Source organism: Pseudomonas mandelii, assembly GCF_024138395.1.
Lineage (GTDB): Bacteria > Pseudomonadota > Gammaproteobacteria > Pseudomonadales > Pseudomonadaceae > Aquipseudomonas > Aquipseudomonas mandelii_E.
In genome coordinates, this window is sequence record NZ_JAMYDU010000005.1 from 229,164 (window position 1) to 337,938 (window position 108,775).

Annotated in this window: 101 protein-coding genes and 4 tRNA genes (1 of these 105 running past the window's edge); 52 read left to right on the forward strand and 53 right to left on the reverse strand. The window is 58.7% G+C overall.

Annotated elements, in window-relative coordinates; translation table 11 throughout:
• A protein-coding gene (locus NHU87_RS11540; protein ID WP_253548367.1) for a sensor domain-containing protein crosses the window boundary here: on the reverse strand, positions 1 to 635 show its 5' portion. The gene continues 3,214 nt to the left of window position 1, outside the view; only the first 635 of its 3,849 coding nucleotides appear in the window; its start codon is at positions 633 to 635; its stop codon lies beyond the left edge, outside the window.
• Between the two features lie 286 nt (positions 636 to 921).
• Between NHU87_RS11540 and ettA the strand changes: the two genes are divergently transcribed.
• Entirely contained in the window at positions 922 to 2,586 is a 1,665-nt protein-coding gene (gene ettA, locus NHU87_RS11545; protein ID WP_253548369.1) for an energy-dependent translational throttle protein EttA, read from the forward strand.
• A gap of 173 nt (positions 2,587 to 2,759) precedes the next feature.
• Here ettA and NHU87_RS11550 read toward each other — a convergent pair whose 3' ends face one another.
• The 3 genes from NHU87_RS11550 to NHU87_RS11560 form a co-directional block, all read right to left on the reverse strand.
• A complete protein-coding gene (locus tag NHU87_RS11550) occupies positions 2,760 to 3,254 on the reverse strand; it encodes a GreA/GreB family elongation factor (RefSeq protein WP_253548371.1) in 495 nt (164 codons plus the stop codon).
• A 272-nt stretch (positions 3,255 to 3,526) separates the two neighbouring features.
• Positions 3,527 to 5,380 (reverse strand): Lnb N-terminal periplasmic domain-containing protein, encoded by a 1,854-nt coding sequence (locus tag NHU87_RS11555; RefSeq protein ID WP_253548373.1) that lies wholly within the window; start codon positions 5,378 to 5,380, stop codon positions 3,527 to 3,529.
• 104 nt (positions 5,381 to 5,484) lie between these two features.
• Positions 5,485 to 5,973, reverse strand: coding sequence for a DUF3015 domain-containing protein (locus NHU87_RS11560; protein WP_253548375.1), 489 nt, complete (start codon positions 5,971 to 5,973; stop codon positions 5,485 to 5,487).
• A 276-nt stretch (positions 5,974 to 6,249) separates the two neighbouring features.
• On the opposite strand from NHU87_RS11560, the gene NHU87_RS11565 reads away from it, so the two are divergent.
• Positions 6,250 to 8,688 (forward strand): Lon protease family protein, encoded by a 2,439-nt coding sequence (locus NHU87_RS11565; protein ID WP_253548377.1) that lies wholly within the window; start codon positions 6,250 to 6,252, stop codon positions 8,686 to 8,688.
• A gap of 305 nt (positions 8,689 to 8,993) precedes the next feature.
• On the forward strand, positions 8,994 to 9,335 hold the full coding sequence (locus NHU87_RS11570; protein WP_007901845.1) for a hypothetical protein: 342 nt from the start codon (positions 8,994 to 8,996) through the stop codon (positions 9,333 to 9,335).
• A gap of 5 nt (positions 9,336 to 9,340) precedes the next feature.
• Here the strand turns inward: NHU87_RS11570 and NHU87_RS11575 are convergent, their stop codons facing one another.
• Positions 9,341 to 11,170: a hypothetical protein gene (locus tag NHU87_RS11575; RefSeq protein WP_253548379.1), complete on the reverse strand. Its 1,830-nt coding sequence runs from the start codon at positions 11,168 to 11,170 to the stop codon at positions 9,341 to 9,343.
• A 160-nt stretch (positions 11,171 to 11,330) separates the two neighbouring features.
• On the opposite strand from NHU87_RS11575, the gene NHU87_RS11580 reads away from it, so the two are divergent.
• The 3 genes from NHU87_RS11580 to NHU87_RS11590 all read left to right on the forward strand — a co-directional run bounded on the left by NHU87_RS11580 (position 11,331) and on the right by NHU87_RS11590 (position 13,071).
• Positions 11,331 to 11,819 (forward strand): TIGR00645 family protein, encoded by a 489-nt coding sequence (locus NHU87_RS11580; RefSeq protein WP_007901849.1) that lies wholly within the window; start codon positions 11,331 to 11,333, stop codon positions 11,817 to 11,819.
• A gap of 211 nt (positions 11,820 to 12,030) precedes the next feature.
• The gene (locus NHU87_RS11585) at positions 12,031 to 12,327 is read left to right on the forward strand and encodes a DUF6482 family protein (protein ID WP_253548381.1); all 297 of its coding nucleotides are present in this window, start codon (positions 12,031 to 12,033) and stop codon (positions 12,325 to 12,327) included.
• Between the two features lie 126 nt (positions 12,328 to 12,453).
• The gene (locus tag NHU87_RS11590; RefSeq protein WP_253548383.1) at positions 12,454 to 13,071 is read left to right on the forward strand and encodes an FKBP-type peptidyl-prolyl cis-trans isomerase; all 618 of its coding nucleotides are present in this window, start codon (positions 12,454 to 12,456) and stop codon (positions 13,069 to 13,071) included.
• 125 nt (positions 13,072 to 13,196) lie between these two features.
• Here the strand turns inward: NHU87_RS11590 and NHU87_RS11595 are convergent, their stop codons facing one another.
• From NHU87_RS11595 to NHU87_RS11605, 3 genes are all read right to left on the reverse strand, one after another.
• The gene (locus NHU87_RS11595) at positions 13,197 to 13,454 is read right to left on the reverse strand and encodes a PA4570 family protein (RefSeq protein WP_253548385.1); all 258 of its coding nucleotides are present in this window, start codon (positions 13,452 to 13,454) and stop codon (positions 13,197 to 13,199) included.
• 206 nt (positions 13,455 to 13,660) lie between these two features.
• Positions 13,661 to 14,002: a zinc ribbon domain-containing protein YjdM gene (locus tag NHU87_RS11600; protein ID WP_010467527.1), complete on the reverse strand. Its 342-nt coding sequence runs from the start codon at positions 14,000 to 14,002 to the stop codon at positions 13,661 to 13,663.
• Positions 14,003 to 14,184: 182 nt separating this feature from the next.
• Entirely contained in the window at positions 14,185 to 15,153 is a 969-nt protein-coding gene (locus NHU87_RS11605; protein ID WP_253548386.1) for a polyprenyl synthetase family protein, read from the reverse strand.
• A gap of 240 nt (positions 15,154 to 15,393) precedes the next feature.
• On the opposite strand from NHU87_RS11605, the gene rplU reads away from it, so the two are divergent.
• From rplU to NHU87_RS11630, 5 genes are all read left to right on the forward strand, one after another.
• Positions 15,394 to 15,708: a 50S ribosomal protein L21 gene (gene rplU / locus NHU87_RS11610; protein WP_007901869.1), complete on the forward strand. Its 315-nt coding sequence runs from the start codon at positions 15,394 to 15,396 to the stop codon at positions 15,706 to 15,708.
• A gap of 35 nt (positions 15,709 to 15,743) precedes the next feature.
• A complete protein-coding gene (gene rpmA / locus NHU87_RS11615; protein ID WP_007901871.1) occupies positions 15,744 to 16,019 on the forward strand; it encodes a 50S ribosomal protein L27 in 276 nt (91 codons plus the stop codon).
• A gap of 193 nt (positions 16,020 to 16,212) precedes the next feature.
• The gene (gene cgtA / locus NHU87_RS11620; protein ID WP_253548388.1) at positions 16,213 to 17,436 is read left to right on the forward strand and encodes an Obg family GTPase CgtA; all 1,224 of its coding nucleotides are present in this window, start codon (positions 16,213 to 16,215) and stop codon (positions 17,434 to 17,436) included.
• 123 nt (positions 17,437 to 17,559) lie between these two features.
• A complete protein-coding gene (gene proB / locus NHU87_RS11625; RefSeq protein ID WP_038981484.1) occupies positions 17,560 to 18,678 on the forward strand; it encodes a glutamate 5-kinase in 1,119 nt (372 codons plus the stop codon).
• A gap of 12 nt (positions 18,679 to 18,690) precedes the next feature.
• Positions 18,691 to 19,152, forward strand: a complete 462-nt coding sequence (locus tag NHU87_RS11630; RefSeq protein ID WP_253548390.1) for a CreA family protein — start codon at positions 18,691 to 18,693, stop codon at positions 19,150 to 19,152.
• Between the two features lie 172 nt (positions 19,153 to 19,324).
• Here NHU87_RS11630 and rpsT read toward each other — a convergent pair whose 3' ends face one another.
• Positions 19,325 to 19,603, reverse strand: coding sequence for a 30S ribosomal protein S20 (rpsT, locus tag NHU87_RS11635; protein ID WP_003185593.1), 279 nt, complete (start codon positions 19,601 to 19,603; stop codon positions 19,325 to 19,327).
• Positions 19,604 to 19,991: 388 nt separating this feature from the next.
• Here rpsT and murJ point away from each other — a divergent pair, with 388 nt between their 5' ends.
• The 6 genes from murJ to ispH all read left to right on the forward strand — a co-directional run bounded on the left by murJ (position 19,992) and on the right by ispH (position 27,548).
• The gene (gene murJ / locus NHU87_RS11640) at positions 19,992 to 21,530 is read left to right on the forward strand and encodes a murein biosynthesis integral membrane protein MurJ (protein WP_253548392.1); all 1,539 of its coding nucleotides are present in this window, start codon (positions 19,992 to 19,994) and stop codon (positions 21,528 to 21,530) included.
• 129 nt (positions 21,531 to 21,659) lie between these two features.
• Positions 21,660 to 22,610 (forward strand): bifunctional riboflavin kinase/FAD synthetase, encoded by a 951-nt coding sequence (gene ribF / locus NHU87_RS11645; RefSeq protein WP_253548394.1) that lies wholly within the window; start codon positions 21,660 to 21,662, stop codon positions 22,608 to 22,610.
• A complete protein-coding gene (gene ileS / locus NHU87_RS11650; RefSeq protein WP_253548396.1) occupies positions 22,611 to 25,442 on the forward strand; it encodes an isoleucine--tRNA ligase in 2,832 nt (943 codons plus the stop codon).
• Complete coding sequence (gene lspA / locus NHU87_RS11655; RefSeq protein WP_008008698.1) at positions 25,435 to 25,947, forward strand: signal peptidase II; 513 nt, start codon at positions 25,435 to 25,437, stop codon at positions 25,945 to 25,947. Before ileS ends, lspA begins: the two co-directional genes overlap by 8 nt.
• A gap of 7 nt (positions 25,948 to 25,954) precedes the next feature.
• The gene (gene fkpB, locus NHU87_RS11660) at positions 25,955 to 26,392 is read left to right on the forward strand and encodes an FKBP-type peptidyl-prolyl cis-trans isomerase (protein WP_253548537.1); all 438 of its coding nucleotides are present in this window, start codon (positions 25,955 to 25,957) and stop codon (positions 26,390 to 26,392) included.
• A 208-nt stretch (positions 26,393 to 26,600) separates the two neighbouring features.
• Positions 26,601 to 27,548 carry a 4-hydroxy-3-methylbut-2-enyl diphosphate reductase gene (gene ispH / locus NHU87_RS11665; protein WP_253548398.1) on the forward strand — a complete coding sequence of 316 codons (948 nt, stop codon included), beginning with the start codon at positions 26,601 to 26,603 and terminating at the stop codon, positions 27,546 to 27,548.
• Here ispH and NHU87_RS11670 read toward each other — a convergent pair.
• The gene (locus tag NHU87_RS11670) at positions 27,517 to 28,074 is read right to left on the reverse strand and encodes a GspH/FimT family pseudopilin (protein ID WP_253548400.1); all 558 of its coding nucleotides are present in this window, start codon (positions 28,072 to 28,074) and stop codon (positions 27,517 to 27,519) included. The two genes, ispH and NHU87_RS11670, sit on opposite strands and share 32 nt — an antisense overlap.
• 131 nt (positions 28,075 to 28,205) lie before the next feature.
• Here NHU87_RS11670 and NHU87_RS11675 point away from each other — a divergent pair, with 131 nt between their 5' ends.
• From NHU87_RS11675 to thiO, 7 genes are read left to right on the forward strand one after another with little or no spacing between them, the layout of a single operon-like run.
• Positions 28,206 to 28,679 (forward strand): GspH/FimT family pseudopilin, encoded by a 474-nt coding sequence (locus tag NHU87_RS11675; RefSeq protein WP_253548402.1) that lies wholly within the window; start codon positions 28,206 to 28,208, stop codon positions 28,677 to 28,679.
• On the forward strand, positions 28,676 to 29,122 hold the full coding sequence (gene pilV, locus NHU87_RS11680) for a type IV pilus modification protein PilV (protein WP_253548404.1): 447 nt from the start codon (positions 28,676 to 28,678) through the stop codon (positions 29,120 to 29,122). The genes NHU87_RS11675 and pilV overlap by 4 nt, the downstream gene beginning before the upstream one ends.
• Complete coding sequence (locus tag NHU87_RS11685) at positions 29,119 to 29,832, forward strand: PilW family protein (RefSeq protein WP_253548406.1); 714 nt, start codon at positions 29,119 to 29,121, stop codon at positions 29,830 to 29,832. Before pilV ends, NHU87_RS11685 begins: the two co-directional genes overlap by 4 nt.
• 11 nt (positions 29,833 to 29,843) lie before the next feature.
• A complete protein-coding gene (locus NHU87_RS11690; RefSeq protein ID WP_253548408.1) occupies positions 29,844 to 30,323 on the forward strand; it encodes a pilus assembly PilX family protein in 480 nt (159 codons plus the stop codon).
• Positions 30,310 to 33,429 (forward strand): pilus assembly protein, encoded by a 3,120-nt coding sequence (locus NHU87_RS11695; protein ID WP_253548410.1) that lies wholly within the window; start codon positions 30,310 to 30,312, stop codon positions 33,427 to 33,429. The genes NHU87_RS11690 and NHU87_RS11695 overlap by 14 nt, the downstream gene beginning before the upstream one ends.
• Before the next feature lie 14 nt (positions 33,430 to 33,443).
• Complete coding sequence (locus tag NHU87_RS11700) at positions 33,444 to 33,845, forward strand: type IV pilin protein (protein WP_253548412.1); 402 nt, start codon at positions 33,444 to 33,446, stop codon at positions 33,843 to 33,845.
• A gap of 57 nt (positions 33,846 to 33,902) precedes the next feature.
• Positions 33,903 to 35,003: a glycine oxidase ThiO gene (thiO, locus tag NHU87_RS11705; protein WP_253548414.1), complete on the forward strand. Its 1,101-nt coding sequence runs from the start codon at positions 33,903 to 33,905 to the stop codon at positions 35,001 to 35,003.
• Between the two features lie 127 nt (positions 35,004 to 35,130).
• Here thiO and NHU87_RS11710 read toward each other — a convergent pair whose 3' ends face one another.
• From NHU87_RS11710 to NHU87_RS11725, 4 genes are all read right to left on the reverse strand, one after another.
• A complete protein-coding gene (locus NHU87_RS11710) occupies positions 35,131 to 36,471 on the reverse strand; it encodes a sigma-54-dependent transcriptional regulator (RefSeq protein ID WP_253548416.1) in 1,341 nt (446 codons plus the stop codon).
• 2 nt (positions 36,472 to 36,473) lie between these two features.
• On the reverse strand, positions 36,474 to 38,063 hold the full coding sequence (locus NHU87_RS11715; protein WP_253548418.1) for a sensor histidine kinase: 1,590 nt from the start codon (positions 38,061 to 38,063) through the stop codon (positions 36,474 to 36,476).
• The gene (locus NHU87_RS11720; protein WP_253548420.1) at positions 38,053 to 38,286 is read right to left on the reverse strand and encodes a PP0621 family protein; all 234 of its coding nucleotides are present in this window, start codon (positions 38,284 to 38,286) and stop codon (positions 38,053 to 38,055) included. The genes NHU87_RS11715 and NHU87_RS11720 overlap by 11 nt, the downstream gene beginning before the upstream one ends.
• Positions 38,287 to 38,421: 135 nt before the next feature.
• On the reverse strand, positions 38,422 to 39,444 hold the full coding sequence (locus NHU87_RS11725) for an outer membrane protein assembly factor BamD (RefSeq protein WP_253548422.1): 1,023 nt from the start codon (positions 39,442 to 39,444) through the stop codon (positions 38,422 to 38,424).
• Between the two features lie 151 nt (positions 39,445 to 39,595).
• Between NHU87_RS11725 and rluD the strand changes: the two genes are divergently transcribed.
• From rluD to NHU87_RS11760, 7 genes are all read left to right on the forward strand, one after another.
• On the forward strand, positions 39,596 to 40,558 hold the full coding sequence (gene rluD / locus NHU87_RS11730) for a 23S rRNA pseudouridine(1911/1915/1917) synthase RluD (RefSeq protein WP_007942311.1): 963 nt from the start codon (positions 39,596 to 39,598) through the stop codon (positions 40,556 to 40,558).
• Entirely contained in the window at positions 40,555 to 41,280 is a 726-nt protein-coding gene (gene pgeF / locus NHU87_RS11735; RefSeq protein ID WP_253548424.1) for a peptidoglycan editing factor PgeF, read from the forward strand. The genes rluD and pgeF overlap by 4 nt, the downstream gene beginning before the upstream one ends.
• Positions 41,281 to 41,409: 129 nt before the next feature.
• Positions 41,410 to 43,974 carry an ATP-dependent chaperone ClpB gene (clpB, locus tag NHU87_RS11740; RefSeq protein WP_008008713.1) on the forward strand — a complete coding sequence of 855 codons (2,565 nt, stop codon included), beginning with the start codon at positions 41,410 to 41,412 and terminating at the stop codon, positions 43,972 to 43,974.
• 317 nt (positions 43,975 to 44,291) lie between these two features.
• Positions 44,292 to 44,367 (forward strand) — tRNA-Asn (locus tag NHU87_RS11745).
• A 9-nt stretch (positions 44,368 to 44,376) separates the two neighbouring features.
• Positions 44,377 to 44,453, forward strand: a tRNA-Pro gene (locus NHU87_RS11750).
• Positions 44,454 to 44,458: 5 nt separating this feature from the next.
• A tRNA-Lys gene (locus NHU87_RS11755) sits at positions 44,459 to 44,534 on the forward strand.
• A gap of 95 nt (positions 44,535 to 44,629) precedes the next feature.
• Positions 44,630 to 44,706, forward strand: a tRNA-Pro gene (locus NHU87_RS11760).
• A 106-nt stretch (positions 44,707 to 44,812) separates the two neighbouring features.
• On the opposite strand, the gene NHU87_RS11765 is transcribed toward NHU87_RS11760, so the two are convergent.
• The 9 genes from NHU87_RS11765 to ppk2 all read right to left on the reverse strand — a co-directional run bounded on the left by NHU87_RS11765 (position 44,813) and on the right by ppk2 (position 52,753).
• Positions 44,813 to 45,229, reverse strand: a complete 417-nt coding sequence (locus NHU87_RS11765; RefSeq protein WP_253548426.1) for an HvfA family oxazolone/thioamide-modified RiPP metallophore — start codon at positions 45,227 to 45,229, stop codon at positions 44,813 to 44,815.
• A gap of 339 nt (positions 45,230 to 45,568) precedes the next feature.
• Positions 45,569 to 46,867: an NAD(P)/FAD-dependent oxidoreductase gene (locus tag NHU87_RS11770; protein WP_253548428.1), complete on the reverse strand. Its 1,299-nt coding sequence runs from the start codon at positions 46,865 to 46,867 to the stop codon at positions 45,569 to 45,571.
• Between the two features lie 60 nt (positions 46,868 to 46,927).
• On the reverse strand, positions 46,928 to 47,101 hold the full coding sequence (locus tag NHU87_RS11775; protein WP_253548430.1) for a DUF3094 domain-containing protein: 174 nt from the start codon (positions 47,099 to 47,101) through the stop codon (positions 46,928 to 46,930).
• 51 nt (positions 47,102 to 47,152) lie between these two features.
• On the reverse strand, positions 47,153 to 47,680 hold the full coding sequence (locus NHU87_RS11780; protein WP_253548432.1) for an MOSC domain-containing protein: 528 nt from the start codon (positions 47,678 to 47,680) through the stop codon (positions 47,153 to 47,155).
• Complete coding sequence (locus NHU87_RS11785) at positions 47,677 to 48,303, reverse strand: DUF1780 domain-containing protein (protein ID WP_253548434.1); 627 nt, start codon at positions 48,301 to 48,303, stop codon at positions 47,677 to 47,679. Before NHU87_RS11785 ends, NHU87_RS11780 begins: the two co-directional genes overlap by 4 nt.
• A gap of 89 nt (positions 48,304 to 48,392) precedes the next feature.
• Positions 48,393 to 48,836, reverse strand: coding sequence for a potassium channel family protein (locus tag NHU87_RS11790; protein ID WP_253548436.1), 444 nt, complete (start codon positions 48,834 to 48,836; stop codon positions 48,393 to 48,395).
• Between the two features lie 22 nt (positions 48,837 to 48,858).
• Positions 48,859 to 49,959: an AI-2E family transporter gene (locus NHU87_RS11795; RefSeq protein ID WP_253548438.1), complete on the reverse strand. Its 1,101-nt coding sequence runs from the start codon at positions 49,957 to 49,959 to the stop codon at positions 48,859 to 48,861.
• Between the two features lie 144 nt (positions 49,960 to 50,103).
• The gene (locus tag NHU87_RS11800) at positions 50,104 to 51,879 is read right to left on the reverse strand and encodes a SulP family inorganic anion transporter (protein ID WP_253548440.1); all 1,776 of its coding nucleotides are present in this window, start codon (positions 51,877 to 51,879) and stop codon (positions 50,104 to 50,106) included.
• Between the two features lie 49 nt (positions 51,880 to 51,928).
• Positions 51,929 to 52,753: a polyphosphate kinase 2 gene (gene ppk2, locus NHU87_RS11805; protein ID WP_253548442.1), complete on the reverse strand. Its 825-nt coding sequence runs from the start codon at positions 52,751 to 52,753 to the stop codon at positions 51,929 to 51,931.
• A gap of 366 nt (positions 52,754 to 53,119) precedes the next feature.
• On the opposite strand from ppk2, the gene NHU87_RS11810 reads away from it, so the two are divergent.
• From NHU87_RS11810 to NHU87_RS11820, 3 genes are read left to right on the forward strand one after another with little or no spacing between them, the layout of a single operon-like run.
• The gene (locus NHU87_RS11810; protein WP_253548444.1) at positions 53,120 to 54,460 is read left to right on the forward strand and encodes an aromatic acid/H+ symport family MFS transporter; all 1,341 of its coding nucleotides are present in this window, start codon (positions 53,120 to 53,122) and stop codon (positions 54,458 to 54,460) included.
• A 3-nt stretch (positions 54,461 to 54,463) separates the two neighbouring features.
• Positions 54,464 to 55,684, forward strand: coding sequence for a benzoate/H(+) symporter BenE family transporter (locus NHU87_RS11815; RefSeq protein WP_253548446.1), 1,221 nt, complete (start codon positions 54,464 to 54,466; stop codon positions 55,682 to 55,684).
• Between the two features lie 17 nt (positions 55,685 to 55,701).
• The gene (locus NHU87_RS11820) at positions 55,702 to 56,970 is read left to right on the forward strand and encodes an OprD family porin (protein WP_253548448.1); all 1,269 of its coding nucleotides are present in this window, start codon (positions 55,702 to 55,704) and stop codon (positions 56,968 to 56,970) included.
• 124 nt (positions 56,971 to 57,094) lie between these two features.
• Here the strand turns inward: NHU87_RS11820 and dctM are convergent, their stop codons facing one another.
• From dctM to NHU87_RS11840, 4 genes are all read right to left on the reverse strand, one after another.
• Positions 57,095 to 58,378, reverse strand: a complete 1,284-nt coding sequence (gene dctM / locus NHU87_RS11825) for a C4-dicarboxylate TRAP transporter large permease protein DctM (protein ID WP_253548450.1) — start codon at positions 58,376 to 58,378, stop codon at positions 57,095 to 57,097.
• Positions 58,375 to 59,007: a TRAP transporter small permease gene (locus tag NHU87_RS11830; protein ID WP_253548452.1), complete on the reverse strand. Its 633-nt coding sequence runs from the start codon at positions 59,005 to 59,007 to the stop codon at positions 58,375 to 58,377. The genes dctM and NHU87_RS11830 overlap by 4 nt, the downstream gene beginning before the upstream one ends.
• Positions 59,008 to 59,077: 70 nt before the next feature.
• Positions 59,078 to 60,073, reverse strand: coding sequence for a TRAP transporter substrate-binding protein (locus NHU87_RS11835; protein ID WP_253548454.1), 996 nt, complete (start codon positions 60,071 to 60,073; stop codon positions 59,078 to 59,080).
• Positions 60,074 to 60,177: 104 nt separating this feature from the next.
• Positions 60,178 to 61,632 carry a TrkH family potassium uptake protein gene (locus NHU87_RS11840; protein ID WP_253548456.1) on the reverse strand — a complete coding sequence of 485 codons (1,455 nt, stop codon included), beginning with the start codon at positions 61,630 to 61,632 and terminating at the stop codon, positions 60,178 to 60,180.
• Between the two features lie 246 nt (positions 61,633 to 61,878).
• On the opposite strand from NHU87_RS11840, the gene NHU87_RS11845 reads away from it, so the two are divergent.
• The gene (locus NHU87_RS11845) at positions 61,879 to 62,568 is read left to right on the forward strand and encodes an energy-coupling factor ABC transporter permease (RefSeq protein WP_253548458.1); all 690 of its coding nucleotides are present in this window, start codon (positions 61,879 to 61,881) and stop codon (positions 62,566 to 62,568) included.
• 139 nt (positions 62,569 to 62,707) lie between these two features.
• Here the strand turns inward: NHU87_RS11845 and yacG are convergent, their stop codons facing one another.
• From yacG to pilB, 5 genes are read right to left on the reverse strand one after another with little or no spacing between them, the layout of a single operon-like run.
• Positions 62,708 to 62,908, reverse strand: coding sequence for a DNA gyrase inhibitor YacG (gene yacG, locus NHU87_RS11850; RefSeq protein WP_253548460.1), 201 nt, complete (start codon positions 62,906 to 62,908; stop codon positions 62,708 to 62,710).
• A complete protein-coding gene (gene coaE, locus NHU87_RS11855) occupies positions 62,905 to 63,528 on the reverse strand; it encodes a dephospho-CoA kinase (protein WP_038981519.1) in 624 nt (207 codons plus the stop codon). The genes yacG and coaE overlap by 4 nt, the downstream gene beginning before the upstream one ends.
• The gene (locus NHU87_RS11860) at positions 63,525 to 64,397 is read right to left on the reverse strand and encodes a prepilin peptidase (protein WP_253548462.1); all 873 of its coding nucleotides are present in this window, start codon (positions 64,395 to 64,397) and stop codon (positions 63,525 to 63,527) included. Before NHU87_RS11860 ends, coaE begins: the two co-directional genes overlap by 4 nt.
• Before the next feature lies 1 nt (position 64,398).
• Positions 64,399 to 65,616 (reverse strand): type II secretion system F family protein, encoded by a 1,218-nt coding sequence (locus NHU87_RS11865; protein ID WP_253548464.1) that lies wholly within the window; start codon positions 65,614 to 65,616, stop codon positions 64,399 to 64,401.
• A 2-nt stretch (positions 65,617 to 65,618) separates the two neighbouring features.
• Entirely contained in the window at positions 65,619 to 67,319 is a 1,701-nt protein-coding gene (gene pilB / locus NHU87_RS11870) for a type IV-A pilus assembly ATPase PilB (protein WP_253548466.1), read from the reverse strand.
• A 226-nt stretch (positions 67,320 to 67,545) separates the two neighbouring features.
• Here pilB and NHU87_RS11875 point away from each other — a divergent pair, with 226 nt between their 5' ends.
• Both NHU87_RS11875 and NHU87_RS11880 read left to right on the forward strand, forming a co-directional pair.
• Positions 67,546 to 67,968, forward strand: coding sequence for a pilin (locus NHU87_RS11875; RefSeq protein WP_253548468.1), 423 nt, complete (start codon positions 67,546 to 67,548; stop codon positions 67,966 to 67,968).
• A 315-nt stretch (positions 67,969 to 68,283) separates the two neighbouring features.
• Positions 68,284 to 68,640, forward strand: coding sequence for a BON domain-containing protein (locus NHU87_RS11880; protein WP_253548470.1), 357 nt, complete (start codon positions 68,284 to 68,286; stop codon positions 68,638 to 68,640).
• A gap of 253 nt (positions 68,641 to 68,893) precedes the next feature.
• Here NHU87_RS11880 and NHU87_RS11885 read toward each other — a convergent pair whose 3' ends face one another.
• From NHU87_RS11885 to dksA, 16 genes are all read right to left on the reverse strand, one after another.
• The gene (locus tag NHU87_RS11885; protein WP_253548472.1) at positions 68,894 to 69,190 is read right to left on the reverse strand and encodes a DUF2845 domain-containing protein; all 297 of its coding nucleotides are present in this window, start codon (positions 69,188 to 69,190) and stop codon (positions 68,894 to 68,896) included.
• Complete coding sequence (locus tag NHU87_RS11890) at positions 69,190 to 72,177, reverse strand: DUF748 domain-containing protein (protein ID WP_253548474.1); 2,988 nt, start codon at positions 72,175 to 72,177, stop codon at positions 69,190 to 69,192. Before NHU87_RS11890 ends, NHU87_RS11885 begins: the two co-directional genes overlap by 1 nt.
• A 61-nt stretch (positions 72,178 to 72,238) precedes the next feature.
• Positions 72,239 to 73,255: a class I SAM-dependent rRNA methyltransferase gene (locus NHU87_RS11895; RefSeq protein WP_253548475.1), complete on the reverse strand. Its 1,017-nt coding sequence runs from the start codon at positions 73,253 to 73,255 to the stop codon at positions 72,239 to 72,241.
• Between the two features lie 191 nt (positions 73,256 to 73,446).
• Positions 73,447 to 75,384 carry an acetate--CoA ligase gene (gene acs / locus NHU87_RS11900; RefSeq protein WP_253548477.1) on the reverse strand — a complete coding sequence of 646 codons (1,938 nt, stop codon included), beginning with the start codon at positions 75,382 to 75,384 and terminating at the stop codon, positions 73,447 to 73,449.
• 187 nt (positions 75,385 to 75,571) lie between these two features.
• Positions 75,572 to 77,236 (reverse strand): glucose-6-phosphate isomerase, encoded by a 1,665-nt coding sequence (pgi, locus tag NHU87_RS11905; RefSeq protein ID WP_253548479.1) that lies wholly within the window; start codon positions 77,234 to 77,236, stop codon positions 75,572 to 75,574.
• Between the two features lie 230 nt (positions 77,237 to 77,466).
• Positions 77,467 to 77,847, reverse strand: coding sequence for an aspartate 1-decarboxylase (gene panD, locus NHU87_RS11910; RefSeq protein WP_008153310.1), 381 nt, complete (start codon positions 77,845 to 77,847; stop codon positions 77,467 to 77,469).
• Positions 77,848 to 78,040: 193 nt separating this feature from the next.
• Entirely contained in the window at positions 78,041 to 78,901 is an 861-nt protein-coding gene (panC, locus tag NHU87_RS11915) for a pantoate--beta-alanine ligase (protein WP_253548482.1), read from the reverse strand.
• Entirely contained in the window at positions 78,898 to 79,698 is an 801-nt protein-coding gene (gene panB / locus NHU87_RS11920; RefSeq protein WP_253548483.1) for a 3-methyl-2-oxobutanoate hydroxymethyltransferase, read from the reverse strand. The genes panC and panB overlap by 4 nt, the downstream gene beginning before the upstream one ends.
• A gap of 376 nt (positions 79,699 to 80,074) precedes the next feature.
• A complete protein-coding gene (folK, locus tag NHU87_RS11925) occupies positions 80,075 to 80,560 on the reverse strand; it encodes a 2-amino-4-hydroxy-6-hydroxymethyldihydropteridine diphosphokinase (RefSeq protein ID WP_253548485.1) in 486 nt (161 codons plus the stop codon).
• 3 nt (positions 80,561 to 80,563) lie between these two features.
• Positions 80,564 to 81,964 carry a polynucleotide adenylyltransferase PcnB gene (locus NHU87_RS11930; RefSeq protein ID WP_253548487.1) on the reverse strand — a complete coding sequence of 467 codons (1,401 nt, stop codon included), beginning with the start codon at positions 81,962 to 81,964 and terminating at the stop codon, positions 80,564 to 80,566.
• A 64-nt stretch (positions 81,965 to 82,028) separates the two neighbouring features.
• Positions 82,029 to 82,400 (reverse strand): hypothetical protein, encoded by a 372-nt coding sequence (locus NHU87_RS11935; protein WP_253548489.1) that lies wholly within the window; start codon positions 82,398 to 82,400, stop codon positions 82,029 to 82,031.
• A gap of 454 nt (positions 82,401 to 82,854) precedes the next feature.
• Positions 82,855 to 84,291, reverse strand: a complete 1,437-nt coding sequence (locus tag NHU87_RS11940; RefSeq protein ID WP_253548491.1) for a sigma-54-dependent transcriptional regulator — start codon at positions 84,289 to 84,291, stop codon at positions 82,855 to 82,857.
• A 22-nt stretch (positions 84,292 to 84,313) separates the two neighbouring features.
• Positions 84,314 to 87,268, reverse strand: a complete 2,955-nt coding sequence (locus NHU87_RS11945) for a sensor histidine kinase (RefSeq protein WP_253548493.1) — start codon at positions 87,266 to 87,268, stop codon at positions 84,314 to 84,316.
• Positions 87,252 to 87,428 (reverse strand): hypothetical protein, encoded by a 177-nt coding sequence (locus NHU87_RS11950; protein WP_003176118.1) that lies wholly within the window; start codon positions 87,426 to 87,428, stop codon positions 87,252 to 87,254. The genes NHU87_RS11945 and NHU87_RS11950 overlap by 17 nt, the downstream gene beginning before the upstream one ends.
• 75 nt (positions 87,429 to 87,503) lie before the next feature.
• Positions 87,504 to 88,400, reverse strand: coding sequence for a tRNA glutamyl-Q(34) synthetase GluQRS (gene gluQRS, locus NHU87_RS11955; protein WP_253548539.1), 897 nt, complete (start codon positions 88,398 to 88,400; stop codon positions 87,504 to 87,506).
• A gap of 206 nt (positions 88,401 to 88,606) precedes the next feature.
• Positions 88,607 to 89,050: an RNA polymerase-binding protein DksA gene (gene dksA, locus NHU87_RS11960; protein WP_030130357.1), complete on the reverse strand. Its 444-nt coding sequence runs from the start codon at positions 89,048 to 89,050 to the stop codon at positions 88,607 to 88,609.
• A 334-nt stretch (positions 89,051 to 89,384) separates the two neighbouring features.
• Here dksA and NHU87_RS11965 point away from each other — a divergent pair, with 334 nt between their 5' ends.
• Positions 89,385 to 90,557, forward strand: a complete 1,173-nt coding sequence (locus NHU87_RS11965) for a pyridoxal phosphate-dependent aminotransferase (protein ID WP_253548495.1) — start codon at positions 89,385 to 89,387, stop codon at positions 90,555 to 90,557.
• Complete coding sequence (sfsA, locus tag NHU87_RS11970; RefSeq protein WP_253548497.1) at positions 90,557 to 91,264, forward strand: DNA/RNA nuclease SfsA; 708 nt, start codon at positions 90,557 to 90,559, stop codon at positions 91,262 to 91,264. Before NHU87_RS11965 ends, sfsA begins: the two co-directional genes overlap by 1 nt.
• Here the strand turns inward: sfsA and NHU87_RS11975 are convergent.
• Positions 91,261 to 91,578: a Rieske (2Fe-2S) protein gene (locus tag NHU87_RS11975; protein ID WP_253548499.1), complete on the reverse strand. Its 318-nt coding sequence runs from the start codon at positions 91,576 to 91,578 to the stop codon at positions 91,261 to 91,263. The two genes, sfsA and NHU87_RS11975, sit on opposite strands and share 4 nt — an antisense overlap.
• Positions 91,579 to 91,738: 160 nt before the next feature.
• Here NHU87_RS11975 and NHU87_RS11980 point away from each other — a divergent pair, with 160 nt between their 5' ends.
• The 4 genes from NHU87_RS11980 to NHU87_RS11995 are packed head-to-tail and all read left to right on the forward strand — an operon-like array spanning position 91,739 to position 95,300.
• Positions 91,739 to 92,611, forward strand: a complete 873-nt coding sequence (locus NHU87_RS11980) for a heme/hemin ABC transporter substrate-binding protein (RefSeq protein ID WP_253548501.1) — start codon at positions 91,739 to 91,741, stop codon at positions 92,609 to 92,611.
• Between the two features lie 50 nt (positions 92,612 to 92,661).
• Positions 92,662 to 93,645 (forward strand): FecCD family ABC transporter permease, encoded by a 984-nt coding sequence (locus NHU87_RS11985; RefSeq protein WP_253548541.1) that lies wholly within the window; start codon positions 92,662 to 92,664, stop codon positions 93,643 to 93,645.
• Positions 93,645 to 94,412 (forward strand): heme ABC transporter ATP-binding protein, encoded by a 768-nt coding sequence (locus tag NHU87_RS11990; protein ID WP_253548503.1) that lies wholly within the window; start codon positions 93,645 to 93,647, stop codon positions 94,410 to 94,412. The genes NHU87_RS11985 and NHU87_RS11990 overlap by 1 nt, the downstream gene beginning before the upstream one ends.
• A gap of 21 nt (positions 94,413 to 94,433) precedes the next feature.
• Entirely contained in the window at positions 94,434 to 95,300 is an 867-nt protein-coding gene (locus NHU87_RS11995) for a ChaN family lipoprotein (protein WP_253548505.1), read from the forward strand.
• Positions 95,301 to 95,569: 269 nt separating this feature from the next.
• Here NHU87_RS11995 and NHU87_RS12000 read toward each other — a convergent pair whose 3' ends face one another.
• The 3 genes from NHU87_RS12000 to NHU87_RS12010 form a co-directional block, all read right to left on the reverse strand.
• Positions 95,570 to 95,842, reverse strand: a complete 273-nt coding sequence (locus NHU87_RS12000; protein WP_007902045.1) for a TfoX/Sxy family protein — start codon at positions 95,840 to 95,842, stop codon at positions 95,570 to 95,572.
• 233 nt (positions 95,843 to 96,075) lie between these two features.
• Entirely contained in the window at positions 96,076 to 96,420 is a 345-nt protein-coding gene (locus NHU87_RS12005) for a pentapeptide repeat-containing protein (RefSeq protein WP_253548507.1), read from the reverse strand.
• A 91-nt stretch (positions 96,421 to 96,511) separates the two neighbouring features.
• Positions 96,512 to 98,068 carry an AAA family ATPase gene (locus NHU87_RS12010; RefSeq protein ID WP_253548509.1) on the reverse strand — a complete coding sequence of 519 codons (1,557 nt, stop codon included), beginning with the start codon at positions 98,066 to 98,068 and terminating at the stop codon, positions 96,512 to 96,514.
• A gap of 118 nt (positions 98,069 to 98,186) precedes the next feature.
• Here NHU87_RS12010 and mrcB point away from each other — a divergent pair, with 118 nt between their 5' ends.
• Genes mrcB through NHU87_RS12025 form a run of 3 tightly spaced genes read left to right on the forward strand, consistent with a single transcriptional unit; the run spans position 98,187 to position 101,591 of the window.
• A complete protein-coding gene (gene mrcB / locus NHU87_RS12015) occupies positions 98,187 to 100,505 on the forward strand; it encodes a penicillin-binding protein 1B (protein WP_253548511.1) in 2,319 nt (772 codons plus the stop codon).
• A gap of 16 nt (positions 100,506 to 100,521) precedes the next feature.
• On the forward strand, positions 100,522 to 101,256 hold the full coding sequence (locus NHU87_RS12020; protein ID WP_253548514.1) for a tetratricopeptide repeat protein: 735 nt from the start codon (positions 100,522 to 100,524) through the stop codon (positions 101,254 to 101,256).
• Positions 101,256 to 101,591: a YqcC family protein gene (locus NHU87_RS12025; protein ID WP_253548516.1), complete on the forward strand. Its 336-nt coding sequence runs from the start codon at positions 101,256 to 101,258 to the stop codon at positions 101,589 to 101,591. The genes NHU87_RS12020 and NHU87_RS12025 overlap by 1 nt, the downstream gene beginning before the upstream one ends.
• A gap of 117 nt (positions 101,592 to 101,708) precedes the next feature.
• Here the strand turns inward: NHU87_RS12025 and NHU87_RS12030 are convergent, their stop codons facing one another.
• Positions 101,709 to 102,131 (reverse strand): DUF4124 domain-containing protein, encoded by a 423-nt coding sequence (locus NHU87_RS12030; protein ID WP_253548518.1) that lies wholly within the window; start codon positions 102,129 to 102,131, stop codon positions 101,709 to 101,711.
• Positions 102,132 to 102,532: 401 nt separating this feature from the next.
• On the opposite strand from NHU87_RS12030, the gene NHU87_RS12035 reads away from it, so the two are divergent.
• The 6 genes from NHU87_RS12035 (at position 102,533) to msrQ (ending at position 108,517) form a co-directional block, all read left to right on the forward strand.
• On the forward strand, positions 102,533 to 104,257 hold the full coding sequence (locus NHU87_RS12035; RefSeq protein ID WP_030130347.1) for an acetolactate synthase 3 large subunit: 1,725 nt from the start codon (positions 102,533 to 102,535) through the stop codon (positions 104,255 to 104,257).
• Positions 104,258 to 104,259: 2 nt separating this feature from the next.
• Positions 104,260 to 104,751 carry an acetolactate synthase small subunit gene (gene ilvN, locus NHU87_RS12040; protein ID WP_003176102.1) on the forward strand — a complete coding sequence of 164 codons (492 nt, stop codon included), beginning with the start codon at positions 104,260 to 104,262 and terminating at the stop codon, positions 104,749 to 104,751.
• A 48-nt stretch (positions 104,752 to 104,799) separates the two neighbouring features.
• Positions 104,800 to 105,816, forward strand: a complete 1,017-nt coding sequence (gene ilvC / locus NHU87_RS12045) for a ketol-acid reductoisomerase (RefSeq protein WP_007948647.1) — start codon at positions 104,800 to 104,802, stop codon at positions 105,814 to 105,816.
• Between the two features lie 146 nt (positions 105,817 to 105,962).
• Positions 105,963 to 106,820, forward strand: a complete 858-nt coding sequence (gene pssA / locus NHU87_RS12050) for a CDP-diacylglycerol--serine O-phosphatidyltransferase (protein ID WP_253548520.1) — start codon at positions 105,963 to 105,965, stop codon at positions 106,818 to 106,820.
• A 63-nt stretch (positions 106,821 to 106,883) separates the two neighbouring features.
• Positions 106,884 to 107,897 (forward strand): protein-methionine-sulfoxide reductase catalytic subunit MsrP, encoded by a 1,014-nt coding sequence (msrP, locus tag NHU87_RS12055; RefSeq protein WP_253548522.1) that lies wholly within the window; start codon positions 106,884 to 106,886, stop codon positions 107,895 to 107,897.
• A complete protein-coding gene (msrQ, locus tag NHU87_RS12060; RefSeq protein ID WP_253548524.1) occupies positions 107,897 to 108,517 on the forward strand; it encodes a protein-methionine-sulfoxide reductase heme-binding subunit MsrQ in 621 nt (206 codons plus the stop codon). Before msrP ends, msrQ begins: the two co-directional genes overlap by 1 nt.
• The last annotated feature ends 258 nt before the right edge of the window (positions 108,518 to 108,775 follow it).

Here is a 108,775-nt window from a genome sequence, read left to right on the forward strand (position 1 = left end):
CGGCTGATGATTTGATGATTGAGGCGGTTTTCCACCAGCCACAGGGGGCGGATGCCGACGTCGCCCTGTTTGGTCAGTGAGGAAAAAAACGTCGGTGTCAGACGCAGAGCCCAATAACCGCGGCGGCTGCCGCTGGCCTGATGCAGGAGCAGGTGCACCACCGAACCGTCGTCGGCATTACTGAAATAGTGGGCCTGGGCGCGGCTGCGCTGAACCAGTTCGCTGAGGTAATTGGCGTCCTGGCTGTCGACGGCACTGTCGCTGAGAATTTTCCCGGAGGGACTGAGCAGCGCCAGGCTGCGCAGGTCGGGCAGCGATTGTTGCAGTTTGCGCAGCAACACCTGCTGTTCGTCGGCGCTTTGCGGTTGTTCGATGATCGGTAGCAGATTGAGGGCGATCTGGGCATTGAGCGCCATGTTGAGGCTGACTTGCGCAGCCAGGTCGGCGGAGTAGTCGATGGTGTACTGGCGCTGGTTTTTCTGGGTTTCGCGAAGCTGATCCAGCAGCTGCCAGAACAGCAGTGCGAGCAGCAACAGCACGAGGGTCGCCAGCGCGCCCTTCAAGGTTCCGCGCAGGGGCGAGCCGGTCGCAGGATTGAGTGCGCTCACGGACGATGGCGGAGAGACATTAGACAAACTGTAATCCTGCGGTTTGGCTGGACTGACGCGACGTGCACTATAAGCCGGACGCCCGAAGGGCGGCTAGCATGCCTTGAGTTGTGGCGAAGTGCCAGCCCCTGCTCGGCTGGACTGCCTTCTATCAATAAGGTAGCTTTGCCGGTTACGCGGGAGCGTTCCAGCTCCTAGAATCAGGTTTTTTCAGCGCGCACGCTTTGATACCCATCAAACGAACGACGCGCATGGCCTGGCCGGGCATTGCCTGCGCTCCAATCATTCATCAGTCACTGACCCAAGGTTCTCCATGGCTCAATACGTCTTCACCATGCATCGGCTGGGCAAAGTTGTTCCGCCGAAGCGGGAAATCCTGAAAAACATTTCGCTGTCGTTCTTCCCTGGCGCCAAAATCGGCGTACTCGGTCTCAACGGTTCGGGTAAATCTACGCTGCTGAAAATCATGGCTGGCGTCGACACCGAGTTCGAGGGCGAAGCCCGTCCAATGCCGGAGCTGAACATCGGCTACCTGCCACAGGAACCGATCCTGGACCCGACCAAGACCGTGCGTGAAGTGGTCGAGGAAGCGGTCAGCGTAATCAAGGACGCTCAGGCGCGCCTGGACGAGGTTTACGCGGCCTACGCTGAACCGGATGCAGACTTCGACAAACTGGCGGCAGAACAGGCCAAGCTTGAAGCCATCCTGCAAGCCAGCGACGGCCACAACCTGGATCGCCAACTGGAAGTCGCCGCCGATGCGCTGCGTCTGCCAGCGTGGGATGCCAAGGTCGAATTCCTGTCCGGTGGTGAAAAACGTCGTGTGGCCCTGTGCCGTCTGTTGCTGTCCGCACCAGACATGCTGCTGCTCGACGAACCGACCAACCACCTGGACGCCGATTCCGTCGCCTGGCTGGAACACTTCCTGCACGATTTCCCAGGCACCGTGGTTGCGATCACGCACGACCGTTACTTCCTGGACAACGTCGCCGGCTGGATCCTCGAGCTCGACCGCGGCGCCGGTATCCCGTACGAGGGCAACTATTCGGGTTGGCTCGAAGCCAAGTCCGATCGTCTGGCGGCCGAATCCAAGCAGCAGTCGGCTCACGAAAAGGCCATGAAGGAAGAACTGGAGTGGGTGCGCAAAGGCGCCAAGGCCCGCCAGTCCAAATCCAAGGCTCGTCTGCAACGCTTCGAAGAAATGCAATCGCAGGAATTCCAGAAGCGCAGCGAAACCAACGAGATCTACATCCCGGCCGGTCCGCGTCTGGGCGACAAGGTCATCGAGTTCAAGAACGTCAGCAAGGGCTACGGCGATCGCGTGCTGATCGACAACCTGTCGTTCTCCATGCCTAAAGGCGCCATCGTTGGCGTGATCGGCGGTAACGGTGCCGGTAAATCGACTCTGTTCCGTATGCTGATGGGCAAGGAAACACCGGATTCGGGCTCCATCGAAGTCGGCGAAACCGTGCAGCTGGCGTGCGTCGATCAGAGCCGTGAAGACCTGGATGGCAGCAAGACTGTGTTCCAGCAGATCTCCGAGGGTTCCGACCAGATTCGCATCGGCAACTACGAGATCCCGTCGCGCACCTACGTGGGTCGCTTCAACTTCAAGGGTGGCGATCAGCAGAAGTTCGTCAAGGACCTGTCCGGTGGTGAGCGTGGTCGCTTGCACCTGGCCCTGACCCTGAAAGAGGGCGGCAACGTCCTGCTGCTCGACGAACCATCCAACGACCTCGACGTTGAAACCCTGCGTTCCCTGGAAGAAGCCTTGCTGGACTTCCCGGGCGCCGCCATTGTGATCTCTCACGATCGGTGGTTCCTTGACCGCGTCGCGACTCACATCCTGGCGTACGAAGACGACTCGCAAGCGGTGTTCTTCGAAGGCAACTACACCGAGTACGAAGCCGATCGCAAGAAACGCCTCGGCGAAGCGGCTTCCCAGCCACACCGCGTACGGCACAAGAAACTGGCCTGATTTCAGGTTGGTTACATAGAAAACGGAGCCTTCGGGCTCCGTTTTTTTGTTCATCTGTAGGAGCTGTCGAGTGAAACGAGGCTGCGATCTTTTGATCTTCCGCTTGGGATTAGAGTGGGCCTGAAAAGATCGCAGCCTCGTTTCACTCGACAGCTCCTACAGGTGAGATCGCGTTACCCGGCCTCTATGGCCAACACCTCAATCACCAAATCCCCCGCCGGTCGTTTCCACAACACTTCATCGCCCACCTGCGTCCCGAGCAACGCCCGTCCCAGCGGGGAACTCCAATTGATCAAGCCATGGGCGGCATCTGCCTGGTCTTCTCCGACCAATTGCACGCGTTGCTGATGATCGTGTTCGTCGGCAAAGGTCACCCAGTTGCCGATCTGCACTTTATCGGTCGAGGCGGCCTGTGTGACTACTTGGGCGCTTTGCAGGCGCTGTTTGAAGTAGCGCCAGTCGCGATCGAGGTCGGCCTGGCGCTGCTTATCGGCCAGGTCACCTTTGGCGCTTTCCTGATCAAGCAGGCTTTGCAACTCGGCGACTTTCGCCTGAAGCTGCGCCAGACCGGCGGGCGTGACGTAATTGGGCTGCGCGCTGACCTGCCGTTCGACTGGCTGATCGGCTTGCTCGGCAGCGTTATCTTCATTGACGAAGGCGCGGCTCATGCTGTTCTCCCGTTATAGGGTTTGGGCCATGGTCACAGGCTTTAAGTTTTGACGAATGTCTGTAAACGACTTACTGCGAGCGATCGCAACGCCACATCTCGGATTCCTGGACCGTTCAATGGCCTATAAGGGAAGTCTAGAAGTGGATTTGTCGGGTGGGAGTAAAAGAAAGGTCAAAAGATCGCAGCCTGCGGCAGCTCCTACAACAGCGCGGTGACATGCGGTCCTGTAGGAGCTGCCGCAGGCTGCGATCTTTTGCGGTTAAGCGACGATCAATAGTGATACCACTTAACCTCAAGCATCACTTCATTTTCGGGCGACGCCAGGTGGCTGAATTCGCGTTGAGCACTCAGGCGCACGCCCAGATTGCGCGACAGTTCCCATTGCTGATTCAGGCTCACGCTGCGGCGCACTTCGCCATTGGTGAAGTAATCACCCTTGGCTTCCAGACTGAAGTTGCCCAGCGGGTTTTTCCACAGCAGGCCGCTGTTGAAGCCCGCCGCCGGGGCAATGAAGGCCGCGAAGTCGTTGTTATGCTCGACACGCACGGTGCCCAAGGCGAAACCGAGCATGTCCTCACTCAGTTGCCAGGTCCCGCCGCCACCGCCATTGACATGACTGACCAGGGTTTCGTCGTCATGCTTGCCCGGCACGCGCTCCAGGCCGCCGGTGACTTGCCACGACAGCGGCTGCAACAACTCATTGCGAGGCGTCAGCGAACGGATGGTCGCCAGATCCAGTTGCTGCAACTGCCAGTCATTGCCTTCGTATTGGCGCAGCTTCATCTGCAGAATTTCGATCTGCGCGCCGAGGGGGAAGCTTTCCATGTTGTCATTGAGATCGTGATAGGCCATGCGCAGGCCATATTCGCCGAAGGCCTTGTCGCCCCGGGTGCCGATACCGGCCTGCCAGGTGCGGGATTCGTGACCGTCCTCGGGCAAGCCGGGTTGCGGAATCTCCAGCTCAGGCGGCGGGTTTTGATTGATTGCGCGCAGCAATTCGAAACTGCGTTGAGCCCGTTGCGGGTCACGCTCCTGACCGTTGGCGCGATAACGCTCCAGACGATAAGCCGCATCGATGATCAACGCCTGACGGTCCCGAGGTAGAGCCTTGAACGCCGGGGCCTGCAATTGCTTCTGATCGGCGCTGACTTTCAGCACCCACGCCTGCTCTTCGGAGGTTAATGGCTCGGCACGGCTTAGCAGTTCGCGCTCACGGGACGGGCGATACTCGATCGACTCCACCAGCCCGGCTTCTTTCACCGCTTTGACCGTGTCGGTAGGGATCGCGGTCAGGGGGAATTGCTCGGTCAACTGCAGGCTCGGCCGCGCCACTTGCAGCAGTTCAAGCAGGCGGTAGGAGCAGTTTTCGTCGAAGAAGAAGTAGTCGAACTGGATTTGCTTGAGTTCCCAGACGTGTTCGACCATGCGCTCGGTTTCCTGCTGGGTCAGATTCAGGCGGTATTCCCACAGGTCGCGGTTCTCGAGGCTGCGGTATTCCGAGAGCTTTTCCTGATACGGCACCAGCGCGAACAGCCCCGGATAGCCGCCCATCAAGCCTTTCCAGGCGTACAGAATGCTGTTGTCTGAACCTTCGATGTAGGCGCCGAAGTTGATCGCGTAACTGAGCAGCGATGTCTTGTCGCTCTGCACATTGGCCTGATCGATGCGCAGCAAGGTGTGGCCAAACATCGACGATGGGCTGTTCAGGTAGGCTGCCGGGAAAATCATCACCGCGCTGTGGGGCGCAACGTCCTTGAACCATTGCTTGAACTCAGCGCAGTCCGGTGTCGGCAGAGCGCTCAGCGCAAGTTGCGCCTTGAGCCAGCGGGTGCGAGCCGGGTAAACGCATTGAGCATGCTGCTCGCCGGCGCTGGCCGGTGCATACAGTGCCTGCACGGTCGCTGTCAGTTCGCGGTCGGGGTGTTCGTTGCCATCGGGGGCGAGAAAGAATTTCTTGTCGCTGACATAGCTGCGCCAGCCACCGAGCTTGGCGGTTTCGTAATGCCCCAGGGAAATCCAGAAGGGATCGTTGGCCAGTTGCTGCAAACGTTGATTGTCGATATGTGGCGCGGCAGACAGCGGGGCGCAGACACAGAGCGCCAGCCAGGCAAGGCGTTTGAGCATAGTGAGCAACTTAAGCCGAAAGAAACAAAGACCCAAAGGGGCAGGCCAAAAGGGCCAGGTTCAAAAAATAAAACCCGCTCCCAAAGAGAGCGGGCCGGTCGAGCTTAAGCTTGAGTGGCGTACTTGGCCAGACGCGGGTCGCTTTTCAGCACGGCCAGGGTGTTGGTATGCACGTCATCAGCGGTCACGTCAGCTTTGCTGAAGATCTGCTGGAAGTGCTGATGAGTCACAGCGGCGAAGTGCGCACGGTCTTCCGGCGCCACGCCCAGTACCACGGCGTAAGTGGTCAGCGCTTCGCCCTGACCTTTAGCCATGTCTTCGGACAGCTCGTTCATCATGCCATTCATGGTAATCCAGGATTTGCCGCCATAGGTCAGCGACGCATTGGTCGAGCAACCGTTGGTGCCGGAGGTCATACCGAACGTTGCGTTACCGGAAGTGCCGTTGGTGGTGGATGCCAGGAAGTGTGCCGGGGTGCCACGCTGACCTTCGAACAGCATGTTGCCCCAACCACAGTCCGGACCGCCTGGCGCCTGAGCCATGGCGTTGATGGATACAGCGGTGAAGAGAGTACCGAGAAGAATCCGTTTCATAGCTATGTTCTCTTTGTGTGCATACCAATGGACAGGGTGCTGGCCCCTAATGGTGCCAGTGGGCCGGTTATTCGTTCCAGCCGCGCAGTTTGGAGTTTAGGCATGTTCCGGGGGTTCCGTTACTTTTTGCGAAACATTCGTTGAAAACCCTGATTTTGAGCCGCTCGGCCCAAGGCGCAGGATTTGTCTGAGCTTTGGCTTGAGGCGCGCCTTGCCAGTGAGGTACGGGCAGCGCCAGAATGCCGCTATCTGCCCCGCCTGATGTAAGGAAGCCCGATGCCTGATCCTGTTGCTGCCAGCTTGCGTCTAGCGCCCGAAGCGCTGACCCGTCCGTTTTCCGCTGAACAGTTCAGCTTCTCTACCACCAATGATCTGGAGCCCTTCCGCGGTGTGCTTGGCCAGGAACGCGCGGTCGAAGCCTTGCAGTTCGGTGTGGCCATGCCACGCCCCGGTTATAACGTATTCGTCATGGGCGAGCCCGGCACCGGCCGATTTTCGTTCGTCAAGCGCTACCTCAAGGCCGAAGGCAAACGCCTGCAGACCCCGGCGGACTGGGTCTACGTCAATAATTTCGATGAACCGCGCGAGCCTCGTGCATTGGAATTGCCGTCGGGCACCGCCGGTGCCTTCATCGGCGACATCAACGGTTTGATCGACAACCTGCTGGCGACTTTTCCGGCGGTGTTCGAGCACCCGTCCTATCAGCAGAAGAAAAGCGCCATCGACCGCGCTTTCAACCAGCGTTATGACCGTGCACTGGATGTGATCGAGCGTCTGGCGCTGGACAAAGAGGTCGCGCTTTACCGCGACAGCAGCAACATCGCCTTCACCCCGATGAGCGAAGGGAAGGCGCTGGATGAGGCGGAATTCGCCCAGTTGCCGGAAGCCGAGCGCGAACGCTTTCATGACGACATTTCCGGGCTGGAAGAGCGGCTGAACGAAGAACTCGCCAGCCTGCCGCAATGGAAGCGCGAATCGAACAATCAACTGCGGCAGCTCAACGAAGAAACCATCACCCTGGCCTTGCAGCCATTGCTCGCGCCGCTGTCGGAAAAGTACGCGGAAAACGCAGGTGTTTGCGGTTACCTGCAAGCGATGCAGGTTTACCTGCTCAAGACGGTGGTCGAGCAACTGGTGGACGACAGCAAGACCGACGCCATCGCCCGCAAAATGCTCGAAGAGCAATACGCCCCGAGCCTGGTGGTCGGTCATCCTCTCAATGGCGGCGCGCCCGTGGTGTTCGAGCCGCACCCGACTTACGACAACCTGTTTGGCCGCATCGAATACAGCACCGATCAGGGGGCGCTCTACACCACCTATCGGCAGCTGCGACCGGGTGCGCTGCACCGGGCCAACGGCGGTTTTCTGATCCTCGAAGCGGAAAAAATGCTCAGCGAGCCGTTCGTGTGGGATGCGCTGAAGCGCGCCCTGCAATCGCGCAAGCTGAAAATGGAATCGCCTCTGGGTGAGTTGGGCCGTCTGGCCACCGTGACACTGACACCGCAACACATTCCGTTGCAGGTCAAAGTCGTCATCATCGGCGCCCGGCAGCTGTATTACACGCTGCAAGACCTCGATCCGGACTTCCAGGAGATGTTCCGTGTCCTGGTGGATTTCGACGAAGACATCCCGATGGTCGACGAGAGCCTTGAGCAGTTCGCCCAGTTGCTCAAAACCCGTACCTCGGAAGAAGGCATGGCGCCGCTGACCGCCGATGCGGTGGCGCGTCTGGCGACTTACAGCGCGCGTCTGGCCGAACACCAGGGGCGTTTGTCGGCGCGGATCGGCGATTTGTTCCAGCTGGTCAGCGAGGCGGATTTCATTCGCGACCTGGCGGGCGACGACATGACCGATGCCGGGCACATCGAGCGTGCGCTCAAGGCCAAGGCCACCCGTACCGGGCGCGTTTCGGCGCGGATTCTCGATGACATGCTGGCGGGGATCATTCTGATCGACACCGATGGCGCGGCTGTCGGCAAGTGCAACGGGCTGACGGTGCTGGAAGTCGGTGATTCGGCCTTCGGGGTGCCGGCGCGGATTTCCGCCACGGTTTATCCGGGCGGCAGCGGCATCGTCGACATTGAGCGCGAGGTCAACCTCGGCCAGCCGATCCACTCCAAAGGCGTGATGATCCTCACCGGGTATCTGGGCAGCCGTTATGCCCAGGAATTCCCGCTGGCGATTTCCGCGAGCATCGCCCTGGAGCAGTCCTACGGTTATGTCGACGGCGACAGCGCGTCTCTTGGCGAAGCGTGCACGCTGATCTCGGCCTTGTCGAAAACCCCGCTCAAGCAGTGCTTTGCGATTACCGGCTCGATCAACCAGTTCGGTGAAGTGCAGGCGGTGGGTGGGGTCAACGAGAAGATCGAAGGTTTCTTCCGACTCTGCGAGGCTCGTGGTCTGACCGGTGAGCAAGGGGCGATTATTCCTCAGGCCAACGTCGCCACGCTGATGCTCGACGAGAAGGTGCTGGCGGCGGTGCGCGCGGGGCAGTTCCATGTCTACGCGGTGCGTCAGGCTGACGAGGCCCTGAGCCTGTTGGTCGGCGAGCCGGCCGGTGCGCCGGATGAGAATGGCGCATTCCCGGAAGGCAGCATCAACGCGCGGGTGGTGGAACGCTTGCGGGTGATTGCGGAAATGATCAGCGAGGAAGACCTCAAGGAAGCCGAAAAAGAGTTGGCGCAGGCAGCCTTGCTGGAAGCCAAACCGGCCTGACGTAACCCCCCTGTGGGAGCGGGCTTGCTCGCGAAGACTGACTGACATTCAACATTAATGTCGACTGTTATGCCGCCTTCGCGAGCAAGCCCGCTCCCACAGGGTTTTGTGTTCAATGCAAAATAAAAAGCGCCGTCAAAATGGCGTCAATATTCACTCGGCGACCACTCGGCACCTTCTGGTTTCGGTTCGCGTACGAGCCAGACTTTTCTTCTATTATCTGCTCAAGGATATCGACAGTAATCACTGGATCGAGACAGCCTTCCCGTGGAGGCTGAAGACCGGATCTACCGAGGGTCGCCGCCATGTCGCGCAACCTCTGCCTCACCCGTCAATGCCTGGGCCTTGTGACTCGTATCGAATGTGCTATCCGCCCGCTGGCGGGAGATACGGGCATGTGGACCTTGCTCTTCGCCGCCGGAATGGCCGGCGAGCAACCTTCCGCCATCAAAGCTCAAGGCCCGTTCCGTGGGCCGGTCGTGGCTGAATCGATCCTCGACACCATCGTTGAAAGTCTGACCTTGCATGGCTACGAGCTGGCCGACGACCCGCAAATCTGGTGCCTGCATCTGCAAGCCCAGTTGCGAGAGATCAATGGTGGTCGTTACCGCAACCTTAGCGGTCCCGAGTTTCGGCCCGAGCACTGAACAGACTATTGATCAAGGCTGCCTGGCTCGGCCTTGTCGAGTTTGACCTCAAACCCGTATTGCACGGTGGTGAGGTTGGTTCGCTGATAAGTTTCCAGACGTGTGGGCTGGCCATAGAAGTAATGCACTGCAAATAACGCCGGGCCTTGCGCGCTCGCGTCGTGACTGACCGAAAGAATCTCTTTCAAGTAATTGCCGCTGTCGTCCTTGGCGAAAAAGCGCCAGTCCTGGGCGGGAAACAGCTTCAGATCAACCACCAACGCATTCCCTTTGAACTCCAGGCCTTTGGGCAACTGGCGGGCGTCGTATATTTGCTTGTCGATAGTCGCCAGGAAGTGCGGCATGGAGCCCACAGCGTAGGCCGGAATTTGGGGAAACAGGTTCAGATCATAGGTGATTTCACCGCGTATCGGATCGACCTGATACGCCTCCGGCGGCAGCTCGATCGGCCCATCGCGCTGGCCATTTCGGTCTTGGGTAAAGAACGTCACCGGGCTTTCGCCGGGATTGAAGGAGGTGCCAAGCAATTCGTCATTGAAGCTTCTGGGGTGATTGAATTCGATGCGCGCGGCACTCGGGTCATCCACCGACTGACTGATGCTGATGCTCTTTTTCAGTTGTTCTTCGGTCAACGTTGCGCCCTTGAGCCAAATCGCAGCCTGGTCGTCATACACCACCACTGGCAAGGTCAGTGGCTGGATGGTTTTTTCCGTGGTGTGCGGGTCGAAGCGGCGTATTGGCAGGTCCAGTTCCTTGCGGGTCACCGTGACCGCCGAGAAGTCCAGCAGGCTGGCCTCGACCGTGTCGATCGGGCCATTGAAGTAGACCTTGGTGTAATGCCGGGTTTGTTGCTTTTCAAACGCACGCTGCTCGTTATCGAGCTGTTTTTCGAACGCTTCGCTCCAGGCCTTCTGCTGTTGCATTTTTGTCAGTTGTTTCTGATAAAACGCAATTTGCGCGGCGGTTTCGTTGATCGCACCTGAGCGAGAAAGGAATTGCCCGGTGGCGTCCCTGGCCTGAACGATCAGTGGGGCGAGCGATGTGTCACGTATCTCGGGGGCCAGCGGCGCGCTGTTACTGAATTCGATTTCGGCGTAGTTATTGCCCAGTTTCAATAAAGTGACACTGAGATTGTCGTTGGTGCGAGTCTGGCCGACGTCCTTTTTCGTCAGGTTGAAGCTGTAGAGCCGGCGCGGTGCGATGACCTCCACCTTGCCTTGCAGGTTCACCGGTTGTGGTTGGCTCTTCTTGTCCACATCCAGGCCTTCGATGAAGGGGTAGGTCACCGTCAAATCATCGGGGTTGCTCAGGTTGGAGCTCGACGGGCTCAGCTGAATGCCGGGTTCGGTTTCCGACCATTCCGGCTGGAACGCGATGACGCGCTTGTTGCTCAGGGTCACCGATTGCCATTCCAGGCCATGAGGAAAAAGGAACGCGCCCGGAATGTTGAAGTTGAAGGGGAATACCGGTTGCAAGTCGGTCAGGTAATCCGAGCTGGATTCCTTGTGCAGCACGAACAGACCATTGATGTAGGTGTCGACCAGCGCCTGGAGCGTGGGGTAGTGCTTGAGCACGGCGAGGGCGTCCTCGCCGTATTCGGTGACCACTGGTTTGGTGTCGAGCTTGAGTTGCGCACGCTCGAGTAACAACAGCGAACCACCGAGCTCGGCCACGGCATTCTTGAGCTTGGGGTCCTCGATCATTTCCAGGGATTGTTCGAACTGTGCGATCTTTTCTTCGAGGCTGACCTGACGTTTCTCATCGCTGGGTGAGCAGCCTCCGAGCAGTAACGTGAGGCAAAGTCCGGCACTCGTTAACGGCAATCGCACATCCATTTCCAGTCTTCCTGTCCGACGTCGCTGACCTGTCAATCATCTGGACACTAGCAGAAAAACTTTGTCACACACACGCAGGTTGCGGATTTTCCGGCGGTTTCTGGGTGTAACAGGTGGCTGTTATACTCGCCGCCATTTCCAACCGCTTGTGTGAGATTCAATGGAACGCTTTATCGAAAATGCAATGTACGCCTCCCGCTGGTTACTGGCGCCGATCTACTTCGGTTTGTCCCTGGGTTTGCTGGCGTTGGCACTGAAATTCTTCCAGGAAGTCTTCCACGTCATCCCTAATGTGTTCTCGATGGCCGAGTCGGATCTGATTCTGGTCCTGCTGTCGCTGATTGACATGGCGCTGGTGGGCGGTTTGCTGGTGATGGTGATGATCTCTGGTTACGAGAACTTCGTTTCCCAGCTGGATATCGACGACAGCAAGGAAAAGCTCAACTGGTTGGGCACCATGGATTCATCTTCGTTGAAGATGAAGGTCGCGGCGTCCATTGTGGCGATTTCGTCCATTCACCTGCTACGGATCTTCATGGACGCCAAGAACGTCGATCCCGAGCATTTGAAGTGGTACGTGGTCATCCACATGACCTTCGTGGTCTCGGCATTCGCCATGGGCTATCTGGATAAACTGACCAAGCACTGATCTGCATAGCACTTGTAGGAGCGAGGCTTGCCCGCGAAGAGGTCGTGTCAGTCGACATAAGTGTTGTCTGTTACACCGCCTTCGCGGGCAAGCCTCGCTCCTACAAGAAGAGGTATGAAACAGACGGGCGGTGTCGTTTGTGGCTTGTACTTTGGCCCGTCGAGGCATATCCATGTAGGGATCCTGGCTCGCCACTGTGTGAGGTGCGCTCATGAACCTGCAAGAGTTGAATGCGTATGCCGTCGCCGGAAAGGTCGATGAGCTGAACCTGATCTCGGTGGACGGCGTGAGCTATGTGCTGGAGGCTCGGATGCATGGCGCGGCCTATCCATTGCGCGATGCCCACGGCGAGATATTGCATCTGCGCTCGGTCGAGCATGCGCGTGACCTGCTTCATGCCTTTCCCAAGCTGTCGTTCAACGTTGTGCATGCCTCGGTTCATGACGAAATGTGCGGTGCCAGCATCGAGGAAAGCCCGAAAGTACCGATTACCTTCCGTTCTGCGTAACAGCTGACGCCGCTCAAACGTGACGGCATCTGTGCTAGTCTGCTCGCCCTTTTGATTCCGGGCGCTCCGGGATACGCTGTGCACGCACGGCAAGTTCCAGGGCCGTCCGCACAGCGGAGCAGTGTCATGTCCGAAGTAAATCTGTCCACCGACGAAACCCGCGTCAGCTACGGTATCGGCCGTCAGTTGGGCGACCAGCTGCGTGATAACCCGCCACCGGGCGTTAGCCTGGACGCGATCCTGGCTGGCCTGACCGATGCCTTCGCTGGCAAGGAAAGCCGTGTTGGCCAGGAAGAAATGTCCGCCAGCTTCAAGGTGATCCGCGAAATCATGCAAGCCGAAGCTGCAGCCAAGGCTGAAGCCGCTGCTGGCGAAGGCTTGGCTTTCCTGGCTGAAAACGCCAAGCGCGAAGGCATCACCACGCTGGCTTCGGGCTTGCAATTCGAAGTGCTGGCTCAAGGTGAAGGCGCCAAGCCGACCCGTGAAGATCAAGTGCGCACTCACTACCACGGCACCTTGATCGACGGTACTGTGTTCGACAGCTCCTACGATCGCGGTCAGCCTGCAGAATTCCCGGTAGGCGGCGTCATCGCTGGCTGGACCGAAGCCCTGCAACTGATGAACGCCGGCAGCAAATGGCGTCTGTACGTGCCGAGCGAACTGGCTTACGGCGCTCAAGGCGTTGGCAGCATTCCGCCGCACAGCGTACTGGTATTCGACGTCGAACTGCTCGACGTTCTGTAAACCGGTAAGCCTTTGATCCTGTAGGAGCGAGGCTTGCCCGCGAAAGCATCAACTCGGTTTCGAACTCAAACCGAGTCGCCTGCTTCGCGAGCAAGCTTCGCTCCTACAGAGGCTTTCAGCGTTACTCATAGTTCGATCTTGTGATGCAGCTCATTCGTCGGGCGCAATGCCCGGGCATAGCAGAACAGAAACAGATTGCGCACCAGTTCCTTGAGCACCACCGGCTCGCTGGAACTCAGGCCGTTGACGTCCAGATCACCCTGATCCTGCAGTTCGTTCAAGGCTTCTTCTTCAAGTACCGCACAGACTTCCCCGGTTTCCCGATGCAGGATTCTGAGGTAGGGCTGTGGGCGGTCCAGCCAGGCATCGATCAAATAAGTCATGAGTCTCATCTCCATTGATGGGTTTCAATGAGAATAATTCTTATTCGTCAAATAGCAAGGGTCTATTGGCGGTTTGTGTTTTTTTCTGTGGGGAAATTGCTGAACGTCAAAACGACTGGCGTTTGGCTACTGCGCGGGAATGCTGGGTGATGCGGGGCAGGGCGAAGCACCATCCCACGCCAGGCGCGGGATGGAATACAGCAGATTCAGACTTTTCTGACGAACTCGGATTTGAGTTTCATCGGGCCAATGCCATCGATCTTGCAGTCGATGTCGTGGTCGCCATCGCACAGGCGGATGTTCTTGACCTTGGTGCCGACCTTGACCACCAGCGACGTGCCTTTGACCTTGAGGTCCTTGATCACGGTGATGGTATCGCCGTCCTGCAGGACATTGCCGACCGAATCCTTTTTCACGGTGTCATCGGAGGCCGCTTCGGCTTCGCCACTGGCGGACCACTCGTGGGCGCACTCCGGGCAGATCAGTTGCGCGCCGTCTTCATAGGTGTATTCGGAATTGCATTTCGGGCAGGGTGGCAACGTGCTCACTAAAGCTCCTTGGATTCAGGATGGCTAAAAAGCGCACATTATATAGGGTTTATACAGGGGAGGGGCGACACATCATTTTGTAGGAGCGAGGCTTGCCCGCGAATGCGGTGTGTCAGTCACATCGGTGTCGACTGGTAGATCGCATTCGCGGGCAAGCCTCGCTCCTACAGGGCGCGCGCTAGTTAGTGCGTGCGGGCGACCGCAAACTCGCTCAATTCCACCAGCGCGTCGCGATATTCGCTGGCAGGCAGGGCGTCGAGGCATTTGATCGCACGGGCCACGTAGTCGCGGGCCAGTTGCGCGGTGTAATCCAGCGAGCCGGAAGCTTCAACGGCTTCGCGAATGCTTTCCAGATCTTCGATGCCACCTTTCTGGATCGCCCGGCGAACCAGTGCGGCCTGCTCCGGAGTACCTTCGCGCATGGTGTAGATCAGCGGCAGCGTCGGTTTGCCTTCGGCCAGATCGTCACCGACGTTCTTGCCCAGGGTTTCGGCGTCGCCACGGTAATCCAGCAGGTCGTCGACCAATTGGAACGCCACCCCCAGGTGATCGCCAAAGGTGCGCAGTGCTTCGCTCTGTTCCGGCGTGGCACCGGCCAGGGCCGCGGCACTGTGGGTCGAGGCTTCGAAGAGCATCGCGGTTTTGCCGCGGATGACTTCCATATAGGTTTCTTCAGTGGTGCTGGCGTCGCGGACCTTCGACAGCTGCAATACTTCGCCTTCAGCGATGATGCGCGTGGCTTGCGAAAGGATCTTCATCACCGGCATGGAGCCCAGTTCGACCATCATTTCGAAGGAGCGCGAATACAGGAAGTCGCCCACCAGCACGCTCGGCGCGTTGCCCCACATGGCGTTGGCGGTCGAGCGGCCACGGCGCATGCCGGACATGTCGACGACGTCGTCGTGCAGCAGGGTGGCGGTGTGCAGGAATTCGATGGTCGCGGCCAGCAGGCGCAGGTCATCGCCTTCGCGGCCGAGTGCCTTGCCGCACAGCAGCACGAGCAACGGGCGCAGGCGTTTACCGCCAGCCGAGGTAATGTAGTCGCCGATTTTCGATACCAGCGGCACTCGGGAAGTCAGCTGTTTCTTGATGATGCCGTCGACGGCGCTAAAATCGTCCGCCACCGCGCGGTAGAAAGCTTGGGGTTGCATCAGCGACAGTTGCTCCAGAAGGGTTGCGCGGCATGCTAGGACCCACGTCGGCGGGTGTCAAGGCACGATAGACGACCACTTGCAACGCTCAAGCAGCTTGCGTACAATCGCGCACCCTGAACTTCCTGGGCAGCACCTGCCTTACGCAATTGCAAACAGGCCTTCCAGCCTTATGCAGCCATGCCAGCCAATACCTCTTCTTATAAAGAGCTGGGTGAGCAGGATTATCGGAGAAATACCATGTCTTATGCAGTAATCGTTACTGGTGGCAAGCAGTACAAAGTTGCTCCAGGTGAATACCTGAAGATCGAAAAACTGGAAATCGCTACCGGCGAATCCGTTACTTTTGATCGCGTTCTGTTGGTTGCCAATGGCGACGACGTGAATATCGGCGCTCCAGTTGTTCCTGGCGCTACCGTTGTGGCTGAAGTGATCTCCCAAGGTCGTCACGATAAAGTCCGCATCATCAAGTTCCGTCGTCGTAAGCACCACATGAAGCGTATGGGCCACCGCCAGTGGTACACCGAGATCAAAATCACCGGTATTCAGGCTTAATTTCAGCCTAATTCCTCACTAGGAGAATTGAACTCATGGCACACAAAAAAGCTGGTGGTAGTACCCGTAACGGTCGCGACTCAGAAGCCAAACGCCTTGGCGTGAAGATGTATGGCGGCCAGGTTATCATTCCGGGCAACATCATCGTGCGTCAGCGCGGCACCCAATTCCACGCTGGCTACGGCGTTGGCATGGGCAAAGATCACACTCTGTTCGCTAAAATCGACGGCGTGATCAAGTTCGAAGTAAAAGGCGCCTTCGGTCGTCGTTACGTAAGCATTGTTCCGAAGACTGACGTCGTCGCGGCATAATTACGTAGTTGCTGGAAAAGCCCTGTCTTGCGACGGGGCTTTTTCGTTTGTGGGGTGAGTCTCTTGCAAAGCTGTTTGTGATGGGCTCCAGCGCTGTATTGGCGGTCGTTGATTGAGGTCGCTGCGCTCATTTTTGCAAGAGTCTTATGTCTAGGTTTTTTCGGCTCGTCCGTATGGCGAGAGGCGTTTTGTTATGAAGTTTGTTGATGAAGTATCGATTCGAGTAAAGGCCGGGGACGGCGGCAACGGTTGCATGAGCTTCCGTCGCGAAAAATTCATTGAAAACGGCGGCCCGAACGGCGGTGACGGTGGTGATGGTGGCTCGGTCTACATGGTTGCCGACGAAAACCTGAACACCCTGGTGGACTACCGTTACACCCGGCACTTCGATGCCGAGCGCGGTTCCAACGGCGGCAGCACTGACTGCACCGGCAAGAAAGGTGAGGAGTTAGTGCTGCGCGTTCCGGTGGGCACTACCGTCATCGATTCCGCGACTCAGGAAGTGATCGGCGACCTGACCAAGGCTGGCCAGCGTCTGCTGGTGGCTCATGGCGGCTGGCACGGTCTGGGTAACACCCGATTCAAATCCAGTACCAACCGGGCACCGCGCCAGACCACGCCGGGCAAGCCGGGTGAGCAGCGTGACCTGAAACTGGAAATGAAGGTGTTGGCGGACGTCGGTCTGCTGGGTTTGCCGAACGCCGGCAAAAGTACCTTCATTCGCTCGGTATCGGCCGCCAAGCCGAAAGTCGCCGACTACCCGTTCACCACTCTGGTGCCGAACCTGGGTGTGGTCAGCGTCGATCGCTGGAAAAGTTTCGTGGTGGCGGACATTCCTGGCCTGATCGAAGGTGCTTCCGACGGCGCGGGCCTGGGGATTCGCTTCCTCAAGCATTTGTCGCGTACCCGTCTGCTGCTGCACCTCGTCGACATGGCGCCGCTGGATGAGACTAGTGCTCCGGATGCCGCTGAAGTAATCGTCAGCGAGCTGACCAAGTTCAGTCCGTCTCTGGCTGAGCGTGATCGCTGGCTGGTGCTGAACAAATGCGACCAGATCCTTGAAGAAGAGCACGACGCTCGCGTCAAGGAAATCGTTGATCGTCTGGAGTGGACCGGTCCGGTCTACGTAATCTCCGCGATCGCCAAGCAAGGCACCGAGCGTCTTTGCCATGACATCATGCGTTACCTGGAAGATCGTGCTGATCGTCTGGCTAACGACCCGGCCTACAAGGAAGAACTGGCCGAGCTCGATCAGCGCATCGAAGACGAAGCGCGCGCCCAGTTGCAGGCGCTGGACGATCAGCGTGCCCTGCGTCGCAGTGGCGTGAAGTCGGTCCATGACATCGGTGACGACGATTGGGACGAAGAAGATGTGGATGACGAAGACGGTCCGGAAATCATTTACGTGCGTGACTGATTCGTTGCGATAAACTTAAGCGCCGCTCACTAGAGCGGCGTTTTAGTATCTGGAAATCGGTAGTCACGAATAACGTCATGGGCAGCGCTGGGTCGTGCTGTCCTCAAGCTAAGGTTGAAGATGATGCGGAGCAAGGTGACAGGTGCGCAGCGTTGGGTCGTGAAGATCGGCAGCGCTTTGCTGACGGCGGACGGCAAAGGCCTGGATCGCGCGGCAATGGGGGTCTGGGTCGAGCAGATGGTTGCCCTGCACGAGGCGGGTGTTGAGCTGGTGCTGGTGTCCTCTGGGGCAGTGGCGGCGGGCATGAGTCGTCTGGGCTGGACCGTACGACCCAGTGCAATGCACGAGTTGCAGGCGGCTGCCGCCATCGGTCAGATGGGGTTGGTGCAGGCCTGGGAGTCGAGCTTCGCCGAGCATGGCCGGCATACCGCGCAGATTCTCCTGACGCACGACGATTTGTCCGACCGCAAGCGCTACCTGAACGCTCGCAGTACGCTGCGCGCGCTGGTCGAGCTCAAGGTGATCCCGGTGATCAACGAGAACGACACCGTGGTCACTGACGAAATCCGTTTCGGCGACAACGATACTCTCGCGGCGCTGGTAGCGAACCTGGTCGAAGCCGATTTGCTGGTGATCCTCACTGATCGCGACGGTATGTTCGATGCCGATCCACGCAATAACCCTGACGCCAAGCTGATTTATGAGGCGCGCGCCGATGATCCGGCGCTGGATGCGGTGGCTGGCAGTACGGGCGGTGCGCTGGGTCGTGGCGGTATGCAGACCAAGTTGCGCGCTGCGCGTCTGGCGGCGCGTTCCGGTGCGCACACCATCATTGTCGGTGGGCGTATTGAGCGGGTGCTGGATCGTCTCAAGGCGGGCGAACGCATCGGCACCTTGTTGTCGCCAGAGCGCGGCATGCTGGCGGCGCGCAAGCAATGGCTGGCCGGGCATCTGCAAACCCGCGGCACGCTGGTGCTGGACGCGGGTGCGGTGACGGCGTTGTCCCAGGGCAACAAAAGTTTGCTGCCGGTGGGCGTCAAACTGGTCCAGGGCAGTTTCCGCCGTGGCGAAATGGTGGTCTGCGTGGCGCCGGACGGTCGTGAAATCGCCCGTGGCCTGGCTAACTACAGTGCTCTGGAAGCACAAAAAATCATCGGTCAGTCGTCTGAGGCGATTGTCGGTCTGTTGGGTTACATGGCGGAGCCGGAACTGGTTCACCGCGATAACCTGATTCTGGTCTGAAGGAATACCTGAATGCGTGTGGCAAAAGGATTATTGGGCTTGTTGTTGGTGATGCCGCTGCTGGCATCGGCCGATGAAATTGGCCAGGTGTCGACGGTGTTCAAATTTGTTGGCCCCAACGACCGTATCGTTGTCGAGGCGTTTGATGATCCGAAAGTGGAAGGCGTGACCTGCTACCTGTCGCGCGCCAAGACCGGCGGCGTAAAGGGTGGGTTGGGTCTGGCCGAGGATCGCGCAGAGGCCTCTATCGCGTGCCGTCAGGTCGGGCCGATCAACTTCAAGGGTGAGCTCAAGGATGGCGAGGAGGTGTTCAAGGAGCGCACGTCCTTGGTGTTCAAGACCATGCAGGTGGTGCGATTCCTCGATGAGAAGCGCAATACCTTGGTGTATCTGGTTTATAGCGATCGTTTGATCGAAGGCAGTCCGCAGAATGCGGTGACGGCGATTCCGATCCTGCCGTGGACTCAGCAGTGATCTGAAGATCGCTTTCGCGGGCAAGCCTCGCTCCTACAGATTGTGTGGGGCCTGTAGGAGCGAGGCTTGCCCGCGAAGGCGTCAGATCTGGCGCAGCATCTCTCCGATGCAGACATAAACCGCAGGCAATAAAAAACCGACCCTGAGGTCGGTTTTTTAATGAGCGTGTCGCTTAGGCAGCAGCGGCAACGTTCAGGGCCTTTACGTGGCCATTCAGGCGGCTCTTATGGCGAGCAGCTTTGTTCTTGTGGATGATGCCTTTATCGGCCATACGGTCGATAACTGGCACAGCCAGAACGTAAGCAGCTTGAGCTTTTTCAGCGTCTTTTGCGTCGATGGCCTTAACTACATTCTTGATGTAGGTACGAACCATGGAACGCAGGCTGGCGTTGTGGCTGCGACGCTTCTCAGCCTGTTTTGCACGTTTTTTGGCGGAAGGTGTGTTGGCCACCGTCGAGCTCCTCGAAAGACTTTTTAGGAAATAGCAAACAAAATAGGCCGCGAATCATGCCGATGAGTTGATGTCTTGTCAAGGGCGGGAGAAACGTTCCGCTAAGTGGCCGGTTCCGGCCCCCATGAAAACTACTGCGCTCGGCAATACAGCGTTGAAAGCAGACTCGAAATGCTCATTGACTAAAGTCAACTCCGCTTTCTCGCCTGCTTTCGCCTTGTCTTGCCTTCGCTCGCTACGTTTTCAAGGGGGCGGTGAGCTGGATATTTCTTTCCGGCGTACGACCTGTAAACTCGCGAGCTTTGGCTCTGTGCTGTTGCGGCGCGGAGTATCGCATAAGTGGGCGCGTTGTTCGCCTGCTGTTTATCGACAGGCAAAAACTCTTTCAATGAATCTGCTCAAATCGTTGGCCGCTGTCAGCTCTATCACGATGCTTTCCCGGGTGTTGGGGTTTGTTCGCGACACGCTTATCGCTCGTGCATTTGGTGCGGGAATGGCGACCGACGCCTTCTTTATCGCCTTCAAACTGCCCAATCTGCTGCGGAGGATCTTCGCCGAGGGAGCTTTTTCCCAAGCCTTCGTGCCGATTCTCGCCGAATATAAAAGCCAGAAAGGCGAGGAGGCGACACGAACCTTCATTGCCTACGTCTCGGGCCTGCTGACGCTGGTGCTGGCGCTGGTCACCGCGCTGGGCATGCTCGCCGCGCCCTGGGTCATCTGGGCCACGGCACCGGGTTTTGTCACGACCCCGGAAAAATTCGAGCTGACCACCGATCTGCTGCGGGTCACTTTTCCTTATATATTGCTTATCTCCCTGTCTTCATTGGCCGGCGCGATCCTCAATACGTGGAACCGCTTCTCGGTCCCGGCCTTCGTGCCGACCCTGCTTAATGTCAGCATGATCATCTTTGCAGTATTCCTGACGCCGTATTTCGATCCGCCGGTAATGGCGCTGGGCTGGGCCGTTCTGGTGGGTGGTCTGGCGCAATTGCTGTTTCAGCTGCCGCACCTGAAAAAGATCGGCATGCTGGTGCTGCCACGCCTGAATCTGCGCGATAGCGGTGTCTGGCGGGTCATGAAACAGATGCTGCCAGCGATCATCGGCGTTTCGGTGAGCCAGATTTCGCTGATCATCAACACCATATTTGCTTCGTTTCTGGTGGCGGGTTCCGTGTCCTGGATGTACTACGCCGATCGCCTGATGGAATTGCCATCCGGTGTGCTGGGTGTGGCGCTGGGCACGATTCTGCTGCCGACGCTGGCCAGGACCTATGCCAGCCAGGATCGCCACGAATACTCGCGGATCCTCGATTGGGGCCTGCGCCTGTGCTTCATGCTGGTATTGCCGTGCGCCCTGGCGCTGGGGATTCTGGCTGAGCCGCTGACGGTTTCGCTGTTCCAGTACGGTCAGTTCAGCGCTTTCGATGCGGCGATGACCCAGCGCGCGTTGGTTGCTTATTCCGTCGGCTTGCTGGGGATTATCGTGATCAAAGTGCTGGCGCCAGGCTTTTATGCGCAACAAAACATTCGGACTCCAGTGAAAATCGCGATTTTCACCCTGATCGTCACCCAGTTGTTCAACCTGGTGCTGATCGGTCCGCTGGCTCATGCCGGTCTGGCCTTGGCCATCAGCGCGGGTGCGTGCCTCAATGCCGGGCTGCTGTTCTACCAACTGCGCAAGCAGCAGATGTATCAGCCGCAGCCGGGCTGGGCGAAATTCGGGCTTAAATTGTTGGTGGCAGTGGCGGTGATGTCCGCGGTATTGCTGGGCGCAATGCACTTTATGCCGGATTGGGCGCAAGGGCATATGCTGGAGCGTTTACTTCGACTGGGCGCATTGGTGATCGCTGGCGTGTTGGTCTATTTCGGTATGTTGCTGTTGATGGGCTTCCGTTTGCGCGACTTCAATCGCAAGGCCTTGAGCTGAGGCTTTTGTCTCGATAAACACGGGCGGGCCGACGGTTTTGTCGGCTCGATCACTTTGGGTTACGGTGTTGCCTGTCGTCGGCCGCCGGGTGTGGTTATAATCGACCACTTTATGAGCAAGAAGCGCGTTATGCAGCTGGTTCGAGGCCTCCACAACCTGCGCCCCCAGCATCGGGGCTGTGTCGCCACTATTGGCAACTTTGACGGTGTTCACCGTGGTCACCAGGCTATCCTGGCCCGGCTGCGTGAGCGTGCGCTCGAGTTGGGTGTACCCAGCTGCGTGGTGATTTTTGAGCCGCAGCCGCGAGAATTCTTCGCCCCGGACACCGCCCCAGCCCGTCTGGCCCGTCTGCGGGACAAACTGCAGCTGCTGGCTGAAGAAGGCGTCGACCGGGTGCTGTGCCTGGCGTTCAATCAGCGCCTGAGCAAACTCAGCGCCAGCGAATTCGTCGATACCATTCTGGTGGACGGCCTCGGCGTGCAGCATCTGGAGGTCGGTGACGATTTCCGTTTCGGCTGTGATCGGCTAGGGGATTTCGATTTCCTGCAACAGGCTGGTGTCCTTCAGGGGTTTACCGTCGAAGCGGCGCAGACCGTCGAGCTGGACGGCGTTCGTGTCAGCAGCACTCAGGTGCGTAATGCCCTGGCCGCTGCCGATTTTGCCTTGGCCGAACGGCTGCTCGGTCGCCCGTACCGGATTGCCGGGCGAGTCCTGCACGGCCAGAAGCTGGCGCGCCAGCTCGGTACGCCGACCGCCAACATACAGCTCAAGCGTCGTCGTGTGCCGTTGAGCGGGGTTTACCTGGTCAACGTCGACATCGACGGCAAGACCTGGCCAGGCGTCGCCAATATCGGCGTGCGGCCAACGGTCGAAGGGGATGGCAAAGCCCACCTCGAAGTACATCTTTTAGATTTTGCCGGCGATCTGTATGACCGGCGTTTGACGGTGGTTTTCCACCACAAGCTGCGTGAAGAGCAGCGTTTCGCCTCTCTGGAGGCGCTTAAGACGGCGATCAATGCGGATGTCGCCGCCGCCCGTGCCCTGTCGCACCTAGCGCCAATCGCTAATGAAGAGCCTTAAATGACCGACTATAAAGCCACGCTAAACCTTCCGGACACCGCCTTCCCAATGAAGGCCGGCCTGCCTCAGCGCGAACCGCAGATTCTGCAGCGCTGGGACAGCATTGGCCTGTACGGTAAGTTGCGCGAGATTGGCAAGGATCGTCCGAAGTTCGTACTTCACGACGGTCCTCCGTACGCCAACGGCACGATTCACATCGGTCATGCGCTGAACAAGATTCTCAAGGACATGATCATCCGCTCGAAAACCCTGTCGGGTTTCGACGCGCCTTATGTTCCGGGCTGGGACTGCCACGGTCTGCCGATCGAGCACAAAGTCGAAGTGACCCACGGCAAAAACCTGGGCGCGGACAAGACCCGCGAACTGTGCCGTGCCTACGCCACCGAGCAGATCGAAGGCCAGAAGTCCGAGTTCATCCGTCTGGGCGTGCTGGGCGATTTCGCCAACCCGTACAAGACCATGGACTTCAAAAACGAGGCCGGTGAAATCCGCGCCCTGGCGGAAATCGTCAAGGGTGGCTTCGTGTTCAAGGGCCTGAAGCCTGTGAACTGGTGTTTTGACTGCGGTTCGGCCCTGGCTGAAGCGGAAGTCGAGTACGAGAACAAAAAATCCGCGACCATCGACGTGGCGTTTCCGATCGCTGATGAAGCCAAACTGGCTGCCGCGTTCGGTCTGCCATCGCTGGGCAAACCTGCCTCGATCGTGATCTGGACCACCACCCCGTGGACCATCCCGGCCAACCAGGCGTTGAACGTTCACCCGGAATTCAACTACGCCCTGGTCGACGTCGGCGACAAACTGCTGGTGTTGGCTGAGGAGCTGGTCGAGTCGTGCCTTGCCCGTTACAGCCTGGAAGGTTCGGTCATTGCGACCACCACCGGTAAAGAACTGGAACTGATCAACTTCCGTCACCCGTTCTACGATCGTCTGTCGCCGGTTTACCTGGCCGAATACGTCGAACTGGGCGCGGGCACCGGTGTGGTTCACTCCTCGCCAGCCTATGGCGTAGACGACTTCGTGACCTGCAAAGCCTATGGCATGGTCAACGACGACATCCTCAATCCGGTGCAAAGCAACGGCGTGTACGCGACATCGCTGGAGTTCTTCGGCGGCCAGTTCATCTGGAAGGCCAACCCGGCCATCGTCGACAAACTGTCGGAAGTCGGCGCGCTGCTGCACACCGAAACCATTGAACACAGCTACATGCACTGCTGGCGTCACAAGACCCCGCTGATCTACCGCGCCACCGCGCAGTGGTTCATCGGTATGGACAAAGAGCCAGCGACCGGCGAAACCCTGCGCAAACGCGCAATCAAAGCCATCGATGAGACCAAATTCGTTCCGGCCTGGGGCCAGGCGCGTCTGCACTCGATGATCGCCAACCGTCCTGACTGGTGCATCTCCCGTCAGCGCAACTGGGGCGTGCCGATCCCGTTCTTCCTGAACAAGGAAAGCGGCGAACTGCATCCACGCACCGTTGAGCTGATGGAAGAAGTCGCCAAGCGCGTTGAAGTCGAAGGCATCGAAGCCTGGTTCAAGATGGACGCCGCCGAGTTGCTCGGTGAAGAAGCGCCGCTGTACGACAAGATCAGCGACACCCTGGACGTCTGGTTCGACTCGGGCACCACGCACTGGCACGTCCTGCGCGGTTCGCACTCGATGGGCCATGAGACCGGTCCACGTGCCGACTTGTACCTGGAAGGTTCGGACCAACACCGCGGCTGGTTCCACTCGTCGTTGCTGACCGGTTGCGCCATCGACGACCACGCCCCGTACCGCGAGCTGCTGACCCACGGTTTCACCGTTGACGAGTCCGGTCGCAAAATGTCCAAGTCTTTGGGCAACGTGATCGCGCCGCAGAAGGTCAACGACACTCTGGGCGCCGATATCATGCGTCTGTGGGTCGCTTCTACCGACTACTCGGGTGAAATGGCGGTTTCCGAGCAAATCCTCCAACGCAGTGCGGACGCCTACCGGCGCATCCGTAACACCGCGCGCTTCCTGCTCTCCAACCTGACCGGCTTCAACCCGGCCACCGACATCCTGCCGGCCGAAGAAATGCTGGCGCTGGACCGTTGGGCCGTGGATCGCACCCTGCTGCTGCAACGCGAGTTGCAAGAGCACTACGGCGAATACCGCTTCTGGAACGTCTACTCCAAGATCCACAACTTCTGCGTGCAGGAGCTGGGCGGTTTCTACCTCGATATCATCAAGGACCGTCAGTACACCACTGGCGCCAACAGCAAGGCCCGTCGTTCGGCGCAAACCGCGCTGTACCACATCAGCGAAGCGCTGGTGCGCTGGATCGCGCCGATCCTGGCGTTTACCGCCGACGAGCTGTGGCAGTACCTGCCGGGCGAGCGTAACGAGTCTGTGATGCTCAACACCTGGTACGAAGGCCTGACCGAATTGCCTGAAGGCTTCGAACTGGACCGCGCCTACTGGGAGCGGATCATGGCGGTGAAGGTGGCGGTCAACAAGGAAATGGAAATCCAGCGCGCGGCGAAGGCCGTCGGTGGCAACTTGCAAGCCGAAGTGACGCTGTTCGCCGAAGACGCGCTGAGCGCCGACCTGGCCAAGCTGAGCAACGAACTGCGCTTCGTACTGATCACCTCGACTGCCACTGTTGCGCCGTTCGTTCAGGCGCCGGGCGATGCCGTGGTCACCGAAGTCGGCGGTTTGAAACTGCAAGTGGTCAAGTCGAGCCATGCAAAGTGCGCCCGTTGCTGGCACTGCCGTGAAGACGTTGGGGTGAACCCGGAGCATCCGGAAATCTGCGGTCGTTGCGTCGACAACATCAGCGGCGCTGGCGAGGTTCGTCACTATGCCTAACGCCGTTGGCCGTTTTGGACGGCTGAGCTGGCTCTGGTTGAGTTTGCTGGTCCTAGTCATCGACCAGGCCAGCAAGTTCTACTTCGAAGGCTCGCTGAGCATGTACCAGCAAATCGTGGTGATCCCCGATTACTTCAGCTGGACCCTGGCCTACAACACCGGCGCAGCGTTCAGTTTCCTGGCTGACAGCTCGGGCTGGCAGCGCTGGCTGTTCGCCCTGATCGCGGTGGTGGTCAGTGCGGTGCTGGTGGTCTGGCTCAAGCGCTTGGGGCGCAACGAAACCTGGCTGGCAGTCGCCTTGGCGCTGGTGCTGGGTGGCGCGCTGGGTAACCTGTACGACCGCATTGCCCTGGGCCATGTGATCGATTTCATTCTGGTGCATTGGCAGAACCGCTGGTATTTCCCGGCGTTCAACTTTGCCGACAGTGCAATCACTGTCGGTGCCGTGATGCTTGCACTGGATATGTTCAAAAGTAAAAAGACCGGAGAAACCGTTCATGACTGAACAGGTATTGGCTGAGCAACGCATCGGCCAGAACACGGAAGTCACCTTGCACTTTGCATTGCGTCTTGAGAACGGCGACACCGTCGACAGCACCTTCGACAAAGCCCCGGCGACCTTCAAGGTTGGCGACGGCAGCCTGTTGCCAGGTTTCGAAGCAGCACTGTTTGGCTTCAAGGTCGGCGACAAGCGCACCCTGACCATCGAGCCGGAAAACGCCTTTGGTCAGCCGAACCCGCAAAACGTACAGATCATCCCGCGCACGCAGTTCAAGGACATGGAACTGTCGCCAGGATTGCTGGTGATTTTCAACGATGCGGCCAATACTGAGCTGCCCGGTGTGGTGAAAGAATTCGATGACGTCCAAGTGACCATCGACTTCAACCACCCGCTGGCCGGTAAAACCTTGACCTTTGACGTCGAGATCATCAACGTCAAAGCAATCTAAGGCATTGCAGGGCGGTACCTGCTGCCCCGCGACCCTGTGGGAGCGAGCTTGCTCGCGATGAGGGCCTAACATTCAATATTGATGTTGGCTGACACTCAGCCATCGCGAGCAAGCTCGCTCCCACAGGAAGTCTCACTGTTCTCGAGCCTTGTGTTTGAGCAACAGGAAGGCATTACTATTTTCTTGCGCGCAAGACACGAGGCACAGCATGCAAATCAAACTCGCCAACCCCCGTGGCTTCTGCGCCGGTGTGGACCGGGCGATCGAAATCGTCAACCGCGCCCTGGAAGTCTTCGGGCCGCCGATCTACGTGCGCCACGAAGTGGTCCATAACAAATTCGTCGTCGAAGACCTGCGCGCCCGCGGCGCGATCTTCGTCGAAGAGCTGGATCAGGTGCCGGACGACGTGATCGTGATCTTCAGCGCCCATGGCGTTTCCCAGGCCGTGCGCACTGAAGCCGCAGGCCGTGGCCTCAAGGTATTCGACGCTACCTGCCCGTTGGTGACCAAGGTGCACATCGAAGTTGCGCGTTACAGCCGCGACGGCCGTGAATGCATCCTCATCGGCCACGCTGGTCACCCGGAAGTCGAAGGCACCATGGGCCAATACGATGGCAGCAATGGTGGCGCGATCTATCTGGTCGAGGACGAGAAAGACGTCGCCGCGTTGCAGGTGCACAACCCTGAAAGACTGGCCTTCGTCACCCAGACCACCCTGTCCATGGACGACACCAGTCGCGTGATCGACGCCCTGCGTACTCGGTTCCCTGCGATCGGCGGTCCGCGCAAGGACGACATCTGCTACGCCACGCAAAACCGTCAGGACGCGGTCAAGCAACTGGCCGACGAATGCGACGTGGTGTTAGTGGTTGGCAGCCCGAACAGTTCCAACTCCAATCGCCTGCGTGAACTGGCCGAACGCATGGCTACCCCGGCCTATCTGATCGACGGCGCCGAAGACCTGCAAAAGAGCTGGTTCGACGGTGTCGAGCGGATTGGCATCACCGCCGGTGCCTCCGCTCCGGAAGTATTGGTGCGTGGCGTGATCCAGCAATTGCAGGCTTGGGGCGCCACCGGGGCCGATGAACTGGCCGGTCGCGAGGAGAACATCACCTTCTCCATGCCTAAAGAGCTGCGCGTGCGTTCACTGCTGTAACGTTTTTCGCCTTTCGACACAGCGCCTGCTCAGCCTTTTCGCTGGTCAGGCGCACTCGGCCGCTCGCCGCCAGCACCACTTGGAGCTGGCTAACCGGATCTCGAACCGAACAAATATGTAATGTCCCTGCCTGAAACGCCCTTCCGGGCATCAGCGGTTGGCCCAGACTGCTAAAGCGCACAAAACGCCTGACCCACCAATTGCCGACAATCGGCGTCTGCGCATCACTTGCGCGCTCCACCAGCAGTGGATTGCTGTTGTCCTCCGGCCCTTTGCCGCTGATGTCCAGAATGATCCGCCAGCCCTGGCTCCAATCGCCGTTGATGCCATGAATGACCACGCTCTGGTTGCGGGTGATGGCCAGGGTTCTGGCGTGCCGGATCCCGCTGATCAGCGACTCGGCCGCCTGTTGCCGATGGTTCGATTCGGTGAGCGTGGCAAACGCCGGACTGACCAGCGACAGAACAATTGCGCCAATCGCCAGTCCCATAAGCAGTTCGACCAGACTGAAACCCTGTTGCGGCATGAGCACTCCCTCCCTGGAATGTGTGGGGCGACGCCATCCGTGCGTCTCTCGCGGCAAAATCAACCGACAGGGGCCGGTCGAATGTTCTAGCGTGTAGAAGCAGGTATAGCCGACGGCAACGGAGGGCACCGATGGATCATCGTACAAAAGGTTTCACGCTGATCGAGCTGCTGATCACGCTCGCCGTGTTTCTGATCCTGATCAGCTTGGCCGTTCCGGCGTTTACCCGCTCGGTGCAAAGCACCAAGGCCGACACCGAGATCGGTGACCTGCAACGCGCGCTCAACTACGCCCGGCTTGAGGCGATCGACCGGGGCATTACCACCCGGGTTCGCCCGACAGCAGGCGGCAGTGTCTGGACCGGCGATCTGAGCGTTTATGACGGTACTGGCAATCCGGCCAATGTATTGCGGGTTGTTCCAGCGATGAGCAGTGGTGCAACTCTGACGCTAACCTCAGGAGTGACCGCCATTGATTTCAACAATCTGGGCGGTTTGTCGGCACCGTCCACGGCCGTCGTGATCAGTTATGCACTGGGGGCACAGAGCAGGACGCTGAATGTGTGTTTGAACGGACGAATTCTATTGGGTGGAAGCTGCGGATGAGGGGTTGGAGCAAGCGCGCACAGGAGGGCATGACGCTGATCGAGGTACTGGTCGCGTTGTTGGTTCTGGCCGTGGGGTTGTTGGGCGCGGCGGCGATTCAGCTCAATGCGCTGAAGTATACCGACAGCTCGCGGATGACCAGCCAGGCGAGTTTTATCGCCTACGACATGATGGACCGCATTCGCGCCAACTCCGGCGCCGATTACACCGTCACGCCACCGACCTCGGGCAACCTGGGCGTGGCTCGGGATCAGGACCTCTACGACTTCACCAGCAACATCGTCAATTTCGGCGGCGCCACCGCCACTGGCAGCATCACCCGCAATCAGCGGGTGTACACCATCACCATTACCTGGGACGACTCGCGGGCCGCCAATACTGCCGAGCGCCGTAGTTTTGTCCTCACCAGCCGTGCCACCGTTGATCCGGCGACGACACCATGATCAGAGCCAGCAAAGGTTTCGGCCTGATCGAGTTACTGATCGCCCTGGCGTTGAGTCTGGTCGTGGTTCTTGGCGTGGCGCAGATCTTCATCGCCGCTAAAAACACCTACGTCAGTCAGAACACTGCCGCCGGCATGCAGGAGGATGCACGGTTCGTCCTGAGCAAAATGATTCAGGAAATCCGCATGGTTGGCATGTTCGGTTGCCTGGGCACGATTACCGACGAAAGCTCGGCAGGGAGTTTCAATGCCAGCCAGATCACTCCGATCAGTTGGGACAATGCCAATCTAAAATTAACGCTTGTTACCGCCGATGTCGGCGGCAGTGGCGGTGCGCCGACCTGGACTGTAGTTTCGGACTGCCGCAACGACGCCACGGCCTACAACGGACTACGAACACCGACATCTGGGCAGTTGGCATTTCCGATCCGGCGACTGGTCTACAGCTTCAGCAACAACCAATTGCTGATGGGGTCGGGCATTGGCACAACGACGCAGCAGGTGCTGGTGAACAATGTCAGTGCCTTCAATGTGAGCTTCGGCCTCGCCAGTTCGGCCACGGATACGGCCGCCTCCACTTACAGCAGCAACCCATCTGACCCTGCACGAATCCGCAGTGTGCGACTGACGCTGACGTTGAACGACCCGAACAACCGGGTGCGCGAACAAACCTTCAACGTGGTTGCCGCCTTGCGCAACCGGTTGCCATGAGGGGAGGGCCGATGAGTATTTCCCCCATGTCCCCTCAGGCCCAGCGTGGCATGGCGCTGTTGGTCAGTCTGGTGTTTCTCCTGGTGCTGACCTTGATCGGGCTTTCATCGATGCAGAGCGCGACGTTGCAGGAAAAAATGGCCGGCAGCGTGATCCTGCGTAATCAGTCATTCCAGGGTGCGGAAGCGGCGTTGCGCGTCGGCGAAAGCGCGGTGCAACTGGACACCTATTCATTGCCGGTTTGCAGCGGTACCAGCCAATGCGCGCCGCCGGCCGAGGCGTCGGTCATCACTGCTGCCGGGTTCAATTCCACTTCGGGGGTGACCTGGATTGCCGCCGGCAACAGTTTTTACGGGGTGCAGAACATCGGCACCACACTGACGGCCGTGAACGTGCCGAGCAATACATCGGCAACGCTGTACCGGGTGACCGCCGTGGGCATCGCGGGCAATTCGCGCAGTGTGGTGGAGAGTATCTATGCGAAGTACTGAGACCCGCACAGGCTGGCGCCATTGGTTGTTGCAGTTGTTCTGCGGCGCGGCGTTGAGCCTTTATCTGACAGCGCCGGCTTACGCCTTCACGCCCTCGGATTCGCCGCTGTTGAACGCCGCCGCCGTGGCGCCCAATGTGATGCTGTTACTCGACGACTCGGGGAGTATGAACAACATTATCTGGGCGGTCGGCTTCGACCCGACGGTCCCACGCACCCCGGTGACTATTTGTCTCTCGAATGGTTCGTGCTTGAAAGGCCGGGACCTTGATATGACCGATAACAATATTTCCTTGTCGAGTTTGACTCGAGGAACATGTTCGAAAGGATGGTACGGATTTTATAACAACAGTTTTTTTGGTTGGGATTCGCTTTGCCTGAAACTTCCCGATCCGGTGGGAAGCGAGGACACCCGATATACGGCGAAATACTTGTCGTATCTGATCAGCCTGGCCAACAATTCCGACCGGGATTTCACCGATGGCTCGATCCCCAATGATTACCGGATGAATGTGGCGCGCAACGTTTCAAAGGCATTGGTGACCGGCAATCGCTCGCTGCGTATCGGTCTGGCGACGTTCAACCTGGCGGTCGGCAACCATAAGAATGACGGCGGTTACATCGCCCGCTCGGTCAGCGATCTGTCGGCCGTCAGCGGCTCTGTGACTCAGGCTCAGGCTGATACCAATTACAACGCATTGATCGCCGGAATCGACGAACTGAGCGCGGAAGCCAATACGCCCCTGGCTGAAGCCTATTACGAAATCACCCGCTATTTCCGTGGCATGGCGCCGTACAACAACTCGACGCCCACCACCTACACCAGTCCGATCCAGTATCGCTGCCAGAGAAACTACGGGGTGGTGATCACCGATGGCCTGCCGACCTACGACAGAACCTTTCCGACCAACGATCCGCTGGGTGGCAGCCGCTTACCGAACTGGGACGGGATTAGCAGTAACGATGGCGCCAACGTCTCTGGCGACGACGAGGGGGACACTCTTTATCTGGATGACATCGCCAAGTTTGCCTTCGATATCGACATGCGTTCCACCGGAACCGATGTTGCGGGCAAAAGCTGGGACGCCCCGGATTTTCCCAGGCAGAACATGCATACCTACACCGCGGGTTTTACCGTGGCAAACCAAATGCTGGCGGACGCCGCGACCTACGGGCAGGGCAAGTACTACCAGGCGACCGACGGCGCCGGACTCAACAGCGCACTGTCTTCAGCCCTGAGCGACATCACCTCCAAGGCGGGCTCAGGTGGCAGTGGTGTGGCTAATGGCACGACCCTGACCAGCAATTCGAGTTACTTCCAGACTAGCTACGACCCCAAGGACTGGCGCGGCACCATCAAGTCTTTTGGCTTCACATCGGCGGGGGCGGTGAACACGGCCGCGGTGCTGTGGACGACGGATACCACCATCGTGCCCGGTGCTACAGCGCCGACCTACCAGTCCTGGAATACCCTGACCAACGCCGTCGTCACCCTGGCCTACAACAATTTCTCTCCGGTCCAACAGACTTCCCTCAACCAGAGCCTGCCCGTCGGTATCACCGGCAGCGATCTGGTGGAGTGGAGCAAAGGCACCAACAAGACCGGGTTGAGAACGCGCAGTGTCTTGCTCGGTGATATCGTCAATTCGCCTCTCGTGTTGGCCGCGCCCACGGACCAAACCGCGTCCGATCTGGTGGGCGATACCAGCTACAGCACCTACCTGACCACCAAAGCCGCCAACATGAATGCCAGTCTGGTGGTGAACGCAAACGATGGATTTGTAAATGTCATCAACTCGACCAACGGTGTCAGACGCTACGGCTATATGCCTTCCAGTGTGCTGCCATCATTGCGCTACATTTCTGACCCCACTTACATCAATGGCGTGAGCCACAAATATCTGGTCGACGGTCAGGTGGGCGTGTTCGATGCCCAACTCAATAGCGCCTGGAAAACCCTGGCGATTGGTGGGACGGGTGCGGGCGGCAAAACTTTCTATGCGCTGCAACTGTTCGACGCCTCGGCCGGTAACGTGACTAATGCGTTATGGGAAATCAGTGCGCCGGCCACGGCCAGTACGGCAAACGTCTTCAATGATCTGGGTTATGCCTATGCGCGTCCCGAAGTGGCACGCTTGGCCGATGGTCGCTGGGCCGCGTTTATCTCCAACGGTTATGGCAGCAACTCCGGGGTGGCGGCGCTGTACGTGGTGGATATCCGCGACGGCTCGCTGATCAAGAAAATCGTGGTCGACAGTACAGAAACCACCAACGGTCTGTCGTCGGTGAAGCTCAGGGTCAACTCGCAGAATGTGGTGCAGGCCGCCTATGGTGGCGACTTGAAAGGGCGGTTGTGGAAGTTCGATTTGAGTGGCACCACGACCGACACCTGGGGTGTGGCGTTCTCCGGCAAGCCGTTGTTCACCACTGCGGGTGGGGCGACCCAACCGATCACTGTTCAACCGGTGCTGGCCGATCACGCATTGGGCGGCAAGGAAGTGTTTTTCGGCACAGGCAAATTCAACGAGGCCGCCGACAAGACCAACAAGGATCTGCAGGCGTTCTACGCGGTATGGGATGCGGAGGGTGGCGCGGGGCAAATCACCGCTTCCAGCTTGGTGGCGCAGGCGGTGACCGGCGTTTTTTCGGGCAGCACGGGGCAATTCATCACCACCAGCCAGAACGAAGTGACCTACCCGGCAAAGAAAGGCTGGTACTTGCCCTTGGTGTACAACACCGCGCTGACAGGGGAGCGGGTGATCAATCAGGCCAGTCTGGTGTCGGGGCGAATCGTATTTACCACGGCCAGTGTGGATACCACGGACCCTTGCGCCAGCTTCGGCACCGGCAAACTGGTCGAGCTCGATGCATTCAGCGGTAAGATGCTCAATTACGCGGTGCTCGACACCAATGCCGACGGGACGGTCGACAGCACTGACACGATTTCCAGCGGGGTGATCTTCACCGGTGGTATCCCGACCCTGAACGCGGTCGTCAACGACGCAACCCGCAAGGTTGTAAACGACTCCGGTGGTGGCGTGACCACACTGGTGGAAAAATCCGGTGGCGGCAGTGGCCGTCGCATTATGTGGCGACAAATACAGTAAGTGAGAGTTGAGGCATGCGCAGATCCAACCGAGGTTTTACCCTGATCGAAATCATGATCGTGATAGCGATCATCGGGATCGTCATCACCATTGGCTATCCGAGCCTCACCGAATATGTAAAAAAGGGCCACCGCACTGAAGTCGCCGGGTTACTTTCCGAGCAAGCGCAGATTCTGGAGCGTTTTTATACGAAGAGTAATGCCTACACTGGCGCCACCGGTCTGAGTGCCGGCAATGATTTCTATACGATCACCCCGGCCCTGACCGATCAGGCCTTCCTGCTGACGGCCACACGCAAGGCCGGTTCGACCATGGCGAGCGACAAGTGCGGTGATTTCACCCTCACCAATACCGGCATCAGAAGCATGGTCAATGCGACGTCTGGCCTGACCACCAAGGATTGCTGGGGTCGCTGAGTTTATTTTTCGGGCGCCCTTTACGCCCTCTGTCTAATTGAACGGTTGGATCAGAACATGAGCAGGCAACAGCAAGTGGTGATTGTCGGCGGCGGGGTGATTGGCCTGCTGACGGCTTTCAATCTCGCGTCCGAAGTGCAGAGCGTCGTACTGCTGGACCGCTCGAATGTCGGTCAGGAGTCGTCCTGGGCTGGTGGCGGGATCGTTTCGCCGCTCTACCCGTGGCGCTACAGCCCGGCGGTTACTGCGCTGGCTCATTGGTCCCAGGATTTTTATCCACAGCTGGCGGAACGCTTGTTCGCTGCCACGGGTGTCGATCCTGAAGTGCACACCACCGGGTTGTACTGGCTGGACCTGGATGACGAGGCCGAAGCGCTCGCCTGGGCCAAACGGGAAAACCGCCCGCTGCGGGCTGTGGATATCTCAGCGGCACACGATGCGGTGCCGGTATTGGGCACCGGTTTTTCGCGGGCGATCTACATGGCCGACGTGGCCAATGTGCGAAATCCACGGCTGGTGAAATCCCTCAAGGCAGCCTTGCTGGCGCTGCCGAACGTGACGATTCACGAGCAGTGCGAGGTCAGCGGGTTTATCCGTGAAGGCGCTGCGGTGGTCGGGGTACAAACCTCGATGGGGGCGATTGCGGGGGATCAGGTGGTTTTGACGGCCGGGGCCTGGAGCGGTGACTTGCTGAAAAGCCTGGGCCTGGAGCTGCCGGTCGAGCCGGTCAAAGGCCAGATGATTCTCTACAAGTGCGCGGCGGACTTCCTTCCAAGCATGGTCCTGGCCAAGGGACGTTATGCCATTCCTCGGCGTGACGGGCACATTCTGATCGGCAGTACGCTGGAGCATGAAGGCTTCGACAAGACGCCAACCGACACCGCGCTGGAAAGCCTGAAGGCCTCGGCGGTGGAGTTGATTCCGGCGCTGGCGGATGCCGAGGTGGTGGGGCATTGGGCCGGGTTGCGGCCGGGTTCGCCGGAAGGGATTCCCTATATCGGTCGGGTGCCGGGGTTTGACGGGCTCTGGCTCAACTGCGGGCACTACCGCAATGGATTGGTGCTGGCGCCGGCGTCGTGTCAGTTGTTTGCGGATGTGATGCTGGGGCGGGCACCGATCATTGATCCGGCACCGTATGCACCGGAGGGGCGGATCTGACCGAACGATCTTTGTAGTTGGTCAGATCGCCTTCGCGGGCAAGCCTCGCTCCTACAGATTTGAGTCGATCAACACGTTTGCGAACGACATCAATCTGTAGGAGCGAGGCTTGCCCGCGAAGAGGCCCTCAATCCAGCCCCAATTTCTTGAGCCTGTAACGCATCGACCGAAACGACAGATTCAACCGCTGAGCCGCTGCTGTGCGGTTCCAGCGGGTTTCTTCCAGGGCCTGGAGAATGAGTTTGCGTTCGACGTTTTCCAGATAGGCTTCCAGGTTGTCGATCTGCGTCAGGTCCGGCACATCGCCGTCCGGGTTGCAGTTACCTTCGGCCAGCCGCAGGTCGCTGGCTTCGATTTGTTTGTTTTCGCACAAGGTGTGCGCCCGCTCAAGCATGTTTTCCAATTCCCGCACGTTTCCTGGAAAACGATAGCTTTTCAGTGCGTCGAGGGCTTGCGGGTGGAGTTTTGCCGCGGGTTGGCCAGTGCCAGCCGCCAGTCGCTTGAGCATATTGTTGGCCAGAAGCTCAATGTCGTCGCGGCGTTCGCGCAAGGGCGGCACCCGCAGCTCGATCACGTTCAGGCGGTAGTACAAGTCCTGGCGAAAGCGTTCGGCGGCGACTTCGGCATCGAGGTCTTTATGGGTGGCGCAGAGAATGCGCACATCGACCACGGTTTCCTGCTGCCCACCGATGCTGCGCACGGCTTTCTCTTGGATGGCCCGCAAAAGCTTGACCTGCATCGCCAGCGGCAGATCTGCCACTTCATCGAGGAACAAAGTGCCACCCTGAGCGGCCTGGAACAGCCCGGGTTTATCTTCGATGGCGCCGCTGAAACTGCCTTTGCGATGGCCGAAAAACTCGCTTTCCATTAATTCCGACGGAATCGCCCCACAGTTCACCGGAACGAACGGTCGGCTGGCGCGTGGGCCTTGGTCGTGGATCAGTCGGGCGACCAGTTCCTTGCCGCTGCCGGACTCGCCGCTGATGTACACAGGAGCCTGGCTGCGGGCCAGTTTGTCGATTTGTTTGCGCAGGCTACGCATCGGCAGGGAATCGCCCAGTAGCCGACGGTCGATGGCGCTGCTGGCACCGCCTGGTGCCGGCAGACTCAAGGCGCTGGTGACCAGTTCGCGCAGGCGGGTGAGGTCAACCGGTTTGGTCAGAAAATCAAAGGCGCCAGCCTTGAGGGCGTTGATCGCCGTTTCCAGGCTGCCATAGGCGGTGATCATCGCCACTGGCACTTGCGCATAGCGCTGCTGGATGTGCTGCACCAGCGCCAGACCCGTGCCGTCGGGCAGGCGCATGTCGGTCAGGCACAGGTCGAACGTCTCCCGAGCCAGCAGCGCCTGTGCTTCTGCAAGGTTGCGGGCACTGAAGGTGTCGAGTTTCATCCGTCCCAGGGTTATTTCCAGGAGTTCGCGGATATCCGGCTCATCGTCGACGATCAGGATTTTTTGCCGTGGGCTCATATTCAACTTTGTTTCCGTCCGTGAGCAAAGGTGATGCGAAAGCAGCCGCCGCCTTGGCGTGGTTTGAAGTCTAGGCGGGCCTGATTGCTTTCGCACAGCTCACGGGACAGATAAAGCCCCAGGCCAGTGCCCTGGCTGCTGGTGGTGAAGAACGGTTCAAACAAGTGCGAGCGCTGGTCCGGCGTCACGCCGGGGCCATCGTCCAGGACTTCAAGGGTCGGCAACTGGCTGCCCGGGTCAATAAACAACTCGAGCCAGACCTGCGCTCGATCATGGTTCAGGGCGCTATGGCGCCAGGCATTGCGTAACAGATTGTCGAGAATCTGGGTCAGCTGATTCGGATCCATCAGGGTTTTGAAGTCCCCCGAGCCGATGTGCAGGTGAATCTGCTGATGCTCGGTCGCCCCTTCGCGGGTTTCGGCGACGAAGTGCTCCAGCCACGGCCGCAGATCCAGGCGTTGCGGCACGGTTTGCTGGCGACGGGACAGTTGCAGAACATTTTCGATTACCCGATTCATTCGCTGAGAGTGGTCTTGAATAATCTGCGTCAGACGCCGATCCGCGCCGTTCAGTTCCTCGGATTCCTGCAGTAACTGCGCGGCATGACTAATGGCGCCTAGTGGATTGCGGATCTCATGGGCAATACCGGCAGTCAGGCGGCCGAGGGCGGCGAGTTTAAGTTGCTGGGCCTGTTGGGCGATTTGGGCGAGGTCTTCGAGAAAAACCAGCGTCTGGTGGTGCGGGCTATAGTCCAGGGCAATGAAGCTCGGTTGCAACTCCAGCCCATTGCTGGCGATTTTCAAGCTTTGCGGGCGCAAAGTCGGATTGTTGAACCACAGTTGAAGCCGCTCGACCAACGGCATCGAGTGGTCGTCGATCAACTGGCCATCGAGTTTTTCCTGCCCCAGCAAGGTCAAGGCGCTGTGATTGGCCAGTTGAACCCGCCGCTGGTCGTCGAGCACCAGAATGCCCGTGCGCATGCGTTGCAGAATCAGCGCGTTGAGCGCTTCGAGGCCAAGCACTTCGCTGGCCCGCTGCTCGGCCAGGGTTTCGCTGACTTCCAGTCGTCGGGTCAAGCCTTGCACCAGCAATGCCGCGGTAAAACACAGGGCGCCGAGAGTACCCACTTGCAGGTAATCGCTGGCGCTGGCGGGGTGGCTGAAGCTAAGAAGGAAGCTCAAGCCGACGATGCCGAGGGCGCCGACTGCAGCGATCAGCAAGCCGATACGCCCGCGCAGGAGAGTGTTGCCAATGGCCACCGACACGATCAGCAAATTGCCGATGGCGCTGGCCACGCCACCGGCTGCATAGAACAGCCCGCACAGCAGCAGGACATCGACCAGCGTCAGGCTGAATAACTGCGCCGGGCGCCGGGTGTTTCCCAGAAAGACCACCAGCAGGATATTCAGCACCAGGTACAACCAGCTGCCATTGCGCAGCAGGTCGTCATTGGCAAACGTCAGCAACTGGTTGTCCATGTTGCTGGAAATCAGCAGCACCAGAGTGATGCCGACGCTTAAGCGGTAGAGGTGATAGAGGCGCAGCAGTCGCTGGGCCTGTTTGGTGCCGGGACTGGGCGTCTCAGCGATCACTGGAGCCCGGGCCTTGCTCAAGATGAGCCTGGCTGCAATACCACTGTTGTTCGAGTTTCAGCGCGCGGTCGCGGGGCAGGTGTACGCCGCAATGGGCGCAACGCACCATGGGCGGGGCATCCTGTTCGCGTGGCGTATGGGTGCCCGACGTAGGGGCTTTGAATTTGCGCCAGAGCCATACCGCAGCGGCAATCAGGGCGATCCAGAACAATAAACGAAGCATGGTGAGCTGCTTTTTGACTAATGAATTGGCAGTTTAGCCAAGGACGGGTCAGGCGCACAGCGCAATACGCCCCTCCCTGAAATCCGGTAATAAAAAAGGCGCCTCGAAAGGCGCCTTCTCGGCACAACCCCAGCGTCAGTCGAACACGCCGAAGGTCATGTAGCTGAACCATGAACGGTCGGTAGTGTTGGCTTCGGACTCGTGTTCCTCTTCTTCGATCACATCGCCGTCTTCATCTTTAGGCTTGAGCTCGTTAGGAATCGCGTCCTTGGCATCCTGGAATTGTTTCTGCACGTCCTGATTGGCGCGGGTTTCACCCGGCGGCAGCGGGGGACGGGATTCGATCAGGCCCAAAGTAGCCTTGCTCAACCACGAACGGTTGTCGGCTTCGTCCTTCGAGGGCACGAACTGACCGTCCACCAGGCTTGGGTGGTTCGGGTAGTTGAGCTTCAGGGTTTCGAGGCTGGTCGCGGCCAGTTCGTCCAGGTGCAGACGCTGGTAGGCTTCAGTCATCACCGCCAGGCCATCACCGACCGAAGGGGTTTCCTGGAAGTTTTCCACCACGTAACGACCACGGTTCGCGGCGGCGACATAGGCCTGACGGGTCAGGTAATAGTCGGCAACGTGAATCTCGTAGGAAGCCAGCAGGTTGCGCAGGTAGATCATGCGCTGCTTGGCATCCGGCGAGTAGCGGCTGTTCGGGAAGCGGCTGGTCAGCTGGGCGAACTCGTTATAGGAGTCGCGAGCGGCGCCCGGGTCACGCTTGGTCATGTCCAGCGGCAGGAAGCGCGCCAGCAGGCCGACGTCCTGGTCGAAAGAGGTCAGACCCTTGAGGTAGTAGGCGTAATCCACGTTCGGATGCTGCGGGTGCAGACGAATGAAACGCTCGGCGGCGGACTTCGCAGCCTCAGGCTCGGTATTCTTGTAGTTGGCGTAGATGAGCTCGAGTTGAGCCTGATCGGCATAGCGACCGAACGGATAACGCGACTCCAGCGCCTTCAGCTTGGCTGTGGCGGCGGTGTAGCTATTATTGTCCAGGTCGGCCTGAGCCTGCTGGTACAGCTCGACTTCGCTCAGGTTTTCGTCTACGACTTCCTTCGATGAGCAAGCAGCGGTCAATGCGAGGATGGCGATCAGCAGCAGGTGTTTCACTTGCATGGCGGCTTGCGTCCCTATGACGGCCGCTGTCTTGGGCGGGGCCGTCCTGTTATGATGAGCGCCCCGTTGAAAAGCCTCGGGGCAAAAGACGCCGTATTTAACCACAAGCGCGCAGCCGAAACCAAAGGCTGTGCCGACGCCTAGTCTGAGCATGTCCGATAAAATTGAACTTCGCGCAGAGGTGCCGTCCGAATTGGGCGGCCAACGCCTCGATCAAGTCGCCGCACAATTATTCGCTGAGCACTCGCGCTCGCGCCTTTCCGCCTGGATCAAAGACGGCCGCCTGACTGTGGATGGGGCGGTTATCCGCCCGCGAGACATCGTTCACGGTGGCGCCATTCTTGAGCTGACTGCCGAGCAGGAAGCTCAGGGCGAATGGATCGCTCAAGACATCGAGCTGGACATCGTCTATGAAGACGACGACATCCTGGTGATCAACAAGCCTGCGGGCCTGGTGGTGCATCCTGCTGCCGGTCACGCTGATGGCACCTTGCTCAACGCCTTGCTGCACCACGTGCCGGACATCATCAATGTGCCCCGCGCCGGTATCGTGCATCGCCTGGACAAGGACACCACTGGTCTGATGGTGGTGGCCAAGACCATTCAGGCGCAGACACAACTGGTCACGCAATTGCAGAGCCGCAGCGTAAGCCGCATCTACGAGTGCATCGTGATCGGTGTGGTGACAGCCGGCGGCAAGATCAACGCGCCGATCGGTCGTCATGGCCAGCAACGCCAGCGCATGGCCGTGATGGAAGGTGGCAAGCAAGCCGTCAGCCATTACCGCGTGCTCGAGCGTTTCCGCTCCCACACTCACGTGCGGGTAAAGCTGGAAACCGGTCGTACGCACCAGATTCGCGTGCACATGGCGCACATCAACTACCCGTTGGTCGGAGATCCTGCCTACGGCGGTCGTTTCCGCATTCCGCCGGCCGCCAGTGTGACCATGGTCGAATCCTTGAAGGCGTTCCCGCGTCAGGCCCTGCATGCGCGGTTCCTGGAGCTGGATCATCCGACCACCGGTAAACGCATGAGCTGGGAATCGCCACTGCCGGATGACTTTGTCTGGTTGCTGACGTTGCTCAAGCAAGACCGTGAGGCGTTCATCGGATGAGTAACTGGCTGATTCCCGACTGGCCTGCGCCTGCCGGGGTGAAAGCCTGCGTTACCACTCGTGCGGGCGGCGTCAGTCTGGCGCCGTTCGACAGCCTCAATCTGGGCGATCATGTCGACGACAGCCCCGAAGCTGTCGCCGAGAACCGCCGTCGCCTCACTGATCACTTCTCTATTCAACCAGCTTGGTTAAAGCAGGTTCACGGCATTGTCGTGGCCCAAGCGGATCCAAACCTGGTAGCCACTGCCGACGCCAGCTGGACGGCAACACCCGGTATCGCTTGCACCGCGATGACCGCCGACTGCCTTCCGGCGCTGTTTTGCGACCGTGCCGGCACCCGCGTCGCTGCCGCCCATGCCGGTTGGCGCGGGTTGGCGGCGGGTGTGCTGGAAGCGACCCTCGACAGTCTGGCCGTGCCACCTGAAGACGTGCTGGTCTGGCTTGGCCCGGCCATTGGCCCACAGGCCTTTGAAGTCGGCCCGGAAGTGCGTGAAACCTTCGTCGAGCAATTGCCCGAAGCCGATAAAGCATTTGTGCCGAGCCAGAATGCCGGCAAGTTCATGGCCGACATCTATGAGCTGGCGCGTTTACGTCTGGCCGCTCGGGGCGTTACCGCTGTTTATGGCGGTGGTTTCTGCACCGTGACCGATCCTCGCTTCTTTTCCTATCGCCGTAGTCCACGCACCGGCCGGTTTGCCTCCCTGATCTGGCTCGATCACTAAGCTTCGCTGATCTACATCAATTGTTTGACGCTTGAATCTTCCAGAATCGACCGCATCTATAGCGGTATCTGGCAGGTTTCTTCATTCAGGATGTTTATAGGTCCGGCCTGCTCAAAAGGAAGGTGACCCATGCGTATAGACCGTTTAACCAGCAAATTGCAGTTAGCCTTGTCCGACGCCCAATCCCTGGCCGTCGGCCTTGATCATCCGGCCATTGAGCCGGCGCATTTGATGCAGGCCATGCTTGAACAGCAAGGTGGTTCGATCAAACCCCTGCTGATGCAAGTGGGTTTTGACGTCAACAGCTTGCGTAAAGAGTTGACCAAAGCCCTCGATCAGCTGCCGAAAATCCAGAACCCCACCGGCGATGTGAACATGTCGCAGGATCTGGCGCGCCTGCTCAACCAGGCCGATCGTCTGGCCCAGCAGAAGGGCGACCAGTTCATCTCCAGCGAACTGGTGCTGCTCGCCGCCATGGACGAGAACAGCAAGCTCGGCAAATTGTTGCTGGGCCAGGGCGTCAGCAAGAAAGCTCTGGAAAACGCGATCAATAACCTGCGTGGCGGTGAGGCAGTCAATGACGCCAACCACGAAGAATCGCGTCAGGCGCTCGACAAATACACCATCGACCTGACCAAGCGCGCCGAAGAAGGCAAGCTCGATCCAGTGATCGGTCGTGACGACGAAATTCGCCGCACCATTCAGGTCCTGCAACGCCGTACCAAGAACAATCCGGTGTTGATCGGTGAGCCTGGCGTGGGTAAAACCGCCATCGCCGAAGGCCTGGCCCAGCGCATCATCAACGGCGAAGTGCCGGATGGCCTGAGAGGCAAGCGTTTGTTGTCTCTGGACATGGGGGCGCTGATTGCCGGTGCCAAATACCGCGGCGAGTTCGAAGAACGCCTCAAATCCCTGCTTAACGAACTGTCGAAGCAGGAAGGGCAGATCATTCTGTTCATCGACGAACTGCACACCATGGTTGGCGCCGGCAAAGGTGAGGGTTCGATGGATGCGGGCAATATGCTCAAGCCTGCGTTGGCTCGGGGTGAACTGCACTGCGTCGGCGCGACCACGCTCAACGAGTACCGCCAATATATAGAGAAGGATGCGGCCCTCGAACGGCGCTTCCAGAAAGTCTTGGTGGATGAGCCGAGCGAAGAAGACACCATCGCCATCCTGCGTGGCCTGAAAGAGCGTTACGAAGTTCACCACAAGGTGGCGATCACCGACGGCGCGATCATCGCAGCGGCCAAGCTCAGTCATCGTTACATCACCGACCGTCAGCTGCCGGACAAAGCCATCGACCTGATTGACGAAGCCGCCAGCCGCATCCGCATGGAGATCGACTCCAAGCCGGAAGTGCTGGACCGTCTGGAACGTCGCCTGATTCAGCTGAAGGTGGAATCCCAGGCGCTGAAGAAAGAAAGTGACGACGCGGCGAAGAAGCGTCTGGAAAAACTGCAGGAAGAAATCGTTCGTCACGAGCGTGAATATTCGGACCTCGAAGAAATCTGGAACTCGGAAAAAGCCGAAGTCCAGGGTTCGGCGCAGATCCAGCAGAAGATCGAACAGTCCCGTCAGGAACTGGAAGCCGCGCGCCGTAAAGGCGACCTGAACCGCATGGCCGAGTTGCAATACGGGGTGATCCCGGACCTGGAGCGCAGCCTGCAAATGGTCGATCAGCACGGCAAAAGCGAAAACCAGTTGCTGCGCAGCAAGGTGACTGAAGAAGAGATCGCTGAAGTCGTGTCGAAGTGGACCGGCATTCCCGTGGCGAAAATGCTCGAGGGCGAGCGCGAAAAACTGATGAAGATGGAAAGCCTGTTGCACCAGCGTGTGATCGGTCAGGACGAAGCGGTGATCGCTGTCTCCAACGCGGTGCGGCGTTCCCGCGCCGGGTTGTCCGACCCGAATCGCCCGAGCGGCTCGTTCATGTTCCTCGGCCCGACCGGTGTCGGTAAAACCGAGCTGTGCAAGGCGCTGGCCGAGTTCCTGTTCGATACCGAAGAGGCGATGGTGCGGATCGACATGTCCGAGTTCATGGAGAAACATTCCGTGGCTCGACTGATCGGCGCGCCACCGGGCTATGTGGGCTATGAAGAGGGCGGTTACCTGACCGAGGCGGTGCGTCGCAAGCCTTATTCGGTAATCCTTCTGGACGAGGTCGAGAAGGCCCACCCGGACGTATTCAACATCTTGCTGCAAGTGCTTGAAGATGGCCGTTTGACCGACAGCCATGGCCGCACGGTGGATTTCAAAAATACTGTGATTGTCATGACCTCCAACCTTGGCTCGGTGCAGATTCAGGAGTTGGTAGGGGATCGCGAAGCACAGCGCGCGGCGGTGATGGATGCGATTTCCACGCACTTCCGGCCGGAGTTCATCAACCGGGTCGACGAAGTGGTGATTTTCGAGCCGCTGGCTCGGGATCAGATCGCCGGCATTACCGAGATCCAGTTGGGACGCCTGCGTAGCCGCCTGACCGAGCGCGAGCTGAAGCTTGAGCTGAGTCCGGAAGCGATGGATAAGCTCATCGCCGTGGGTTACGACCCGGTCTATGGCGCTCGGCCGCTCAAACGGGCGATCCAGCGCTGGATCGAGAACCCGCTGGCACAGCTGATTCTGTCGGGTCGATTCATGCCCGGCGATACCGCCAAGGGTGTCGTGGAAAACGACGAAATCGTTTTCGTCTGAAGCTCAGTGGCAATGCCATAGAAGGAGGCCTCGCATCGCGAGGCCTTTTTTTCGCCAGGCTGTTGAACTCAAAGGAAAAGGCTTGTAAAGTGCGCCCCGCAGTAAGTCACCCCAAGGGGTTTCTGCTCCCCAAGCAGGAATCTGAAATAAGTTGCAAATCATTAACTTGAAAGCAATTTAGGGGGTTGACAGAGGTGCTTAAGATTGTAGAATAGCGCGCCTCAGACACACGAACGCAGCGATGCGAACGGGTCGAAGAGGTGAAGCAAGCTTCAGAGTTGTAAATTGAAATACCAGTTGTAATTGAAATATGTAGTTCCGTGATAGCTCAGTCGGTAGAGCAAATGACTGTTAATCATTGGGTCCCAGGTTCGAGTCCTGGTCACGGAGCCAATTTCAAACCGGGGTATAGCGCAGTCCGGTAGCGCGCCTGCTTTGGGAGCAGGATGTCAGGAGTTCGAATCCCCTTACCCCGACCATTTTTGGGTCGTTAGCTCAGTTGGTAGAGCAGTTGGCTTTTAACCAATTGGTCGTAGGTTCGAATCCCACACGACCCACCATTTTTGAAACCAGTTAGCGCTGGAATCGAATCTTAAGATCAGAGGCCAAAAGCGCTGATCGAAGAAGGCGCCTTTCAGAGGTGCCTTTTTTTTACCGGGGTATAGCGCAGTCCGGTAGCGCGCCTGCTTTGGGAGCAGGATGTCAGGAGTTCGAATCCCCTTACCCCGACCATATTAAAAATCCTCGTATCGAAAGATACGGGGATTTTTTTTGCCTGCTGTAAATGCAAAAAAGCCCCGCTTCTCGATGGAGAAGCGGGGCTTGGGCCTTCAGAGGCTTAGCTATTGTCTTTCAGGTGCTCGAACAAGCCCTTCGGCATTTTTTTGCCGTTGGTTTCATAGTTGGCTTTCACGTTATCAAAAGCCTCTTGTTCGTCGATCTGGCCGTCATGGTTGGTGTCGATCTTGTCGAAGTCAGCCTTGGGTGCCACTTTCAAAAATTCCGCGCGGGATACCTTGCCGTCATCATCGGTGTCGGTCTTGGCCATCGATGCATCGCCGCACTTGCCTTCGCCACATTTACCTTCGCCACATTTGCCTTCAGGCGTCTTCACGACCTGTTCCGCCGAAGCCAGCAGGTAGCCTTGAGTCAGCGGCTGCGAAGCGAAGACAGAACCGGACAACATCATGCCTCCGGCCAGGACAGCGCCGAGCAGGCCAACGGTGTTTTTGCTGAGAGTAGTGGTACGGGACATTACAAATCTCCTGGGTTGCACGACACAACCGGTCGATAAAGGACGCCACATGAGCGCGGCGATGACCGAAGCAGGCGGTGCCTTGCTCGGGTGTGGCCATTTAGCGGGCGTGGTGTATCGCTACTGTGTCGTGCAAGGAGGGCTTTGTAAGCGAAGGGATGGAATCGGCGGGGCAGATACAGTGAGACACAGAAGTGTTCGCAGGTTGGACCGAGGCGCCTGCATCGCGGGCAAGCCACGCTCCCACAGGATATGTGTCGACCATGGAATCTGGATCCGACACATATCCTGTGGGAGCGAGGCTTGCCCGCGAAGAGGCCCTAAGCAACGCCGAAAATCTTAATGCAGCTTCAGCCGCGGCTCAGTCCCGCGCCCAATCTTGCTACCCAACATCAACATCGCCGTGCGGAACGCGCCATACAACGCCATCTGGTGCATGCGATACAACGACACGTAAAACATCCGCGCCAGCCAGCCCTCAAGCATCACGCTACCGGTGAGGTTACCCATCAAGTTGCCCACAGCCGAAAAACGCGACAGCGAGATCAGCGAACCGTAATCGGTGTACTTGTATTCCGGCAGGGTCTTGCCTTCGATCCGCAGTTTCAGCGATTTGGCCAGCAACGAAGCTTGCTGGTGCGCGGCCTGGGCGCGCGGCGGCACATTGCGGTCGGTGCCCGGTTGTGGGCAGGCCGCGCAGTCACCGAAGGCGAAGATGTTCTCGTCGCGGGTGGTTTGCAGGGTCGGCAACACTTGCAGCTGATGGATGCGGTTGGTTTCCAGGCCATCGATGTCCTTGAGGAAACCCGGCGCACGAATCCCGGCGGCCCAGACTTTGAGGCTGGCGTTGATCACTTTGCCATCGGCGGTGATCAGACTGTCTGCCGTCACTTCGCTGACCGCGGCATTGGTCATCACGTTGACCCCGAGTTTCTCCAGGGTTTTATGCACAGGCCCGCCGATTCGTTCCGGCAGGGCAGGGAGCACCCGTGGTCCGGCTTCGATCAGGGTGATGTGCATGTTTTCCGGTTTGATTCGGTCCAGGCCGTAGGCCGCGAGTTCATGGGCGGCGTTGTGCAGTTCCGCTGCCAGTTCGACCCCGGTGGCACCGGCGCCGACGATCGCTACGCTGATCTGCTCGACTTTATCGGTTTGCCCGGCGTGGGCGCGCAGGTAGTGATTGAGCAACTGCTGATGGAAGCGCTCGGCCTGTTTGCGGGTGTCGAGGAACAGGCAATGCTGCGCTGCGCCCTGCGTGCCGAAATCGTTGGTGGTGCTGCCGACAGCAATCACCAGCGAGTCGTAAGGCACTTCGCGCGCCGGCACCAGTTCCAGACCGGCCTCGTCGTAGGTGGCGGCCAGCTGGATTCTCTTCTGTGCGCGATCGAGCCCGCTCATGCGCCCCAGCTGGAACTCGAAATGGTTCCATTTCGCCTGAGCGACATAGTTGAGTTCGTCTACGGTGGAGTTCAGAGAACCTGCCGCCACTTCGTGCAACAACGGTTTCCAGATGTGGGTCAGGTTCGCGTCGACCAGCATCACACTGGCCGTGCCGCGCTTGCCCAGAGTCTTACCCAGACGGGTAGCCAACTCCAGACCGCCGGCGCCGCCGCCAACGATGACAATACGATGAGTCATGGGGATATCTCGCAAGGCTAAAAGAAATCGGTGCAATTACCCGAGCGAGCGCGATGCAGCTCATAGCGTCAGGTAACTGATAAAGCGGCTCAACAGGCCTAAACCAATGGTCACTGCCAACACCACCACCAGGAGCATCCACGGCCGGAAAGGCCGGCGCTCGACTTGGTGCTGGGAAAGGCGCAGGTACTCTTCGACATGCTTCTGGTCGTCCGGGTTCAGGCGGCTGGTCATATTGGGCCTCGTCAGGTAGACGTTGCTGAATGTTTAGAAGCTACAGGGCTTTTATCCTGGGTTGAACGGAGCATAGCCGCTGTCCGGAATCGGCTCGACATTCACCCTGTCGTTCAGGCGAATGATGCCACTTTGTAACACTCGGGCAGTGATTCCGCCATGTCCGCGAACGGCCTGAAAGGTCCCGGGGCCGAGGTTGTTTTCGAGACGTGCGCAGGGCTGGCACCAGCCGGTGGTTTCGAAAATCGCCTGGCCGATCCTGAAACGCCGGCCCTTGAGGCTGAACAGGTTGATACCGCTGACGACGATATTGCGCCGCAGATCCTGAGGCCGTACGGGCTGATCGTCCGAACGGTCCATCAGGGAATTGATTACAGCCAGGTGTTCCCACTGAATCAAAGTCACCTGCCGCGCATTGCGCACACCGGGACGGGCATGATCACCGGTCAACCCGGCTTCAAGTCGTGCTTCTACAGCATCGAGTTCGATCATCGGCGAGTGGGATTGCGGCCGTACACCGATCCAGCGGACACGGCCTTGTTGCGGTACTTCGGCGATCAGTTCCTGCAACGGACTCACAGGCTGATCCCAACGTCGAAAACGATGCTGCGGCCCAGATTGCTACGCAGAAAATCCGGAGCCTCCGGATGGGCGAACAGCACTCGGGCGAAGGTTGGACCGACCAGCGACAACGAGCGCCAGCCCTGACGCAAATACTCGGTGGGTGGCGGAAAGTGGCTGTTGAGGTCCAGCACTTCGCGCTTGAGACTGGCGAAAGCGATGATGTCCAGCTCCCCCAGGTCCATGCCGCGCTCTTGGTAGTTATGGGCTTTTTTGCGCAAGGTCGGCGCCAGTCTCAGCAGAAATTCATTGGCCGGGATGCGCCGGGGCTTGGCCTCGCGGCGCACCAGCTGGCTCAGGGAAAACGCGCTGCGTCGACGTTGCAACTCATCACGCCATTCATCGTTGAGGCGCCGGCCCTCGTCGAGCACAAAAAACACTTCGAAGTTTGCGTCGCGGAACAACACGTCGGGCGGCTCCCCGGCAGGGGCAAACTCGTCGGCGCGATAGGGAATGTTCAGGCCCTGCAGCAGGCGCTGGCAAACCCAACGCTCACGCTCCCATTTGCGGGCATTGGAGAGGAACGTGTTGGCTTGCTCGGCCGCAATGGTCAGCAGGCGTAAATAATCTGAATCATCCATAGGCCCAAGCTTAGCGTTCAAATGTGATCTGAATAATAAGTCTGTCGTGATTTCTTCAGACAGAGTCTTACCCGTTTTTTCTGGCATGCCTATGGGTGTTCACGCTTTAGCCTATCCATGTTGTGCTTTATGACATCCATCACCGCAGCGGTCATCACCGCGGTGGAAACACCAAACATCAGGATTCCGTTGGCGGCCTCCAATGGGCCAAGCAGGCGCCAGCGTGCGGACATGACGATGTCGCCATAGCCCAGCGTGGCGAAATTGACCGCCGAGTGATACAGCGCGGTGGCGAATTCGTCGAATTCGTCGAGCAGCATGAACAGCGTGGCCCAGATGGCCATCTGCACGAAATTACTCAACAGCATCAGCAGCATTACCATCGACAACAACAGGATATTCAGCCATTGCGATTCAGCGGGTTGGGCATGCCTGAAACGCACGTATTGACGCAGGCATACAGTCACGAAAATGGCTTGCAGTAACAGGCAGAACAACATCACGGGAAGGCCGGCCAATAGATTCAACAGCATGGGAATATCCTCTGCCGCTGTGTCAGGTCTGCCCCTGGTTGTCTGGCCCGGGTTCTCGCGCTTGATCCACCCATTCCCAGAACAGCTGATAGCCGACCGCGAGTATTACAGGGCCGATAAACAGGCCGAGGATACCGCTCGTGACCATGCCGCCCAAGGCACCGATCAGCACCACAGGCATCGGGACATCGACACCACGACCTAGCAACAGTGGTTTGAGGACGTTATCGACCAATCCCGCGATGAAGACATAGATGGCAAACACAATGGTCGCCGTACTGGCACCTTCGCTCATGAAAACAAAGACGATGACCGGAAGGGTAATCAGGGTTGCCGGTAATTGCATGATGCCAAGAAGCAGCACCGCCAAGGCGAGAAGGCCGGCGCCGGGGACGCCCATGAACACAAAGCCGATGCCCACCAACAGCATTTGAATGAAGGCGATGCCGACCACCCCCAGCGCCACCGCCCGGATGGTGGCGGTGCACAGATTGGCAATTTTCGGCCCATTGATCGGACCACTGAAGCGCGAAACGATTTGCACCGCACTGCGGTGGCCGCTTTCTCCATACGCTAAAAAAATACCGGCAATAATCAGGGCGACGATGAACAAAAGGAGCCCCATGCTGACACCCGCAAGCTTGCTCAGCAGGGAAAGGCTGACACCTTTGATTTGCGGTATGAACTTCTGTGCCAGGTCGGGCAGGTCAGTGGCGGCTTGCGCCCATAAGTTATAAAGGGGTTCACCCACGAGTGGCCAGCTGGCTACCGTAGCCGACGGGGGCGGAATATGAAAACTGTCGGTTTTGACCAGGGTGATGACCCTCTCCACGGAATCCGCCAGCGAGGCTCCCATCAGATAAACAGGCACGATAAGAATACTGATGGCGATCAATACGATCAGCGTCGCAGTGAGCCCGTCTTTGTTCCCCAGTTTGCCTTTGAACCTGACTTGCAAGGGGTAGAGGGTGATTGCCAGGATCACCGACCACAGCATCAGATCGTGGAAGGGGCTGAAGATCTGAAAGCAGAAGATCACCAGAACGGCAATCACTCCGGCCCGAATCAGTACATCGAGCAGGTCTCGGGAAAAAATCCTTTCGAGAATGGGCGTGGGAACCATGATCACCTCCAGTAGAAAGTGGCAAAGGCAGGCATTCGGTAGGGTCCAGCATAGACGTGCTGGAAATCTGCGCGCGGCCCGCGGGCGCGCCGGTAAACATGGATAACGTTGATAAAGACTGTCGCTGAGAGTCTCCGATGCCACTTAGAGATCCTTGTCCCAATCCACCGGATGTACCTCGAGATAGCTGTCGACTGCTGCGCCAATTGTTGGAAAAAACGCCGCTTCGCCAAGCCGCGCGAAAAGCCCGAATCGCTTCAGCTTGTCCTTGACCGGGTCCTTCATCTCGGCCACGCATAACTTGATGCCCGCCGCGTGCAAGGTTTCGTCCAGTTCCGCCAACATGTCGGCGGAGGTCACGTCCACGCTGGTGACGGGTTCTGCCGCAATGACCAACCAGCGCACTGGCGTAGGCGATGCCGCCACGGCGTCCAGCACTCGGTCATGGAACAACTCGGCGTTGGCGAAAAACAACGGCGAATCCCAGCGAAACAGGACCACGCCGGGTATAAGGCGCGCGTCGGGGTAACGCTTGATGTCGTGATAACCCTTGATGCCTTTCGCGCGTCCCAGAACGGCAGAGTAAGGGCGCCAGCCATCCCACAGAAATTCGATGACGGCGATCACGATGGCCAGGCCGATGCCTTCAATCGCGCCCAGCACGGCCACGCCGATGGTGCAGACGATCGACAGCCAGAACTCCCAACGCTGGATGCGATAAATGCGTCGCAGGTCGGTGACCTCAATCAGGCCGATGGCGGAGGCGATCACCACTGCAGCCAGTGCGCTGGTGGGTAAATCCTTCAATAGGTCCGGCGCCACCAACAGCAGTAAGGCAACAGCCAGAGCGCCGATGACGCCGGTCAGCTGGGTTTTGGCGCCTGCGGCCTCGGCCACGGGCGTACGTGACGAACTGCTGCTGATTGCAAAGCCCTGAAAAAGTCCGGCGGCCAGGTTAGCGACGCCCAGGCCCACCATTTCCTGGTTCGGGTCGACATAGGTACGGGTCCGCGCCGCATAGACACGCGAGAGCACGCTGGTATCGGCGAACGAAACCAGGGCAACAGCACAACCGCCGATCAGGACGGGGACGATATCGGCGCGAGTGATCCAGGGGATGTCGAACGCAGGCAAGCCTTGTGGAAGAGAGCCGAGGACCGACACTCCAGCGCGCTCTGCAAGGTCCAGCATACCCACGGCAATGGTTGCTCCTGCCACGGCGATCAGAATGCCCGGTATGCGCTTGTTGCCCTTGAGCAGCAGAATCACGGCCAAGGTGCCTGCGCCGACCATGAACGCGGTCCAGTTGGTTTTCCCCTCCATTACCGCGGTAGCGATCGCCCACAGGTTTCTCAGCGGGCCGTCGGATTCAATCGAAAAACCGAAAAATTTGGGCAACTGACTGATCAATACCGTCAGCGCGATCCCGTTCATGTACCCGTAGCGGATCGGTTTGGAAAGCAGCTCCGTGATAAAGCCCAAGCGCGCTATGCCGGCCAGGATGCACACAATCCCCGAGACGATCGCCATCATGCTTGCGAGGGCGATTGCACGACGCGGGTCGCCGCCGGACAGTGGCAGGACGACGGCGAGAATGACGGCAGCCAGCGAGGAATCCGGCCCCAGCACCAGAATCCGGCTGGGTCCGAACAGCGCATACGCGAGCAGCGGAACGATGGTCGCGTAAAGGCCATAGATGCCGGGTACGCCCGATGCCACTGCGTAGGCGATGCCGACAGGTACCAGCATCGTGGTCAGCACCAGCCCGGCCACGAGATCGTGCCGCAGCCAAGCTATTTTGTATCCACGTAGCGTGCGCAGTCCCGGCAACCAGCGGCTCCATCCGGCGTCGTCGCCGGTATCCCGATGAGCAATGCGGCCCGGTTCCGGGACGGGAGGCGAAGCATCCGAATGGCTCATAGGACTGTGGCCCTTTGGTGTACAGCGCAGATCCGCTTAAACGAGCCGGTCAGAATTTTTCTGGAATTCGCCGCAGCGGATAATCCGGTTCACGATAGCCGCCTGATTTCTGCCGCTTGGGCAAAATCACCTTCTCGCGCGGTACATTCTTGTACGGAATGCGGCTGAGCAAATCAGAGATGATGTTGAGGCGGGCCCGCTTCTTGTCGTTCGAGTTGGCCACAAGCCACGGAGCATGATCGGTGTCGGTCGCCTTGAACATGTCGTCACGTGCGCGTGAGTAGTCATACCAGCGGCTGTAGGACTTGAGATCCATTGGCGTCAGTTTCCAGATTTTGCGGCCGTCCTTGATCCGCGCCTCGAGCCGGCGGGTTTGTTCCTCTTCACTGACTTCCAGCCAATACTTGAACAGGATGACGCCCGAGTCGACCATCATGCGTTCCATGAGGGGGGCCAGGGCCAGGAAACGGGCCACCTGCTCATCGGTACAAAATCCCATCACCCGCTCGACCCCTGCGCGGTTGTACCAACTGCGATCGAAGATCACCACTTCGCCAGCCGCTGGCATGTGCGCCAGGTAGCGCTGTATATACATCTGGCTCTTCTCGCGATCGGTCGGTGCAGGTAGTGCCACCACCCGAAAGACACGCGGGCTCACCCTCTCGGTGAGCGCCTTGATCGTCCCGCCCTTGCCGGCACCGTCGCGCCCCTCGAAGACGATACAAATCTTGATGCCCTTTTGTTTCACCCATTCCTGCAACTTGACCATTTCGACATGCAGCCGGCGTAACTGCTCAAGATAGTCTTTGTTCGTCAGTTTCAAGGGTTCAGCGGCGTTACTTTTAACAGGGGTTTTCTTCTTGTCCTTTGCCATGACCCAAGCCTCACCTATGCCAGTCGCTGATTACCGATAGATAGCCCCTGCAGGTGCCACTATCCGCTTGCAGATCGCGCACTGCTTCGAGCAAGACTGGCCTTAGTCGTGGACGGCCCCTCTGCTCTTGACGTTCAACTCCATCACCAATCGCGTGAGTCTAGTCCATGAATCAACCCTCTACAGGGTTGCTACAGGCTCTTGGAACACTCCCTCGCCCTACGCCCGATTCAGGGCATTGCACAAAACGGATAGCGATCTGCGCAAAGCGGCTATTGCCCCGTGCCCGGCGTCTCTACCCTCGGCTGTACGGACGTTAGCCGCGTTACCGACTCTTAAAAAAAACAACAACAAGAGATAGATGCCATGCGCAAGATCAACGTACATGAGGTTATCGACAACGCTCGATTCAACCGCTTTCACTGGATGGTGCTGTTCTGGTGCGCCCTGATCATCATCTTCGACGGATACGATTTGGTGATCTACGGCGTGGTGTTGCCGATGCTGATGAAAGAGTGGGGCCTCAGTCCCCTGCAAGCCGGCGCACTGGGCAGTTATGCCTTGTTCGGGATGATGTTCGGCGCGCTGTTTTTCGGCCCGCTGTCGGACAAGATCGGCCGCAAAAAAGCCATCACGATCTGCGTGATGCTGTTCAGCGGTTTTACCGTGCTCAATGGTTTTGCCCGTAACCCCACCGAGTTTGGCCTCTGCCGGTTCATTGCCGGGCTGGGCATTGGCGGGGTGATGCCCAACGTCGTGGCGCTGATGAACGAATACGCGCCGAAGAAAATCCGCAGCACGCTGGTGGCGATCATGTTCAGCGGCTACTCGGTGGGCGGCATGCTCTCGGCGGGGCTCGGCATCGTGTTGATCCCGAGTTTCGGCTGGCAATCGGTGTTTTACGTGGCGGCGCTGCCGTTGCTGTTGTTGCCGCTGATCATGTACTTCCTGCCCGAATCGGTGGGTTTCATGCTGCGTCAGGGGCGCAATGAAGAAGCGCGCAACATCCTGGAACGGGTTGACCCGGCTTACGTCGCTCACGCCGACGATCAATTGCACATGAGCGAAGTGAAGGGTACCGGCACCCCGGTGTTGCAGCTGTTTCGCGAGGGTCGCGCGCTGCGCACGCTGATGCTGTGGCTGGCGTTCTTCTGCTGCTTGCTGATGGTTTACGCCTTGAGTTCCTGGCTGCCGAAACTGATGGCCAACGCCGGTTACAGCCTGGGTTCGAGTCTGTCGTTCCTGCTGGTGCTTAACTTCGGCGCCATTTTCGGCGCGGTCGGTGGCGGCGTGCTGGGTGACAAGCTCAACCTGCCGCGCGTGTTGTCGGTGTTCTTCGTCGTAGCTGCGGTATCGATCAGTTTGCTGGGCTTCAACAGCCCGATGCCGGTGTTGTACTTGCTGATTGCGCTAGCCGGTGCCACCACCATCGGTTCGCAGATTCTGTTGTACGCTTGCGCCGCGCAGTTCTACTCCATGACCATTCGCTCCACCGGTTTGGGCTGGGCGTCGGGCATCGGCCGCAACGGCGCGATTGTCGGTCCGCTGTTGGGCGGTGCCTTGCTGGGGATCAGCCTGCCGCTGCAACTGAACTTCATGGCGTTTGCCTTGCCGGGTGCGGTGGCCGCTCTCGCCATGACGGTGTTCGCCATCAGCAGCCGGCGTAGCGCTGGTGTCAGCCGAGCGCTGTCACCGACGGGTGCTTGAGTCATGAAAGCGCTATTCCAGGACTTTTCCCTGTCAGCGGCTGTCGCCGGATTTATCGCCACAGTGATTTCCTACGCTGGTCCCTTGGTGATCATCTTTCAGGCGGCCGAGGCGGCGCAGCTCTCGCGGGAAGTGTTGTCGTCCTGGGTCTGGGCGATTTCCATCGGCAGCGCCGTGCTCGGCATCGGTTTGAGCCTGCGTTACCGCGTCCCGGTGATCATCGCGTGGTCGGCGCCGGGTTCGGCGTTGCTGGTGGCGTTGTTGCCGGGAATCTCCATGCCGGAGGCGGTGGGCGCCTATCTGGTCAGCAGCCTGATTATCTTCCTGGTCGGCGTGTCGGGGGCTTTTGACCGGATCATCGGCAAACTGCCCGCGGCGATTGCGGCGGCGATGCTGGCGGGGATTTTGTTCAGCTTCGGCACCGGATTGTTCGTCTCGCTGCAAGGCAAGCCGCTGCTGGTGCTGGCGATGTTTGCCACGTACCTGATCTGCAAACGGGTGATGCCGCGCTATGCGGTGTTGATGGTGCTGCTGGTGGGTTGTTCCATCGCATTTCTCGCCGGTGATTTGCACCGCGAAGCGCTGGTAATCGGTTTGGCCACACCGGTGTGGATCACCCCCGCGTTCAGCCTGAGCGCGATCCTGAATGTCGCCTTGCCGCTGATGATGGTGGCATTGACCGGCCAGTTTGTTCCTGGCATGGCGGTGCTGCGTGCCAGCGGTTACTCAACGCCCGCCGGCCCGATCATCGCCAGCAGTGCGTTGGGCACTGCGCTATTGGCACCGTTCGGTTGTCACGGGCTGAATCTGGCGGCGATTACCGCGGCCATTTGTACCGGTCGCGAGGCCCATGAAAATCCGCGCAAGCGCTATGTGGCCGGGGTCGTGGGCGGGCTGTGTTACCTGGTGCTGGGGATTTTCGGCGCCACGCTGGTTTCGTTGTTTTCGGCGTTCCCCAAGGAACTGATCGCAGCCCTGGCCGGGCTGGCGCTATTCGCGGCGATAGCCGGGGCGTTGGCCGGCGCAATGGCGGTGCCGAGTGATCGCGAAGCCGCGCTAGTGACCTTTCTCACCACCGCCTCGGGCATGTCGCTGTTTGGTTTGTCCGCCGCTTTCTGGGGACTGATTTTCGGCATGGTCACCCATTTGCTGCTAAGCGCCCGCCGTCCCGTCCCCCGCAGCGAAACCGCTGCGACTGAAGCACTTCAACCTGTCGATCAATAAAAATAAGAGAAAAAACGATGAAACAGATTCTTCCAGCAACCGGTTCAGTGTTGTCCCTGGCGTTCGCCTCGGGTTTTTCCAGTGGCGTGATGGCCGCCGAGGGCGGCTTCATCGAAGACACCACGGCCACATTGCAGGCGCGTAACTACTACTTCAGCCGGGACTTCTCGGACATCGTCGGGGCCAATCAACAATCGAAGGCCGAAGAGTGGGCACAAGGCTTTATCCTCAACGTCAAATCCGGTTATACCCAGGGCCCGGTTGGGTTTGGTGTGGATGTTATCGGCCTGCTGGGCCTCAAGCTCGACAGCAGCCCGGACCGGGTCAACACCGGTTTGCTGCCGGTGCACGGTGACGGACGTGCGGCGGATGATTACAGCCGTCTGGAAGGCGCGTTGAAGATGCGCTACTCCAAGACCGAGTTGAAAGTGGGTGAGTTGCAACCCAACCTGCCGGTGCTGGCCTTCAGCGATATCCGTCTGTTGCCGCCCAGCTATCAGGGCGCGAGCATCAGTTCCAATGAGATCAATGGCCTGACCTTGCAAGGCGGCCACTTGAATTCGACCAGCCTGCGCAACGAGGCCGGCGATGAAAAGATGCAAGCCATGCTCGGTCATGTACCGCAGCGTCAGGTCAGCAGCGATAGTTTCAACTTTGCCGGCGCCGATTACGCCTTCAATGACAAACGCAGTTCGGTCAGTGCCTGGTTCGGGCAACTGGAAGATATCTACAATCAGCGCTTCCTCGGCCTCAAGCACAGCCAGCCGATGGGCGACTGGACCCTGGGCGCCAACCTTGGCTATTACGATTCGCGCGAAGACGGCAAAAAGTTGCTGGGCAATATCGACAACCAGGCGTTTTTCTCCTTGTTGTCGGCCAAGCGCGGCGGCCACACGTTTTATGTCGGCTATCAGGGCATGTTCGGCGACAGCGCCTTCCCGCGCGTGTTTGCCAACATCTCACCCCTGGGCAACGAGGTGCCGACTTACGAGTTCGCCTACACCGATGAGCGTTCCTGGCAGGTACGCTACGACTACGATTTCGCGGCTCTGGGCGTGCCGGGGCTGACCAGTACCGTGCGTTACATCACCGGCAATAACGTCGATACCGGCAAGGGCTTTGAAGGCAAGGACCGCGAGCGCGATCTGGATATCGGCTATGTGCTGCAGAGCGGTAGCCTCAAAGGCCTCGGCATCCGCGTGCGCAACGTCATGGCGCGCTCCAACTACCGCAGTGATATCGACGAAAACCGCCTGATCCTCAGTTACACGTGGAAGCTGTTATGAACCTCGTTTTCTCGATGCCCAGGTCCGGACCTGGGTGGCCTTTCTCAAGGCCCGAACTGCCCAAACTGTTCGCCGAACATGACGCGGTGATGAACGATCCGCGGCATTGGGCCTGACGTCCCGGTTACCTCATCCCCAGCGAGTTCGGCAGAACCAGAGAAATCCACGGTACATAGGTAATCAATATCAGGAACAGGAGCAGGATAATCAGCCAAGGCATTGCTGCACGGATGGTGGCGGTCAGTGACATGCCGGTCACCGCCGAGGTAACGAACAGGTTCAGGCCTACGGGCGGCGTAATCAGACCAATCTCCAGGTTCACCACCATGATGATCCCCAGGTGAATCGGGTCGATTCCCAACTTCATGGCGATCGGGAACATGATCGGCGCCAGGATCAGGATGATTGCCGAGGGTTCCATGAACGCCCCAGCCACCAACAACACTATGTTCACCACGAGCAGGAATGTCACCGGTGTCAGGCCCGCGCCGATGACCCAAGCGGTGATTTGTTGGGGTAATTGCTCGGTGGTCAGTACATGAGCGAAGAGCATGGCATTGGCGATGATGAACATCAGCATGATGCTCAGCTTGGCGGACTCGAGCAGTACCTTCGGTATCTCGCGAAACGACATGTCCTTGTAGACGAACAGCGCAATAAATGCCGCGTAGACCGCCGCCACTGCTGCCGCCTCGGTCGGGGTGAACATCCCGGTGTAGATGCCGCCCAGGATGATGAACATGAGCAGCAAGCCCCAAACGGCCTTGCGTGCCGCACTCAACCATTCACGAACAGTCGCCCGCGGCATGGCGGGCAGGTTTTTCCTGACGGCGACGACGTAGATGGCCACCATCAATGCCGTACCCAGCAACAGACCGGGCACCACGCCGGCCATGAACAGCTTGCCGACCGAGGTTTCCGTCGCCGCCGCATACACCACCATCACGATGGAAGGCGGAATAAGAATCCCCAGCGTGCCGGCGTTGCACACAATCCCGGCACCGAATGCCTGTGGATAACCGGAGCGGACCATCCCCGCGATGGCGATGGAACCCACGGCGGCTACCGTTGCGGGACTTGAGCCGGACAACGCGGCAAACAACATGCACGCCAGCACCGCCGCGATGGCCAGGCCGCCGCGAATATGCCCAACGCAAGCGTTGGCAAAGTCGATCAAGCGCCGCGCCACACCGCCCGTGGTCATGAATGCGCCGGCCAGCAAAAAGAATGGGATGGCCAGCAACGTGTAGTGCTCGGAGGTCTCGAACAGCTTGATGGCCAGTGAGCGCACGGAGTCAGGGCTAAAAAAGATGATCGTCAGCGAACCGGCCAAGCCAAGGGAAATGGCGATCGGTACGCCGATAAACATCAGCGCGAACAGAGCAACAAAGAGGAAAAGAATAGTCATTTCTTGTCATCCTCATGCTCGGTCAGTTTCAGCACCTCCGCGGCTTCGTCGACCAGGCCCAGGCCCGTTTGACGATTTTGCACAATGCGCACCAGGATCTCGGCAAAGCGGATGAACACCAAGGCAAAACCCACCGGCACAATCAGCCCGATGTGCCATTGCATGATGCCGTAATGACCGAGGTCCTCGGCACCGATGCCAGCGATGAACAGCGTCTGAATCCATTCGAAACTGGCGACGCTGAGCAGGCCCGCATAGGCCAGGCTGCAGAGGCAGGCAATGATGCCAATGATTCGCTGAGCCGGTTTGCTGGCCAGTTTCACCAAGGCATCGACACCGATGTGTCCGGCCGTGCGCACGCCATAGGACAAGCCGAAAAAGATCAACCAGGCGAACAAGGCTTTGGTCAGCGATATGCTCCACGTCATAGCCTGGGCCATCCCCATGACGCTATCGCCAATAGCTAATAACGGTTCACCGGCGCTTGGCCAATAGTCGGCGAAGCTGTAGAAAACGCTATAGAGGTTATTGAGGATGACGTAAACGAACGTTACCAGCGTCATTGCCGCCAGCAGGAAGACGATAAAACCTTCTTCGAAATGATCCCAGATGCGCCGTAAGGCATTCATGAGTGGCATCTCCCGATCGAGTGACGACTATGAAACAGGGCCACCCTTTCGGGCGACGCCCGCCGGCAGATTACTGAGCCTGGTTGGCGGCTTCGGCGGCCTTGATCAGGTCGGCACCGATATCGCCTTCGAACTTGTTCCAGACCGGTTTCATTGCTTCGCGCCACTTGCCACGTTGCTCTGGAGTCAGCGTGATGATTTCAGTGGTTTTGGCGTTGATGATGTTCTGTTTGGCATCCTGGTTCAGTTTCTCCGCATCTTTGTTCACCTGAGTGGTGACCTCGACGATGATCTTGTCCAGCTCGGTTTTTATATCCGGCGGCAGGGCAGTCCAGAACTTGGTATTGGTGATCAACATGTAATCGAGCAAGCCATGGTCGGATTCAGTGATGAACTTTTGCACTTCGTGCATTTTCTGGCTGTAGATGTTCGAGTAAGGGTTTTCCGCGCCATTGACGACGCCGGTCTGCAAGCCCTGATAGACCTCGGCGAAGCTCATCTTGCGAGGGTTGGCGCGCACCGCCTTGAATTGTTCTTCGAGCACGGCCGAGGCCTGAACCCGGAATTTCAAACCGCGGGCATCGCCCGGCTCACGCAGCGCCTTGTTGGCGGATAACTGCTTCATGCCGTTATGCCAATAGGCCAGACCGGTGATGTTCTTGCTTTCCATTGCCTTGAGAAGCCCCTGGCCGTCAGGGCTTCGCTGGAAACGGTCGACTGCCGAGATGTCGTTGAACAGGAACGGCAAATCGAACAATTGCAGCCTGGGTGTGTATTGCTCGAACTTGGCCAGCGACGGCGCAATCATCTGCACATCGCCCGACAGCAGCGCCTCCATTTCCTTGCCGTCACCAAACAGAGAAGAGTTTGGATAAACCTCTACCTTGACCTTGCCGGGCAGACGTTCTTCGACAAGTTTCTTGAACAGCAGGGCGCCTTGGCCTTTAGGCGTTTGTTCGGCGACCACGTGAGAAAACTTGATAACGACTGGATCAGCCGCCAGTACCAGGCTCGACACACCCAGGGCGAGTGTGCAGACGGCCGCGCTCCACAATGGTTTGAGCATTTAGAGGTTCCTCTTGTTTTAGTTCTCGTGCCGTTCATGTCTGAAACGCGTTTGCACGGTGGACAAGAGGAGTCTAGGCAATAAATCACCATTGGTCGTTGCAACTAGTATTTCCAGAAAACCGGGATGAACAACACCAGAACGGTGAGGATCTCCAATCTTCCCAGCAGCATGCCAACGGTCAGCAGCCATTTGGCGGCATCGGGCAGTGTCGAGAAGTTACCTGCCGGGCCAATGATCGAACCAACGCCAGGTCCCACGTTGCAGACGGCAGTGGCCGCGCCACTCAATGCCGTGGTCCAGTCCAGGCCAATGAGCGCCAACCCCAAGGCGATTGCCCCGATGGTGATGGTGAAAAAGAATGAAAACGTCAGAAGCGAACGGGCGATATCCTCGTCGATGGGGTGATTGTTGTATTTTTTCTGGATGACGGCTCGAGGGTGGATCAATTGTTTCAGGCTGCCCATGAGCAGGGCGCCCGCCACTTGAAAACGGAAGATTTTAAGACCGCCAGCGGTGGAGCCGGAGCAGCCACCGACAAAGGTCAGATAAAAAAACAGCAGCACGGAGAAACTGCCCCATAACGTGTAATCCCCCAGCGCCACGCCGGTCGTTGTGACCACCGATGTCACGTTGACCGCCACGATCCGAACCGCCTCCCACCAGCCATACTGGCTGTGCAAGCACAACCAGGTGCCGACCAGCAGCGAGGTAATGAGCAAAAAGCCAATGAACCCGCGTACCTGGTGATCTTTGAACAAGGCCCGTTTATTCCCGCGCAATGTGCTCACATACAGCGTAAAAGGCAGACTGCCCAGAATCATGACAACCACCGCTACCCAATGAATGGCCGGTTGCGGCCAGTGGGCCAGAGAAGCATCGGAGGTGGAAAAACCTCCCGTGGAAATCAACGACATTGCATGGTTGACGGCTTCGAACGGCGTCATCCCTGCGATCCACAGGGCCAGCGTGGAAAGAGCGGTAAGCCCGATATACAACCCCAGAATATATTTGGCGGCGACGTGGGAGCGTGGTGTGACCTTCTCCGACCAGTCGGAGGATTCGGTCTGAAACAGCCGCATCCCCCCGACCCGCAATAGCGGCAGGATGGCCACGGCCATGCCGATGAAGCCGATCCCGCCCAGCCAATGCAGCATTGAACGCCAGACCAGCAAGCCGGGAGAGGCGGTGTCCAGACCGGTCAGGATGGTCGATCCGGTGGTGGTGATGCCGGACATCGTTTCAAAAAATGCGTCGGTGTAACTGATGTGCTGGATAAAGACCATGGGCAATGCGGCGAACATGCAGACGACCACCCAACTGGCGGTCGTCAGCATGTACATATCGCGGGGACGCAACTCAGCGTTCTCAGGACGTCCCTTGTTAATCAGCAGCAGCCCGGACATCACCGTGATCAGGATTGACCACAGAAAGGCCGACATTTCATCGTTGCGTTCATAGATCACCAGCGTGAGCAGCGGTATCGCCATGCTCACAGCAAGCGTGATCAAAAAGATACCCAGGATGAAACCGATAAGCCGCAGTACCGCAATGGACATAAATAACGCCTGCCTTGTTAGCGTCGCGCAGTATCGACGGGCTTGTCGTTTTGTCTCGTAAAGTTTGCGTAACTTTTTTCGATCCCTCGGATTCTCGATTCACCAGGGTAGACGTGCAACACGGCCACTCAGAACCGCCGGTATAGACTGAGCACTATTACGATGGGAGAGACGCGTGAAATATAGAACAGCGTTGCTGCTCAGTCCTGCGCTTATGTGGGGCCAGTTGCCGAAGAAGGCACGCCCATGATCGGCGCCGAACTGCTGTCACCGCAAAGCCTTACAGTAGGCTGGCTGATTTACGCGCCGGTGGTGATCTGGGCTGTCTGTCGAGCGCCTTGGGTGGAACTGTTCAGCGACAGCCGCCGTCAGCATCTATTGTTCGGCACGGTGTTCGCGCTGTTCATGCTCTGGCTGGTGCGACGGGACTTCGACACCGGCGTGTCCTATCACTTCATCGGCATGACGGCGGTAACGTTACTACTGGATTGGCCGCTGGCGATTGTCGGCGGGTTGGTTGCGCAAGCGGGATTGGTGCTGCTCGGACGGCAGGACATGGCGGCCATGGGGGTCAATGGCGCGCTGCTGATTCTGCTGCCGGTGCTGGTCACCGAGTGCTGCGCAATCCTGGTCGAACGCGCGCAGCCGCGTAATCCCTTTGTGTACATCTTCTGTTCCGGTTTTTTTGCCGCTGCGTTGTCGGCCTTGTTGTGTTTGATTCTGACGCTCACATTGCTGTGGTACGACGAACGTTTCGCCATGCCCTATTGGCTGATAGATTTTGTCGGTTACCTGTGGCTACTGATTTTTCCGGAAGCGTTTATCAACGGCATGGTGGTCAGCGCATTGGTGGTGTTCTGCCCCGAATGGCTGGAGACGTTCAATCGCACGCGCTACCTTTCGGCGCCCTGGAAAGACGATGACCCCAAGCCTTGATCCTTCAGCTAAGCGTTGTCGGCCCCAAAAGATCGCAGCCTGCGGCAGCTCCTACGGATTGGTACATGACTTCGACCTCAAGGGTGTACCCGGTCGGCGTAAGGAGCTGCCGCAGGCTGCGATCTTGGCGATCCAGGGATCAGTGACGCGGGTCGAAGTCGCCGCTGAACAACTCGTCCTCGGCATCGGGGGCCACCGGGATCTTGTGTTCTTCCGACGCCCAGGCGCCCAGGTCGATCAGTTTGCAACGGTCTGAACAGAATGGCCGGAACTTGTTCTCGGGGCTCCATTCGACAGGGGCGCCACAGGTTGGGCAATTGATGGTTGGGGTTTGGCTCATGACTGGCCTCCACGCAAAGTAAGGTAAAAGTGATGCAGACGTTCAACCTCGCTGTGCAGCCAGGCGAGGTCGCGGTCATTGACCACCACATCGTCGGCATGGCTCACGCGGTCCTGTCGGCTGGACTGGGCCTTGAGGATCGCCTGGACCTGTTGTTCGCTGGTCTGGTCGCGCTGCAGGGTGCGTTCGATCTGTAACTGTTCCGGGGCATCGATCACCAGGACCCGTTGGGTCATGGCGTACTGTCCGGACTCGATCAGCAGCGGCGAAACCAGAATCGCGTAAGACGATTGTGCCTTGGCCAGATGGTGGGTGATTTCTTCGGCGATCAGCGGATGCAGCAGTGCTTCGAGCCAGCGGCGTTCATCCGGCACTTCGAAGATCAGCTTGCGCAGCGCCGCGCGATCCAGTTGGCCGTCGGCTTGCAGCACGCCGGGGCCAAAGTGCTCGGCGATCTTCGCCAGTGCCGGGCGACCGGGTTCGACCACCCAGCGAGCCGCATGATCGGCGTCCACCACGTGCACGCCCAGATCGATGAAGTGCTGGGCGGCCGCGCTTTTGCCGCTGCCGATGCCGCCGGTCAGACCGAGAATCCAGGGTTTTTCCACAGGGGTATTCATTTCAAACCGACAAACTGCCAATAGAAGCCGGTTATTTGACCACCCCAGAGCAAGGCAATCCAGCCGGCAATCGCCAGATAGGGGCCAAAGGGCAGAGGGGTCGAGGTTTTCGCATCCCGCAGGCGCAGCAAAATCACCCCGAGGATGGCTCCTACCAGCGATGACAGCAGGATGGTCAGGGGCAGGATCTGCCAGCCGCCCCAGGCGCCGAGCATCGCCAAGAGCTTGAAGTCACCGTAGCCGATGCCGTCCTTGCCGGTGATCAGCTTGAACAGCCAGAACACCGTCCACAGCGCCATGTAGCCGGCCACCGCGCCCCAAAGCGCGTCGTGCAGCGAGACGAAGAGCCCGAAGCTGTTGACGATCAATCCCAGCCATATCAACGGCAGCACCAGCACGTCCGGCAACAGCTGGTGTTCGGCGTCGATCAGGCTCATCGCCAACAGACCCCAGCTCAGGACCAGCACCATGCAGGCCTGCCAGCCGAAACCGAAATGCCAGGCGACGAACGCCGACAGTACGCCGCAAGCCAGTTCGGTCAGCGGGTAACGTTTGCTGATCGGCGTCGCGCAGTTCGAGCATCGCCCCCGTAAAAACAGATAACTGAGCACGGGAATGTTTTCCCATGCTCGAATCCGATGGCCACAGTCGGGGCACTCGGAGTGGGGCAGTATCAGGTTGTAAGCCGGGCCGGGGGCTTCGGGTGGCAAATCCAGGACGTCATGGGCCTGCAGGCGCCATTCACGCTCGAGCATTTTCGGCAGACGCCAGACCACCACATTGAGAAAACTGCCGATCAGCAAGCCGATCACCCCTGCGGTGATCACGAAGGCCAGCGGGTTGAGACTCAGAAATTCGTTCAAGGACATATCAGATCGCTGAGCCAAGTTGGAAGATGGGCAGGTACATCGCAACCACCAGGCCGCCGACGATAACCCCCAGCACTACCATGATGAAAGGCTCCATCAGGCTGGTCAGGTTATCGACCATGTTATCCACCTCGTCCTCATAGAAGCTCGCGACTTTGTCGAGCATGTCGTCCAGTGCGCCAGACTCTTCGCCGATGGCCGTCATCTGGATCGCCATGTTCGGAAAGATGCCGGAGGTGCGCATGGCAAAATTCAGCTGCATGCCGGTTGAAACATCCTGCTTGATGCGTAACACCGCTCGCTTGAACACGATGTTGCCGGTTGCGCCCGCGACTGAATCCAGGGCTTCGACCAGTGGCACCCCGGCGGCAAATGTCGTCGACAAGGTGCGGGCGTAACGGGCCACGGCGGACTTGTACATGAGCGCGCCAACCAACGGCAGTTTCAGCAGCCAAGTGTCCATCCGGTCCCGAAAGCCCGGGGACTTTTTAAAGGCATGGCGGACGCCGAAGACCAGCGCACCCAACATGCCGAGCACCATCCACCACCAGGCCTGCAGGAACTCCGACAAGCCAATGACCATTACGGTGAACGCCGGCAGCTCGGCGCCAAACCCCGAGAACACCGATTCGAATTGCGGTACAACCTTGACCAGCAGAATCCCGGTCACAATGATTGCGACAAACACCACCGCCAGCGGGTAAGTCATGGCTTTCTTGATCTTGGCCTTGAGGCTTTCGCTCTTTTCCTTGTAGGTCGCCACCCGTTCCAGCAAGGTATCCAGAGCCCCGGCCTGTTCGCCGGCATCCACCAGATTGCAGTACAGCTCATCGAAATACTGGGGCTTTTTGCGCAGGGCCGCGGCGAAGCTGTTGCCGGCCGCGACTTCCTGTTTCACCTCGTCCACCAGCTTGCGCATGTTCGGGTTATCGAAGCCCTCGCCGATAATGTCGAACGATTGCAGCAACGGCACGCCGGCTTTCATCATGGTCGCCATCTGCCGGGTAAACAGGGCAATGTCCAGGGCCTTGATGCGTTTGCCGGCACTGAAAATGGACGCGGTTTTTTTCCGCACCTTGCCCGGGTTGATCCCTTGCTTGCGTAACTGAGCCTTGATCAGCGCAGGATTCTGGCCGGTCAATTCGCCGGTCATTTTTGTGCCTTTTTTGTCTGTGCCTTCCCAGGCATATACGCTGATTTTCGCTGCTTTGACCGCCATGTTCAGTCCTTCGTGACCCGGTTGATTTCTTCAAGGCTGGTGATGCCTTGCATGGCCTTGAGCAGGCCCGAAGTACGCAGGTCGTTGAAGCCGTCCTTACGCATCTGGATGTCGATTTCCAGTGAATTGCCTTCGGCCATGATCAGCCGTTGCAGGTCTGGGGTGTTCTTGACCACTTCATAAATCCCTACTCGCCCTTTGTAACCGCTGTTGCACTGATCGCAACCGATCGGTTCATAGATCGTGAACGAGCCGATGCGTTCCTCGGGAAAGCCTTCTTTGAGTAACGCCTCGCGGGGAATCTCGATGGGTCTCTTGCAATGGCTGCACAGTTTGCGCGCCAGGCGCTGGGCGATGATCAGGCTGACCGAGGTCGCGATGTTGAACCCCTGAATCCCCATATTGCGCAAGCGGGTCAGGGTTTGCGCGGCGCTGTTGGTGTGCAGGGTGGAAAGCACCATGTGCCCGGTCTGGGCGGCCTTGATGGCGATTTCGGCGGTTTCGAGGTCGCGGATTTCGCCGACCATGATGACGTCCGGGTCCTGACGCAGAAACGAGCGCAGCGCCTGGGCGAAATCCAGTCCCTGCCTCGGGTTCACGTTGACCTGGTTGATGCCTTCCATGTTGATTTCCACCGGGTCTTCGGCGGTGGAAATATTGATGTCGACGGTGTTGAGGATGTTCAGCCCGGTATAGAGCGACACGGTCTTGCCTGAGCCGGTGGGGCCGGTCACCAGGATCATCCCCTGTGGCTGCTTGAGGGCGGCCATGTACAGGTCTTTCTGATCGGGTTCGTAGCCGAGGGCATCGATGCCCATTTGGGCACTGGACGGGTCGAGGATCCGGATCACCACTTTCTCGCCCCACAGGGTTGGCAGTGTGTTGACCCGGAAGTCGATGGACTTGCTTTTGGACAGGCGCATCTTGATTCGCCCGTCCTGGGGTTTACGCCGCTCGGAGATGTCGAGACTGGCCATGACCTTCAGCCGGGACGCAATGCGATTGGCCAGTTGTGTCGGTGGCCTGGCGACCTCCCGCAGCATGCCATCGGTGCGCATCCGCACGCGGTAGATTTTTTCATAGGGCTCGAAATGCAGGTCGGAAGAACCGCTCTTGATCGCGTCGAGCAGCATCTTGTGGACGAAGCGCACCACGGGGGCGTCATCGGCATCTTGCCCTACGATTGAATCCTGTTGCTGGTCATCGACCGACTCGATGTCCAGCCCGTCGAGGTCGACATCGGCCATGTCCTCCAGGCCGGTGGAGTGGTTGTCGAAGAATTTTTCGATGGCATCGCTGAGCTTGTCTTCCTCCACCAGGATGGCTTCGGTACTCAGCCCGGTGCTGAACTGGATGTCGTTGATGGCTTGATGATTGGTCGGGTCGGAAATCCCCACGAACAGCTTGTTACCACGCCGCCAGAGGGGCAGGGCGTGGTGCTGGCGAATCAGCTTCTCGCTGACCAGCCCTCGGGGTTGGGTGTCCTTGTCCAGGCAATTGAGGTCCAGCAGGGCCATGCCGAAATGCTCCGACGCCACCTCGGCGACCTGCCAGCTTTTCAGCAGTTTGTTTTGCACCAGATAGCTGACCAGCGAAATTCGATTGCGTTGGGCTTGCTGATACGCCTGTTGCGCACTTTGGTCAGTGATCATCTCGGCCAGTACCAATTGCTTGGCCAGACCGCTAAGGGCAATGTCATTCATCGGGATACCGGACGCAGACAGTTAATGACTTATAGCCTAGTCAAGCAGTGGAACCAAACCAGCCGGGATGAGGTGACAAAAAGTGTCAGATTGTGCGGATCCGTGTAGTAGGAAAGGTCGTTGCCGCGATCTCCCGCCCCGCAGACAGGGGCGCGCGCGGCTTGGCATGACCTGTGCTGCGCCTTGTTCAGATCATGAGATTTCGACTCATGCATGGAGCCTGTCTATGAAAAATCAAAAAGGTTTTACCCTGATCGAACTGCTGATCGTGGTGGCGATCATCGGGATTCTGGCAACGTTTGCATTACCGCAGTATTCGAAGTATCAGGCGCGGGCGAAAGTTACCGCTGCGCTTGCAGAAATCTCGGCACTGAAAGTGCCTTTCGAAGACATCATCAACCAAGGCACTAACCCCACCCTCGCACTGATCGGCGGTACGGTGACCACCGGTAATTGCACGATTACGGCATCGGGTACCGCTGCTGACGGTGCAGGCACTATTGGCTGCACGATTCTCAATGCTCCAGGGCCGGTGCTCAGCAAAACCATTACGCTTACACGCACGCTCGCCGGTGGCTGGACATGTGCCACCACGGCTGAACAGGAATACGCGCCTAAAGGCTGCACTGGCGCTGCCGCTGCTGGCTGATCTATCGTCATCCTGCCAATGCCCCGCGTTTCACGACGCGGGGCATTTTTTTGTCCATCATTTGATGGCCGCGCCAATAATCAAGAAAACCCCGACAATTCATGGCCTTAGGCCTGCGTTAAAACCCGCATGTTGCATGTAGATAATTTCGCAGTCATGCAATTTGCATGATTTCGAAAATCACTATAGTTGTTAAGTAGTTGATTTATAAGCATTTATTTTTTATCTGGCAGTTGGCACAGCGTTCGCACTCTCTCCAGTAACCCTGCTGACAAGACATGCAGCAGACTTTCCAGAAATACAGGAGTTACTCGTATGAAGAAGTTCGCTATCGCTGCCGCTACTGCTACCGCGTTGACCCTGACCATGGCCAACGCCGCATTTGCACAGACCACCCAAGCGACTCAGGCACCTATGATGCTGGCCGCCGGTGAAGTTACTGAAGCGAAAGAGGATGTTTCCGATACCTGGATCACGACCAAAGTCAAAGCAGACCTGGTGACCGAAAAAGGCATCCCGGGCACTGACATCAAAGTCGAAACCAACAAAGGCGTTGTTTCCCTGTCTTCCACCACCGTTCTGACAGATGCTCAGAAAACCACCGCGGTGGCGATCGCCAAAAATATCAAAGGCGTCAAAGCGGTCTCCGCTGACGGCCTGAAAGCCGATTAAGGCAAGGCTTCTCGCCTGGACCGGGAGAAGGTGCGGTAGACGGGCCGAGTCATACGTTTGCCGCAACTTGAGCGTTCATGCGAAAGGCCACAAGGATGTGGCCATTACAGGCCCCGGCATTCGTGTCGGGGCCTGTTCTATTGTGGGGAATAAAGATCAAAAGAAAGATCAAAAGATCGCAGCCTTCGGCAGCTCCACATGGGAATGAGTACACCTGTAGGAGCTGCCGAAGGCTGCGATCTTTTGTTCTTCTTTAATTGCCGCGCTTGCTGGTGATTCGAACCAACCGGTTTCCTTCAAAGCGCAGGTACTGGTACATCCCGCTGTTGGGCCCGTAGGTCCATTCCTCGACCGGAAATTCTTCCCGTCGATTGGCGCTGCGCTTATAGCCCAGCAAGTCGCGGGCAACGGGCTCTCCGCATTTTTGCAGCACTTCGCCGGCCCTGTCCCCGACGCTGATCAATTGGCTGCCGCAGCGCAAGGTATCGGCCGCCGCTGCCTGGCCGGCAATCAGCATCAGCGCCAGGCTCAGAAGCCAGCGCGTGCCCATCACTCGGCATCCAGATGCATGGGCGTGATAACGCGGCCATCGCTTTCTGCCTCACCGAGGCTGGCGTCGATGAAGTACACGCGGTCATCGGCCAACTGACCCTTGTCCACCAGATAATCCTTGATGCTACTGGCCCGTTCTTGCCCCAATTGACGCAACAGCACCTCGCTGGAACTCCAGAACGCGATCACACCTTCACGCATTTTTTTGCTGCGTTCTTCCTTGCCCAGATCCTTCCATTCGGCCGGCGGCTGGGTCTTGAGGCGTGTGCGGTAGATCCCTTCCAGCAGCGGCCCTTTTTCGTTGTCCGGCACTTCCAGCAACGAGGCCTGCGCCGGTACTTTGTCACCGCGGCGCTGGAGCATTTTGTAGTAGTTGTACTGGTATTCCCGCTCCAGGCGTTGCTCGGCGATCAGCGGGCCATCGCTGCTCTTGGCGGCGGTGCCTTCGATTTCCAGGCGCAGGGCCGGACGTTCCTTGAGCGCTTGGGACAGTTTGACCAGCGCTGCTTCGGCCTCTTTGCTCAGGTCAGTTGAACCCGGTGCGAACGCCACGGTGCCCAAATCTTCAGAGCCACCACCGCTGACCAGACCGCCAATCATTTTGAAGGGCGCTGCAGCTGCTTTCACGATCAGATTGCGCAAGGTCTGCCAGACAATAGGCATAACGCTGAATTGCGGGTTGTTCAGGTCGCCGCTCACCGGCAGCTCGATGGAAATCTTGCCATCGACATCCTTGAGCAAGGCAATCGCTAACTTCAGCGGCAGGCTCACCGCGTCCGGGCTGTCGACCTTTTCACCCAGTTGCAACTGCTCGACCACCACTTTGTTTTCGGCCAGGAGCTGGCCGTTGGTGATTTTGTAATGCAGGTCGAGATTGAGCCGGCCCTTGCGGATACGATAACCGGCGAACTTGCCGGAGTAGGGCGTCAGGGTAGTCAGTTCCACCCGCTTGAAACTGGTGGCGATGTCCAGGCTGGCCATCGGGTCGAACGGGTTGACCGAACCCTTGATAGTCACCGGCGCATAGCGGTCGACTTTGCCTTTGATGTCGACACTGGCCGGTTTTGCCCGGCGGCTGTCGATGGTGCCGATCTTCCCGTTGAGCTGTTGAGCGGCCGTGGCGAAGTTCGGGGTCAGGCTGAAGTCGGCGAAATTAGCCGAACCATCATTGATGGCGATGCCGCCAATGTGGATGCCCAAGGGTTTTTCTTTCCCGGCAGCCGGTTTCGCCGCGGCGGTTGTGGCGCCGGAATCGGCCGGTTGCGGGATCAGCAGGTCATCGATGTTGGTGGTGCGATCATCGTTGATCATGAAGCGCGCATAGGGCTGGAACAGGTTGACCTTGTCGATCGACAGGCTGTCGCCATGCTGATAGTTCAGGCCTTCGAGCACCAACTGTTGCCACTTGAGGAAGTCGCGGGTTTTCAGAGTGTCGAGGGTATGCAGCTGATCGACCTGGGCGCGGCCGGTAACATTGAATGCCAGCGGTTCGGTGCTTTTCAGGTCGACCGCCAGATCACTGCCCAGCATGCCGCTGCGCAGTTCGAGACGAATGAACGGGTTGATGTAGGACTGGGCGACGCGCAGGTCGATGTCCTTGGTCTGCACGTTCAGTCTGGCGCTGATCGGGGCCAGATTGACCACGCCATCCGCGGTGATCTTGCCTTGCTTGCCCACGCCGGTGTCGAGCTTGAGGTTGAAAGGTGAGCCATTGAGACTGTCGAAATTTTGCAGGTCCAGGTTCAGTGGGCCCAGCTCCAGCGCCACCTCCGGTTGTGCCTTGCGGTCGGCCAGGTGCACTTGGTAATTGCGCAATTGCACGTCTTTGAGCAGCACCTGCCAAGGCTTGCTCGGCGCGGCCGGTTCAGGCTGCGGCGAATCGGCTGCTGCCGGCGCGGTGGCTGGCTCGGCATTGGCTTTGGCGGCCGCCTTGGACGGCTGACTGGCGAACAGTTTTTGCCAATCGAGTTGCCCATCGGCTTCGAGGGCGGCCCAGGTTTCCAGTTTCTGGCTGCGGATCTTGCCGACCACCACTTGCTGTTTGGCCAGGTCTACAGTGGTTTCGCTGATGTCCAGCCGTTCGAGCTTCGCCAGCGGTCGACCGTCCGCAGTCTTGATGGCGAATGGCGCGACGCTGACGGCAACGTTGCTCAGCAGCAGTTCGGTTTCCTTGGCCAGATTGAGTTTGTAGTCGGTGCTGAGGCTGATGACGCCATCTTCGAGTGCGAGTGGCACAGCATCGCGTACGTAGGGCCAAAAGGATTTCATCTTGCCGTCAGTGATTTTCAGCTTACCTTCGGAGGCAATCGGGATCAGGCTGAAGTTGCCGGTCCAGTCGATCTGTCCACCTGCCGGCCCGACGGCCACCAACGTCATGTCGGCGCTGTCTTCGGGCAGGGTGCTGAGGTTTTTCAGTTCGAAATCGAGTTTGTCGTAGAGAAATTCGATGGGTTCGCTGGGCCGTGCATCCTCGAGATGGACGGAGCCGCCGGCCAGTTTGATCCGCTCCACGCGCAGCGGGAATGGTTTGGCGTCCGGATCGACCGGAGTCGGTTCGCTGGCAGGGATTTTGAACAGGCCGAGCAGGTTGAGTTTGCCGTCCTTGCCGAAGAGGATTTCGGTCTTGGGTTTGTCCAGTTCGATATCGGACAGGTGCAGCGCTTTGGTCCAGAGGCTATCGATCTGCAGGTTGGCGTACAGACGTTCGAAGCCCACTTGCTCTTTGCCCGGCTCGCCGATGACCAGGCCCCAAAGGGTGACTTCAAGGCTGAACGGGTTGAGTTCGATCCGCGAAATCGTGGCGGGCGTCGTGGCGTAGTTGGCCAATTGTTGATTGGCGATTCGCAACGCGATGCCCGGCAAAATCAGAAACCCCAGCAGGCTATAAAGAGCCAGGGCAGTCAACAAGGCGCCGATAGCGCGAATCAATCCTTTGGGCATGTGCGGCTTCATTTGTCGGAATCGGAGTGCCTTGGAGTATGGCATGCGTTTGCGGTTCCGAAGCAACCACGCTTTATAGGATTTATCTGATTATCGGCGTGGACTTTCAGAGCTGCAGGATCAGCGTTTTCAGCGGCGGCTGTTGATCCATCGATGGGAAATCGCTGCCCGGCGTCAGCACGCTCCACTCACGCACCGGGCGCCCGGCCTTCTCTGCGCAGCGCAAAACCTGCTCGCGCCAATCATCCATGCTGACTTTCGCCAGGTTGTTGCAGCAGATCAGCACGCCATTGTCGGCGGTGGTCAGCAGTGCCGGTTTGAGCAGGCTTTGATAGTCGCGCAACAAGTCGACCGTGCCGAAAGCACTCTTGGCCCAGGCCGGAGGATCAAGCAGCACCAGATCGTACTGACGCGGCTCCAGGCGTTGATAGCTCGGCAGTTTCTGCCCGCGACGCTGGCTGATCGGCAGACCGGCCAATTGACGAATCGCCGGGAAATAATCGGACTGGATGAATTCCATCGTCGGCAATTGCGGGTTGAGCAGACCGTTCTCGCGGCCGACAGCCAGATTGCCTTCGGCAAAGTCCAGGTTGCACACCTCGCTCGCACCACCCGCCGCGGCGCTGAGGCCGACGCCACAGGTATAGGCAAACAGGTTCAGCACACTTTTGTTCTTGCTGTGCGCCTTGACCCAGCCGCGAGCGTTGCGCAGATCGAGGAACAGCAACGGGTCCTGGCCAGCGTGGCGCCCGCGAACCCGGTAGTTCAGTCCCCATTCGTGGCCGACCAGATCTTGCAGGGCGGCTTCGTCGGCGCGGTAGACGGTGTCTTCGCGGTCGATGCGCGAGTTGCCACGGGAACGGTCGTTGTAGACCAGCAGGGTGTCGAGGCCCAGCTGCTGATTGACGAACTCGTGCAGTTGCAGCAGGGCGTCACGCTCCAGCGCCTGATGAAAACTCTGCACCAACAGTTGCGGACCATAGCGGTCGACGGTCAGGCCGCCAGCGCCTTCCTGGCTGCCGTGGAACAGGCGATAGCAATCGGTGCCTTGCTGATGCAGCTCGGCAAGCAGGTCCTGACGATGATCGAGGGCGGCGCGCAGCGCCTGATTCAAGGAAGACATGCTGAGCGCCTTGCAGGAGGGAATTGGGGGCGCGGGAGTTTAACAGCTTGGACGATGAAGAACCTGTACCTGTAGGAGCGAGGCTTGCCCGCGAAGACGGCGGCACAGTCAACATCAATGTCGCCTGACACGCCGCTTTCGCGGGTAAGCCTCGCTCCTACAGGAGGTGATGGCCAATGCACAACATGGGCTCATTGGTTCAGGCGTTGATCGATCAGCCCCTGCACCACGCTCGGGTCGGCGAGGGTGGAGGTGTCGCCCAGGCTGTCCAGTTCGTTGCAGGCAATCTTGCGCAGAATTCGTCGCATGATCTTGCCCGAACGGGTTTTCGGCAGGGCCGGAGCCCATTGGATCAAGTCCGGTTTGGCGAAGCTGCCGATTTCCTTGCTGACGTAAGCCAAGAGTTCTTTCTTCAATTCGTCGTCAGGTTCGACACCGTTCATGGGCGTGACGAAGGCGTAGATGCCTTGGCCTTTGACGTCGTGGGGGTAGCCGACCACGGCGGCCTCGGCAATGCTGTCATGCAGCACCAGCGCGCTTTCCACTTCGGCCGTGCCGATGCGGTGCCCGGAGACGTTGATCACATCATCGATGCGCCCGGTGATCCAGTAGTCGCCGTCCTCGTCGCGACGTGCGCCGTCGCCGGTGAAGTAATAGCCGGGGTAGGGCTTGAAGTAGGTTTCGATCATTCGTTTCGGATCGCCGTAGACGCTGCGGATCTGTGCCGGCCAGCTGGACTTGATGGCCAGTATGCCGCTGCCAGCGCCTTTGATTTCCTTGCCCTGTTCGTCGAGCAATACCGGTTGCACACCGAACATCGGTTGGGTGGCGCAACCGGGTTTGATCCGTTGAGTGCTGACCAGCGGGCTGAGCATGATGCCGCCAGTTTCGGTCTGCCACCAGGTATCGACAATCGGGCAGCGCTGCTCGCCGACCGTATTGAAATACCACTCCCAGGCTTCCGGGTTGATGGGTTCGCCGACGGTGCCGAGTAATCGCAGGCTCTCGCGGGACGTTTCCTTCAACGGCTCGGGGCCTTCACGCATCAGCGCGCGCAGGGCGGTTGGAGCGGTGTAGAAGATATTCACATGATGCTTGTCGATCACCTGCCAGAAGCGCGAAGTGCTGGGGTAGCTCGGCACGCCTTCGAAGATCAGCGTGGTCGCCCCGTTGGCCAGCGGCCCGTAGACGATGTAGCTGTGGCCGGTGACCCAACCGACATCGGCGGTGCACCAGAAAACTTCACCGTCGCGATAATCGAGTACGTACTTGAACGTCATGGCTGCTTGCAGCAAGTAGCCGCCGGTGGTGTGCAGCACGCCTTTGGGTTTACCGGTGCTACCGGAGGTGTAGAGGATGAACAGCGGATCTTCGGCATCCATCGGCTCCGCCGGGCAATCGTCATCGACATCGCGCAAAGCCTGGTGGTACCAGATGTCCCGATCATCGACCCAGTTGACCTGGTTTTGGGTGCGCTCAACCACGATCACAGTGTTCACGTCAGGGCAGCTTTGCAGCGCCGTGTCGACGTTCTGTTTGAGCGGTACGAATTTACCGCCGCGCACGCCTTCGTCGGCTGTGATCACGGTGCGGCAATCGGCGTCAAGGATCCGGTCACGCAGCGAGTCCGGGGAAAATCCACCGAACACCACCGAATGAATCGCGCCGATCCGCGCACAGGCGAGCATGGCGTAGGCGGCTTCGGGGATCATCGGCATGTAGATGCACACGCGGTCGCCTTTCTTCACGCCACGGCTTTTGAGCACGTTGGCCAGTCGACAGACGTTGTGATGGAGTTTTTTGTAGGTGATCTGGGCGGATTCAGCGGGGTCATCGCCTTCCCAGATAATCGCGATTTGATCGCCGCGCTTTTCCAGGTGACGGTCGATGCAGTTGTAACTGACGTTTAACTGTCCACCAGCGAACCAGCTTGCCTCACCGGTTTTCAGGTCGTAACGCTGGACGGTTTGCCACGGCGCGCTCCAGTCGAGAAAGCGTGTGGCCTGTTCGGCCCAGAAGGTGCTGGGATGCTCGATGGATTGGCGGTACAGGCGTTGGTAGTCGTCTTGACTTAACTGTGCAGCCCGGCGGACGGCATCGGCTTTGGGGAACGTGCTGATATCGAACATGACGGTTCCTTATTCTTGTTACGACAAGTAATAAAGATGCGCCGAGTGGGGAAAGGGTTCAATACCGAAAACACACACAAACCTGTAGGAGCAGAGCTTGCTCGCGAAGCAGGCGCCTCGGTGTATCAAATACACCGAGTCATCGTTCTTCGCGAGCAAGCTTCGCTCCTACAGGACTGACGTCAGATCATCCGCGATGACGACCGCGGAAGTAGTTGATCAAGCCTTGGGTGGAGGCATCGTCGGCCGGGGTTTCTTCGCTGCCGACCAGGCGGTTGTAGACGCCTTTGCCCAGCTCTTTACCCAGCTCCACGCCCCACTGGTCGAAGGCGTTGATGCCCCAGACCACGCTTTGCACGAAGACTTTGTGTTCGTACAGCGCCACCAGTGCGCCAAGACGACGCGGGCTGATGCGTTCGACCACCAGGGTGTTGCTCGGACGGTTGCCCGGGATCACCTTGTGTGCCGCCAGCTTCTGCACTTCATCTTCGCTCATGCCCTTGTCACGCAACTCGGCCTCGGCCTCGGCGCGGGTCTTGCCCAGCATCAGTGCCTGGCTTTGCGACAGGCAGTTGGCGTACAGCCACTGGTGGTGGTCGGACACCGGGTTGAAGCTGACGATCGGCACGATAAAGTCGGCCGGAATCAGCTGGGTGCCTTGGTGCAGCAACTGGTGATAAGCATGCTGACCGTTGCAGCCGACGCCGCCCCAGATCACCGGGCCGGTATCGGTGGACACTGGCGTGCCGTCCTGGCGCACGCTCTTGCCGTTGGATTCCATGTCCAGCTGTTGCAAATGTTTGGTGATGTTGCGCAGGTAGTGGTCGTACGGCAGGATCGCGTGGCTTTGCGCGCCCCAGAAGTTGCCATACCAGACACCGAGCAACGCCAGCAGCACCGGCATGTTCTGGTCGAATGGCGCGCTCTGGAAGTGCTGGTCCATGGTGTAGGCACCGGACAGCAGTTCCTTGAAGTTCGACATGCCGATGGCCAATGCAATCGGCAAACCGATAGCCGACCACAGCGAGTAACGCCCGCCAACCCAGTCCCACATCGGGAAGATATTTTCTTCGCGAATACCGAACGCTACCGCTGCCGCATTGTTGCTGGAAACGGCGATGAAGTGACGGTACAGCTCGGCTTCCGAACCACCCTGAGCCAGGTACCAGGCACGTGCGGCCTGGGCGTTTTTCAGGGTTTCGAGGGTGTTGAAGGATTTCGACGAGACGATGAACAGCGTGGTCTCGGCGCGCAGCTTCATGGTCAGTTCGTGGAATTCACTGCCGTCGATGTTCGCCAGATAATGGCAGCGCACGCCTTTCTGGGCGTAGGACAGCAGCGCTTCGGACACCAGCTCAGGGCCGAGGAACGAGCCACCGATGCCGATGTTCACCACGTCAGTGATCGGCTTCTCGGTGTAACCGCGCCACAGACCATCGTGGATGCGGCCCACGAGGTCGGTGATCTGGTTCAGCACCTTGTGCACATCGGGCATCACGTTGACGCCGTTGACCGACAGCTTGTCGCCCACCGGGCGGCGCAGTGCGGTGTGCAGGGCGGGACGGCCTTCGGAAGAGTTGACGATTTCGCCATCGAACAGCGCTTTGATCGCGCCCTGGAGGTCGACTTCGTTGGCCAGGCCCACCAGCAGGTTGCGGGTCTCGGCGTTGATCAGGTTTTTCGAGTAGTCGAGAAACAGGCCGCAGCTGCTGAGGGTGAATTGAGTAAAGCGCTGCGGATCGGCATTAAAGGCTTCGCGCATGCTGAAATCCTGCATGGCTTGGCGGTGGTCATTCAGCGCTTGCCAGGCGGGCAGAGCGGTAACGTCGTGGGGAGTGCGGTAGTACGCCATCGCTGCGGTTTTCCTTTTTACTTGAACGGCCTTTTGAACACTAAAAATCCCGGAGCGCTGTGGGTGGGCGTCCGGTCAACTGCGTCGACACGATTTCATGGCGCAGGGCGAATACAGTAAACCTCGCGCTGCAATCTGTCTTGACTTTGTCTGACCTGCTCCCGGTACTTTTTTAACATTTAAGCAGGGAGCGGTCCGACAAACGGAAGGTTGGCAGGGGGGCGGCTCGATCAGGCGACCTGAACCGGAATGGCATTGCTGGTGTGGCTCAGCTCGTTACCCGGCGCCATGTAGAGCATGCGCGGCTTGAAGTTGAGTAGCTCGGCTTCGCTGTAATGAGCGTAAGCACAGATGATCACGCGGTCGCCGACCTTGGCCTTGTGCGCCGCGGCACCGTTGACCGAAATCATGCGCGAACCTTCTTCGCCACGAATCGCGTAGGTGGTGAAGCGTTCGCCGTTGTCGATGTTGTAGATCTGGATCTGTTCGTACTCACGGATGCCGGACAGGTCCAGCCATTCGCCGTCGATGGCGCAGGAGCCTTCGTAATCGAGTACAGCATGGGTGACTTCGGCGCGATGCAGCTTGGCCTTGAGCATGATGGCGTGCATGAGTGTTTCCCCAGGTCGGAATCGAACGGCGGGCAGTTTGCCCGAAGGCATGAAGGGCGGCAATACGATGTGGAAATTGACGCAGGACCACTGTGGGAGCGGGCTTGCCCGCGATGGCGTACTGACAGTCAACATCTCTGTCGAGCTAAATCGCTATCGCGGGCAAGCCCGCTCCCACAGGGTTTGGTGGTGTTTATGCTGGCGCGTCGAGATTCAGATGCAGGTTGTCGATCAACCGAGTCGTGCCCAGGAACGCCGCCACCAGAATCACCAGATCCCGATCTTCCGCTGTCGCCGGACGCAAGGTCAGCGCATGGCGAATTTCCAGATAATCGGCACGCAGGCCAGCGGCTTCAAGCTGTTTGATCTGCTCATTGATCAAGGTCGGGTAATCCCGCTCGCCCTGTTTAATTGCATCGGCAATATGGGTCAGGGTGCGATAGACCACTGGCGCGACGGCCCGCTGTTCTTCGCTGAGGAAACCATTGCGCGACGACAGCGCCAGACCGTCGGCGGCACGTACGGTGGGTTCGCCGATGATCTGGATCGGCATGTTCAGGTCATGCACCAGGGCGCGAATCACTGCCAGTTGCTGGAAGTCTTTCTGGCCGAAGATCGCCAAGTCCGGCTGGACCATGTTGAACAGCTTGCTGACTACCGTCGCCACCCCTTCGAAATGCCCCGGACGGCTGGCGCCGCACAGGCCCTCGGACAGTTGCGGAACGCTGACGCGGGTCTGACCGGCCATGCCGTCGGGGTACATTTCTTCGACGCTCGGTGCGAACAACAGATGGCAACCGGCCTGGAGCAGTTTCTCCTGATCGGCGGCCAGGGTCCGTGGGTACTTGTCGAGGTCTTCGCCGGCGCCGAACTGCAGCGGGTTGACGAAAATGCTCGCGACCACGAAATCCACCCGTTGGGTGGCTTTGGTAATCAGCGCGATATGCCCGCTGTGCAGGTTGCCCATGGTCGGCACGAAGCCGATGCGCTTGCCTTCGCCACGGGCACGGGCCACGGCGGCCCGCAGTTCGCGTACGGTTTTTACGGTGTTCATGCAGAGAATCCGTGTTCGATGCCAGGGAAAGTCGCCGCTTTGACTTCAGCGACGTAAGCGCTCAAGGCGGTTTGAATGCTGGTTTGGCCAGTCATGAAGTTCTTCACGAATTTTGGCACGCGGCCGGTAATGGACAGGCCCAGCATGTCGTGCAGGACCAGCACCTGGCCGTCGGTGCCGCTGCCTGCGCCGATGCCGATCACCGGGATCTTCACCGCTTGGGTAATTTCTTCGGCCAGTTCGCTGGGCACGCATTCGAGCAGCAGCATGGCCGCGCCGGCCTGTTCCAGGGAGATGGCGTCGGCACGCATTTGCCGCGCCTGGTTCTCGTTGCGGCCCTGGACTTTATAGCCGCCGAGGATGTTGACCGATTGCGGTGTCAGCCCCATGTGCGCGCACACCGGGATGCCACGTTCGGCCAGCAGACGGATCGAGTCCGCGAGCCACAATGCGCCTTCAACCTTGACCATGTGCGCACCGGCCTGCATCAACAGGGCGCTGTTGATCATGGCTTGTTCGTTGGTGGCATAGGCCATGAAGGGCAGGTCGGCGAGGATCAGGGCATCGGCGTTGCCGCGTTTGACGGCTGCCACGTGGTAGGCCATTTCAGCGGTGGTCACCGGCAGGGTGCTGTCGTGACCTTGCAAGACCATGCCGAGTGAGTCGCCCACCAGCAGCACTTCAACCCCGGCCTCATTACAGGCATGGGCGAAGGTCGCGTCATAGCAGGTCAGCATGGTGATCTTTTCACCTTTCTGCTTGAGGCTCTGGAGCGTGGTCAGGGTGATGGCTGGCATGAAAAAAATCCTCATTACAGGCGCTATGGAAACTACTGCGAGTAACGCGCGTGATTCGTCATTTATACAGGCGCACCTTCTTTCGTGGTGCTTGTAAGGCCTGGATTGCGCCCTTTAGCGCCGCGTTGGCGGCAGCGGGACGCCTATAGTCGTGAGGAGAACCCGGGAAGTCAATTGTGTGTGTTACCGCATTGTTACGTGTGGGGTGTTACCGGGGTAACTGATGCGATTCAGCAGGTTTTTGCTGCTGCAAATCTTTGATACGACAAAAACCCCTGTGGGAGCGGGCTTGCCCGCGATAGCGACTTTACATTCAACATCAATGTTGACTGATAGTCCGCCATCGCGGGCAAGCTCGCTCCCACAGGGGTTTTTGTCAATTCGGGGAGAGGCGTTCCAACCCGACGAACGGGCAGGCGGCGAGCAATGCTGGGAGGGTGCGGCCATCGGCCAGGCGCAAATCAGCCGGTGCCAACTCCGCCAGCGGATAGAGCACAAAGGCCCGTTCCTGCAGGTGATAGTGGGGGACTTTGAGACGAGGTTCATCAATCAGTCGATCGCCGAACAGCACAATGTCCAGATCCAGCGTGCGCGGGCCCCAGCGTTCAAGACGCTCGCGGCCTTGGCCGTTCTCGATGGCTTGCAGCGCATCAAGCAGGTTCAGCGGCGCGAGACTGCTGTCGAGCGCAGCGACCGCGTTGGTATAGCGTGGTTGGCCGGGCAGCAGCGAGTCGCTTTGATAAAACCCGGAAACCCCGACCAGTTCGGTCTGCGGCAATTGCGCCAGCGCTTCGACAGCGCTGCGCAACTGTTCGGCGGGGTCAGCCAGATTGCTGCCCATGCCGATGTAGATGCGTTCCATGGCTTATTCGCCTGTAGCGCTCGGTGCGCCGGCAGCGCGTTTGCGCTTGGCACCGCCGCTGCGGCGACGTTTGCGTGGAGCGCCAGTACCTTCGTCCTTCCCGCTGAGGTCGCGGATCATGTCCCGTCGTTCGCTGTCGTTGGCGTCCTGATAGTCGGTCCACCATTCGCCCAGGCCATCGGTCTGCTCACCGGCGCTTTCGCGCAGCAACAGGAAATCGTAACCGGCGCGGAACCGCGGGTTGTCCAGCAACAGGTCGGCGCGTTTGCCGCTGCGCCGTGGCAGGCGCTCCTGCATGTCCCAGATCTCGCGGATCGGCATGGTGAAGCGTTTCGGAATGGCGATGCGCTGGCACTGTTCGGCGATCAACTCGTGAGCGGCTTCCTGCATCGCCGGAATCGGCGGCATGCCGCGTTCTTGCAGGCGCAACACACGGGCCGGCAGGGCAGGCCAGAGCAGGGCGGCAAACAGGAACGCCGGGGTGACCGGTTTGTTCTGCTTGATTCGCAGGTCCGTATTGATCAGCGCTTCACTGATCAGCGTGTGCGTGTAGGTCGGGTTGTATTCCAACGCTGTCGCACTGGCCGGGAACAGCGGATCAAACAGCTGCAGGTCGACCAGCATTTCGAAGGTGTCCGCGGCATGGCCGGAGAGGAACAGCTTGAGCACTTCTTCGAACAGACGAGCCGACGGGATCTCGCGCAGCAACGGCGCCAGTTCGCGGATAGGCGTGGCGCTGTGTTTTTCGATGCCGAAATTCAGTTTGGCGGCGAAACGCACGGCCCGCAGCATCCGCACCGGGTCTTCCTGGTAGCGTTGCTTCGGATCGCCGATCAGGCGGATCAGATGATTGCGGATGTCGTGTACGCCGTTGGCGTAGTCGAGAATGCGTTCGCTGACCGGATCGTAATACAAGGCGTTGATGGTGAAGTCGCGGCGTTGCGCATCTTCTTCCAGGGTGCCGTAGACGTTGTCGCGCAGAATGCGCCCGCTTTCATTACGAGACGATTGGTTGCTGTCTTCGTCTTCGTCGTTTTGCGGGTGATTGGCGCGGAAGGTCGCGACTTCAATGATTTCGCGGCCAAAGTGAATATGCACCAGTTTGAAACGCCGACCGATGATCCGCGCGTTACGGAATTCGGCGCGTACCTGTTCAGGCGTGGCGCTGGTGGCGACGTCGAAATCTTTCGGCGTGATGCCGAGCAGCATGTCACGCACGCAGCCGCCGACCAGGTAAGCCTGGTAACCGGCGTTCTGCAGGCGTTCGACGATATTCACCGCGTAACGGCTGAACTGTGCCTTTTGCAGCGAATGTTGGCCGCTGTTAAGCACTTCAGGCGTACTGCGAATGTGTTGCGTATGACGCTTGGGAGAACGGAATGACTGGAACAACTTCTTCAGCATGGGATGCACTGTTTGAAGGAATGTTCGGCCATAACGAAGAATGACCGCATGATGGGCGGGGATTCTAGCATTTAGTCGGGGGATGGTGTAGGAAGCTGCGCAAGCGCTTGAAGGGGATGTCTGGCGGACGCGATCTGTAGCAGCTGTCGAGCAGCGCGAGGCAGCGTTCGGCGGCGAAGCCGTCGTAAACCCAGAGACTACGGAGTGTCAGAAGAAAACTGCTTTTAGCATTTACGACTGCTTCGCAGCCGAACGCAGCCTCGCGCTGCTCGACAGCTGCTACAACACCGAACGCAGTAGCTGTTACAAAGGCTAAACGCCAGAAACCACAAGGGGAGCCGAAGCTCCCCAAGAAGTAGTTGCGTGCTCTATTTTTATTATTGGTTTCGGGCTTCTTGTTTTTGTTGAGCGCCCTCGCCATGAAGTTTTCCTTCATGACCCTCCCAATCGGGAGCCAAGAGCAAACGGATTGCTTTGGTCGCTGTGTTGCTGTGATCCTTCGATCCAACCAGTTCAGGCACTGTCTTGAGACAGTTTTTTATTGTTCTCGGCCTGGTCGTGGGGCAAGCCCCAAATGCAACGCCTCTCCAAAAGAATCAGTTAGCTACGCCTCTCGCCGTCTTGTTTTTATTGTGCGTGAGTCGATACGTCTTATTTTTATTGTCTTGTACATTGCTTGTTATTGTTCTTGTACCAAACATATAGCAGGGTGCGTGCCAACTTTTGTGAAGCCCAGTAAAACAAGGGGTTAGGCGGGCTAATGATGTTTTTCGGGGCCCAAAAAAACCGGGGCTTCGTTACCGTAAGCCCCGGCTTCTGTTACGTGAAAAAGCTGAGGTAACAGTTTTTTCACAATCTCATGTGTTACCCGCACATCCGACAGCGGTGGTTCAGCTCTCGCTCGCCACCCCGGTTTTGCGCCGCGGAATGCCCAGGCGCTGACGGCGTTCCCACAGGCATTTGCGACTGACCCCGAGTTTGCGGGCCAGTTCGGTCTCGGTCATGTGGTCTTGATGCTCGAGAACGAAGTGCTGGAAGTAGTCTTCCAGGGACAAATCTTCGGTCGGTTCGTGGCTGGTGTTACCGGCGCCGTTGCCCTGCTGGGGCGCCAGACCGATGAAGTCGTCGTCATCCAGATCGCTCAGTTCGATGTCGATGCCCAGCAGCTCTGCGGAAATCTCCGGGCTTTCGCACAGGATCACCGCGCGTTCGACCGCGTTTTCCAGCTCGCGAACGTTCCCCGGCCAGGAATAATGCCGAATCGCCTGTTCGGCATCGGTGGCGAATTTCAGATCGGTACGGCCAATCCGTGCGCTCTGCCGCGCGAGGAATGCCGTGGCGATTTCATTGACGTCCGCGCCGCGCTCACGCAAGGCCGGCAGTTTCAGGGCGATTACGTGAAGACGGTAATACAAGTCTTCACGGAACTGACCAATCTTCGCCAGGCTCTTGAGGTCTCGGTGCGTCGCGGCAATCAGGCGTACATCGACCTTCTGCGACTGCACCGAACCGACCCGGCGGATTTCGCCTTCCTGCAACACACGCAACAGGCGGGCCTGGGCTTCCAGTGGCAGTTCGCCGATTTCATCGAGAAACAAGGTGCCGCCGTCCGCTGCTTCCACCAACCCGGCACGCCCGGCACTGGCGCCGGTAAACGCGCCTTTTTCGTGGCCGAACAGTTCGGACTCGATCAGGCTTTCCGGAATGGCCGCGCAGTTCACCGAAATCATCGGCGCCTTGGCGCGTTTGGACAGGTTATGCAGGGCGCGTGCAACCAGTTCTTTACCGGTACCGGATTCGCCCTGGATCAGAACGTTGGAATCGGTCGGCGCGACTTTACGGATCTTGCTGTACAGGTCCTGCATCGGCGGACACGAGCCGATAATGCCGATTTCGCCGTTGCTGTTGTCGACACCGTTTTTCGCAGCGCCATTGCTCGTTTTACCGACGACCGGTTCACCGCTGGCTTGCGCCGATTGCCGGTCACGCAGGATTCGCGCGACGGCCTGAAGCATTTCGTCGTGATCGAAAGGCTTGGCGATGTAATCCACCGCGCCCATCTTCATTGAATCGACGGCCGAACGCAGGCTGGCGTAACTGGTCATGATCAGCACCGGAGTGCCCTGGCCAAGTTTGATCAACTCAGTACCAGGTGCGCCCGGAAGACGCAGGTCGCTGACGATCAGGTCAAATGTGGGGATGCTGAAACGCTCTTGTGCTTCCTGCACGGATCCGGCTTCGCTGACCTGGTACTGGTTACGTTCCAGCAGACGGCGCAAGGCGGAGCGGATAATTGTTTCGTCTTCGACGATCAAAATGTGCGGCATTGATTCGATACTCTCGACGGTCTCAGTTCACAGCGGACGTCGCTTCGACATGACGCGGCAAAGTCACCCGGATACGGGTGCCGCGTTGGCTTTGAACATCAGCCGGGCTGTCGATGGTGATTTGTCCATAATGCTCTTCAACGATGGAATAGACCAGTGCAAGGCCCAGACCGGTGCCTTCGCCAGGATCCTTGGTGGTGAAGAAAGGTTCGAACAGTCGGTCCATGATGCTCGAGGGAATACCACTGCCTTCGTCTTCGACGATCAGATCGACCGTGTGTTCGCCGGCTTCGCTTTTAACGCGCACCGCACTGCCCGCAGGTGAGGCGTCGCGGGCGTTTGAGAGCAGGTTGATCAATACCTGGGCGAGCCGCTGCGGGTCGCCTTCGACCCAGTGATCGGGGTCGCACAGGTTGTAGAACTGTACTTCGAAATTGCGCCGGTTCAAGGCCAGCAGGCCGATGGCATCCTGGGCCACTTCCGCCAGACAGACGGGCTCGTCAGTGTGCTGATAACTGCCGGCATGGGCGAAGCTCATCAGCGACTGAACGATGCGTGACACGCGTTTGGTCTGCTCGAGGATCTGCCCGCTGATTTCCGTGAGTTCGGCGTCTTCCTCGCGCTCTTCGCGCAAGTTTTGCGCGAGACAGGCAATACCGGTGATCGGGTTGCCGATTTCATGGGCCACGCCGGCCGCCAGTCGGCCAATGCTGGCCAGGCGCTCGGAGTGCACCAGTTTGTCTTCGAGCATCTGGGTTTCGGTCAAGTCTTCCACCAGCAGCACCAGGCCGCTGTTACCCGGCGCCAACGGTTCATCAATCGCCGCTTTGTGCAGGTTCAGCCAGCGAGTCTGGCCGTCGAGGGCCAAGTGCTGTTTGTGCAAATGCTCATCCGGCAGATTGATGAAGCCTTGCAGCAATTCTCTCCACGGGTCGGCAATGGTGCTCAGGCGCGAACCGACCACACGCTGCGCGGCAATCCCGGTCAGTTCCTCCATGGCTTTGTTCCACATGAGGATTTCCTGGTCCTTGGCCAGCGAGCACACGCCCATCGGCAATTCCTGCAAGGTCTGGCGGTGGTAGCGGCGCAGGGCATCGAGTTCGGCGGCAAGACCAGTGAGGCGTGAGTGGTAGTCCTCAAGGCGGCTTTCGATGAAGTGGATGTCTTCGGTGACGTAGTTTTCGCCGCCAGCCTTGTAGGGCAGGAAGGTTTCGACCATGTCTTGCGCCACGCTCGGCCCCATCAGGCCGGAGAGGTTGGCTTCGATACGATCACGCAGACGGCGCAAGGCGTATGGCCGGCGTTCATCGAACGGCAGGTAGAGGTCACGCAGCGCCTGTTCCACTTCTTTCTGCGCAGCCTTGGCGCCCAATGGTTTTGCAAGCTGTGTGGCAAATTCCTGGGGGGAGGCGGCATGCAGTTCGCGGCGTTGCGGGCGGCGAACGTTGTCCACCGCGCAGGCTTCGGCGGCGCTGGCCTCTTCGGGGCTGGCGTTGGTGAACAATGAGATCAGCGTAAACATCAGCACGTTGGCGGCCAGTGAGGCAATTGCTGCCATGTGCCAACTGGTGTCGTCCAGCACGTAAATCATGTTCAACAGTGGAATGTAGAAGCCTTGCAGATTGCCGACCAGCGGCAGCAGCATGGTCACCAGCCACACCAGAATTCCCGCCAGCAGGCCTGCAATGAAGCCGCGACGGTTGGCGGTCGGCCAGTACAACACCGACAACACCCCCGGCAGGAACTGCAACGTGGCGACGAAGGCGACGATGCCGAGGTTGGCCAAGTCTTGCTCTGCGCCCAGCATCAGGTAAAAACCGTAACCGGCCATGATGATCGCGACGATCAGCGCCCGGCGGGTCCATTTCAGCCAACGGTAAATATTGCCTTCGGCCGGCGGCTGATAGAGCGGCAGCACCAGATGGTTCAGCGCCATCCCGGACAACGCCAGCGTGGTGACGATGATCAGGCCGCTGGCCGCCGACAATCCGCCGATATACGCCAATAGCGCCAAGGCTTTGCTGTTGGCGGCGATGCCGATGCCCAGGGTGAAATATTCCGGATTGGTCGTGGCGCCGAGTTTCAGCCCGGCCCAGAGAATCAGCGGCACTGCGAGGCTCATCAACAGCAGAAACAACGGTAAACCCCAGCTCGCACTGACCAGCGAGCGCGGGTTGAGGTTTTCGGTAAAGGTCATGTGGTACATGTGCGGCATCACGATCGCCGAGGCAAAGAACACCAGCAGCAGCGTGCGCCACGGGCCTTCCTGCAATGGCGTGTGCAGGGCGGCGAGGGCGGTCTGGTTTTGCAGCAGCCACAGTTCCAGCTGTTGCGGGCCATCGAACACGCCATACAGCGCATACAGACCGACGCCGCCAATCGCGATCAGTTTGATCACCGACTCGAAGGCAATCGCAAACACCAGCCCTTCGTGTTTCTCGCGGGTAGCAATGTGGCGTGAGCCGAAGAAAATCGTGAACAGCGTAATCAGTGCGCAGAAGCTCAGGGCCACGCGATGCTGCACCGGCTCGCGGGTGAGGATGCTGATGGAGTCGGCCACCGCCTGAATCTGCAACGCCAGCAACGGCAACACGCCGATCAGCATGAAAATGGTCGTCAGGGCGCCGGCCCAGGTGCTGCGGAAACGAAACGCGAACAAGTCGGCCAGGGACGAGAGCTGATAAGTGCGGGTGATTTTCAGGATCGGGTACAAAAGCACCGGGGCCAGCAGAAACGCTCCGGAAACCCCGAGGTAGCTGGACAGAAATCCGTAACCGTACTGATAGGCCAGGCCCACCGTGCCGTAAAACGCCCAGGCACTGGCGTAGACGCCCAGCGACAGGGTGTACGTCAGCGGGTGGCGAATGATCGCCCGGGGGATCATGCCCCGTTCGCTGATCCAGGCCACACCGAACAGCACAGCCAGGTACGCGGCGCTGATCAGGATCATCTGGGTCAGGCTAAAGCTCATCGGCATCTTTTTGGCTCTGCAGGATGAAGGTCACGACAATCAGAATCAGCCAGAGCAAATAAGGGCGATACCAGGCGCCCGTGGCGTCGATCCACCAATCCATGATGGCCGGGGAGAACAGATAAATCCCCACTACCAGGAGCAGGACCAAGCGATAGATGTACATCCCGGCCTCTCTTTTTTATGCGCGTGCCCGAAAACGTGCGGCGATGGTAACGGATGGGCGCGCCACTGCAAGGCATCACTGCAGTTGCGCTTCGGGCAACGTCAGTGTGCGCGGGATCAGCGATGCATCCCAGTGGGCAATGCCCCAGTTCAGCACTTCCCGTGGCGTGGCGTCATTCAGTTCGGTCGCAGGTTTGTGCCCCAGCGCCCGTAATGCGCGCAGTAATAGCGGCGTGGCCTGATCTTCATCCAGCGGCGGCGAGCGATAGGATTTGCCCAGTTTGTGGCCGTCCGGCTGGGTAATCAGCGGGATGTGCAGGTAGCGCGGTTGCGGCAGGCCCAGCAGTTCTTGCAGATAGAGCTGGCGCGGCGTGGAGTCCAGCAAATCGGCGCCGCGCACGATATCGGTGATGCCTTGCCAGGCATCGTCCAGCACCACCGCCAATTGATAGGCGTAGAGCCCGTCGCGGCGGCGGATCACGAAATCTCCAACCTCCCGGCCCAGATGTTGACGGAACTCGCCCTGCACCCGATCGATGAAGTGGTATTCCAGTTCCGGTACCCGCAGGCGAATCGCCGCGTTCTCGGTGCCGTGCCCCGCGTTGCGGCAGAACCCGGGATAGATGCCGTGATAGGGCTCCAATTGCTTGCGTGAACAGGTACAAGCGTAGGCCAGGCCCTGATTGAACAGACGATTGATGACTTCGTCATAGGCAGCGTGCCGGTCGCTCTGTCGGACCATGTCGCCATCCCACTCGAAACCGTAACTTTCCAACGCTTTGAGAATCGCCGCCTGAGCGCCAGGCTCTTCCCGTGGCGGATCGAGATCTTCCATGCGCACCAGCCAGCGGCCGCCGACCGAGCGGGCGTCGAGGTAGGAGGCCAGCGCTGCGACTAGCGAACCGAAGTGCAAGTGGCCACTGGGCGTAGGAGCGAAACGTCCGATGTAGGTGGGGGAGGCGATGGCGGTCATAAGGGCGATGTCAGGCTGTTCAATCATTTTGGGCAAGGCTTGAAGCCGCCTTCGCGAGCAAGCTTCGCTCCTACAGGAAATTGCGCCAGCCTTTGTAGGAGCGAAGCTTGCTCGCGAAGGCGATTTTAAATACGCAACAAATCAGCAATATCAGAAACAAAAAACGGAGCGTTCGCACGCTCCGTTCTTCGTTCAAGTCGCAAAAATTACTTGCCGACTTGCTTTTCCTTGATTTCCGCCAGGGTCTTGCAGTCAACGCACATGTCGGCGGTAGGGCGGGCTTCCAGTCGCTTGACGCCGATTTCGACGCCACAGGATTCGCACCAGCCGTATTCTTCGTCTTCGATCAATTGCAGGGTTTTGTCGATTTTCTTGATCAACTTGCGCTCGCGGTCGCGGGCGCGCAATTCGAGGCTGAATTCCTCTTCCTGACTGGCACGGTCTGCCGGGTCCGGGAAGTTGGCCGCTTCGTCTTTCATGTGATCAACAGTACGGTCGACTTCCTGCATCAAGTCCTGTTTCCACTTGTTCAGGATCTTGGTGAAGTGAGCGCGCATGGGCTTGCCCATGTACTCTTCGCCCTTCACTTCTTTGTAGGGTTCGAAGCCGCTGATCGACTGGTTCTGCTGTTGCTTTGCTTGGGTGGGCATGAAATGGACCGCCTCTACTCTTGTAATCCATTGCGCAGGATTGCTCCATCACCGACACCTGCCGGCCCTGCGGCTGCAAGCGGGCGAACTTACCAGATCAAATCGGGCCGCGCTACTCCCGGATGTCGAGCCCGCGGCCCATGGGCCTTGCAAAAGATTGCAAAGCCTTGCCTGGTGGCTCTGGAGACCTGATCAATTATTGATTTTAGTCAAACCTGGAGCATACGCTTGAATCGTTTGAGAGCAGCGTTATATGGGCTCTGACCGCTTTAGGCTCTCGCTCGTTCCTGCGCTTGAGTAGAATCGATTCTTTTCCCCGTTGTAAGGAAGGCTAATGGCTCTGTCCTACAGTGCGCGCAGTCGCGCTATCGAACCGTTTCATGTCATGGCGCTGCTGGCGCGGGCCAATGAGCTGCAAGCGGCTGGCCACGACGTGATTCACCTGGAAATCGGCGAGCCGGACTTCACCACCGCCGAGCCGATCATCCAGGCCGGCCAGGCTGCGCTGACGGCGGGGAAAACCCGTTACACGGCCGCTCGCGGTCTTCCCGAGCTGCGTGAGGCCATTTCGGGCTTTTATCAGCAGCGTTATGGGCTGAACATCGATCCGCATCGCATCCTCATCACGCCCGGCGGTTCAGGCGCGTTGCTGTTGGCCACTGCCCTGCTGGTGGATCCAGGCAAGCATTGGCTGTTGGCAGACCCGGGTTACCCGTGCAACCGGCACTTCCTGCGGCTGGTGGAAGGCGCGGCGCAGCTTGTTCCTGTCGGTCCGGACGTGCGTTATCAACTGACCCCGGACCTGGTCGCGCGTCACTGGGATCACGACAGCGTCGGCGCCCTGGTGGCATCGCCGGCCAACCCGACCGGGACCATCCTGACCCGCGACGAACTGGCCGGGCTCTCTGCAGCGATCAAGGCCCGCCATGGCCATTTAGTGGTCGACGAGATCTACCATGGCCTGACTTACGGCACGGATGCGGCCAGCGTGCTGGAAGTCGATGACAGCGCCTTCGTCCTCAATAGTTTTTCCAAGTATTTCGGCATGACCGGCTGGCGCCTCGGTTGGCTGGTAGCGCCTGAGGCGGCGGTCGGTGAGCTGGAAAAACTTGCCCAAAACCTATACATCAGCGCGCCGAGCATGGCCCAGCACGCCGCATTGGCTTGCTTCGAACCCGCCACCATCCAAATTTTCGAGGAGCGCCGCGCCGAGTTCGGCCGACGTCGTGATTTCCTGTTGCCCGCCCTGCGGGAGTTGGGCTTCGGTATCGCCGTGGAGCCGGAAGGCGCGTTCTATTTGTATGCCGATATCAGCAAGTTCGGCGGCGATGCCTTCGCGTTCTGCCGGCATTTTCTCGAAACCGAGCACGTTGCGATCACGCCGGGCCCGGACTTCGGGCGTTATCAGGCCGGGCATCATGTGCGGTTTGCCTACACCCAGAGTCTTCCACGCTTGCAGGAAGCGGTTGAGCGCATCGCTCGTGGTTTGAAGAGCTGGCAAGGCTGATGCTTTTTCATCCTCCCCTCGAAGAAGGTCGCTTGATTCGTCGCTACAAACGTTTTCTTGCCGATATCGAGACCGTTAGCGGCGAGTTGCTGACCATTCACTGTCCTAACACCGGTTCGATGCTTAATTGCCAAGTCGAAGGCGGGCAGGTCTGGTTCAGCCGTTCCAACGACCCCAAGCGCAAATTGCCCGGCACTTGGGAAGTCGGGGAAACCCCTCAGGGGCGGCTGTTCTGCGTAAACACCGGGCGCGCCAACGGTTTGATCGAGGAGGCCTTACGGGCCAATGTCATCATCGAGCTGAACGGCTTTACCGAACTGAAGCGCGAAGTGGCCTACGGTCAGGAAAGCAGTCGCATCGATTTCCGTCTCGATTACCCGAGCGGGCCTGCGTATGTGGAAGTCAAAAGCGTCACCCTGGGCTTCGATGGCTCGTTGGTGGCGGCGTTTCCCGACGCGGTGACCCAGCGCGGGGCCAAGCATTTGCGGGAGTTGGCGCATTTGGCCCGGGACGGGATTCGTGCCGTGCAGCTGTATTGCGTGAACCTGACCGGCATCGACTCCGTGCGCCCTGCTGACGAAATCGATTCGGCCTACGCGGCGGCGTTGCGCGAAGCGGTGGCGTGTGGGGTCGAAGTGCTGGCGTATGGCGTGCACTTGACCCACGAAGAGATGGTGGTCGATCGGCGGCTGGAAGTGCTGCTTTAGAGCGTGACCCAGATCCCTTGCTCGTCTTCGCGGCAGGGGATGGTGTTCAAGGATTGCCCGGCGCACGGCCCGGCGACGCATTCGCCGTCTTCGATCAGAAACAGTGCGCCGTGGGTGGCGCACTGGATCAGGCTGTTGCTGGGGTCGAGAAATTGGTCGGGTTTCCATTCCAGTCCGACGCCCCGATGCGGGCAGCGATTTTCATACACATACACCCGGCCGGCCCGGCGCACGGCCAGGAGTTTCTGACCGTCGACGTCGAAACCGCGACTGCTCGCGTCAGCCAATTCGGCGCCTGTGCAAAGAAACTTCATGTCTATCCTCAAGTCTCGCTCGTGACCAGATATGTCCGAGCTTGACGTTCAAATGCAAACAATTATCAAATGGCCGTTCACCCACAGGGCGATTGCCGGATGCCGAGGATACTTGGCCTGTCCACTCGATGCCTGGGAAAACCTTTAAAGGAAGCTGTTTATGCGCCTGAGTACCCGCGTTGCTGCGCTCTGTGTTGGCCTGCTCGTCAGTCACCAGGCCATGGCAGCCGAGTTACCGCAACGTTGGGTCAGTGCCGGTGGTGCCTTGTCGGAGTGGGTCAGCGTATTGGGCGGTGAGTCGAAACTGGTGGGTGTCGATACCACCAGTCAGCACCCCGAATCGCTGAAGGCACTGCCAAGCATCGGCTATCAACGGCAACTCTCGGCAGAAGGCATTCTGAGTCTGCGTCCGCAGATCCTGGTGGGCACCGAAGAGATGGGGCCGCCACCGGTGCTTTCACAGATTCGCAGCGCGGGCGTTCAGGTCGAACTGTTCTCGGCCCAGCCAGATTTGCCGACATTGCAGGGCAACTTGCAGCATCTGGGCAAATTGCTGGGGGCTGAAGATCGGGCTTCGCAAGTGTTCCAGACTTATCAACAGCAGCTAGATCAGCAACAAGCCCGGGTCAGTCTGGCGCAACTCAAACACAAAGCACCGGGCGTATTGCTGCTGTTGGGGCATGCGGGTGGTAAACCGTTGATTGCCGGTAAAGACACTGCCGCCGATTGGTTGCTGCAACAGGCCGGTGGCCAAAATCTGGCAACCCATACTGGCTACAAACCGTTTTCCGTAGAGTCCCTGGCCAGTCTCAATCCCGAAGTACTGGTGTTTGCCGACCGTGCGCTGACGGGCGATGCGGCGCGCGCGGCGTTGTTCAAGGAGAATCCGATCCTCTCGTCCACCCGCGCAGCCAAGGACGGGCGAGTCATGGAACTGGACCCGACGTTGTTGGTGGGTGGACTGGGGCCAAGGTTGCCGGAAAGCTTGACCAGGCTGTCTGACGAGTTCTATCCCGGTACGACCGGCCAATGACTTTTCTGGTTAAACCCCGTGCATTATTCATTGGCCTGAGCCTGCTGTGTTTGCTGGCGATCTGGTTGTCGCTGGCGCTGGGACCGGTGAGTCTGCCGTTGTTCGACACATTGCGCGCGGCGTTGCGGCTGATTGGTTTGCCAATCGCGCCTGACGGGTTGGAGCAGGCCGAGTTGATCCTCGGGCAGATTCGCTTACCGCGAACCTTGCTCGGCTTGGCGGTGGGTGGCGTTTTGGCGCTGTCCGGCGTGGCAATGCAGGGCTTGTTTCGCAATCCTCTGGCCGATCCGGGATTGGTGGGGGTCTCCAGTGGCGCGGCATTGGGCGCCGCCATCGCGATTGTCGGCGGTTCGGTGTTCGGCGGTCTGCCTGAATCCTTCGGGCCTTATCTATTGTCGGTGTGCGCGTTTCTCGGCGGGCTGGGTGTGACGGCGCTGGTCTATCGACTGGGGCGGCGCAATGGCCAGACCAACGTCGCCACCATGCTGCTGGCCGGTATTGCATTGACTGCCCTGGCCGGCTCGGCGGTAGGGTTATTCACCTATCTGGCGGATGACGCGACCCTGCGCACCTTGACGTTCTGGAACCTGGGCAGCCTTAACGGCGCCAGTTATTCGCGACTTTGGCCGTTGCTGCTGGTGAGCACCGGTGTGGCGCTGTGGTTGCCGCGTAGGGCCAAGGCCTTGAATGCACTGTTGCTGGGGGAGTCGGAGGCCGGCCATCTGGGCATCGACGTCGAAAGCCTCAAGCGCGAACTGGTGTTCTGCACGGCGCTGGGTGTCGGTGCGGCGGTCGCGGCGGCGGGAATGATCGGGTTTGTCGGTCTGGTGGTGCCGCATCTGGTGCGATTGCTGGCCGGCCCCGATCATCGGGTGCTGTTGCCGGCGTCGGTATTGGCGGGCGCCAGTCTCTTATTGTTTGCCGATCTGGTGGCGCGACTGGCCCTGGCGCCGGCCGAGCTGCCGATCGGGATCGTCACGGCTTTCATTGGCGCACCGTTCTTCCTGTATCTACTGCTCAGAGGGCGCGCCTGATGTTGCGAACGCAGAACCTGCAAATCCGGCGCGGTCGAAAGATTGTTCTCACGGACATCACCCTTGAACTCAAACCGGGCGAAGTCCTCGGCGTGCTGGGTCCCAACGGTGCCGGTAAAAGCACATTGCTTGGCGCCCTGTGCGGTGAATTGGAGGCGGACCACGGCAGTGTCTGGCTCGATGAGCGCGAACTGAGTCATTGGGCCGGGGCGCAGCGAGCCCAGCGTTTGGCGGTGTTGCCGCAGGTGTCGACCCTGGACTTTGCCTTTCGTGTCGAAGAAGTGGTCGGCATGGGGCGTTTGCCTCATCAAAGCGGCCGGGTTCGGGATGACGAGATCATCGCCGCCGCGCTGCACGCGGCCGATGCGCAGCACCTGAGTGGTCGCAGCTATCTGGCATTGTCTGGCGGTGAGCGTCAGCGGGTGCATCTGGCGCGGGTGCTGGCGCAACTCTGGCCGGGGGAGGTGGGGCAAACATTGTTGCTCGATGAACCGACCTCGATGCTCGACCCGCTGCACCAACACACTACTCTGCAAGCGGTGCGCGAATTCGCCGATCGTGGCGCCGCGGTGCTGGTGATCCTGCATGATCTGAACCTGGCGGCACGCTATTGTGATCGACTATTACTGCTCGAAGGTGGGCGTCCCGTGGCGCTGGATACGCCGGAGCAGGTGCTGCGCCCGGAACCGCTCAAGGCCGTGTTCGGGCTGGAAGTACTGGTGCAGCCGCACCCGGAGCGTGGGCATCCGCTGATCATCGCCCGCTGAGCATTTCATCGAGGTGAGAACATGCGTGTGATGGTGATCCTGGCTGTGCTGTTACTGAGTGCCTGTCAGCATGTGTCGGTGGTGCCGCCACCCGTCAGCGGCGAGATCCGGGACCTGCGCAGCGGTCAGACCCTGACGGCGCAGGAACTGCTTGCACGGTTAGCCAAGCCTTCGCGGTTAGTCATCGGCGAGCAGCATGACAATCGTGATCACCATCAACTGCAATTGTGGTTATTGCAGGCACTGAATGAGCAGCGGCCCCAAGGCAGCTTGCTGCTGGAAATGCTCACGCCGGATCAACAAGTGCGCGTCGATCATGTTCGGCAGTCTTCACCGCTACCGGCGGACTTGCCCAATGCATTGGCTTGGCAACCGGGTTGGGACTGGAATCTGTACGGGCCGATCGTTGGTTTTGCCCTGACTCAGCCGTACCCGTTGCTGGCGGCCAATCTGGACACGCTTGAAGTCCGTACTGTCTATGCCAAGCTGCCGACATTGAGCGGTTCGCGCTCCAACGCCCCGATGGTAAGGGAGACGTTACTGGCACAAATCAGCGATTCCCATTGCGGCTTGCTGCCCACCTCGCAAATGCCCGCGATGCTGACTGTCCAGCAGCAACGTGACCGGCGGATGGCCGGGCGATTACTGACCGCACCTGCGCCTTCACTGTTGTTTGCCGGCGCATACCACGCGCGCAAGGATGTTGGGGTGCCGATCCATGTACAGGACTTGGGTGAGCACGAGGCGCCAACCGTATTGATGTTGGCGGAGCAGGGCGCCGAGGTCACGCCGGCCATGGCCGATTACGTCTGGTATACGCCCGCCACGCCGCCGCAGGATTACTGCGCGCAAATGCGTAAACAGTTCGGCAAGCAGTCAGGGCAGTAAAACCTGGCGAGTTTTCCACAGGCAAAAAAAGACCCGGCAAGAGCCGGGTCAAATAACCGTGATTAGCCTGATGAGGAGATAATCCGAGAGTCCGAACCAAGGGCTTTTCAGAATATCGACCAGTCTCGCGACCAGTTGTGATAATCATAGCGATTCTCATTACCAAGTCAACCGCTGATTTTTAGTTTCTGCGAATTTCACTAGTTCCCGTGTTGAAGGTCCCGTAATCATTGCTCTTCAGGCTTGTTTGCTTAAGCGTAATTACCCATTCAAATCTTGTGGCGTGACGAGATGGCGTCCAGTTGTTTGTTCAAGGCTTCCTTGCGTTCGGCGGGAATGTCGTTCCAGTGAACGTCCATCAGTGCGCCTTCGATCGCATACAACAACACCTTGGAAGCCCGAAAACCGCGCGTGCGCACGGCCCGATAAGCATCCACAGCTCCCAGCCGACGCAAGTCCGATGCACTGTGGATGCCCACGGCATGCAGCCATTGCGCCGACGTCTTGCCAAGATTTTTCAGGTGTTGCAGTTCATCATTCATCAAGCCTCCTTGCGACAGCCGAACGGTGCGTGGGCGAGCCTCTCAGCAGTGTAGCCATCAGTAGGAAAAGCGTGATTGTTTGGTCGGTTTCGACGCAAAAGCTTCTAAGAAGCGGGCTCAAGAAGCGGCTGCGAGTGCAGTCGGGAAGCGGGGGGAGGATTGAGTTTTCGGGGTAAAAAAAGTACAGAGTCCAGCGCAAAGCAGGGGCGCCGGACCTGATAGAAAGGTCGTTTTCAGCGGGTGCGATAACGCAGTCGCGTACCGAAATTCATCGACATCAGAATCTCATCGGCGCTCAGCTCTGGCGGGAAGTAGGCGCCGGAGATCTGTGCATGAGCCAGGCTCGCACCTTCCAGCGAAGAGTTGCGAAAGTCGATGCCGCGCAAATCGGCAGAGCGAAAATAGGCATCGGTGAAGTCGACGCCGTCGGCGTTCAGTTCACGCAGATCGAGACCACGAAAGTCGCCACCGACCATGTCGATGGGGCCGGCTTTCGGGCGTTCATTGTTAAAGCCTGTGATGTCGTCTTTGTGCAGCAAGGCAAAAAGCGGGGTATCGAGAAGTTTCGGCTGGCTCATGTCGCATCACCTGATGGTTTTATGACGCCAGTATAGTGCCACTATTTGACAGCCGTGAAGCCGGTGAAGGCTTCACGGTTGAAATAGTTTCTTACAGGCCTGGCAGACGTTGGCGAATCTGCGCAACGACAGTATCGAGCGTGCCGCTTTCATTGGTCTGGACGCGTTTGCTGCAGAGAATTTCTGCTGGCGTCAGAGCCTCGCGGCTGGCTTGCTGGGCGGCGATAACGGTCAGGTTGGCGTCGGACGGATCGTTATTGTCTGCCTGACGTTGCTTCAGCCAGCTCTCGATCACCGCTTGCGGTGCGTCGCAATCGAGAATCAGGAACGGCGCGCCCGTGGCTTCGGCGATTTTTGCCGCGCCGTCGCGTTGGTCACGCTTGAGGTACGTGGCATCGACCACCACCGGGAAACCGGCATGCAAAATTACACCGGCAATTTCATGCAGACGGCTGTAAGTCGCAGCGCTGGCGTCGGCACTATAAATGCCGGCCTGCAGGTCATTCGGTACGGCTTGCTCACCGAATATACGCTTGCGCTCGACATCGGAACGCAAGCGGATGGCGCCCAGCGCTTCCACCAGGCGCATGGCCACGTGGCTTTTACCGACAGCGGAAACACCGTGGGTAATCGCCAGAAAACGCGAAGGAATGGTGCTGTAGCTTTCCGCCAGGTTGGCGTAGTTGCGGTACTGGCGCAGGGTAGTGGCGCGTTGCACCGGATCGGCCTCGGCCGGCATGCTGAACAGGCTGACCTTGGCGCGAACCAATGCGCGGTAGGCTTTATAGAAGTTCAGCAGCTCAAGGCCCTGATAGTCGCCGGTCAGCTCCAGGTATTGGCTGATGAAACGGCGCGCCAGGCTCTTCAGGCCGCGGTCTTCCAGGTCCATGGCCAGGAAACCGGTGTCTGCGTAAATATCGGTGAAGCGGAACGGTTCATTGAACTCGATGCAGTCGAAGATCACGACCTTGCCATCGATCACGGTGGCGTTGCCCAAGTGGATATCGCCGTGGCATTCACGAATGAAACCGTCGGCCTTGCGCTGGGCGAACAGCGGCTTGAGGCGCTCGAAGCTGCTTTCGGCCCAGGCTTGCAGTGCATCGAGTTGCAGCAGATCGGCCTTGTCGCTGAGGAACGGACGAATCTGTTCGAAGTTCTGCCGTACCGGCGCCATGACGCTGTCCGGCGTGCCGGCTTCGTGTTCGGCAGGTACTTTCGGCGCGCTGAGGTGGAACTGAGCGATTTGCTGCGCCATCTCGTCGATGTGCGTGGTGGTCAATTCGCCATTGGCTTGCAAGGTGCTGAGCAGACCGTTCTGCGGGAACTGGCGCATTTTCAGGGCGTAATCGACGACCGGGCCTTCGCCGCCCAGTTGTGGTTCTTCGGCGCTGCCAGTGATCGGCAACACTTCCAGATACAAATCATGGGTCAGGCGCTGGTTCAGGCGCAGCTCTTCAGCGCAGAAATGCTCGCGAGCCTCAAGGCTGGTGAAGTCGAGGAAGCCGAAATTCACTGGCTTCTTCACTTTATAAGCGTAGGGGCCGGTGAGCAGGACCCAGGAAATATGGGTTTCGATGACCTGAAACCCTTCTACGGGATGCGGGTAGAGGGCCGGGTTTTGCAGGGCAGCGATCAGGGACTGGCTCACAGGCGATCCTTCAGAGTCTGGGAAAAATTCAAGGCCGTCATTATGGCCGCAAGTCCGCCCGACGCAAACCTCGGCGGGCTTCTGTTGGGGATGAATAAAGTGCGTATAATCCGCCGCCATGACTCGTACTCGATCCCCCCGCACCCCCAAAAAACCACCTTCCAAGGGCATGCGCCCCTGGCTGGGCTGGGCCCTTAAACTCAGCCTGGTCGGCCTTGTGGTGCTTGCCGGGTTCGCGGTTTACCTCGACGCTGTGGTCCAGGAGAAGTTCTCCGGCAAGCGCTGGACCATCCCGGCCAAGGTATATGCGCGCCCGCTTGAGCTGTTCACCGGCCAAAAGCTGAGCAAGGAAGACTTCCTCACCGAGCTCGATGCCTTGGGCTACCGACGCGAAGCCGTCAGCAACGGCCCCGGCGCGGCGGCGGTCAATGGCAATACCGTCGACTTGAATACCCGTGGCTTCCAGTTCTATGAAGGCATGGAGACGGCTCAACCTGTGCGCGTGCGCTTCTCCGGTGATTACGTGGCCGAGCTTTCGGCGACCAACGGGTCGAAGCTTTCTGTGGTGCGACTGGAGCCGCTGCTGATTGGCGGGATTTACCCGAAAAACCTTGAAGATCGCATCCTGATCAAAATCGATCAGGTTCCGCCGTATCTGCTCGAAACCCTGATTGCCGTAGAAGACCGGGACTTCTACGGCCACTGGGGCGTGTCGCCGAAGTCGATTGTCCGAGCCATCTACGTCAACACCTCAGGCGGCAAGATGACCCAGGGCGGCAGTACGCTGACGCAACAGTTGGTCAAGAATTTCTACCTCACTAGCGAACGCAGCCTGACCCGTAAGCTCACCGAAGCCATGATGGCGATGTTGCTTGAGCTGCATTACGACAAGCGCGAAATTCTTGAGGCTTACCTCAATGAAGTGTTCGTCGGCCAGGATGGTCAGCGCGCGGTGCACGGTTTCGGCCTGGCCAGCCAGTTCTTCTTCGGGCAGCCTTTGTCCGAGCTGAAACTGCATCAAGTCGCTTTGTTGGTGGGCATGGTCAAGGGGCCGTCCTATTACAACCCGCGTCGCAACCCTGAGCGGGCGCTGGAGCGGCGCAATCTGGTGCTCGATGTTCTGAAGGAACAAGGCGTTGCCACGGCCGAGCAGGTTGAGGCAGCGAAGAAAATGCCTCTGGGTGTGACCACTCGCGGCAAGTTGGCCGACAGCTCGTTCCCGGGCTTCCTTGATCTGGTCAAACGTCAGTTGCGCGAAGACTACCGCGACGAAGACTTGACCGAAGAGGGGCTGCGAATTTTCACCAGTTTCGACCCGATCCTGCAGATGAAAGCCGAAGCCTCGGTCAACGACACGTTCAAGCGTCTGGCCGGGCGCAAGGGCTCCGATGAGGTTGAGGCGGCCATGGTCGTGACCAACCCGGAAACCGGAGAAGTCCAGGCGATGATCGGCAGCCGTCAGGCGGGTTTTGCCGGTTTCAACCGGGCGCTGGACGCAGTGCGACCGATCGGCTCGTTGATCAAACCGGCGGTTTATCTGACAGCCCTTGAGAAGCCGAGCCAGTACACGCTGACCAGTTGGCTGTCGGACGAATCCTTCTCGGTCAAAGGCGCGGACGGTCAGGTCTGGAAACCGCAGAACTATGATCGCCGTTCCCACGGTACGGTGTTCCTTTATCAAGGGTTGGCGCATTCCTACAACTTGTCGACCGCACGTCTGGGCTTGGCGGTGGGCGTACCGAATGTCTTGAAGACCCTGGCACGTCTGGGTGTGAGTCGCGAGTTCCCGGCGTTCCCGTCGATGTTGCTGGGTGCCGGTGGCTTGACCCCGATCGAAGTGGCGACCATGTACCAGACACTGGCCAACGGCGGATTCAATACGCCGATGCGCGGGATTCGCAGCGTACTGACTGCCGAGGGCGAGCCGCTCAAGCGTTATCCGTTCCAGATTCAGCAGCAGTTCGATCCGGCGTCCATTTACCTGGTTCAGAGCGCCATGCAACGAGTCATGCGTGAAGGTACGGGCAGTTCGGTTTACAACGTGTTGCCGAAAACCCTGACCCTGGCCGGCAAGACCGGTACCAGTAACGATTCGCGGGACAGCTGGTTCGCCGGTTTCAGTCAGGATCTGCTGGCAGTGGTCTGGCTGGGACGCGATGATAACGGCAAGACGCCGTTCACCGGTGCCACCGGTGCGTTGCAGGTCTGGACCAGTTTCATGCGCAAGGCCGATCCGCTGCCGCTGGACATGCCGCAGCCGGACAACATTGTTCAGGCCTGGGTCGATTCGCGCACCGGTCAAGGTTCTGAAGGCAGTTGCCCAGGCGCGGTGCAGATGCCGTATATTCGCGGCAGCGAACCGCCTCCTGGCGCCGCTTGCGGTGGTGAAAACCCTGCTGAGTCGGTGATGGATTGGGTCAAGGGCTGGATGAATTAAGCAAAGAGGGTTTCAAGTGAACAAGTGGTTGATTCCGGCGGTGACTGCCGTGGTTTTGCTCAGTGGCTGCTCCACCGTACAGCGTGGTTCGATCCCGGTTGTGGATTCGGGCACTGCCGTCTCCAACAGCGAACGGATTTCGGCGAATGGCGGTTTCCGGCAGTCGACGGTAAAACGTCCTGCACAAGCCCAGACCCAGGCGATCCCGCAAGGTGACACTGGCGTTGTGGTGATGGTGCCGGGTGGTGGCGCCGTTTCCTCGGCACCGATCAGCACTTCGCCAATTACCCCGGGCCCGATCACTCCGGGGCCGATCGATACCTCGCCGGTCCAGTCGGCACCGATCAATCAGGGCAGCTACAGCATGCCATCGACGCCGAGCGGGATTCCTTCGACGAGCTCCGGCGGCCTGTCTGCCGATGAGCAACTGGACGGTCCGGTCCTGGCGTTGTTGACCACTGCCCAGCAGCAACAGGCCAGCGGCGACCTTAATGGCGCGTCCTCCAGTCTCGAACGCGCCCAGCGTGTCGCGCCGCGTGAGCCCCAAGTGCTTTATCGTCTGGCCCAGGTGCGTATGGCCCAAGGCGATGCGGCACAGGCTGAGCAATTCGCTCGTCGTGGTTTGACGTTCGCCAATGGTCGTCCGGCCCTTCAGGCCAGCTTGTGGGAATTGATCGCCCAGGCTCGTGAGAAGCAGGGTGACTCCGCCGGTGCAGCGTTGGCGCGTCAGAAGGCCAAGGTCTCGCTGTGATGGATGCACGCTTCCCGAAGATTGCCGAGCAGTTGCTGTTGATTGAGCGCGAACTGCGCGTCCAGGGCTGGTGGGACGAAGTCTCGCCGTCCGCTGAAGCGCTTTCCAGTGTCGAGCCGTTTTCGGTGGATACGCTGGATTTCGAGCAATGGCTGCAATGGATCTTCCTGCCAAGAATGAAGTCGATCCTGGAACTGGATCTGCCATTGCCTAACGCGTCGGGGATCCAGGAGATGGCCGAAATGGTCTTCGCCGCCCGCAACGTCCAGGGCAAGGATCGGCAGCTTCAGGTCTTGCTCAAAGAGTTCGACCTGCTGATCACCGCCTCTCGCTAACTCCGATCCGTTGTAGGAGCTGTCGAGTGAAACGAGGCTGCGATCTTTTGATCTTGTCTTTAAAAGTCAAAATCAAAAGATCGCAGCCTCGTTTCACTCGACAGCTCCTACAGGTACCTACATGCAGTTTTTCGCAATCTGTTTCTGCGCTTCGGTGATGCGCTCCTGACGTTGTTGATCGGTCAGGCGGCGCATCTCACCGTCGACATCCTCTCGTAGTCGCGGATTATTCTGCAGTTGAGCCAGGTTCGTTCGGGCTTGCTCGCAGAATACTGTTAGCTGGGCTTGTTGCTCGGCGACCTGCTTTTTCACTTTGTTGTCGATGGCCCGTTGATCGCCTATCACGTTGCTGCGCGTTGGCGTGTCCGGTTTGCCGACGGGCGGGGCGGGCGTCACCACGAGGATAGACTCCTGGCCTGGGGGCGGTTGCGCATTGAAATGGGTAACGCCTTGGGCATCGACCCATTTATAGATCTGACCCGCCATGCATAAAGGGCTCAGGCTGATCAGCAAGCCGGCGGTGAAGAAGAACGTTCGCATGCCATTTCCTTGTCATGGGTGCGCAATCGAAGCTAACACAGTTGCGGTTTAAAGGTTTTTTCTTGCGTTCTCATGCGCTTAGTTCGAATAAAGCACATTGACGGCTTGACTTGCGATGGGCGAAACAGAAGAATCCAAAGTCCGCTGTAGAGGGACTGCCAGAAGCAGACCCGCTCGGTAGATCATGAGGCGCACATCCGCGCCGACCTGTTACACCCGCAACGCGTTACCTCGCGCTGGGTGGGAAAGGCCCGCAACACTTGGGACGATCCCAATACTTGCTCAGTCAGTGCTGACGTAGTCGGCGACCACCGTCGCTCATGCTCTGCCGAGAAGTAAACCTATTAAGACCCGTCCTCTTTGTATGTGGGCGGTATTCTGGCGTTTTAGAGGTGAACAACGTGGAGCTTTTATCTGGCGGTGAGATGCTCGTCCGCTTTTTGCGTGACGAAGGCGTCAAATATATCTACGGGTACCCGGGTGGTGCTCTTCTTCATGTCTATGATGCCTTGTTCAAAGAACCGGAAGTGACCCACATCCTGGTTCGTCACGAGCAGGCTGCGACCCATATGGCCGACGGTTATGCCCGTGCCACCGGTAAAGCCGGTGTGGTACTGGTAACTTCCGGCCCGGGCGCAACCAACGCCATCACCGGTATTGCCACGGCCTACATGGACTCCATTCCGATGGTGATCATTTCCGGCCAGGTGCCTAGCACCATGGTAGGCACCGATGCATTCCAGGAAACCGACATGATCGGTATCTCCCGGCCGATCGTGAAGCACAGCTTCATGATCAAGCATGCGTCGGAAATCCCGGAAGTCATGAAGAAGGCGTTCTACCTGGCGCAATCCGGTCGTCCTGGTCCGGTCGTTGTCGATATCCCGAAAGACATGACCAACCCGGCCGAAAAGTTCGAATACATCTTCCCGAAAAAAGCCAAGCTGCGTTCCTACAGCCCGGCCGTTCGCGGTCATTCCGGGCAAATCCGCAAGGCAGCCGAAATGCTCCTGGCGGCCAAGCGTCCTGTGCTTTATGCAGGCGGCGGCGTGATTCTCGGTGGTGGCTCTGCGCCGCTGACCGAGCTGGCGAAGATGCTCAACCTGCCCGTGACCAATACCCTGATGGGTTTGGGTGCCTACCCTGGCACCGACCGTCAGTTCATTGGCATGCTCGGCATGCACGGCAGTTACACCGCCAACCTGGCGATGCACCATGCCGATGTCATCCTTGCAGTCGGCGCGCGCTTCGATGACCGCGTGATCAACGGCCCGGCCAAGTTCTGTCCGAATGCCAAGATCATTCACATCGACATCGACCCGGCTTCGATCTCCAAGACCATCAAGGCAGACGTGCCTATCGTCGGTCCGGTCGAGAGTGTCCTGACTGAAATGGTCGCGATCCTCAAGGAAATCGGCGAGACCCCGAACAAGGAGTCCGTTGCCAGCTGGTGGAAGCAAGTCGATGAGTGGCGCGGTGACCGTGGCCTGTTCCCTTATGACAAGGGCGATGGCAGCGTGATCAAGCCGCAGACCGTGATCGAAACCCTGTGCGAAGTGACCAAGGGCGACGCCTTTGTGACCTCCGACGTGGGCCAGCACCAAATGTTCGCCGCGCAGTACTACACGTTCAACAAGCCGAACCGCTGGATCAACTCCGGTGGTCTGGGCACCATGGGCTTCGGTTTTCCGGCGGCAATGGGCATCAAATTGAGCTTCCCGGATGATGACGTCGCCTGCGTTACGGGCGAGGGCAGCATCCAGATGAATATTCAGGAGCTGTCGACCTGCCTGCAATACGGTTTGCCGGTGAAGATCGTCATTCTGAATAACGGTGTACTGGGTATGGTTCGCCAGTGGCAGGACATGAGTTATGGTAGCCGCCACTCGCATTCCTACATGGAATCGTTGCCTGACTTCGTCAAGCTGGCCGAGGCCTATGGTCACGTTGGCGTGCGCATCACCGAATCGAAAGATTTGAAGTCGAAGATGGAAGAGGCGTTCGCCATGAAAGATCGCCTGGTGGTTATCGATATTTCGGTCGACACCAGCGAGCACGTCTACCCGATGCAGATCAAAGACGGCTCCATGCGCGATATGTGGCTGAGCAAGACGGAGCGTACTTAATCATGCGGCACATTATTTCCTTGCTTCTGGAAAACGAACCGGGCGCTCTGTCTCGTGTAGTCGGCCTGTTCTCGCAGCGCAACTACAACATCGAAAGCCTGACCGTGGCCCCCACTGAAGACCCGACTCTGTCGCGTCTGACGCTGACCACTGTCGGCCACGATGAAGTCATCGAACAGATCACCAAGAACCTGAACAAGCTGATCGAAGTGGTAAAACTGGTCGACCTGTCGGAGAGTGCTCACATCGAGCGCGAACTGATGCTGGTCAAGGTCAAGGCCACCGGCGCCCAGCGCGCCGAGATCAAGCGCACCACCGATATTTATCGTGGGCAGATCGTTGATGTCAGCGCTAGCGTGTATACCGTTCAATTGACCGGTACCAGCGACAAGCTCGACAGCTTCATTCAATCGATCGGGACCGCCTCGATTCTGGAAACCGTACGCAGTGGCGTCACCGGGATTGCCCGCGGCGACAAAGTACTGAGCATCTAAACCAAATTAGCGAATGGCCTGAACGGCCAGGATATAGAGGGGAATTTCATGAAAGTTTATTACGAAAAAGACTGCGACCTGTCGATCATCCAGGGCAAGAAAGTTGCCATCATCGGTTACGGTTCCCAGGGCCACGCTCAAGCGTGCAACCTGAAAGACTCCGGCGTTGACGTTACTGTTGGTTTGCGCAAAGGTTCGGCCACTGTTGCCAAAGCCGAAGCCCACGGCCTGAAAGTGACTGACGTTGCTTCCGCCGTAGCGGCTGCCGACCTGGTCATGATCCTGACCCCGGACGAGTTCCAGTCTGCCCTGTACAAGAACGAAATCGAGCCGAACATCAAGAAAGGCGCCACCCTGGCCTTCTCCCACGGTTTCGCGATTCACTACAACCAGGTTGTGCCACGTGCTGACCTCGACGTGATCATGATCGCGCCGAAAGCTCCGGGCCACACCGTGCGTTCCGAGTTCGTCAAAGGCGGCGGTATCCCTGACCTGATCGCAATCTACCAGGATGCTTCGGGCAACGCCAAAAACGTTGCGCTGTCCTACGCTGCTGGCGTTGGTGGCGGTCGTACCGGCATCATCGAAACCACCTTCAAGGACGAGACCGAAACCGACCTGTTCGGCGAACAAGCCGTTCTGTGCGGCGGTACCGTTGAGTTGGTGAAAGCCGGTTTCGAAACCCTGGTTGAAGCTGGCTACGCGCCGGAAATGGCCTACTTCGAATGCCTGCACGAACTGAAGTTGATCGTTGACCTCATGTACGAAGGCGGTATCGCCAACATGAACTACTCGATCTCCAACAACGCCGAGTACGGCGAGTACGTGACCGGTCCGGAAGTGATCAACGCCGAATCCCGTCAGGCCATGCGCAACGCCCTGAAACGTATTCAGGACGGCGAGTACGCCAAGATGTTCATCAGCGAAGGCGCCACCGGCTATCCTTCGATGACCGCCAAGCGTCGTAACAACGCCGCTCACGGTATCGAAATCATCGGTGAGCAACTGCGCTCCATGATGCCTTGGATCGGTGCCAACAAGATCGTCGACAAAGCCAAGAACTAAGTCCCGAGCTTGTACGGAAAACGCGGCCTAGGCCGCGTTTTTTCGTTTGGATCCGCCGGTTCTGGTATAAAGCTGCATTGTTTGTGGCCGAACCGTCGTCCCAGACACCTGTCGAAACTTTCCACCCCGTTGCAAGGTAAATGTCCATGAGCGAACGTCCCGAAGAGCCAAAGCAGGCTTCTGACGCCGAAAGCCTTCTGCCCATCGATGAACACATCGAAGAAGGGCATGACGCTGAAGGCCGTAAAGTCCGGCATCGTGGTATCTATCTTCTGCCGAATCTGTTCACCACAGCGAACCTCTTCGCAGGGTTCTATTCCATCATCAACTCGATGAGCGCCCAGAGTGCCTTGAGTGCGGGTGATGCTATCGGCGCGAGCAAATATTTTGCGTTTTCCGCGATCGCAATTTTCGTCGCCATGGTACTCGACGGCCTCGACGGTCGCGTTGCCCGTATGACCAACACCCAAAGTGCTTTCGGTGCCGAGTACGACTCGCTCTCGGACATGGTTGCCTTTGGTGTGGCGCCGGCATTGCTGGCATTCGGCTGGGCCCTGGGTGACATGGGCAAGGTCGGCTGGATGGTCGCCTTCATCTACGTGGCGGGGGCGGCGTTACGTCTGGCGCGTTTCAACACTCAGGTCGGCACCGCAGACAAACGTTACTTCATCGGTCTGGCCAGCCCGGCTGCCGCCGGTGTGGTCGCGGGCATTGTCTGGGCATTCAGCGACTACGGCATTCAGGGTTCCAAGATGTCGTTCCTGGTTGCACTGATGGTTGCCGCCGCGGGGATGCTGATGGTCAGTAACATCAAGTACAACAGCTTCAAGGAGCTGGACTTGAAAGGGCGCGTTCCTTTTGTCGCGATCCTCGCGGTGGTATTGGTATTCGCCGTTGTGTTCAGTGATCCGCCGCGCATCCTGCTGCTGGTTTTCCTTGCCTATGCGGCTTCCGGGCCGGTGCAGTACCTGCTGCGCCTTCGTCGCCACAAAAAAGCCGAGTGATGTAATTTCCCTCATACTCCGCAGTCTATGGGTGCATCTGTCCTCCAAAGCTGCGGAGTTGTCATGCTGATCAAAGTCCCCAAAGCGTCCGACTGTCATGAGTCGGACGTCACGCCTGAATCCCTCTACCTTTCACGTCGCAGTGTATTAGGTGCCGCCGTCGCCGGTTTGGCGGTGAGCAGTTTGCCGCGTTGGGCGAGTGCCGACGATGTTGCGCGTTATGCCGATGTCGAGTCGGGCAATGCACCGTCCTGGTTTACCGAAAAGCTTCCTTCTACCAAATGGGGGGCGGTCAACGTCAAAGACGAGGCGATCACACCTTTCAAGGACGCGACCCACTACAACAACTTCTATGAGTTCGGTACCGATAAAGGTGATCCCGCGGCCAACGCCGGTGCGCTGAAAACCGAACCCTGGAGCGTAGTGGTGGACGGGGAAGTAGGTAAGCCGGGGCGGTATGCGCTGGAAGACTTCATGAAGCCTTATCAGCTGGAAGAGCGTATCTATCGTCTTCGCTGTGTGGAAGCCTGGTCGATGGTCATTCCGTGGATCGGTTTTCCTGTTTCGGCTTTGCTCAAGGAGGTCGAGCCGACGTCCAAGGCCAAGTTCATTCGCTTCGAAACCTTGCAGGATCCCAAGAGTATGCCCGGGCAGCGTTCCGGTTTTGCCCTGATCGACTGGCCTTATGTAGAAGGATTGCGTCTGGATGAAGCGATGAATCCGTTGGCGATTCTTGTTGTGGGCATGTATGGGCGTGAGTTGCCGAATCAGAACGGTGCGCCGCTGCGTCTGGTGGTGCCCTGGAAGTACGGTTTCAAGAGCATTAAATCCATCGTGCGGATCAGCCTAGTCAGCGAGCAGCCGAAAACCACCTGGCAGAGTATCGCCTCGGATGAGTATGGTTTTTATGCGAATGTGAACCCGACAGTGGATCACCCGCGCTGGACCCAGGCACGGGAAAGGCGTTTGCCGAGCGGTCTGTTCAAGCCCAATGTGCGGGACACGCAAATGTTCAATGGTTACTCGGATGAAGTCTCCTCTCTATATACAGGGCTCGATCTGCGGAAGAATTACTGATGCGATATCCGTTCTGGCGTATTGGCGTATTCATCGCTGTAGCGATTTGGCCGCTGCTTTGGTTGTATCAGGCTTGGGCGGATGTGCTGGGGCCTGATCCAGGCAAGGTATTGGTTGACCGTCTGGGGCAGGGGACGCTTGTACTGCTGCTCATTACATTAAGCATGACGCCACTGCAGAAGCTTACCGGTTGGTCGGGATGGATAGCAGTTCGGCGCCAGTTGGGGTTGTGGTGCTTCGCTTATGTGGTTTTGCATTTGAGCGGTTACACGGCCTTCATTCTTGGCTTTGATTGGTCGCAGCTGGGCGTCGAGTTGCGTAAGCGGCCGTACATTATTGTCGGGGTATTGGGGTTTCTCTGTTTGCTGGCATTGGCGGTTACCTCTAATCGCTACAGTCAGCGGCGTTTGGGTTCTCGCTGGAAGAAACTGCATCGGTTGGTCTATGTGGTTCTCGGGCTCGGATTACTGCATATGTTGTGGATCGTGCGTGCCGATCTGAAGGAGTGGGCGATCTATACTTCTATAGGTGCGTTGTTGCTGGTGTTGAGATTGCCGCCTGTAACCCGCCGGATTCCACGATTAATAGCCAAAAAGACACCTTCTGCCAGAAAGGCGTAATTAGAGGTTGACGGCAGATTCTGAAAGCCTATAATTCGCCCCACTTCCGGCGCAGTCGAAACGGAAAACTCCTTGGTAAACAAAGAGTTACGCAGTTTTCGACAGCGGTTACGCTTCAGTTCATCGAAGCCAGAAGGAGTTGGTAAGGCAGTGTGTTGTCGCCTTATTGACGGTTCGATCTTCTCGGTCGAAAGCGGAGAAAAAGAGGTGTTGACAGCAGCGAGTAACGCTGTAGAATTCGCCTCCCGCTAACGAGAG

Coding starts and splice junctions, on each gene's coding strand:
- ettA (WP_253548369.1), top strand. CDS start 922: ATGGCTCAATACGTCTTCACCATGCATCGGCTGGGCAAAGTTGTTCCG.
- NHU87_RS11550 (WP_253548371.1), bottom strand. CDS start 3,254: ATGAGCCGCGCCTTCGTCAATGAAGATAACGCTGCCGAGCAAGCCGAT.
- NHU87_RS11555 (WP_253548373.1), bottom strand. CDS start 5,380: ATGCTCAAACGCCTTGCCTGGCTGGCGCTCTGTGTCTGCGCCCCGCTG.
- NHU87_RS11560 (WP_253548375.1), bottom strand. CDS start 5,973: ATGAAACGGATTCTTCTCGGTACTCTCTTCACCGCTGTATCCATCAAC.
- NHU87_RS11565 (WP_253548377.1), top strand. CDS start 6,250: ATGCCTGATCCTGTTGCTGCCAGCTTGCGTCTAGCGCCCGAAGCGCTG.
- NHU87_RS11570 (WP_007901845.1), top strand. CDS start 8,994: ATGTCGCGCAACCTCTGCCTCACCCGTCAATGCCTGGGCCTTGTGACT.
- NHU87_RS11575 (WP_253548379.1), bottom strand. CDS start 11,170: ATGGATGTGCGATTGCCGTTAACGAGTGCCGGACTTTGCCTCACGTTA.
- NHU87_RS11580 (WP_007901849.1), top strand. CDS start 11,331: ATGGAACGCTTTATCGAAAATGCAATGTACGCCTCCCGCTGGTTACTG.
- NHU87_RS11585 (WP_253548381.1), top strand. CDS start 12,031: ATGAACCTGCAAGAGTTGAATGCGTATGCCGTCGCCGGAAAGGTCGAT.
- NHU87_RS11590 (WP_253548383.1), top strand. CDS start 12,454: ATGTCCGAAGTAAATCTGTCCACCGACGAAACCCGCGTCAGCTACGGT.
- NHU87_RS11595 (WP_253548385.1), bottom strand. CDS start 13,454: ATGACTTATTTGATCGATGCCTGGCTGGACCGCCCACAGCCCTACCTC.
- NHU87_RS11605 (WP_253548386.1), bottom strand. CDS start 15,153: ATGCAACCCCAAGCTTTCTACCGCGCGGTGGCGGACGATTTTAGCGCC.
- rplU (WP_007901869.1), top strand. CDS start 15,394: ATGTCTTATGCAGTAATCGTTACTGGTGGCAAGCAGTACAAAGTTGCT.
- rpmA (WP_007901871.1), top strand. CDS start 15,744: ATGGCACACAAAAAAGCTGGTGGTAGTACCCGTAACGGTCGCGACTCA.
- cgtA (WP_253548388.1), top strand. CDS start 16,213: ATGAAGTTTGTTGATGAAGTATCGATTCGAGTAAAGGCCGGGGACGGC.
- proB (WP_038981484.1), top strand. CDS start 17,560: ATGCGGAGCAAGGTGACAGGTGCGCAGCGTTGGGTCGTGAAGATCGGC.
- NHU87_RS11630 (WP_253548390.1), top strand. CDS start 18,691: ATGCGTGTGGCAAAAGGATTATTGGGCTTGTTGTTGGTGATGCCGCTG.
- murJ (WP_253548392.1), top strand. CDS start 19,992: ATGAATCTGCTCAAATCGTTGGCCGCTGTCAGCTCTATCACGATGCTT.
- ribF (WP_253548394.1), top strand. CDS start 21,660: ATGCAGCTGGTTCGAGGCCTCCACAACCTGCGCCCCCAGCATCGGGGC.
- ileS (WP_253548396.1), top strand. CDS start 22,611: ATGACCGACTATAAAGCCACGCTAAACCTTCCGGACACCGCCTTCCCA.
- lspA (WP_008008698.1), top strand. CDS start 25,435: ATGCCTAACGCCGTTGGCCGTTTTGGACGGCTGAGCTGGCTCTGGTTG.
- ispH (WP_253548398.1), top strand. CDS start 26,601: ATGCAAATCAAACTCGCCAACCCCCGTGGCTTCTGCGCCGGTGTGGAC.
- NHU87_RS11670 (WP_253548400.1), bottom strand. CDS start 28,074: ATGCCGCAACAGGGTTTCAGTCTGGTCGAACTGCTTATGGGACTGGCG.
- NHU87_RS11675 (WP_253548402.1), top strand. CDS start 28,206: ATGGATCATCGTACAAAAGGTTTCACGCTGATCGAGCTGCTGATCACG.
- pilV (WP_253548404.1), top strand. CDS start 28,676: ATGAGGGGTTGGAGCAAGCGCGCACAGGAGGGCATGACGCTGATCGAG.
- NHU87_RS11685 (WP_253548406.1), top strand. CDS start 29,119: ATGATCAGAGCCAGCAAAGGTTTCGGCCTGATCGAGTTACTGATCGCC.
- NHU87_RS11690 (WP_253548408.1), top strand. CDS start 29,844: ATGAGTATTTCCCCCATGTCCCCTCAGGCCCAGCGTGGCATGGCGCTG.
- NHU87_RS11695 (WP_253548410.1), top strand. CDS start 30,310: ATGCGAAGTACTGAGACCCGCACAGGCTGGCGCCATTGGTTGTTGCAG.
- NHU87_RS11700 (WP_253548412.1), top strand. CDS start 33,444: ATGCGCAGATCCAACCGAGGTTTTACCCTGATCGAAATCATGATCGTG.
- thiO (WP_253548414.1), top strand. CDS start 33,903: ATGAGCAGGCAACAGCAAGTGGTGATTGTCGGCGGCGGGGTGATTGGC.
- NHU87_RS11710 (WP_253548416.1), bottom strand. CDS start 36,471: ATGAGCCCACGGCAAAAAATCCTGATCGTCGACGATGAGCCGGATATC.
- NHU87_RS11720 (WP_253548420.1), bottom strand. CDS start 38,286: ATGCTTCGTTTATTGTTCTGGATCGCCCTGATTGCCGCTGCGGTATGG.
- NHU87_RS11725 (WP_253548422.1), bottom strand. CDS start 39,444: ATGCAAGTGAAACACCTGCTGCTGATCGCCATCCTCGCATTGACCGCT.
- rluD (WP_007942311.1), top strand. CDS start 39,596: ATGTCCGATAAAATTGAACTTCGCGCAGAGGTGCCGTCCGAATTGGGC.
- pgeF (WP_253548424.1), top strand. CDS start 40,555: ATGAGTAACTGGCTGATTCCCGACTGGCCTGCGCCTGCCGGGGTGAAA.
- clpB (WP_008008713.1), top strand. CDS start 41,410: ATGCGTATAGACCGTTTAACCAGCAAATTGCAGTTAGCCTTGTCCGAC.
- NHU87_RS11765 (WP_253548426.1), bottom strand. CDS start 45,229: ATGTCCCGTACCACTACTCTCAGCAAAAACACCGTTGGCCTGCTCGGC.
- NHU87_RS11770 (WP_253548428.1), bottom strand. CDS start 46,867: ATGACTCATCGTATTGTCATCGTTGGCGGCGGCGCCGGCGGTCTGGAG.
- NHU87_RS11775 (WP_253548430.1), bottom strand. CDS start 47,101: ATGACCAGCCGCCTGAACCCGGACGACCAGAAGCATGTCGAAGAGTAC.
- NHU87_RS11785 (WP_253548434.1), bottom strand. CDS start 48,303: ATGGATGATTCAGATTATTTACGCCTGCTGACCATTGCGGCCGAGCAA.
- NHU87_RS11790 (WP_253548436.1), bottom strand. CDS start 48,836: ATGCTGTTGAATCTATTGGCCGGCCTTCCCGTGATGTTGTTCTGCCTG.
- NHU87_RS11795 (WP_253548438.1), bottom strand. CDS start 49,959: ATGGTTCCCACGCCCATTCTCGAAAGGATTTTTTCCCGAGACCTGCTC.
- NHU87_RS11800 (WP_253548440.1), bottom strand. CDS start 51,879: ATGAGCCATTCGGATGCTTCGCCTCCCGTCCCGGAACCGGGCCGCATT.
- ppk2 (WP_253548442.1), bottom strand. CDS start 52,753: ATGGCAAAGGACAAGAAGAAAACCCCTGTTAAAAGTAACGCCGCTGAA.
- NHU87_RS11810 (WP_253548444.1), top strand. CDS start 53,120: ATGCGCAAGATCAACGTACATGAGGTTATCGACAACGCTCGATTCAAC.
- NHU87_RS11815 (WP_253548446.1), top strand. CDS start 54,464: ATGAAAGCGCTATTCCAGGACTTTTCCCTGTCAGCGGCTGTCGCCGGA.
- NHU87_RS11820 (WP_253548448.1), top strand. CDS start 55,702: ATGAAACAGATTCTTCCAGCAACCGGTTCAGTGTTGTCCCTGGCGTTC.
- dctM (WP_253548450.1), bottom strand. CDS start 58,378: ATGACTATTCTTTTCCTCTTTGTTGCTCTGTTCGCGCTGATGTTTATC.
- NHU87_RS11830 (WP_253548452.1), bottom strand. CDS start 59,007: ATGAATGCCTTACGGCGCATCTGGGATCATTTCGAAGAAGGTTTTATC.
- NHU87_RS11835 (WP_253548454.1), bottom strand. CDS start 60,073: ATGCTCAAACCATTGTGGAGCGCGGCCGTCTGCACACTCGCCCTGGGT.
- NHU87_RS11840 (WP_253548456.1), bottom strand. CDS start 61,632: ATGTCCATTGCGGTACTGCGGCTTATCGGTTTCATCCTGGGTATCTTT.
- NHU87_RS11845 (WP_253548458.1), top strand. CDS start 61,879: ATGATCGGCGCCGAACTGCTGTCACCGCAAAGCCTTACAGTAGGCTGG.
- yacG (WP_253548460.1), bottom strand. CDS start 62,908: ATGAGCCAAACCCCAACCATCAATTGCCCAACCTGTGGCGCCCCTGTC.
- coaE (WP_038981519.1), bottom strand. CDS start 63,528: ATGAATACCCCTGTGGAAAAACCCTGGATTCTCGGTCTGACCGGCGGC.
- NHU87_RS11860 (WP_253548462.1), bottom strand. CDS start 64,397: ATGTCCTTGAACGAATTTCTGAGTCTCAACCCGCTGGCCTTCGTGATC.
- NHU87_RS11865 (WP_253548464.1), bottom strand. CDS start 65,616: ATGGCGGTCAAAGCAGCGAAAATCAGCGTATATGCCTGGGAAGGCACA.
- pilB (WP_253548466.1), bottom strand. CDS start 67,319: ATGAATGACATTGCCCTTAGCGGTCTGGCCAAGCAATTGGTACTGGCC.
- NHU87_RS11875 (WP_253548468.1), top strand. CDS start 67,546: ATGAAAAATCAAAAAGGTTTTACCCTGATCGAACTGCTGATCGTGGTG.
- NHU87_RS11880 (WP_253548470.1), top strand. CDS start 68,284: ATGAAGAAGTTCGCTATCGCTGCCGCTACTGCTACCGCGTTGACCCTG.
- NHU87_RS11885 (WP_253548472.1), bottom strand. CDS start 69,190: ATGGGCACGCGCTGGCTTCTGAGCCTGGCGCTGATGCTGATTGCCGGC.
- NHU87_RS11890 (WP_253548474.1), bottom strand. CDS start 72,177: ATGCCATACTCCAAGGCACTCCGATTCCGACAAATGAAGCCGCACATG.
- NHU87_RS11895 (WP_253548475.1), bottom strand. CDS start 73,255: ATGTCTTCCTTGAATCAGGCGCTGCGCGCCGCCCTCGATCATCGTCAG.
- acs (WP_253548477.1), bottom strand. CDS start 75,384: ATGTTCGATATCAGCACGTTCCCCAAAGCCGATGCCGTCCGCCGGGCT.
- pgi (WP_253548479.1), bottom strand. CDS start 77,236: ATGGCGTACTACCGCACTCCCCACGACGTTACCGCTCTGCCCGCCTGG.
- panD (WP_008153310.1), bottom strand. CDS start 77,847: ATGCACGCCATCATGCTCAAGGCCAAGCTGCATCGCGCCGAAGTCACC.
- panC (WP_253548482.1), bottom strand. CDS start 78,901: ATGAACACCGTAAAAACCGTACGCGAACTGCGGGCCGCCGTGGCCCGT.
- panB (WP_253548483.1), bottom strand. CDS start 79,698: ATGCCAGCCATCACCCTGACCACGCTCCAGAGCCTCAAGCAGAAAGGT.
- folK (WP_253548485.1), bottom strand. CDS start 80,560: ATGGAACGCATCTACATCGGCATGGGCAGCAATCTGGCTGACCCCGCC.
- NHU87_RS11930 (WP_253548487.1), bottom strand. CDS start 81,964: ATGCTGAAGAAGTTGTTCCAGTCATTCCGTTCTCCCAAGCGTCATACG.
- NHU87_RS11935 (WP_253548489.1), bottom strand. CDS start 82,400: ATGAAGGAAAACTTCATGGCGAGGGCGCTCAACAAAAACAAGAAGCCC.
- NHU87_RS11940 (WP_253548491.1), bottom strand. CDS start 84,291: ATGCCGCACATTTTGATCGTCGAAGACGAAACAATTATCCGCTCCGCC.
- NHU87_RS11945 (WP_253548493.1), bottom strand. CDS start 87,268: ATGCCGATGAGCTTTAGCCTGACCCAGATGATCCTGATCAGCGCCGCG.
- NHU87_RS11950 (WP_003176118.1), bottom strand. CDS start 87,428: ATGTACATCTATCGCTTGGTCCTGCTCCTGGTAGTGGGGATTTATCTG.
- gluQRS (WP_253548539.1), bottom strand. CDS start 88,400: ATGACCGCCATCGCCTCCCCCACCTACATCGGACGTTTCGCTCCTACG.
- dksA (WP_030130357.1), bottom strand. CDS start 89,050: ATGCCCACCCAAGCAAAGCAACAGCAGAACCAGTCGATCAGCGGCTTC.
- NHU87_RS11965 (WP_253548495.1), top strand. CDS start 89,385: ATGGCTCTGTCCTACAGTGCGCGCAGTCGCGCTATCGAACCGTTTCAT.
- sfsA (WP_253548497.1), top strand. CDS start 90,557: ATGCTTTTTCATCCTCCCCTCGAAGAAGGTCGCTTGATTCGTCGCTAC.
- NHU87_RS11975 (WP_253548499.1), bottom strand. CDS start 91,578: ATGAAGTTTCTTTGCACAGGCGCCGAATTGGCTGACGCGAGCAGTCGC.
- NHU87_RS11980 (WP_253548501.1), top strand. CDS start 91,739: ATGCGCCTGAGTACCCGCGTTGCTGCGCTCTGTGTTGGCCTGCTCGTC.
- NHU87_RS11990 (WP_253548503.1), top strand. CDS start 93,645: ATGTTGCGAACGCAGAACCTGCAAATCCGGCGCGGTCGAAAGATTGTT.
- NHU87_RS11995 (WP_253548505.1), top strand. CDS start 94,434: ATGCGTGTGATGGTGATCCTGGCTGTGCTGTTACTGAGTGCCTGTCAG.
- NHU87_RS12000 (WP_007902045.1), bottom strand. CDS start 95,842: ATGAATGATGAACTGCAACACCTGAAAAATCTTGGCAAGACGTCGGCG.
- NHU87_RS12005 (WP_253548507.1), bottom strand. CDS start 96,420: ATGAGCCAGCCGAAACTTCTCGATACCCCGCTTTTTGCCTTGCTGCAC.
- mrcB (WP_253548511.1), top strand. CDS start 98,187: ATGACTCGTACTCGATCCCCCCGCACCCCCAAAAAACCACCTTCCAAG.
- NHU87_RS12025 (WP_253548516.1), top strand. CDS start 101,256: ATGGATGCACGCTTCCCGAAGATTGCCGAGCAGTTGCTGTTGATTGAG.
- NHU87_RS12030 (WP_253548518.1), bottom strand. CDS start 102,131: ATGCGAACGTTCTTCTTCACCGCCGGCTTGCTGATCAGCCTGAGCCCT.
- ilvN (WP_003176102.1), top strand. CDS start 104,260: ATGCGGCACATTATTTCCTTGCTTCTGGAAAACGAACCGGGCGCTCTG.
- ilvC (WP_007948647.1), top strand. CDS start 104,800: ATGAAAGTTTATTACGAAAAAGACTGCGACCTGTCGATCATCCAGGGC.
- pssA (WP_253548520.1), top strand. CDS start 105,963: ATGAGCGAACGTCCCGAAGAGCCAAAGCAGGCTTCTGACGCCGAAAGC.
- msrP (WP_253548522.1), top strand. CDS start 106,884: ATGCTGATCAAAGTCCCCAAAGCGTCCGACTGTCATGAGTCGGACGTC.
- msrQ (WP_253548524.1), top strand. CDS start 107,897: ATGCGATATCCGTTCTGGCGTATTGGCGTATTCATCGCTGTAGCGATT.